The following is a 115,343-nucleotide window of genomic DNA, read 5'->3' as shown; positions in this document are numbered from 1 at the left end:
GTAAAGTATTTATTTTGCAGTCTGCTTTCAAAATATGGATCGGTTCTATTGATTTTATCAATCGCTTCGTCCAGCTCCGCCATCAATTCTTCGTTACCGTGTCCTGACACAAAGTAAAAGGGTCGCGGTGCGAAAGAAGCGATTTCTTTGAGTCCGGGCAACCAGGTAAGCGACACCTTCAGTAACACATCCGCCGATTGATTCTCCAGTGCCGTCAGCTGTTCATCAACCGTATCACAATAGATATATTCGCATTCTAACCCGCTGCTATTGACAAAAGAGAACAACTCATCGTTTCTCATCTTTGCAGTTTTTAAGATAGCAATACGCAAGGGCTTTTGCTGCATAAAGGTTGCTTCATTGATTGCGGTGTTACTGTCCAGTGCATCAAGAGTCGTATATACTAAGCCATAGTTCTTTTCGGGATAAATGAATTTTTCCTGCAGCCCCTCATAAAAAAGCGTGCTGCCTAATAAATCCGCTTCTCCTGTTTCGACCATTTCCATTGCTTTTGTAATTTGATCATTGAGCGACAGATCGGGGTAGGTGATGTATTCAATCTCCCAGTCTGCAAATTCCGCAACCTTCTCCACATAATCAGTCGAGTATCCATAATAGTTTCCGCTTTCGTCCACCTCGGAAAGATACTTTTGAATCGGATATGCAAGCCTTACGACGCGCCTTTCCTGTGTCCCTTCGGCGGTGGCCGTCAAGGCAGTTGACGTCATAAATGACAAAAGCAGTAGAGTTACGAAAAAGAATGAAATCATACGTTTTAGTTTTATCATTTACCCACCTCCGCTGTTTCTTTTGATCCTTCAAAAGGAAGCTCTTTACCATTTGAAAACCATTCCGCTGTCTCGGGAGAATGCACGCCGCGTTCAGTTCGTTTGTTTTTCAAATCCGTCACGTTCATTCTCCTTTCCGTAGATAAAGTCAAACAGCGTTTGGAACATATGCTTTGGATCGATGGGCTTGGCGAGATGGGCGTTCATGCCGGCAGCCTTGGATTTGTGGATGTCTTCGTCAAAGGCATTGGCAGTCATGGCGATAATCGGAATGCTCTTGGCATCCGCCTTGCGCCAACGGCGAATATTATGGGTTGCCTGCAATCCGTCCATCTCCGGCATACGGATATCCATGAGAATGGCATCGTAGTAGCCCACCGGAGTAGTGGTAAACATCTCCATGGCACGCAGCCCGTTTTCCGCATGGTCTACGATAAAGCCCTTGCGCTCCAGCAGTTTTTTTGCCACCTCAACATTGAGGGGATGATCCTCCGCGAGCAGGATTCTTTTGCCTGCAAAATTAAAATCCTCTTTTATTTCCGTGTCTTTATCGTTCTGCTTGTCGTTAAAAGCCTTTTCAAAAGCGGAAATCAGCGAGGATTTAAACATCGGCTTACTCATCAGCAGATTGACGCCCGCCAGCTTGGCGTCGTGCTCGATGGACGCCCAATCATTAGCTGTCATGATGATGATGGTAACATCCGGACCAACAATTTTACGAATTTGCCTTGCGGTTTCAATCCCGTCCATTTCGGGCATTTTCCAGTCCACCAGTACAAGATCATAATATTCCTTGCAATCCCATTTCTTTTTCACCTTATCAACCGCTTTTTTACCGCTGTCCACCCATTCGGATCTTACGCCAATTTCTTTAAGGGTAATGACCGCGTGTTCACACACCGTCACATCGTCGTCTACAACCAAAGCCTTTAGCTCGGAAAAATTATAGTGCGTCTTTTTCCGATATCTTTTTTTTGATTCCTCCGTAATGCCCAGCTTTACCTCCACAGTAAACTCAGAGCCTACGCCAACGATGCTGCGCACATCGATATGGCCGTCCATCATCGCCACCAGATTTTTGCAGATGGCAAGGCCAAGCCCGGTACCGCCATACATCGCCGTTGTGCCGGAATGCTCCTGTGTAAAGGCTTCAAACAAGTGCGGGATGAATTCCTCAGAAATTCCGCAGCCGGTATCATTGATGACAAAGCGAAGAACGGCGTCATTCTTTTCCTTTCGCATCTGCCGTACACTGAGCGACACCCTCCCTTTCTCAGGCGTGAATTTGACGGCGTTTGACAGAAGGTTGATCATCACCTGCTGGAGCTTCATGGCGTCGCCAATGTAGCAATCCTCCACATTGGGGTCTACGATATTCTCATAGTCAATATTTTTTGCGCTCGCCTGGGTATGGCAGATGGCGCTGATACCGTTTAAAAATTCCTCAAATGGAATTTTTTCGTTTTTTAACAGCATCTTGCCGCTTTCAATTCTGCTCATATCCAAAATATCGTTGATAAGTGAAAGCAGAAAACGGGAGGATATCCCAATTTTACTGATGCAGTCTGCAACCTGAGCGTCATCTCCGATGGACTGCGCCGCAATGGCGGACATTCCGATGATCGCATTCATCGGCGTGCGGATTTCGTGGCTCATGCGGGAGAGAAAATCGCTCTTGGCACTGTTTGCCTGCTCGGCGGCAATCAGGGCCGCCTGCAGCATATCCTGCTGCTGCTTTTGCTGATTGAGCATATCGGTTACATCGCTTCGCGTCAAAACCACACGCTGATTTCTCTCATCCAAATAGGCATATTGAATCCGTTTTTGACGCATACTCTTCTTTGCGTCGTGCGCCGAATAAACAGAAGAAAACACCTTGTGGTTTTTCAGATTTTTCCTCATGACATCCGGCGTCATGTCGGCGATAGCGCGCTCAACATCCTCTGGCGCCACCGCTGTGCGATTTACCCGCTGCATCATTTCAAAATAATCGTCGCCTTGAGCCGGAGGCATCTCGATGCTGTCTTCCTTTCCAAGGTAGAGCTTATAGCGGTCGGTGTTTAATTCTATATAGGCAATGTAATCGTGCTCCAATGTGGAGACAGCTTGAATAATGCCGTCCTTAATTTTGTTTTCGTTGATATCGTAGGTATACATAAAGGACATGACATCCTTAGTATCCGGATTTTGATAGGTTTTCACCGTGAGGTTTACCCAAATCACTGTGCCATCATGGAGTTTACGCTGATAGTCGAGATTAAAGGTGGTTTCCCCTTCCTCAAAGGCTTGCAGCACACGATCCAGGTCCAGATATGTGCGAATTACATCCTGCTCCTCCACGGTAAACCCGGTTTGTGCCAGCGCTTCGGCAGTATCTGTATACGTCATGCCGGCCTTGAAGATTCCCACGGTGTCCTTGGCAATATAGGATTCCACCACATTTTGCGATATATTCGAACGCACCTTTGCAAGAAGGTTTTCGCTTTGGGTGGCTGTGGAGTATTCCATTTCCTCCTTGTATCGCTTTTCAGCCAGCTTGATCGCTGTTACATCTCTGCCGATGGCGTGGGCACAAACAGGAGTTCCGTTTTCATCAAACACATTGGTATAGTCAATGTGCTCGCACCACCACCCCAAGTTATCTTTGGTGCGAAACCAAAAATTGCCGGAGTAGGTCTTGGCACCGTTGCGGAGCTGTTCAAACATGTCCTGATACAGCTTTGCCGAGTCCTGCCGGACGTACCCTGAGTCAATTAAGGCATTTGGAACATCTTTAATCACGTCTTGATATCCGTGGCGTATTTTTGAGGCTTGTGTCTGAATAATTTCATTGTGTGCAAAATCATAGGTCCAGAAGGATACATCGGAGTTTTCTGTGGCAATACGGAACTTTTCCTCACTGGCCCGCAGGTCGGCCTCCATTTTCTTTTGCCTGGAAATATCCGCAATATATCCGTCAAATACTTCTTCACCGGCACGGCTGTTAAAGCTGCCGCTCACCAACAAATGCTTTAGATTGTTTTTGCCGGTGATGATCCGCATTTCCCACTGGACGCTTTTGATGTTGTCTTCCCGTGCACGAGAGAGCACGGAATGCACATGTGACAGATCCTCCGGATGGATAAAAATCCCGCAGCTCTTTCCGATTAAATCTTCCGGTTCAAATTCGTGGATCTGAAAATATAAATCATTACCGTAAAGCAAAGTAAACTCATCGTCCATGCGAACGGTATAAACACCACCGATGTTGGAGGCACGATATAGGTCTAACTCATATTGCTTAAAATCAGTGATTTTTTCCTGTGTTTTATTGTCGCTCATTGAAAGTGTTCTCCTTTTTGGAGGAAACATAGCCGCTGTTGTTTATTTCCTCCTGTATTTGAGTCATATGGATCGCTGTGTAAAGTGTGCGATACAGCAGCGGCGGATCAATCGGTTTTGCCAGATGCGCCACCATGCCTGCCGCCAACGACTTCTTTACATCCTCATCAAACGCATTGGCTGTCATGGCAATGATGGGAATGCACTGTGCATCCTTGCGATGCAGCTGACGGATAGCGGCCGCGGCTGTCAGGCCGTCCATCACCGGCATACGAATATCCATGAGAATGGCATCGTAATAACCGGCAGGCGAGGAACTAAACTTTTCCAAGCCCAGCTTGCCGTTCACCGCAACGTCTACCATTGCCTTTTTGCTTTCCAAAAGGCGCGTTGCCACCATGATATTCAGCTCATGATCCTCTACCAGCAATATTCTTTTTCCAATGAAATCCATGCCGCTGCCGGGCTCACAAATCTCTTCCTGCTTCGCAGCATCGATCAAAGGTTCCTCTGCGGGTGTCAGGCATATCTCAACCGAAAAGGTTGTGCCTGTGCCGAGGGTGCTTTCCACGGCAATATCTCCGCCCATCAGCACCGCCAAATTCTTAGATATGGCAAGGCCCAGCCCTGTTCCGCCGTAGCTGCTTGTGGAGCTGGTATGCTCCTGGGAAAAGGGCTCAAAGAGGTTTGGAATGAATTCCGGGCTGATGCCGATGCCGGTATCCTGAACGATAAAGCGCAGAACACATTGATCAGCCGCCTCATAAGTGCACTCCAGAGAAAGTGTCACCTTGCCCCCGGACTTCGTAAATTTGATGGCATTGGACAGAAGGTTGATCAGGATCTGCTGCAGGCGCACCGCGTCACCCAGATAATGCTTCCCACATTTTTCCAATCCAGCCGTCTCAAAATGAACGCCAGCAGCCTCCGCCTGCATTCTTATAATGGTATCGACGCTGCGTACGAGAGTGTAAAAATCAATAATTTCTTGATTCAGCACGATATTGCCGCTTTCAATTTTTGACATATCCAAAATGTCGTTAATGAGGGAAAGCAAATACTTGGACGCATACTTTGATTTCTCAATACATTCCTTAACAAATTCAGGCTCATCCAATTGTTGGGATGCAATTTCTGCCATACCGATGATCGCGTTCATCGGCGTACGGATTTCGTGGCTCATACGGGACATAAATTCCGACTTTGCCATGTTGGCGCGCTCGGCAAAGGCCAGTGCTTCCGACAGCTCCTTGTTTTTGCGTTCCTGTTCTTCCAACGCCTGTGTGATGTCCGTTCTGGTCATTAAAAACACTTTATACTCCGGGTGGATATACGTAAAGCGCAGCTGCTTATTTCGGATTTCGCCCGTGGCCTTATCTTCAACGGAGTAGAAAATGCTGTAGGATCCGTTATCGTCCAGCTGCCGTATAATATTTTCCAGTGTGAAATCATGCAGCACACGGGGAACATCCTCTTTGCAGACGGTTTGGGTGATGTACCGATGGGTATCCGACTCAAAATGGTCAGAATAGTGCATATAGTTTATACCCAGTTGGTTTTCGCTGTAGCGCATGGCGGAGTCCCGCAATCCGTCCGCCACGACAAGATAGTCGTAATCGCTTTTGACAATGGCGTCCATTATGCTCTTCATCATTTTTTCATTGGTGATGTCCTGGCTGTACAAAAAAGCGACAACATCATTGTCATCTGGCTTTTTCATCATGTGCGCTGTCAGCGTCGTCCAATAGTATTTTCCTTCGATTGCTCGCGGCAAATCCATGGTTACGACGGTTTGATTCTGCGCAAACGCCTTGATCAGTGCGTCCCGATTGAACGCGGCAGCGCACTCCTGTACCGCTTGCTCTGTAATCAGTTCGGTAAATATGGTTTCCATATAGGCCTGCGCCGTTTTTGATTGCTGCATTTTTTGCGTGATCTCATCGTATTTGCTTTTACCGTCAATGATGGTGTTCTGCGATAAATTAAGAAGAACAGAAACCATGGTAGTATGCTGTATGGCCATACGGTAGGCAAGCTCATCCTGATACCGTTTTTGCGCATTCTTTTCCTTGGTCACATCCCGGCCAACACCAAAATATTTGAGCACCTTTCCATGTGCGTTACAGATGGCCGTGTAGGTAACCCTTTCGCACCAGAAGCCAAGCTCATTGTTGGTCTTATACCAAAGGTCGGCAGTCACTTCCGGTTCCCCTTGCTTTAATTTTTGAAATACCTCCAAATAATCCGGAATGCTGCTTTCATGAATATAACCATGGTCAATGGTAGACTGTATGTAATTTGGAACCACATGACAGCCCTTTTTCATGCGGGAAGAGTTGGAGAACACGGTGACCGTATCGGATTCCACATCATATTCCCAAATGTTGATACCGGAGGATCTTACCGCCGCCTTATAGCGAAGCTCGCTTTCCTTCAGGGCTTGCTGTGCAATTATTTGATCGTTTATGTCGGTAAAAACGGCGCAAAGAACCGGACAATCTCCCTGTTCTGCTAGCCATTCACCGGAAATGTGGGTCCATTTATAGCCGCCCTGCTTTTGCAGAAGCCGATAGGTATAATCGACCTTTCTCTTTTGTGCGAACGCGGCGTTAGCCTCCTCAATCATTCCGGTGATGTCATCGGGATGAAAAACAGAAATCGCCGATTTCTGAATGGCGGCTTTATATTCCGTACGCGTCATTCCGCAAAGCTCGCATACGCGGTCATTAAAATACGTGGGCGTGAATTTCTCGTCCAGGCGATACAGTCCCACACCGCCGGGAATGGAATTGACCAGTGTTTCGTATCTTTGTGTCTCCAATAGCAGGCTTTGCTCCAACTGCTTTTGTTCTGTGACATCTGTATAATAGGCCAAAATAATTTCGCTGCCGTTTTCCTCAAGGATATGCTGTGAACGCTGGTTGACCCAAATATAGCTGCCGTCTTTTTTTAAGGCACGGTAGGTTATTTCATAGGGGTCAAATTTTCCGTTTCGAGTAGGCGCTACCGCCCGAACACGCTCTAAATCCTCCGGATGTACGTAGCTCAATGCGGAAAACCTGAGCTTGTTTATCAGCGCTTCCTTGCTTTCATATCCCAGCATGGAAACGAGAATATCGTTGACAAAGATAATCTGATAATCCGGGTAAGTCGTCGTCATGGCAAACCCGCTGGGCAGAATATTGTTTATAAGTTCATAAGGTATGCTCATATCGCAGCGTCTCCTTTCTGCGGAATCTGGACATCCGCCTTGCGGATATAGGTGCAGTAAAAATAGGATTTCCCATCCGGTTCGGTTACGACAACGGTTTGATCGGTAACGTGGACAGGATTCCCAAGACGATTGATAAAGCAGCTGTCCATAACCACTTTCTCACCGATTTTTAATTGCTGCTGTAGTTGAATGCGATTTTCTTCCAGGCAGCTTGGCTCCACAACAGCTGCCAGCGAATTATCAAATCGGGCCTCAAATTCTTCTTTACTGTAGCCAATGATTTCATAAAATTGTTCATTTGCCTCCAGTACAGTCCATTGATCATTCAGCTGGCATTTCACCAATCCGGCCTGCAGGGAGGAGAGCATACCCGAAAAGCGCTCATTTGCTTGAACCAGCTCATTTTTAAATTGGTTCCTGGCAGTATCATCCTGTATGTATTGAATGCGGGCATATTTGTTGCCCCATTCCATCAGCTTGTCCCGGATGATATAGTGATGTTTGGTTGCATCATCCTCCACTTCTTGCTCAATGTACGCCTGAGACAGCTTGCCGCAGGAGATACAATGCTCACAGGGCCGCTCTCGTTTCCACAGGGTTTTGTAGCACGTTTGCCCTACACACAAGGATTTGTCCTTTCCTGCGATTTTGGCGGCCACACTGTTGAGATATAAAATTTCATAGCTCTTCATATCGCAAATAACGATAGCGTCACTGGTTTCATCAAGCAGCCAATCCATATTGCGGTACAACGACGGGGACGGCATTTCCATCTGCATATCGTATATTTTGTACTGATCCTTCCCAAGTCTTTTCGCAGCCAAAAGAGCGGCGTCCGCATTTTTATAAAGGGTCTGGTAATCGGAACCATGAAGGGGTGCGTTGGCAATACCGATTGTCGCGGAAACTTTGATTCCATCCAGCTGAATTTTCAGCTTTTCACAAAGCTTTTTTGCTCTTTTTTGTAAATCAGCTGGAGGTAAGCGAAACGGAACAAATACGGCAAATTCATCTCCGCCAAGCCTGGCAACAACATCTTCTTTACGGAAAGAGCTTAATAATATATTGGAGATGTCAACCAGCAAATCGTCGCCTTTATCATGGCCTAAGGTATCATTGACCGATTTGAAGCAATCGATATCCAGCATAAGCAGGGCGCCCTCTGCTTTTTCATGATTGGCAAAAAAGTTGTTAATCGAGGTTTCCATGGCGGCGCGGTTGTAGAGCCCGGTCAGACTGTCGTGCTCCGCTTTATACCGCATCTCCTCCACTTTGTGGGCAAGCTCACGTTCACGCTCGATAGCGCGAAGCTTGGACTGTGCCATTACATTGCTGACGCGATGCAGAGCGACCTCCCGGTTATATGGCTTTGGAATAAAATCCGCGGCGCCCATAGCGAGAGCCCTGGCCTCGCTGTATTCCCCTGTTTGTGTTGTGATGATGACCGGCATATTTCTCAGTTGCTCACAATTCTTCATTTTTCCAAGCATCTGAAAGCCGTCCATCACCGGCATGACCAAATCGAGCAGGACAATATCGATGATCGAAAAGTTTTCTTCCAGATACAAGTAAGCATCCTGACCGTTTTCAGCCTCTACTATGGTATACAGCTCATGAAATATCTTAGATAAAATTGTGCGGTTTATGGTACTGTCATCCACGATAACCATGATCCGATCGGATTTACTCTTTTGAATCATGACTTTATCCTTATTGCTGTCTTTTGAAGGATCCTTTTCATCAATGATTTCAGAATTATGCTGCTTTATGTGATTTTCAAACTCCTCATGCGGCATAGGTTTTGCGAAATAATAGCCCTGCGCATAATTGCAGTCCATGCTCTTGAGCATCTGTGCTTGCTTCTCTGTCTCTACACCCTCGGCTACCACCTGCAAGTCGAGCCACTTGGCAAGACTGATGATAAAGCTCAGAATGTTTTTGCGGTTTCTCTTTGCATTTTCACTTTGGATAAACCTCATATCCAGCTTCAGCACATGAATCGGCAATTCGGAAAGCATATTGAGGGAAGAATAGCCTGTCCCAAAATCATCCATCTCAATAATAAATCCCAGCTTTCTCAGTTCCAGAACTGTGCTGATAATTTGATCCGGATTTTCCGTGTATGCTGTTTCGGTAATCTCTATATGGAGATACTCCGCCTTCAGATTGTATTTTTTAATTAGCCCGGTTAAAATCCGCGTGAGCTCCGGATTATAAATATCCACCCGGGAGACATTTACAGAGATCGGGATCATGGGCTGCCCGTTATCCAACCAATGGTGCAGCTGGCGGCATACGGTTTCCCATACGTAAATATCTAAATCTGTAATAAATCCGTTTCGCTCAAAAAGAGGGATAAAATCGGTAGGGGATATGAACCCTTTGACGGGATGATTCCAGCGCACCAGAGCTTCGGCGCCGGCTATGGTTTCGTTGGATAAATCATATTTCGGCTGGTAGTATATCTCAAACTGGTTTTCCAGCAGCGCTGTTTTTATGCTGTCAAGAATAACCTGTTCAGAAAGCAGCGACTGTCTGAGCTTGTCCGAGTAATACGCATGGTGAATATCATACTTTCCCTTGATTGAGCTGCATGCAATCAGCGCCCGGTCACACATGACGCTAATTGGTATTGTGACATCGTCAATACAGTAAATGCCGTAGCAGACATTGATACTGATACCGATCGGAAACTCATTGATTGCCTCGATTGCATCGTTGAACAAATTGTCTTCGTAGTGTTCTCTGTGCGGAAGCAGGCAGGCAAATTTATCCGCACCCACACGGCCGCAAATACCATGATTGCCGACATAATGCTTTATTAGATTCGCAATATGCCTCAGTAGTTCATCGCCTTCCTGCATGCCAAACAGATCGTTAACAAGCTTAAACCGTTCGATATCCATACATACAATATCGTACTGCAAATTCTCGTTTTCCAGCAGGATCTTTTCTGCTTTTTTATAGAAAAATTCCTTGCTGTAAACACCAGTAAGCTCGTCCTTTTCAATCGCGTTGACCAATGCAGCCGTTTCTCTTAACTTGATGGTATTGGCAAGGCGGTGCAAAATAACAGCAGGCTTATAGGGCTTCAGTAAAAAGTCGTGGGCACCCAAAGACAACGCCTTTATTTCAGCACTGTAATCATCGCTTCCGGTTGTAACGATAATCGGTATTTTCGATAAAAAAGCATCTCCCCGAATTTCCTCCAACACCTCATAGCCGTTCATCACAGGCATGACAATGTCAAGCAAGACCGCAGAAATGCTCTCATATGAACGATGTAATATTGCCATGGCTTCTCTGCCATTTTCTGCCTCCAGCACCTCATATGTATCACTTAATATCTTGCATAGAACCTGCCTGTTTACGTGATTGTCATCAACGATGAGTAATTTCTTTAGCTGAAGCATACGTTACACCCCCAAATAATTATTTTTAAGTCAGTATTCTCCTGCTACTTTCTGCCATGATCGGCTTCATATTGTGGTTGTCCCGCACGAGGACAGCAATGCTAAAAGAAAAGCCGCCCGCGATGGCGGCCCTTTTACGCTTTGATAAGGCTATCTAAAATTTCAATATACTTGTCAAATATCATTTCAGTTGTTACGGTTGTAGGAACATGTTTATACGCAGCACCCATCATGGAAATCCGAATGATCATACCAGGAAAAGTAGTCACCAAATACGCATAAATCACCTCGATGTCTGAGCGTTTTTTTATGCTGCCATCGTCCAACCCTTTTTTAAACAGTTCGCCTATTACGCTTCTTTGTGTTTTACTATTAAATATTTTTTGATAAAGCAGTGTCAGCGGAATATCGTGTTTTAAAAAATACAGTTCCATTTCATGAACTACCAAGGATGCCGGCATATCCGGCCGATAGTAGTTCAAATGATTTCTTAAAAAAGCAATTAGTTGCTCGTACCCATTGGCGTTTGATTCAACTAACTGATTAAGTTCGGATTGAAGGGAGTCACTATATCTTTGCATATAGACGCCAATAGCCTCAACAATTAGATTCTCCAAGGTACCGAAGTATCTTTGTAATGAGCGCACGGTAACTCCGGCCTGTTTTGCAATGAGAACTCTTGTTGTCTTTTCAATTCCTATATTCTCGAAGCACCATATTGCCGCTTCGATGACTCGCGGCATGTTTTCTTCTCTTTGATCCACAGACGCCAATCAGGTTCACCTCTTACAAATAGACATTAATACACATAATAAATTGTACCATGGATTTGGGCCAAAATCAACGAAATACTACACATTTCTCACGTCAAGCACCCAACAGGATAAACTTGCTGAATGTCTATTATAGACAGCTACACCGATATTCGAGAGCTGACGATCGAGAGTTTATTGACAGGATTGTAATACATGAACATGCCGCGAAAAAAACTATACACAACGGGTTGATGTGTAACTTTAACTTTGTGGGTAAGTTTAACGTAAAGAAAAACCGTAGGACTTCAAAAATTCTACGTCAAATCTTAAAAAACTAAAATATTCTCATTAGACTGGCACGTTCCCTCCAGCATAACAAGGATGTTACAGAGCAAGAGGGAAACCCAGCATAAGGTGAAAGAGAGACAGGCGGAAAAAACCGCCTGTCTCTTTTTTCGTTCAATGTCTGTCATACTATAAGTGAGGCAGGAAACATACAGCCGTTGACTGTAGCAAGAGAAACAGAGCAAACACACGCGGATAAAGCGGAAACATGAATGTATGCGGCGGTATAACAGGCCTCGCCGCCTGATGAAAGATTCGAACCTTTCGTCGGACGGCTACTGCGGCGGCGCCCTCACAAAAATTGTGGGGGCGCCGTTTTTTGCGTTTTTGGGGTGCTTGAGTATCTGACATATTAGTAATGGAGCTTGAAAAGATGAAGGGAGTGAAACGCAGTAGCCCGCCAGACGATACAAGGCGGCAAGAGGTTCGAAAAAAATGCAGGTTACTCGGTAAAACTGCATGGCTAACCAGCAAAAGTGCGGGTGAGCCAAACGACACGGCAAACCGCGTAAGCGCGGTTTGGCAATTCGCAAGGCAAAATGCTTTTCCGTGGAGTGGACATGGGCAGATACGATTACACGGTCGATTTTGCAAAAAATCGACGGGTAAACGGAGCTGCCGGAGGCAGCGGAGAGAAAATCTCCACAAGCCACGGAAACGCCTATGAAATCGGGAAAACAGCACCGGGAAGCTGTCAAAAAAATCTCGCCAAAACGCCTAACTTTTCACCCAATTTCAAAGGGATAACTGCGCCCTTTTATCAGGAGGTCATAATGAAACATAAATCCATGGTGCGGCAGGTTCAGGAAACCCTGCAAGTCCAACTCCGTATCGGGGAAAGCCGACATCAGGCCAAGAACGAGGAAAGCACCCACGCCCCGGCGGGTATCTTCTCTTACCGCACCTTTGAAACCTATCTGAAGCAAAGCTGCGCCTTTGCGAGCTGGGCAAAAGCGCAATATGGAAGCCGCACCCTGTCTCAAGCCCGCCCCCATGTGGAAGCCTATCTGCAAAGCGGCATTGACCGGGGCTTGTCCGCTTACACCCTCTCCACACAAAGAGCCGCGCTGTGCAAGCTCTACGGCTGCACAGCGCGGGATTTTGCTATTAAGCTCCCGGAACGCCTACGGGCGGATATCCAGAGAAGCCGGAACGACGTACCGGACAACAAGGAATACGAGGAAATGACCGGGCTTGTCTACGACTATGTGAGCGCGGTTGAATCCGTTTACATGGAAATCGGCTTGCAGGTGGGGGCGATTCTTGCCGCGCAGGTGTGCCAAAACTTGAAAACAGCCTATGAGGGGGATTGAGCGAATGATTGATAGTGACCGGATATTCCAACGTGCCAATATTCAGGAATTGCGTTCCTGCGGCAGCACCCACTATCTTTGCAGGTGCGGGAACTGGGAGGAAAGCAAATACACCTATGTTTGCGGCAAGTGCCACACGCACAAGGAAGAATGTACGCCCCACACCATAAAAGCGGCCTATCTGCGGGAAACGGCTCTTGCAGCTATTCAGAAGGTATGTGCGGCGGCAAGGACAGACCGGGAAGCGTTTATTGCCCATTTGACCGCCAAGCAATCAGGCCAGGCAAAGCAAGAGCTGGCGGCAAAGCGCAAGGAGCTGGAGGAGGCAAAGAAACGCCTTGCGGAGGTTGACAACCTGATTGCCGTTACCTTTGAAAAGCTGGCAACGGGCATTTTGACTGACGAGCAGTTCAGACAGCTCAATGGGCGTTATCTCGAAGAACAGGAAACGTTGAAAGGCAGAAGCGCGGAGCTGGAAGCAGGGCTGGCAAAGGAGCAGGACGAGCTGAACAACATCGGGAAATTCCTCGCCATTGTTGACCGCCATATAGAAGTGACGGAGCTGACCCCGGATATTCTGCGGGAGTTTGTCCACCATATCACGGTGCATGAGCGTGACGGGGCTTACAAGAAAAAGTTTTACTCGCAACAGGTTGATATTTGCTTCAACCACATTGGAACGATACAATAGCATAAGGGCATATCCGAAGATATGCCCTCTGCTACAAATTAACTATACATCCTTATTCTACCCCGCCAAATAGCCGGGCTCTCGTTTTTCACTGCCGCGTGGGCACGATCTCCACCCAGTAGCCGTCGGGGTCCTCGATGAAGTACAGACCCATGCTGGTGTTTTCAAAGCAGATGCAGCCCATTTTCTCATGAAGGGCATGGGCGGCCTCGTAGTCGTCCACCACGATGCCCTGATGGATCTCGTTCTCACCAAGCTCATAGGGCTGGGGATGATCCTTCAGCCACGTGAGTTCAAGCAGATAATCGGTCACGCCGTCCCCGATCCAGACAATTTTGAAGCTGCCGTCCTCCGCGGTCTTTTCCTTCACCTTCTCAAAACCGAGCGCTTCCTTGTAAAAGGCAAGGCTTCGCTCAAGATCGGCCACGTTGATGTTGTTGTGGGTGAATTTAAACTGCATTTTTCTCTCCCCTTTCATTCCTGCTTCATATACAAAAAAGTCTCGCCTCGGTGCTTGATGGGCATGATCTTCACCCGCTTCATCTTCACCTTGCGATAAAAATCGGCGATGTTATGGATGCTGCCTCCAAAATGCATGGGAAAAAAGAGGGTGGGCTTGAAGACGGTGATGAAGTGTTCGGCGCCCGCCTCGTAGAACTGGCCCATTCTGGGATCCACCGGAAAAAAAGCCACGTCAATGAGCGGCCGGTCCTGGGCGATGAGCCCGATCTCGTGCATGAAAGCCTCCTCCGCCTCGTTGATCTCGCTCAACGAGGATTCGCTCCGCCAATGCCACCAGTTGAGGTCTCCCGCATGGAAGAGGTTCATGCCGTCCACCCGCACCAGGAAGGACACGCCCTCGTCGGTGCTGCCATAGGCCTTGACATAGACCGTGCCGTCCTCGAACTCGTCCTGGGGCTTCAGGATGGCCGCGCTGCGGCCGCCCTTCGGAACGCCCACGCCCAGAATGTACTGGATGTTCGCCCGCACGCCGGCAAGCTCATAGATGAACTTGTTGTAGTGGTCCGAATGGGCGTGGCTGACAAAGATATAGACCTTCTTTTCCCGGGGCACCTCCGCAAGATCCACCGTGCCCCGGCCCTCTTCGTCCGGCTTTGGATTGTAGTAGTCAAAGATGAGCAGCGCCGTTTCCGTCTCCACGGAAAAGCCGCTGTGATCCAGGTATGTAATTTTCGCTTGATCCCTTTGCACCTGCATTCCCCCTTACGCCTTTCTATTTCGCGGGCGGGCGGCAAAAATCCTGCCGGCTGCTTTGACAAAAGAACGCCTGTTCTATACAATGAAATCCATGGGAGGGCCGAACATGAAAACCGTCTACACCCTGTCGGTGCACCAGTTCATCGACATGCATTTCAAGGATGCCGATCTAGGCTACGCCTTTTCCTCGGTCAGCCGCATGCTGGAGGGTTCCGAAAGCCATCGAAAGGTGCAGGAGAGCCGGGGCGGGGATTATGAAGCCGAAAAGACTCTCCGCTACGAGATGGACGGTGGGGACTTCTCGGTGGTGGTTCAGGGCCGTGCGGACGGCCTTTTTGAGAAGGGCGGCCTGCCCTTCGTGGAGGAGATCAAAACCACCTACCGCAGAGAAGTGACCGGCGGGCTGCCCCTCCATTTGAGGCAGGCGGAGTGCTACGCCTTCATGCTGGCCCAGCGGGACGGCCTCACTGCGGTGGGCACCCGGCTCACCTACGTGACCCTTCCCGAGGGCGCGGCCCGTTCCTTTGAAAGTCTGCACACGCGAAAATCTCTGGAAGAAAAATTTATGCCGCTGGTATCGGCGACGCTTGAGCTCTATGGGAGCCGGTACCGTCACGAGAAGCTTTTGTCCAGCACCGCCGGGGGGCTCCATTTCCCCTTTCCCTCCTTTCGGAAGGGCCAGCGGGAGATGGCCGGTGCGGTTTGGCGCGCCCTCACAAACCGGGAGCGTCTCATGGTGGAAGCGCCCACCGGCATCGGCAAGACGCTGGCCGCCCTGTATCCGGCGGTGCTGGCCCTGGGCCGGGGCGAAATCCGCCGTGTCTTTTATCTCACCGCCCGCAACACCGGCCACGAATCGGCCCGGCAGGCGCTGGAGCTCCTGCGCCAGCGGGGCCTGTCCATCCATTCGCTGGAGCTTACCGCGAAGACAAAGCTGTGCCCCACCCACGGCGAATGCGCCAAGTGCCCCTATGCCAAGGGCTACTACAGCAAGGCCCGGCAGATTCTCCGGGAGGTGGCCGGGGAGGCCCGGCACTGGACCGGCGAGGACCTCATCGCCCTGGGCGAAGCACGGGAAGTGTGCCCCTTCGAGCTGGCGCTTGACCTCAGCGAGGAGATGGACGCGGTAATTCTTGACTACAACTACGCCTTTGATCCCCGGGTGCAGCTGAAGCGGTATTTTGCGGAGGGGCCGAGGGACTACGCGCTCATTCTGGACGAAGCCCACAATCTGGTGGACCGCAGCCGGGACATGTACAGCGCCGAGATCGAGAAGTCTCTCTATCTTCAGGCCAAGGGGGAGGTTCGGGCCCTGGGCGAGGACGGGGCCTTTATCCTCGGACCCATCCGGCGCCTTCAGGAACTGTTCCTGACCCTGCGGAAATCCCACCGCGGCGCCTTCCACACGCTGTCCGAGCTGCCCGAAGGATTTTCGGCGGCGCTTGCCCAGTTCGCGGCCGCCTGCGACGATTTCCTGAAAGCCCACGCCCAGCTCCGTCTGCCCGCTTTGCTGGATGCCTACTACGCATCCGCGGCTTTCCTAAGGGTGTACCAGGACTTCTCGCCAAGCTACGCCCTGGTTTTGGAGCGGGATAAGGGCGGGGAGCGGCTGGCCCTCCTCTGTCTTGACCCCTCCGCTTTTCTCCAAAAGGCGGTGAGCCGGGCCCGCTCTGCGGTGGCCTTCTCCGCCACTCTCTCGCCCATGGACTATTACCGGGACCTTCTGGGGATGGAGGGCTGCCGCACCCTTGCGGTGGACAGTCCCTTTGATCCGGCAAACTTCCTGCCCCTCACGCTGCCCCTCGAGACCACCTGGAAAAAACGGGATAAGACGGCGCCGGAGGTGGCCCTCGCCCTTCACGCCATGGTGAGCTCCCATCCCGGCCACTACCTCGCCTTCTTCCCCTCCTACGGCTATTTAAAGACGGTTCAGGAGGCGCTTCAAAGCCTCGCCGAGTATCCCATCATCCAGCAGGCCCGGGATATGACTGCCCGGGCGCGGGCCAGCTTCCTCAAGCGCTTTGACGGCGACGCGGATACCCTGCTCGGGCTCGCAGTGATGGGCGGCGTCTTTGGCGAGGGTATCGATCTTGTGGGGGAGCGGCTCATCGGCGTCGCGGTGGTGAGCGTGGGCCTGCCCCAGATCGGGCCCCGCCGCGACCTCATCAAAAAATACTTCGATGAAACCCGGGGGTCGGGCTTCAACTATGCCTACGTCTATCCCGGCATGGGCAAGGTGCTGCAGGCCGCGGGCCGGGTGATCCGCACCCATGAGGACCGAGGCGTGGCACTTTTGATCGATCAAAGGTTTTCCCGCCAGCCCTACCGCGGCCTTTTCCCCGGACATCTTCAGCCCGAGGCCGTCCGCACCTATGGGGAACTGATGGACCGTTTCAAAAAATTCTGGGAAAATTCATAAAAAATCTCTTTATGGGCAGGATAACCTTAAAAAAAGGAGTCCTGCCCATGTCCCATTCCCTTTGGCTCGACGAGGAGCTGCCCGTTTACCCCAAACTGGAGGAAAATACCGTCTGTGACGTTCTGATCGTGGGCGGCGGCCTGGCCGGCCTTACCGCGGCGTACCTTTTGGCCCGCGAGGGCAAAAAGTGCGTGCTTTTGGAAAGCCACCGCCTTCTTCGCGGCGCCAGCGGCCACACCACCGCCAAGGTTACGGCCCAGCACGACCTCATCTATGACAAGCTCATCGGGCGTTTCGGCTTTGAAACCGCAAAGGCCTACGCCCATGCCAATCTGAACGCCGTTAAATCCATAGAAGCCATTCTGCGGGAGGAGGACATCGCCTGCGACTTCGTCGTGGAGGACTCCCATCTTTTTACGAACACGGAGCCCGGCCTCAAAAAGCTGGTGAAGGAGGAGCTCGCCTCAAAGCTTCTCGGCCTGCCGGTGGTTTTCAAGAACGAGAATCCCCTTCCCTTTGCCACGAAGGGCATCCTGGCCATGAAGGACCAGGGGCGCTACCATCCGGTGCGCTACGGCGCGGGGCTGGCCCAGGCCTTTCTCCGCCTGGGCGGGCGCATCCATGAGATGAGCCGGGTCCTTGCCGTTTCCGAGGGCCGGGTCCGGACGGAAAAGGCGGCCGTGGAGGCGGCGGACATCATCATCGCCACCCATCACCCCATCCTCAACACGCCGGGCTGGTACTTCGCCAAACTCCATGAAAGCGTGTCCTACCTTGCCGCCCTTGCGGGCGTCACGCCCCTTGCCGGAACCTATCTTTCCGTGGACAAGGACGGCCTCAGCCTTCGCATGCACCGGGATCTTCTCATCGTGGGCGCCTTCAGCCACGCCACGGGCAAGGAGCACAAAACCGACCATGAGCGGCGGCTGGTGGAAACGGCGAAGCGCCTCTACCCCGCGGCCACCGTGGTCCGCCAATGGCACACCGAGGACTGCATGCCGCCCGATGACCTGCCCTATGCCGGCGCCTACAGCCCCAAAACGCCCCATCTTTTTGTGATGACCGGTTTCCGCAAATGGGGCATGACCGGCGCCTACGCTGCGGCGGACATCGTGAAGGACAAAATTTTGGGCCGGGAGAACTACTTCGCCGCCGCCTACGATCCCGCCCGCCGGACCACGCCCGCCAAGGTGGGGCAGATCCTTCGTCACGGCGCGGACAACGCCGCTCAGTATGCCGCCTCCGCCGTGCGGCCCCGGGACCCCGTGTGCACCCACATGGGGTGCCGGCTCCACGAGACCGCGGACCACACCTTCGAATGCCCCTGCCACGGCTCCCGCTTCGACGCCGACGGCGAGGTGATCGACGGGCCCGCCAACCGCCCCCTTTTCTAATGGACTGAAAACGCCCCTTCTCGCCATATACTGATAAAAAGCGAAAAGGAGCGTTTTTTCTATGGTTCAGCTATCCAAAATCAAGGGCCGCCCGGTCATGATGCTGGACGGCAGCGAGGCGGGCACCATCACCATGCCCCTGCTGGATAAAAATGGAGCCCTCACCCATCTGGTGCTGGCTCCCGAGCGTTGGTACGAGCCGCCGAGGGTGGTCTCCCTTGCCCATCTCGCCGGTCTTGAGCGGGAACTCGTTCTCGCCACCCATCCCGCCCGCTATCTCTATGAGGATCCCGGCGCGTCCTCCGCAGCCAAAGCTGAAACCCAGGTTCTTGAAAAGAAGGCGTACAGCGACGAGGGGCGCTACCTTGGCGAGGTCTGCGATCTTCTGTTCGAAAACGACGGCGCCCTTGCGGAGCTTATCCTGGACAGCGGCATTCGCCTGAGACGGCGCAACATTCTGGCCCTCGGGCCCATCCATGTCATCGTGCACACCGGGGAGGCCGCACCCCATCCCGTCTTTGATTCCCTGAAAGGGGAGCGGGAGAAAAAGGCCGATCCCGCGCCGCCAAGGCCCGAACCGGCTCCCGCCGAGAGCAGGGAGACGCCGGACCCGTCAGGGGCGGACGTCATCCGCCAGCAGAACGAATTCCTCATCGGCAAAGCCTTGGAGAAAGCGGTGGACGAGGCGGGGCTCAGTCTTCCCGAAGGCACGGTCATCGAGCAAAGACACATCGACGAGGCCCGGGAAAAGGGCCTCATCGTGAAGCTTATCATGAGCGCCGGCGAGTGATTAAAGGCTCACGCCCCGCCCTTCGGGGATGAACCACACCACCGCCTCCTTCACCGGCCTGCCGGTCAGGGTCTCAAGGGCCTTCCTGTAGAGGTTCACCTGAAAAGCATGCTTTTGTGCCGCCGCCTCCAGGCCTTCCTCCCCGGCCCGCTCGTTCTTGTAGTCCACCAGGACCCAGGCATCCCCCTCCAAAAAGCACAGGTCGATCACGCCCTGAACCCAAAGGGGCTCTTCGGCCTCGTACCCGCTTTCCTTTGGGTCCACCAGGAGGTTGAAGGGCATCTCCCGGTGGAGCCTGGCGGCGGCCATACGCCGCCCGAGGGGGCTTTGGACAAGCTTCAACAGATTCCCCAGGCGAAGGACCTCCCCCTCCTCCGCCGTCATAAGGCCGCGGCGGATCCACGCCTCCCGTTGATCCTTGAGGCCGTCCAGCGTATCGGCCCGGGCTAAATCAAGCAGTTCAAGAGCCCGGTGCATGAGACTGCCCCGTTCCATGGCGGTCATGGTTTTCTCCGGGAAGAGAGCCGGAAGCTCCGCCGGCTCCACCCTCTCCTCCCGGGCCAGCTGGGTCACCGCAAGCTTGGAGGGCACCCGGGTCTCAAGCGCATGGGGATAGACAAAATTGAGCCGGGCCCGAATCCACGCCCCATCCGCTTCCGGCTGCCGGAGCCGGGCGTGAAGCTCCGCCATCCGCTCCTCCGCGCCCGAGTCCTCGTTCTCCCCGGCCAGCTCGCCATAGGCCGTTTCCCGCACCTCAAAAAGCTCCGGCGCGGCGAGCGCGGAGGGCATCACCCAATCGAGGAAAGTCCTTGCGCTCTTTCGCCGGGTCCAGCCGTTCCGCTCCTCCGGCTTCACCGCGCCCACCAAAATGAGCCGCTCCTCCGCCCGGGTGAGGGCCACATAGAGGATGCGCATCTCCTCCGCCACGCCTTCCATACGAAGACGGGAGCGCACAGCCACCACCGGCAGCGTCATGTTCCGCACGCCGAGGTCCGGATCCACCCGCCGGAGGGCCACGCCCAGGTCCTTGTGGAACAGGGGATCGAGGGGCGCCTTCACATTCAGCCGGTGCCCCAGCCGGGCCACAAACACAATGGGGAACTCCAGCCCCTTGCTCCGGTGCACCGTCATGATGCGCACCACGTCATCGTTCTCGCCGATGAGCTGGGCGGAGGACACATCCGAGCCCTGCCGCGCCTGTTCCACGTAATCGAAGAATCCGGCAAGATCGCCCAGGCTGAACCTTTCATAGTTCCGCGCCTGCTCCACCAAAAGCCGGAGATTGGCTTTCTTGGCCGCGCCGTACAGGGCGAGGCCCGTTTGATAATAGTAGCCGCTTTGCCGCATGGCGTGCCACAAAAGTTCGCTGAGGGACAGGTGGCGGGACAGCTCCCTCAGCCCATCGATATCTTTAAAGAACGCCCGAAGCTTTTGGGCAAGCCCGTCCTCCTTCATCTCATAGGCCGCAGCTGCATCGTAAAAGGAGCCGTCCCGGCTTTCCGCCCGGATCCGTCCCAGCTCCTCCGTGGTGAACCCGCCCACGCCAAGAAGCGCCGACAGCAGCGGCACATCCTGCCTGCGGTTGTCCACCAGACGCAGATAGTTCAAAAATACCTGGATTTCCACCGCCTCGTAGAAGGCTCCGGCGGCATCGGTGGCCACGGGAATGCCCTCCCTTGCAAGGACATGGGCAAAGACCGGCCCCGCTTCCCGAACCGAGCGCATGAGGATGGCCACATCCCGGTACCGGGCCTTCCGCATGGCGGAAAGCCTGCGGTCATAGATGGGCTTTCCCACCCATTCGCGGATGCGGCGGGCCACAAGGAGGGCTTCCGCCTCGTCGCTCACCATCTCCTCGAAGGCGTCGCCCTCCTCCCTCGTGATAAGCTCCACCCGCACCTTGGGCGCTTCCCCGCCCGCCGGCGCGCCGGGATGAAGCTCGGCGTCCTCGTCGTACTCCACCTCCGCGGTGCGCTTTTTCATGATGGGCCGGAAGATGGCGTTCACGCCTTCCAGCACCCGGGGATTGCTGCGAAAATTCATATTGAGGTCGATCCGGCGGTTTTTCGCCTCCTCATCCTTCTCATAGGCGTCGTATTTGTTGAGGAACAGGGTGGGATCGCTCTGACGGAAACGATAGATGGACTGCTTGACGTCGCCCACCATGAAGAGGTTATCCTCCCCCGCAACCCGCTGCAGTATGGCTTCCTGCACCAGGCTCATGTCCTGATACTCGTCCACAAAAACCGCCTGGTAGCGCCGCCGCACCTCCGCGGCCACCGCCGGCTCCCGAAGGGCGCGGAGCGCCAAATGCTCGAGATCGCTGTAATCCATGAGCCCGCTTTCCTGCTTCAGCTCCTCATAGCGCCGGATAAACGCCTTCTCCAGCCGGAAGAAGGGCCGGAGCACCCGCCGAATCTCCTGAAAATCTCGGGCCGTTCTCAGTTCATCCAGCCCCTTGAAATGCTCAAGCGCCTTGTCCAGCTGCTTTTTCGCCCCGTCCCGGAGATCCTTCAGTTCCTCCCGCAGCGGCAGAATCTCCTCCGGCGTGTCCCTGCGCTTGCGCGGAAAGGCGGGCAGCCTGGGAAAATGGGCCGCCGCCGCAAGAAACGCGCCGTAACCCCGGTCCATGGCCAGGATCAAATCCTCCACCGTATGGATGAGCGCTCCGATATGGGCGCCGTATTCGGCAGGCAGCCTCCTGGCCCGGCAGAATTCAAGGCAGGCCTCGTAGCCTTCAAGCCCCTCTTCCAGCTCCTGCCGCGCCTCATACAAAGCCCATTCGCCGTAAGGGCTGCGGCTCAAATCGGTTTCATCGTAGAGGGCGAGCGCCTTTTCCATATAGGCGTCCCCATCCTCCTGGGATTCGAGAAAACGCTGGAAGGCCAGCATGGCCTCCACCATTTTCTGGTCCCCCCGTCCGAAGGACAGACAGGCCGCCGCATGAAGAAATTCCGGGTCCGCTTCCCCATAGAAAGTTTCAAGAACCTCCTCCACCGCCCGGTTTTTGAGGGCGTCCATCTGAAACGCTTCGCCCACCCGAAGGGCCGGGTCCACGCCCAAAACGTGGAAATAGCGGCGAATGAGTCCCGCGCAGAACACGTGCACCGTGGAGATGCTGGCCCGGTCCAGCCGCTCCAGCTGCCCGTAGAGCGCCTCGCTGCCGCCCGCCTCCAGGCGCATGGCGATCCGTTCCTTCATCTGGGAGGCCGCGGCCCGGGTGAAGGTAATGACCAGCATCCTTTCAACGTCGAGTCCTTCCTCGATCATGGAGACGATCCGTTCCACCATCACCGCCGTCTTGCCGCTGCCCGCCGCCGCCGATACGAGAAGGTTCTGGCGGCGGGCGCCGATGGCCTCCTGCTGGGCCTTTGTCCATCTCATGGCTCCGCCTCCTTCATCACATCCTCCAAAACTTTGGCGTCCCCCCGGGACTTCGCCCTTCTGTAGCGGTCCCGCCGCCCGTCGAAGCGGCAGATGCTCCCATATTCGCAGCTTTGGCAGGCATTCCAGGCGTCCATCCTGAGAGGATGGGCGGCCGCTCTGCCGCCCCCCGCCGCTTCCAGCATGGCGCCGGCCAGCTTCCTGGCCTTTTCCATGAGCTTCACAAGGGCCTCCTCCGGCACCGGGCCAAAGGGCGTCCTGCGGACGCCGCCGTCCTTTTTGAGCGCCACGGGAAGGATGAGGGAAGTGCTCTCCCCGGGCAGATGGGTGTCCATGGCCGAGAGCACCTTCACATCATCCACGACGAGACCCTTCATCTGGAAGGCCTTCATCAGCGCCTCCTCCAGCTTGTCCGCCTCAACGTCGTCAATGAGAGGCTGGGTGAGGCTGAGATAGAGCATACCCGCGGGCCTCAGCGGTTTGCCCTTGTGGGTCTCCAGCACCGCGTCCATGTAGAGCAGCAGCTGAAGCTTGAGGCCCGCCATCACCTCCGCGAGCCTCAGGGGCATCCTGCCGCTCTTGTAATCGATGATCCGGACATAGTCCTCCCGCTCCCCGGGACACACGTCGATGCGGTCCACCGTACCCATGAGCTGTGCCTTCCCGCCGCCGGGCAGCTCCACCTCAATGGGCGGCGTTCCCCCTTTGCCAAAGGACCATTCCACCGCCCGGGGTTCAAACCGGCTCGCCTTCACCTGCTGAACCAGCATCCAGACTGACCGGCGGATCACACCGTGCAGCCGCTCGCCCAGATAGGCGAGGCGCCGGCTGTCCTTCAGTACGCCATAATCGAAATCCCCCATCTTCGCCCAGGCCCGGTCCACCATAAGGTGCACGTCCCGCTCGGTGAGAGCGTCAAAATCCCGGCCCGAATCCATGAGCTCCTCCATGACCCGCTCCACCACCCGGTGCAGGATGGTGCCCTCGTCCATGGCCATAAGCTTATATTCCCGCCGCACCTCCGGCCGAAGCCCATAGGCCACGAAATGCCCGAAGGGGCACCGGGCATAGCGGTCCAGGCGGGACACGCTTCCCCGCCCGCCATAGAGCCTTCCCGCGAGCTCGGCGGGGATATCATCCTGGCGCCGCGCCCCCAGGCGGCGCATGAATTCCTGAAGAACCTCCCGCGCCGGCGTGCCCATGAAATACCGCGCCGCATCCCACCAGAAGTCCTCGATGGGCTCTCCTTCGAGGAAATCGCCCAGCCGGTCCAGCGTCCGGTCCAGAGCCGCCCGGGGGGCGCGAAGGGCGTCCCGCTGCAGCTCCGGGGCCAAATTGGTCCAGCAGGTAAGCCCCGGCAGCAGACTTTGCAGCTGGCGCACCAGCCGGGAGGGCCGGAGCGCCCCGCCGGACATATCCGCCATGGCATAGCTCACATGCAGATGCTCCGAAGGGCGCACAAAGGCAGAAAAGATGCCCAGCCGCTCCTGGGCGGTGAGGGAGCCGTCGTCCCCGCCAAGACACAGCCCGTTTTTCATGAGCTCCGTCTGTTCGAAGGCCTCCAGCAGGGCGCCGTCCCCGCCGCTTTTCGGGAGAAGCCCTTCGTTGGCGCCCACGATGAAAAGGGCCTTCACCGGCCGGCTTTTGGAACGGCCCAGACTTCCGATGAGCACCTGATCCGCCGCCGGGGGAATGAGTCCAAGGCTCAGGGCGGAAAAGCCGGATTTCAGCATCTGGTGAAGGGATTTCAGGGAAAGCCGGTATTCGCCAAGGAAGGTGGCCATCTGGCGAAGCAGGCCCACCACGTCCTCCAAAACCTGAGCGTTTTCCCTGGCATCGGAAAGGTATCCCGCCGCGGCGTCCCGCTCCGCCCAGTCCGTCAGCTTTCCCGCCACATTAAGCTCGGCAAGGTAGCCATGGACCGCCTCGGCCATGGTCCGGGCCGAACCCTTCGCCTCCGCCAGGGCTCTGTGCAGCCTTTCCATGGGCTCCACCAGCCGGCGGCGCATCCCCTCCAGCCGTTCAAGGTCATATTCCTCCCTGCCCTTTTGAAAGGGCTCCGTCCATCCCCTTCCCCGAAGATTGAAACGAAGGGCGTAGTTCTCCAGCTCCTCCGTCTCGGCTCCATCAAGGTCCGTCAGCCCGGTCTTGGCGGCGCCCAGCACCTCCTTCAGCGGGTAACCCCGGCCCGCTGCGGCCACGGCCCCCAGGATGAGCCGGGCCGCCGGGTGCCCCACAAGGGGCCGCCGCCCGTCCACGAAGGCCGCGATGCCGTACTCCTCAAAAGTCTGGGCCAGCATGCCGCCATAGGCTTCAAGATCGGTGGCAATCACTGCGATCTCCGAAAAGCGGTATCCCTTCTCCTGAACCAGCTGGAGGGTGCGCTGGGCCACCCGCTGAACCTCCTCGTAGCGGTTGGTGCCGGAGAAAAGCTCCACCCCCTCCGGCTCGCCCGCAAGGCTCCGGTAAGGATAGCGGAACAGTTCCCGTTCCAGGTGCCGGATAGCCTGCGCCTTCCTCTGCCGCTGGCGCACTACGACCTCCTCCACCGGCACGTTCGCCGCCTGGGCCAGAGCGATAAGAGCCGTCCGGGTGGACTCGCCAAAGAAGTAGAGGTCCCCGTCCCGCCTCCCGTGGTCCGGGTTCAGCGTCAAAGACACCGTCACCGAAGGGCAGCTGCGCATGAGCGCGTCCACCACCCGGAGCATCCGGGGCGGCAGATTATCAAAGGAACCAAGGAACACATCCGTTTTGGCCAGAATGGGATCCTCGCCGATGGCCTCGGCCAGGGCCGCAATGAGATCCTCCTCATCCAAAAAATCCCTGCCGAACAGCTCCTGATAGCGCCTGAAAAGAAGGGCCAGGTCCTGAAGCTTTCGGCGCAGCAGCTCATCGTCCAGCGCCTTCGCCGTATCCAAGAGCGCCTTTTCATCCACATCAAAACGTTTGAGCTGGGTAAAAATTCTGCCCAAAGCGTCCAGAAACCCCTCCTGACGGGCGGCGCCGCCGTAGACGGCGAGTTTCTCCCGCACGCCGTTCACGGCTCTTCGCATCAGCATGGCCTTGCCCGTTTCATTCATGTACGTGCGGGCGGTGCCCCGGGTGCGGGCCAAAACCTTCTGGCCCAGCCGCGTAAAGCTTAAAACCTCCATCTGAAAAAGACCGGGCAGGCCGATCTCCTCCACCAGCGCCCGTTCCGCTTCCAGCGTGAAGCGTTCGGGCACGATGAGCAGGGTTCGTCCTTCACACCGGTCCATACCGTGGTAGAGGGCCTGGTCCCGGACCGTGCCCTCCTCGCCCACCAAAAGCCGTAATTTCATATTCCCCTCACCTAGCATAAAGCCTTCCCCAGCAGCGGGGAAGGCCTGTTTTTTCAGCCGTACACGTACCCGAGTCCCAGCGAGCCGGGCCCGAGATGGGCGCCAAAGACCGGACCCACCTTGTCAATGGTCACCTTGGCGTTTTGGAACTTTTCCTGAAGGGCGGCCGCCAGCTGCTTTGCTCCCTCCAGATTGAGGATATGGGCCACGCTGATGCGGCTTACGCTCTCCGGCACCAGGCCGATCATGGCCTTCACCGCCTTCTTCATCCCCCGCTCCAGGTGCTCCGCCACCAGCATGCCGTCCTTTAGCGAAATGATGGGCGAAAGGTGCAGAAGATTCCCAATAAGGGCCTTGGAGCGGGACAGTCTGCCGCCTTGATGAAGGTAGTCCAGATTGGGCACAGTGAAAAGCACATTGGTCCGCTTCCGCAGCTTTTCCAAAGCCTCGGCAATCTCACCCAGGGCACAACCCTCCTCTTTCATAACCACCGCCTTTTCCATAAGGAAACGCTCCGTCATGCCGCCGCCCAGGGAATCCACCACCGCGATGCGGTTCTCATCCACCATATTTGCAGCAAGACGCGCAGCGTTATAGGTCCCGCTGATTTTGGAGGAAAGAGTCACCATGAGCACCTGCCTGTCCGCTTCAAGGGATTTCGTAAAAATACTTACAAATTCACCCACCGGCGGCTGGGAGGTCACGGGAAAGTCATGGGTATGACTCAGCTCATAGAAGAAGCCGTCATCCTCACCGCCCGCGTTTTCCCGGTGGTCGGTGCCCCGGAAACGGTAGGTCAGCGGGATCATTTTCACCTTGTGTTCCATCAAAAAATTTCGTTCCAGATAGGCCGTACTATCGCACATGAGCTGAATGGCCATGTCCTTCCCCCTTCCTTTCGGGTCTTTATTATATTGTAACAAGTCCTGAAGTCCGGCGCAACCGCCTCCTTCAAAGTTCGTCACTTTGTCACATTGTAACCCGAAAGCAGCCCATTCATTCAATGTTCCCCCTTTGTTCGTATTGAAATCAAGACTCAAAACCTTATAATAAAACACATAAATATACATTTTGAAGGGAGTTTGCAACGTATGCAGGAAACATTTTGGTCCCTGGTTCCCGCCATCATTGCCATCGCACTTGCCCTCATCACGAAGGAGGTCTACGTGTCGCTCATCCTCGGCATCCTGGCCGGAGCTCTGTTCTTCACCGGCTTTGACGTGCTGGGCTCGGTAAAGACCACCTTCGGCATCATGGGCGAGAAGATCGGCGGCAACGCCAACATCCTGATCTTCCTGGTGCTGCTGGGCATCCTGGTGGCCCTCATCACCAAGTCCGGCGCATCCCGGGCCTATGGCGAGTGGGCCAGCCGGCACATCAAAACGAAGCGGGGCGCCCTCGCGGCCACCAGCGCTCTTGGCGCGCTCATCTTCGTGGACGACTACTTCAACTGCCTGACGGTGGGCACGGTGATGCGCCCGGTGACGGACAAGCAGGGCGTTTCCCGGGCCAAGCTGGCCTACATCATCGACGCCACGGCGGCGCCCGTCTGCATCATCGCGCCCATATCGAGCTGGGCGGCGGCTGTGGCTTCCTCCCTGCCGGAGGGATCGTCCATCGACGGTTTCTCTCTATTCCTCAAAACCATCCCCCTCAACCTCTACGCCCTGCTCACCCTGGGCATGCTTGTGGCGCTCATCGCATTCAACTTCGATTTCGGCACCATGAAAAAGCATATCCTGAGGTATGCAGGCAAGCTGGACCAGGATCCCTCACAAAAGAATGTGGAAAATACGCCCACCGGCAAGGGCCGGGTGCTGGACGTGATCGTTCCCATTGCGGTGCTCATCGTGTTCTGCGTCGCCGGCATGCTCTACACCGGCGGCATCCTGGACGGCGTTGGCATTGTGGATGCTTTTGCCAACTGCGATTCCGCCCTCAGCCTGGTGCTCGGTTCCTTCTTCACCCTCATCTTCACCTTCATCCTCTACATTCCCCGCCGGGTCATCACCTTCCGGGAATTCTGCGGATGCTTCGTGACGGGGTTCCAATCCATGGTTCCCGCCATCATGATCCTCTGCCTCGCCTGGACCCTTTCCGGCGTATGCGGGGACAACTATCTCAACGCCGGCGGCTATGTGAGCGGCCTTGTGGGCTCAAGCTCCATGGCCCTTGGCATTCTGCCCGCCATCTTCTTCCTGGTGGCGCTGGGCCTGGCCTTCGCCACCGGCACCAGCTGGGGGACCTTTGGCATCCTCATTCCCATCATCGTCCCCATCTTCGGCGATGTGGAGAGCTCCCTCATGGTGACCACCGTGGCGGCGGTGCTGGCCGGCGCGGTGTGCGGCGACCATGTTTCCCCCATCTCGGACACCACCATCCTGGCCTCGGCAGGCGCTCAATGCAATCACATTGAACACGTATCCACCCAGATGCCTTACGCCCTCATGGTGGCCGGCTGCTGTTTTGTGGGTTATCTGGTGGCCGGCTTCACGGGCAGCACGCTGTTGGCTCTTGCCGCGGGTTTCGTGCTTCTCGCCGCCGCCCTTTTCGTGGGCTACCGGATGAGCCGCCGGACCGCGTCCTCCTGAAAGTGGGAAAGCCCGCCTTTGAGGCGGCTCAGTAAAAAAGCATAAGACAGCTTCGGGAAACGGCGTAACTTCGGCTATGCCGTTTCTTTCTTCTTTTTACAGCACGGCAGGTATTCCACAAAACCACATCGCACTCCCACGTCCGCTCTGCCGAGGATAAAAATTGTCACACGGCCTCAATTTCTCCGTCTAACTTTATAGGAGGCAAAGTTGAGACAGTCTATAACGAGAGCCTCTTCGAAAGGACGGTGCAAAATGAATTTTGAAAATGAAACGCAGTTGATCGGAAAGGCTGTTTCCGGCGATAAAAAAGCGCTGGAGGCTCTTCTTTGCGGAGCGCAGGACATGGTGTTTAATCTGTCTTTAAGGATGCTCGGGGCTATTCCCGATGCGGAGGACGCCACACAGGAGATTTTGATTAAAATTATGACGCATTTATCCTCATTCCGCGAAGAAAGCAGCCTTTCCACGTGGGTATTCCGTATCGCGATGAACCATCTGAAAAGCTACCGAAAAGGGATGTTCGCCCAGCATCCGCTCAGTTTTGAAATCTATGGGGAGGACATCGCTTCCGGGCGGGAACGCGACGTGCCGGATATGGGCGGCGGTGTGGATAAGGCCTTATTGGAACGGGAATTAAAGCTGAGCTGTTCAAACGTCATGCTTCAATGCCTCACTCCCGAGGATCGCGCCGTCTACATTTTAGGCACGATGTTCCGTTTGGACAGCCGGATTGCAGCGGAGATTCTGGAAACGACCCCGGAGGCTTATCGCAAGAGGCTGTCCCGTATCCGCAAAAAAATGGGCGCGTTTTTAAACAAATACTGCGGACTTAGCGGAGCGGGTATGTGTTCTTGCAAACGCCGGACCAATTACGCCATTGTCACCGGGCGGCTCAATCCCAGCTATCTTGCCTTCAGCGCCATGCGCGAGTGCCGCTTCAGCGACATTGTGTCCTGTACCGATGCGATGGAGCAGCTGGATGATCTCTCCCAGATTTTTGCGGGATTTCCCGCCTATCGTTCTACGGAGCGCGTCACCGTGTGGATGAAAGAGCTGATGGCAGGCAAACCGTTTTCTGCCGTGATGAAGGGACAGGAGGCGGCGACACGAATATGAACAGGATTTTAGATTATCTCGCCGCTTTGGAACAGAACAACAACAAAGAATGGTATCACGCTCATAAGGCGGAACGCGAAGCCGCCAGCCGCGAATTCGAGGTGCTGGTTGACATGCTGATGATGGAGCTTCGCAAGACCGATGAGAACATCCCGCCTGTCGAGCCAAAGAAGCTGACCTTCAAGATGGTGCGGGACACTCGCTTTTCCAACGACAAATCGCCGTATAATCCGGCATTCCGTGCCCACATTGCGCCTAAAGGCAAGCTCCCCGTCCCGGTAGGCTACTTTCTTATGCTGCGGCCAGAAGGGCGGTCATTTCTGGGCGGCGGGCTCTTCGCCGATATGTTCAAAGATGCGACGGCGATGGTGCGAAATTACATTGCCGCCCACGGCAACGATTGGAACGAGATTATCACTGCTCCAGCCTTTACAAAACACTTTGCCGTGAAGGGAACGGCGCTCAAAAAAGTGCCGCAGGGCTATGATCCCGGCCACCCGCAGGGCGAATATCTGAAATATAAAAGCTGGTATTTGGAGTATCCCCTCACGGACAAGCAGTTGATGAAAGCGGATTTTGTGGACTACGCCGCCGACATCTTCGTCAGGATGCAGGCGTTTAACGGCTTTTTGAACCGGGCGCTGGAAAACTTCCAGATGCCGCCGCGATAAGTCCCAAAAAACAGCCGCCCTTTTCGGTCATGGGATTGAAATATGAGGGAATCACTGGAAAGTCTCTGATATAATGAATGATGCGGATGGGGAAAGGACGGTGAACAATGAAAATACGGATGGCCGACTCCGGCGATCTTGAAGTGTTGGCAAAGAATGACAGCCAGCCGGCAAAAACGCCTTGGCATTCCATGATATAGACCCTTTGAGATATAATCTTTTTTGGGATCACACGCCATTTATGAATATGCTTTATCTTTTAAACGAATACAGGGGAAAGGGGCTGGGACAAAAACTCGTCTCGTTTTGGGAGGCGCAAATGAGATCGGAGGGGTATCCTCTTGTGATGACTTCCACCGTTTCATGCGAATATGCCCAGCATTTTTATTATAAGCTGGGCTATGCTGCCGTCGGGGGTTTTACCGCACAGGACGGATCCTATGAGCTCATTTTAGAAAAATCCTTATAAATTTGGCGCCGGGAAAAGCGCTTTTTCTCGAGGCGTGCGTCCGTGAAACACTGTTTTTTGCCTTCCCCCGTATGGTACAATAGGGGGAGTACGGAAGGAGGATCAGCATGGATAAACAAGCGGCCCTTCGGGTCATCGACGAACAGCAGGACTTTGTCATCGGGGTCAGCGATCGGATCTGGGCCACCCCGGAGACCAATTTTCAGGAGAAGGCGTCGGCCAAGACGCTGTGCGCCGCCCTGCGGCAGGCGGGTTTTGCCGTGGAGGAGGGTGTGGCGGATATCCCCACCGCCTTCACCGGCACCTTTGGCGCGGGCAGGCCCGTGATCGGTATTTTGGGCGAGTATGACGCCCTGTCCGGCCTCAGTCAGGAAGGCGGCTGCCCCGAAAAGAAGCCGCTGGTGGAGGGCGGCCATGGCCACGGCTGCGGCCACAACAGCCTTGGCAGCGGCTCCCTGGCGGCCGCCATCGCCGTCAAAGCCTATCTTGAGGGCACCGGAAAATCGGGCACGGTGATCTATTTTGGCTGCCCGGCGGAGGAGGGCGGATCGGGCAAGGCCTATATGGCGCGGGCCGGACTGTTCAGCGGTGTGGACATCGCTCTTACATGGCACCCCATGTCCGTCAACTGCATTGCCAGCGGCTCCTGCCTGGCCAATTATGAGGTGGCCTATCATTTCAGCGGCATCGCCGCCCACGCCTCCAGCGCACCCCATCTTGGACGCTCCGCCCTGGACGCGGTGGAGCTGATGAACGTGGGCTGTCAGTTTCTTCGGGAACACATCATCCCCGAAGCCCGCATCCATTACGCCATCACCAATGCCGGCGGCATCTCCGCCAACGTGGTGCAGCCGGAAGCGGAGGTGGTCTATCTCATCCGGGCGCCCAAGATCGAGGAAGTGGAACCCATCTATCAGCGGGTGAACGATATCGCAAAGGGCGCCGCCCTCATGACGGGCACCACCCTCAAGGCCCGCTTCATCAAGGGCACTTCCAATACGGTGCCCAACGGCGTGCTGGAGCGGGTGATGCATGAAAACTTTGCCGCGCTGCCCCTGCCCCAATACACCGAGGAGGAGCGCGCCTTTGCGGCCAAACTCATCGAGAACTTTGCCGAAGGCCGGGAGCTCCACGACACCGCCGAGGTGTACTGCCCCGAATTCAAGGAGGCTCTGCGCAGCTACCAGGCCAGGGAGGGCGTATCCATCAACAACTTCCTGCTGCCTCAGGTGAGCTACGATACAGTGTCGCCCGGCTCCACCGACGTGGGCGATGTGAGCTGGGTGTGCCCGGTGGGACAGGTCTATACCGCCTGCTCCCCCGCCACCATCGCTCTGCATTCGTGGGCCTATACCGCCTGCGGAAACACCTCCTTCGCCCACAAGGGGCTTCTCCTTGCGGCCAAGGTCATGGCGGCCTCCGCCATCGACCTGCTGGAAAATCCCGATCTGGTGGAGAAGGCCCAGGCCGAGCACCGGCACCAGCTGGGCGGTTCGGTGTACCGCTGCCCCATCCCCGAGGGCGTAAGTCCCAAACTCGATTGAAAAGGCGTCAAAAAAGGCCCGCTCACGGCGGGCCTTTTCCTATGGCTTGATATAGGCGTAACCTTCCGATTCGCGCTTTGCGATTTCCACCACGCCGGCGGGAACCACCGTAACAAAACCGCACAGGCTTTCCCGGCCTATCCCCCTTTTCCTCAAAGCATTGCTGCAGGCGGCCAGCACCGCGCCCCTGTCGCAGAGCTCCGCCATCCGCCCCGCCATTTCGCCGTCCGCGCCCTGGACCAGCGTTTCCACCGCCGCCCCGTTGGCCACAAACTCAAGCTCGAAGGTCTCCCCCTCCTTCTCGCCGTAAGCAAAGATGTTCGCTCCGTTTTCGAGGGCCAGATTCCACTTTTCATTTTCATCCACGTGCAGCAAAATTTTCATTGCGCTTCTCCTAAACCTTCAGCGTCTTCCACTTGCCCGAATTATACCGGAGCAGCACCAGGAAGGACCTGAGGAGCTGGTCGGCCACCAGAGCGATCCAGGCGCCCGCCAGGCCCCAATGCAGCACATTGATGGTCAGGATGGCGAGGATGGGCCGCACCAAAAGGGTGGTCACAAACATGATGGCCGCCGTGGCCTTGGTATCCCCCGCGCCGCGAAGAGCGCCGGAAAGAATGAACTGAGAGGACTGGAAGGGTTGGATCAGCGCCACAAACATGAGAATCTTCGCGCCCTGGCTGATAACGCTCGGATCATCCGAATAGAGCGAAACGATGGCGCCGCCAAAGCAGAAGAATACCAGCGCCAGCACCAGGGACACCATCATGCCCACCCGCCGGGTCCGCCGGCTGTAGGCCTGGGCCATATCCGGCCTGCCCTTGCCCAGACTCTGGCCCAGCAAGGAGGTGGCCGCAACGCCGAAAGCCTGGCCGTTCATGAAGGACATGGCCTGGATATTCATACACACCTGATGGGTGGCGTAGGCCACCGTTCCCAGCGACGCCACGGTGCGCACGTAGATGATAATGCCCACCCGCATGACCAGCTGCTCCACCATGGCGGGGATGCCGATATTGACGATGCTCTTCAGGGTCTTGGGATCGGGCTTGAAGCTTGCCCGGAAGTCCAGTCTGAGATAGCGCCGGTGTCCCATCACCGAGGCCATGGCCAGCACAAAGGCCACGAACTGGCCCAGGACCGTCGCCAGGGAGGCGCCGGCGACCTCCAGCCGGGGCATGCCCCAGTGTCCGTAGATGAGCAGATAGTTGAGAAAAACGTTGACCACGTTGGCGGTCAGGTTGTACAGCATGGCGGTGCGGGAATCGCCCACCCCGCGAAGGGTTGCCGTGATGGTGGTGGTGAGGGCCATAAACACGAAGCCCACCATCTGGATCTGGAGGTACACGGTACCCCCGGCCAGGGTTTCCGCATCGGAGGCGCCCATAAATTTCACCAGCGGTTCGGAAAAGAAAAATCCCACCACGGACGCCACCACCGATAAGGTCAGCGTCATGACCAGCGCCTGGCGCATAACTTTGTTGGCTTTATCCCGTTCCCCGGCGCCCTTGTGCCGGGCCACCAGCGCGGTTGCGCCCACATTCATCGCCATGAACATGGTCATCAGCAGGAATTTCGGCTGTGTCGTCAGTCCTACCGATGTCAATGCCCATGGTCCAAGCTGCCCCACCATCATGAGATCCACCATGGATGCGAGCTGGGTCAGTGTGAGTTCCACGAAGGACGGCCAGGCGATGCGCAGCACATCCTTGTAGAGCATCTTGGATTCAAGCTCTTCCGGAATGTCCCGCTTCTTTTTATCAATCTTTAGGTGCTCGGCAGCCACCTCGCCCGTGCCCGGCTCCACAAGATCGAGCGCCATCACCGGTCCTTCGATGGATTTCTGTTTTCGCCCAAACATAGCTTTCCCCCTTTCATCCTAGCGAACAAAGAGCGCCTTTCACAGGCGTTCCCATCGCATGGACGGCTTTCAAGCCGTTTCTACTTAATAATATATTTTTAGGCACTATTTTTTATATACCCTAATCGAATCCCCTTTTCCTCCTTTCAGCGCAAAAATATTTTTCCAGAAAATTTAAAGACCGCCCCGAAGGGCGGCCAAATCTAGGCGCGGGCAATGGGTATTTGGATCTCCGTCAGCCAGTCCTCCCGTCGATCCCTGTTCCAGACGCCGTCGATATAGAACTCCCGCGGACTTTCCGAGGGCTCATAGCCGTTTTCCTCCATCCACCGGTGGAGAAAGGCGTAGGCATCCCTGAGCCCGTCGTAGGCGCCCCGATGAACAGCGCAGACCGCCGGCGTGCTTTGAAGGGTCTTAAACTTGATGGTCCTTGTCTCCACCCCCGCCTTCTCCACCGCCTGGCAGTACTCGATGCGAATATCCCGTTCCCGGTATTCATCCAAATAGCGTACAAAACAGTAATCCGGCTGGGTGCAGCGGATTTTGGGGTTGGCGGCGCGGCATTCCTCAGCCGACTGCAGCACGAAGCAGCCGTAATCCGCGAAGCTTTTCACCGTGCCCTCCTTGCTGTACACCGTGCACTCGGGCAGATTCTTGATGATGGCTTGATACATGGTTTCCTCCTTTTCATGGTCCATAAGGCTGGCGATGCGGGAAAGCCTGGCGGCAATCCGCTCCGCCTCCGCTTCCAGCTCCCCTCTGCGGAAGCGGAGAATCCCGCCCAGATCCTCTCCGTCCAGGACGGCCTTCACCTCCTCCACCGACAGCCCCGCCTGACGCAGGGACAGGATGCGGCTCAGGGCTGCCAGCTGGCCGGCGTCATAGTAGCGGTAGCCGGTGGCCCCATCCACACGGGCCGGGCGCAGCAGTCCCGCCTCGTCGTAATAGCGCAGGGTTTTCACCGTGGTCCTCGTCATTTTGGAAAATTCTCCGATGCGATACATGTAAAACCTCCTCTCATCACCATGCTACCCTTTCCTGCAGGGGGAAAGTCAAGGCCTCCATGCAGGACGATAAAAAAATCTAAAATCCCCCTTCCGGAATCAAGCCCCTTTATGGTATGCTGAAGATAGCAGCGAGGGCTGCAATAGAGAAAAACGGGGAGGTATGTATATGTCCAGGGCTTCAACTTTGCTGAAGGTGACCAGCATCCTGTTCATCATCTTTGGCGCCTATGTATGCATCGCGGCTTTGGTGCTGCTCTTTGGCGGAGCGGTGCTTCTGTCGTCGGGCATGGGCGGCGCCGGTTTGCTGGTGATCCTCGCCACGCTTATCAGCTGCGCCGGTGGCGTGCTCGAGCTTACTGCCGGCATCATGGGCGTCATCGGCAAGAAGATCGAGACCTGCCGGATCCTTGCCATCATCATTCTGGCCATCTGTGCCGTCAATCTTATCTTCGCAATCGCGGACGGCAGCTTTGGCATCTCCACCCTCATCGGTCTGGTGTTGCCCATTTTGTATTTTATCGGCGTGCAGCAGTCCCTCTGAGCATGATTTTCACGACAGTGCCGCCTCAACGGGCGGCATTGCTGTTTAAGGAGTTCGTCTATGAAGCGTAAAATGGTTCTCGCACTGGTGATCCTGGTCCTTTTTGCGGCCGGCTGCCAGCCCAAAACCCCGGCAAGCGCCGCGGGCACCCCTCCCGAGAGCGGAAGCTGGACGGTGCTCATCTATCTGTGCGGGTCCGACCTCGAATCCCAGGGCGCAAAGGCGTCCCAGAACCTGGCGGAGCTGGCGGCGGTGGACAAGCCGGACGGCATCAACGTGCTGGTGCAGGCCGGCGGCGCGTCGGACTGGCACACCGAGGGCTTTAAAAGCGAGAGATCCCAGCGCTTCCTTTTGGAGGATCATGATTGGACTTTGGTGGACGAGGGCCCTTTGCTGAACATGGGCGAGGCGGACACCCTGGGCGATTTCCTCGCCTACGGCACGGAGCGCTACCCCGCGGAGCGCACCATGGCCCTCATCTGGAATCACGGCGGCGGCAGTGTGGCCGGGGCCGCCTTTGACGAACTGTTCGACGGCGACAGCCTGACCCTGCCGGAGCTTTCCCAGGCCTTCGCCGCTTCGGGCACAAAGTTCGATCTCATCGGCTTTGACTGCTGCCTTATGGCATCCCTGGAGACGGCCGCCGCCCTCGCGCCCCACGGCGGATACATGGCGGCCTCCGAGGAGTATGAGCCCGGCGGCGGCTGGGACTACGGCGCGTTTCTTGCCTATCTTGGCGCCAATCCTGAATGCACGCCCGTCGATCTTGGCAAGGTGATCTGCGACAGCTATTATGCCAAGTGCCTCGACGCAAAAAGCGGCGCCATGGCCACCCTGTCCCTCATCGACCTTTCCAGCGTGCCCGCCCTCACCGCCGCTTTTGACGCCATGGCCAAGGAGATGAGCGCCTCCGCCGTGGATATCTCCGCTCTGCAGGCCTTTGCCCAGGGCGCCCGCCAGGCGGAACATTTCGGCGGCAACACCGAGGAGGAGGGGTTCACCAACATGGTGGATCTGGGCGATCTCGCCCGGCAGACCGAAGCCGTGCTGCCGGACACGGCCGCCGGCGTCACGGCGGCTTTGGAGCAGGCGGTGGTTTATCAGATTACCGGGGAGAGCCGCCAGGGCTCCAGCGGCCTTTCCGTATTCTATCCGCTGGCCTCCAGCACGGCTTTATGCGATGCCTACGCCAAGGCCGCCACCAGCAGCCATTACCTTCGCTACATCCAGGCCGTCACCGGCTGGAGCCCTTCGGAGGAGCTTGCCCTGCCCAATGAGCAGCCCTGTGTGCAAGCCGTGGATTACGCCGTCGCTTCGGAGAGCTACATCACACCGGACGGCTACTATGCCCTGCATATCAACAGCGACCTCGACGCGGTGGAAGCCGTGGAATTTTCCCTCTATTATATGGATTACAGGAGCGGCCGCTATGTGCTTCTCGGCATGGACAACGACATTGACGCCAACTGGACGAGCGGCCTGTTCCTGGACAATTTCAGGGGGGTATGGCCCACATTGAACGGTCTTTACTGCGCGCCCACCCTGATCTCCGGGGACGAGAACACCAATCTTTATTCCATTCCCATCAAGCTGAACGGAAAAAAGACCAACCTCCGGGCCGCCTACGTCTGGGACGAAAACGGGGAGAATGGTCATTATGAGATCTATGGCGCATGGGACGGCCTGTCCTCCGGCGGAATGAGCTCCCGGGAAGTCACGCCCCTCAAGGACGGCGACCGGGTGGAGCTGCTGTTCAGCTTGACCAACTGGGAAACCGGCGAAGATGAGCTTTACGCCATGGGCGCCTTCACCGTCCAGGGCGATGTGGTGATGGAGGAATCGGAGCTGGTGGACGGCGACTACCTCTATCAGTACCGCATCACCGACGTCTTCGGCCGGGTGACCACCTCCCCCGCCATCATCATGGAATGCAAGGAGGGCGAGATCTTCCTGTACGAGACGGCGGACCCGCCAAGCGGTGAACCCGGGAACTAAACCAGCCAAATAACCCCCGCAGCGGCCAGCACGGCCAAAAAGGCCAGAGCGGATCTTGCGATGAACCGGCAGCCCGCCTCCCTCGTGGCGGGCATGTTTGTGAGCACGAAATCCTTGAGCGGCCGGGAAGGACGCCTTCCCACCACCTCTTGGTAGCTCGTCGTCCAGGTCTCATAGCCGCCGGTCTCCCGGATCTCGAACAGGCGCACGGCCCGCTCCACCCCCGGTCCGTATTCGTTGAATCCGGCGCTTTGGGCATAGCCAAGATCCATGCCCTTCCAGCTGCCCACGAAGCTGTTCTTGTGATCGTGTCCGCAGTAGAGGCCCAAAATCTCTCCCTTCTCTGTGAGCGCCGCCCCTTCCCCACTGTTCACATCGGGCACCGAGGGCGCCTCCCCCATGAATCCGCCCGGACGGACCTTGGCCGGGTCCAGGCGGTAGAACTCATGCCTATGGGTCCGGTACGCCTCCACGGCGCCGGACTTTTTTCGTTTTACTCTTTGGAGCAGATGGTAGTATTCGGGAATCGGGATATGCTGGAACACCAGACCGGGCAGCTGGTACCGGTCCCGCACCTCCCGGTACCAGTCCAGCGTCTTTTGCGGCACCGCTTCGTAGCCGCCGCCCTTCATCCCGCCGCCGGAATCAATAAGATAGATCAAAAGAGCCGGCTCGCCGTCCCGCCCCAGCACGGGCAGCGCCTGGGTGCCCGGCTCCAGCACCTCCCCCGCCCTTGCGAGACAGCCGGGAAAAGCCTCGTAGAGAAGCATCTGCTCCGCACCCGACAAACCCACCTGCCGGTCATGGTTGCCGAAGGTGACGGCAAAGGGAATCTCCCTTTCCACAAGGGGCCGCAGGATCTCGTTCAGGGTGCGGGAAATCTTCTCCTTCCGGCGCCTGCCCCGAAAGAAGGGATTGTAGCCCTTGATCTGATCGCCGGTAAAGACCACAAGGTCCGGCCTCTCCCGCTCCAGGGCGCTGTCGATGAGCCGCACCGTGTCCCTTGAGACGCGGACGTTCTCCTGGGTGTCGGCGATCTGCATCACCCTGAACCGTCCGCCGGTGAAACGAAGGGCGTCACTCATGGGCCAGTTTCTCCAGCGTCTCGCCGGTGAGGCGATAGGTGGTCCACTCCTCCATGGGCCGGGCGCCGAGGGAACGGTAGAAGGCGATGCTGGGCGCGTTCCAGTCGAGGCACGCCCACTCCAGCCGTCCGCAGCCCCGTTCAATAGCAATCTCCGCCAGTCTTTTCAAGAGGGCCTTGCCAAAGCCCCTGCCCCGCATGGCCGGCTCCACAAAAAGATCCTCGAGATAGATGCCCGCCCGGCCCAGGAAGGTGGAAAAGTTGTGGAAAAACAGCGCAAAACCCACCGGCTCTCCCGCCCATTCGCCGATCAAAACCTCCGCCTTCCCCTTCTCAAAGATCCACTCCCGCAGCAGCGCTTCGCTGGCCACCACTTCGCTCTCCATCCGCTCATAGCGGGCCAGTTCCTCGATGAAGTGCAGAATAAGGCCCGCATCGGCCTCATCCGCAAAACGAATCTTCAACATTGATCTTCTTCTCCCTTCAAGGTCCGGATTTCGTTCTTCACCGTCTCGATAAAGCCCTTCTCGATCCGGTTCAATGCGTGGTCCTCCTTGTACACCAAAAGGTCCTTGTTCGCCGTGGCGCTGGGGCAGGGGATCTGCACCAGCCGGTTTTCCAGCAGAATCTCCTCGGGCAGCGGCGATACCCACATGTAGGTGCCCTCCACCCGCTGGAGCAGATTGTATTGGCTGCCCCGCTCATAGATGTAGATCCGCCGCTTGCTGCCCTTCATTCTGGCGTCCCGGTTGATCTGGGCAAAGGTGAGGGAGGGCACTTGGAAGTCGCCGTGAACGATTTCCGTGTAGCCATCCAAAAGATGATAGGGAATCTCCGTCTCCCCCGCCAGCGGGTGCTCCTCGCTCATCAGCAGCACCATGCCGTACTCCCATAGGAGCTCCGAATTCAGGTGCAGGTTGTCTAAAAAGTTTGTGAAATATTCCTCATAGATGTTCTGAAAGCGAATGATGGCCAGCTGGGATTCGCCGTTCACCACATCGGTGGCAGCGCCCATGCTGGAGGTCTCCTTGAACCGGACGGAAAGGGGCGCATCCCCGGGGACCTGCTTTAAAAAATCGGTGAAGGCCACCGAGATGTATGTCGCCCGGGGCACGGAAATATGCAGCTCAAAGACCTGGCTCTCCTCCTTCTTGTAGAGGGATTCCAGCTCATCCACCTGGGAAAGGATCGTCTTTGCATAGCCCAGGAACTGGGCGCCCATGGGCGTGGGCTCCACCCCTTGGGCCGTCCTTTTGAAGATGGTCACCCCCACCTCCTTTTCAAGCTCCTTGATGGCCTTGGACAGGTTGGGCTGACCCATGTAAAGGTTCTTGGCCGCCCGGGTGATGGAGCCGTTCTTTTCCACTTCCGTCACGTATCGAAGCTGCTGTAAATCCATACTTTCCCCCTCATGTTCCTAAGTATATACCGTCCATATCCATAATATATTACCCGCTCCAAAAAGACAATGTTAAAATAATATCAAAAGAACAGGGAACACTAATGAGGAATCCCAAATCAAGCAGTTTTAGCGGCTAAGCCGCGGATCAAAAGGAGGCCATTCAAATGCGTTTTACACTGCCAAGAGACATCTACTACGGAAAAGGCACCCTGGACGAGCTCAAGAACCTCAAGGGCAAGAAAGCCATCATTGTGGTGGGCGGCGGCTCCATGAAGCGGTTCGGCTTTTTGGATAAGGTCGTTGACAACTTACATGAGGCTGGCATCGAGACCCGCCTTTTTGAAGGCGTGGAGCCCGATCCTTCGGTGGAAACGGTGATGAAGGGCGCGGCGGCCATGCGTGAATTCGAGCCCGACTGGATCGTGTCCATCGGCGGCGGCTCCCCCATCGACGCGGCCAAGGCCATGTGGGCGTTCTACGAATATCCCGAGACCAAATTCGAGGATCTGATCACCCCCTTCAAGTTCCCCACGCTGCGCCAGAAGGCGAAATTCCTGGCCATCCCTTCCACGTCGGGCACGGCCACGGAGGTCACGGCCTTCTCGGTGATCACCGACTACCAGAAGGGGATCAAGTATCCGCTGGCTGACTTCAACATCACCCCCGATGTGGCTATCGTGGACCCGGAGCTGGCCGAGACCATGCCCGCCAAGCTCACGGCCCACACCGGTATGGACGCTTTGACCCACGCCATCGAGGCCTATGTGTCCACGCTCCATTCGCCCTTCACCGACCCGCTGGCCCTCAAAGCCATCACCATGGTTTTCGAGTACCTGCCGGCCTCCTACAAGGGCGACAAGGAAGCCAGGGAGCAGATGCACTACGCCCAGTGCCTGGCCGGCATGGCCTTCTCCAACGCGCTGCTCGGCATCGTGCACTCCATGGCCCACAAGACCGGCGCGGCTTTCAGCACCGGCCACATTCCCCATGGCTGCGCCAACGCCATCTATCTGCCCTACGTGATCCAGTACAACGCCAAGGATCCCGAGGCCAAGAAGCGCTACGCCGAGATCGCCGCGGCTGTCGGTCTCACGGGCACCGAGGACGAGCTGGTGAAGAAGCTTTGCGAGAAGATCGACGAATACAACGCCAAACTGGATATCCCGAAGACCCTTCGGATGTTCGGCATTGAGGAGAAGGAGTTCAACGAGAAAATCGCTGAGATCGCCAAGAACGCCGTGGGCGATGCCTGCACCGGCTCCAACCCCCGCAGCATCACGCCGGCGGAGATGGAGAAGCTGTTTGGATGCATCTATGACGGCAAAAAGGTGGATTTCTGACTGAACGGCGGCATGAACCGGGGCGGAGGGGGGTAACAAAACCTTCCACCGCCCTTTTTATTGACAGAAAGCCCCCTGCCATGGGAAAATGACGATGTAATTTTGTGCAAATGAGGAATGGCTATGTTTGAGATACTGAAAAAGCAGGAACTGAACCCCACGGTGACGCTCATGGAGATTGCGGCGCCTCTGGTCGCCCGCAAAGCCGAGCCCGGCCAGTTCATCATCCTACGGGTGGATGAGGCCGGGGAGCGCATTCCCCTTACCATCGCCGATTTCGATCGGGAGAAGGGCACCATCACCATCATCTTTCAGATCGTGGGCGCCACCACGGAGAAGCTCAACCACCTGAAGGCGGGCGACCATCTTCAGGACTTCGTGGGCCCCCTCGGAACGCCTTCCCATGTGGAGGGGCTCAAAAAGGTGGCGGTGATCGGCGGCGGCGTGGGCTGCGCCATTGCCTATCCCGTGGCCAAGAAGCTCCACCAGCTGGGATGCGAGGTCCACACCATCGTGGGCTTCCGGAACCGGGAGCTGGTTATCCTGGAGGATTCCTTCAGGGCGGTCAGTGACAAATTTGTGATGATGACCGACGACGGCTCCTACGGCGAGAAGGGGCTTGTAACCAATGCCCTTCAAGCCCTCATCGAGAGCGGCGAAACCTATGACGAGGTGATCGCCATCGGTCCTCTGATCATGATGAAGTTTGTGTGCAAGCTCACCGAGAAGTACGGCATCAAGACCATGGTCAGCATGAACCCCATCATGATCGACGGCACGGGCATGTGCGGCGGCTGCCGTCTGACCGTGGGCGGCAAAACCAAGTTTGCCTGCGTGGACGGCCCCGACTTTGACGGCCATGAGGTGGATTTCGACGAGGCCATGGAGCGCGCCAGCATGTACAAGGATTTTGAACGCCATCAATACGAAGAAACCTGCAACCTGTTTCAAAAGGAGGTGCACTGATGGCCAATATGTCTCCCAAGAAGAACGAGATGCCCGTGCAGAAACCGGACGTGCGCAACAAGAACTTTGACGAGGTCGCCCTTGGCTACACCGAGGAGCAGGCGGTGGACGAGGCCAATCGGTGCCTGGGCTGCAAGCATAAGCCCTGCGTGGGCGGCTGTCCCGTCGCCATTGATATCCCCGCCTTCATCGGCAAGATCAAGGAACGGGATTTCGAAGCCGCCTATCAGATTCTGCAAAAGCAGTCCTCCCTGCCCGCTGTGTGCGGCAGGGTGTGCCCCCAGGAGACCCAGTGCGAAAGCCGCTGCGTAAGGGGCATCAAGGGCGAACCGGTGGCCATCGGCCGCCTGGAACGCTTTGCCGCTGACTGGCATATGAAAAATGCAAAGGAAGCGCCGGCGAAGGTGCCCTCCAACGGACACAAGGTCGCGGTGGTGGGCGCGGGTCCTGCGGGCCTCACCTGTGCCGGCGATCTGCAAAAGGCCGGCTACGAAGTGACCATCTTTGAAGCCCTGCACAAGGCCGGCGGCGTGCTGGTGTACGGCATTCCCGAATTCCGCCTTCCCAAGGCCATTGTCCAGCGGGAAATCGATACCCTGAAGGAACTGGGCGTCAAGGTGGACACCAACGTGGTCATCGGCAAGACCATCACCGTGGACGAGCTGTTTGAAGATGGCTTTGAAGCCATCTTCATCGGGTCCGGCGCGGGCCTGCCCCGGTTTATGAATATTCCCGGCGAGAACCTCAAGGGCGTGTATTCCGCCAATGAGTTCCTGACCCGGACCAACCTCATGAAAGCCTATACCGAGGACAGCGCCACCCCCATCGTGCATGCCAGGAAGGTTGCCGTGGTGGGCGGCGGCAATGTGGCCATGGATGCGGCCCGGTGCGCACTGCGCCTCGGCGCCGAAGAGGTCCATATCGTCTACCGCAGAAGCGACGCCGAGATGCCCGCCCGCCGGGAGGAGATCGAACACGCCAAGGAGGAGGGCGTCATCTTTGACACCCTGACCAATCCCGTGGAAATTCTGGGCGACGAGCACAAGTTTGTTAAGGGCATGCGCTGTGTCCGCATGGAGCTGGGCGAACCCGATGAATCGGGCCGCCGCCGTCCCGTCACCATCGAAGGCTCGGACTTCGTGATGGATGTGGACGCCGTCATCATGTCCATCGGCACCTCCCCCAATCCCCTCATCCACAACACCACCGAGGGGCTGGAAACCAACAAACGGGGATGCATCATTGCCGAGGAGGACACCGGGCTCACCACCCGGGAGGCAGTGTACGCCGGCGGCGACGCGGTGACCGGCGCGGCCACGGTGATCCTGGCCATGGGCGCCGGCAAGAATGCCGCAAAAGCCATCGACCGGTATATTCAGGGCAAATAAACTATCCAAAGCGCCGCAAAATCTGCGGCGCTTTTTTTTAGGAACAGCTACCCCATCGGGCGGGTTTCAGCCGGGACGGGTCTCATCGCCGTCAGGGCTCCCGCTCCGGCGGCTCTCCGGACCGCCCGGAAGGCGATCTGGGATTTAATTGATTTACATTACACTTTCATGATTTATTTACATTATAGGTCTTTACTTTTCATTTGCGCCGTCGTATAATGGGGTTAACACCAGCAAAGGAGAGGTTATTTATGAAAGTTGCCATTCAAACATACTCGGTTCGTCAGCATATGGCCAAGGATTCCGCCGGAACCCTCCGTGCCCTCGCTGAAATGGGTTTCAAAAACTGGGAAACCTGCATGCTGTTTGGCTCGGATGCCGATTGGAACTTTGGTCTTGGGATGCCTCCCAAGGAGGGCAAGAAGTTCATCGATGATCTGGGTGTGAAGATCGTGGGCTGCCATCTGGGTCCCGATGTGATGAAGGACGAGGCCCGCCTGACGGAGTTCCTCGATTATCAGGCCGCCGTGGGCTGCTGGAGCCCCGGACTCGCCGCCGATCATTACCATGATGCGGACGACGTGAAGAAGCGCTGCGAGCTGTTCAACCATGTGGGCGAGCTGTGCCGTGAGCGCGGCATGGTGTTCCATTATCATAACCACTTCCATGAATTCCAGATCTTTGACGGCCAGTACGTCATGGATATCATCCTTGAAAACACCGATCCCGAGCTTGTGGTCATGGAGCTGGATACCTTCTGGGCCGCCCGCGGCGGCGCCGATCCTGTGGCCTTCATGAAGAAGTATGGCAAGCGGGTTATCATGCTCCATCAGAAGGACTTCCCGAAGGATTATCCCGAGGATCTGAACCTTTTCACCGCCGGCCGGATCCATATGGACGAATACATGAACTTCCCCGGCGCTTCCCTGGGTCACGAACAGTTTGCCGAGATCGGCACCGGCGTGCTGCCCATCCAGGAGTACATCGACGCCGGCAACGCCTGCGGCGCCAAGTACATCACTCTGGAACAGGATTTCACGAAGTATGATGAGCTTGAATCCGTTCAGATGAGCTACAACAACTTCAAGGCCTACAATGGCATCGAGTGGGAATAAGTCTTTTTAAAAAAACGCACCTCAAAATGAGGTGCGTTTTTTATTCGGCTGAAAATCTTCACAGGCTCTCCCAATGCTGTCTGACACGGCATCCGCTTTTCCCCGGCGGCTGACAGCAGATATCTGCTATGCGCACGGCGGCGGAAGCTGTGTTGTTGGCGAGGTTGGGGTCGGCGGTGAGGGAGAACACGCCGGCCGTATTGCAGATACAGTCCCTGGCGTACGCGCTGACGAATCCGGCCACCAGAATGGAGAGCGAAGCGCCCGCTTCAAGGATGCCTGCCCGGCAGCTTCCGGTCCAGACCTGCCAGGTTTGACCGTTATCCGCCGAGTAGAGCGTTCCGCTCAGCTCCCTTGGCAGCATATCCCGGATGATAACTTCCTCCGCCGCGGCCGGTCCGGCGTTGGATACGGTCAGTGTAAAGGTGACGTACTGGCAGCGGCCCGCCGGGTTGGGGAAAGCGGTTTTCTGAATGGAGAGGTCCGCTCCGCCGGACGCGACGGGGATATCCACGGTAGCTGTGTTGTTGTTTGGATCGGGATCGGGCGCGTCTGCCGCCGTCACCGCCGTGTTGGAGATTATGCCGCAGGCCGCTTCAGACACGGTCCCTCGGATCAATACGACTGCGCTCCCGCCGGCGGCAAGCCGGCCCACAAGATACGGGTTGGACCAGACGTTCCAATTCACGCCGCCGTCCACGGAAAACTCCGCGCCGGTGAGCTCGGGCGCCGTCTCGTCATAAAGCGTCACATTATCCGCGGCGTCCGGTCCCCGGTTGGTTACCGTGACGGCGTAGGTCATCCGCTGGCCCGGAACGGCCAAATCGGGCCGGGCGGTTTTCGTGACGGCGATATCCGCCGAGGCGGCGGCCATCACGTCGGTGGTGCTCGTATCGGTGTTGTTGCTGGGATCGGGATCGGGCGTATCGCTGTTCACCACAGCGGTGTTGACAATGGTCCCGCCTGCCAGCAGGGCAACGGTCCCCCGAAGCAGGATCGTGCGCGCACTTCCGGCGGCCAGCGTCCCCAGGGCGAGGGGACCAGTCCAGGGCTGGAAGGCGGCGCCATCCACGGAGTATTGAGGACCGATCAGGTCGGGCGGGACATTGTCCAGCACCACAACATTCTGGGCGTCGGCCGGTCCGGCATTGGCTGCACGCAGCGTATAGGTCAGAACTTCTCCCGGCCGCACCGGGTCGGGCGCGGCAGTCTTAAGAATGGACAGATCCGCCGTGGGGGTCACCGGTGTTACTTCGGTAAAGGTGTTGTTGTCCGGATCGGGGTCGGGCGTATCGCTGTTCACCACAGCGGTGTTGGTGATGATTCCGGTCGCTCCGGCGTCCGTGGTGCCGCGCAGCAGCACGGTGCGGGAACTGCCGGCGGGCAAATCCCCCAAAGCGGCGGAGCCGGACCAGGATTGGAAGGTGGCACCGTTATCCAGCGAATATTCCACGCCGGCGAGCTCCGGGGGCACGGAATCGGTCAAGATTACATCCTGCGCGTCGCTGGGCCCGCCGTTGGATACCACCACCGTGTAGGTGAGCACATCTCCGGCGGGCACGGGGGAAGGACTGCCAGATTTGATCACGGCCAGATCAGCGCTTGCCGCCACCGGGGTGGTATCGGTGGAAGTATTATTCGCGGGATCGGGATCGGGAGTGGGGCTTTCCGCCACGGCGGTATTGACGATGGGGTCCAGCGCCGATGAGCTTACCCGGCCCCGGATCAGCACCTGGACCGCGGTATTGGGCGCAAAATCCCCCAAAGCCAGGGAGCCGGTCCACGGCTGAAAGGAGATACCGCCGTTGGTGGAGTACTTCACATCGGTTAGGCCAAACGGAACGGCGTCCGTCAGGACCACGTCCGCCGCGGCGGAAGGTCCTCCATTGGAGACCGTCACCGTGTAGGTGATTTGCTCACCGGGCACGGCGGGATTGGGACTGCCCAGCTTCACCACGGAAATATCGGCGAGTTCATTGACCGGCGTCACGACCGTGTCCGAGTTGTTGGAAAGGTCCGGGTCGGGCGTGGCGGACAGCGCCGTGGCGGTGTTCTCGATACTCCCGCCTGCCGCGGGATTCACCGTGCCGCGGATGAGAATGGTCCTGCTCTCCCCGTTTTGGAGCCGGCCCAATGAATAGGGGCCTGACCAGGGGTTCCAGACTGCGCCGCCGTCTACTGAAAACTCCACATCGGTCAAAGTGGCGGAGACGTTATCCGCCAGCACCACGTTTTCAGCGGCCGAAGGCCCGGCATTGGAAATTGTGACGGTATAGGTCAGGATTTCACCGGGATACACCGGGCTGGGGCCGGATGTTTTTATCACCGACAGATCCGCCGACTCGCCAATTACCACCGGCACATAGTTGGAGACCACATTGAATTCTCCCGGGATGCCGCCCTCCACCGGCGTGTACTCATAGCGGATGGATGCGCTGTTGAGCGTAGGATTGGGGGTGGGCACCTTTGTTGCTGCAGCCGAGAATTCAATGGTGACACTTCCGCCGCCGGGAACATCCGGCAGGGGGAAGCCAATGTCCGGGTCGGCCGCCGCGGCCGGTGCGCCGTTAATGGCGGCGCTTCCGGGAACAAACGCCAGCCCATCGGGCACGGTATCCTGGAAAAACACGTTTGTCAGGGGGCTTTCGCAGGTGTTGGTGAGCGTCACCGTATAGCGGACCGTCTCCCCTACGTCGGCGCTGGATCTGTCCACGGTTTTCAAAGGAACGAAAATCGGCTCCTGGATCTCCTGAAAGGACACGTCGTCGATGGCGTAATCGTTGCCGATCACTTCCGGGCCCTCGCTCAAAAATTCAACGGTGAGGCTGGTATTGTTTTGGGAATTGATGGCGCTGCCAATCTGTTTCCACTCCGGTGCATTCACGTTGACGGGGATTAGAATTCCCAGCGTCGCACTGTACAGCACGCCGCCGTTTTGATCCAGGATACGTACTCCCAGTTCCGGGTTAGGGTAGCCCGTTACCTTAAAGAGATTGAGAATCCATGCGCTGAGCAGATAGTTTGTGTTGGGCCGCACCGGCACCTGGGCTCGGAAGAAAACCGCTCCGGGATTGAAGCCGTTGACCACCATCATCCGGCCGGTTTCATTGCCCTTAGTATGGTCAGCGATACGCCACCATGCGCCGATCACCTGGCTCAAGGTGTTGTTCATGATATTTTGCACCGTGTATTCTCCGCCAGCCGGCGTATAGACATCGGGATTGGGCAGAACATAGGTGAAATCCGGCGTCACGCCGGGATAGGGCTCGGTCGGGGCGCCGGTGTTTGCCGGTGTGCCCTGGGGAAAGGACCCGAAGGTGCCGTTGTCCGCAGCCTGAATCAGGTTATCGCCGGAAATAACAGCACAGGGATCCAGGATCACCTGGATGGGGGTATGGATGACCGGTCCATTGAAAAAATTCTGATTCACCAGATCCGCACCGGCCACCGTGACCAGCAGGGTGCTCGGGGTGACCGAATCCAAATTCGTGGAGCCGGGCGGCGGATTGCCGGCCGCACCGACGGGCGGGTTGACGCCTTCGGGAACGCTCCCCTGCTCCGCGGCGGAAAAATCTCCCGGCGTCGGGACTCCGCCTTGAGTTCCATAGGATTCTACAATCCGATAGCTGCCGTTGGGCACGTTAAGAAAGGCATAGTTGCCGGCCGCATCCGTCAAAACGGTGAGCCGAGCGGCGGTATCGACATTTTGAAGTACCACCGGTATATTGGCAAGACCGGAATCGCCCGAGGAGATCGTGGCACTTCGATCTCTGTCGAAGACGACGCGGCCCGATATTGTTGCCATAGTATTTGCACCTCTCGATCTAAATGAACGCCGCCGATGGCGGCGTAAAGAATGGTTGCGGGCAGCCGGCTGTACGGCTGTCGGGGTGCAGCATGCATAGGCCGCCCCTTCTACAATATATGCACATTTTTTACGGGGGGGCATTGGGGAATGGCAAAGGACTGGTTCCAAACAAAAAGAAAACACACCCCACAAAGTGAGGTGTGCAACTTAACGGCAGTCCGCCGCTGGCGCGCCTGGCAGGATTCGAACCTGCGACCTACCGGTTCGTAGCCGGGCACTCTATCCACTGAGCTACAAGCGCACAGCCCTTCTCACGAAAGGCTTTTTTATTATAGTACATGCCATTCAAAAAGTCAAACGCTCCATGGTAATTTTTAAATAAACCAGGAGGTCACAAATTTCAGCAGCGTGGGGAAAATCGCGAGGGTACCCACCACGCGGGCCGTCTGCATGACGGCTATTTTGGGGGTGTCCATGCCCAGTTCGTCGGCCAAAAGGCACATGTCCTGCACGCCGCCCGGCGCACAGGCCAGCATGCACGTGGTAAATTCCAGCTTGGTGACCTTGTGGATGATGGCCGCAATGAGAAAGCACCAGATGAAAACGCCCGCCATCATAATCAGCATGGGCACGACAAGCTGGGGAATCTTCATGACGTACTCCTGGGTCATGGTGGTGCCGATGTAGGCGCCGGCAAAGCACTGGGTAAACCTGCGCATATTGGTGGGCACGTAGCACTTCTCCGTTGCGATATTGACGGCAGCGGAGGCCACCATGGCGCCGATCATGGCGCCCGCCGGAATTCCCAGAAAATAACCGATGGAACCGCCGGCAACCGCCACCAGAACCGTAAGGAAAAACCGCAGAACGAGTTTTTTCCGCACCGCGGGATCATTTTTCTCCGCCAGGGGAATTTCCTGATTCTCCTTTGCCGGCTCCGGATCCATCTGATCCACCGCCCCGTCCAGAGCCGCCGCCTCCATCTCCGCCACCAGTGCCCTGCCCCCGGGCGCCGCGCCCGCCGCCGCTTTCGCTTTGCGCTTGTTGATGATCTTGGCAAAAATGGGCGGGAGCAGCGCCAAGGTCATGATCAAACGGGAAAGCTGGAGAATCACCACGTAGCTGGGGTTGGCCCCCAGGTCGCCCGCGATGATGGCCATATCGGTCATTCCGCCGGGAGCGCTGGCAAACATGGCCGTTGCCGGATCCAGTCCGCTGGCGTAATGGATGGCCGTGCCAAAGATGACGTTTAGAATCACCATGCAGCCCAGCAGCAGCACCACTGGTATGGCCATGCCCTTGAGGTCGTGCACGTCCTTCTTGCGGATGCCGGTGCCGATCACCGAGCCGGAGAACATCTGCACCACCGTCCTCAGCTCCACTGGAAAATAGACGAGGCCCGTGGCGAGATTGAGCGCAATCACCACCACCATGGCGCCCACCATGCAGCCCGCGGGCAGATGGAGCTTGTAACCAATGAACGCACCCAACGCCGCCGCGGCCATGGTCAAAAGCAGCAACAGGAACCAATTCACCCGGCATTCACTCTCCTTTATTTTGCATGTCCGCACATCCAAACTTGCAAAAGTATATCTCATTCTACCATAGATTCAGGCTTACTGCAAAATTTAAAGCTGATGACCATAATTTTATCATACAATATTGTCTGGCCGCTGTGGATATGATATCCTGAAAGAGGCGGCACACCGCCAGGAAAGGTTGAACAAAATGCTACTTAAACAGCTTCTTGAGGTCTACGATATACTGGACGACAGCGCCGCCAGCGGCGAGAGGACGGCAGCCTATCTCAGATCCATCCGCCCGGATGCCGACGTGGCCGTGGAGGTTCTCGCCGGTCCCAAAGGCTCCACGGATATGGTCAAGATCCGGATCCCCGGCAGCGCCGGCAAAGCGAAGGGGGGTTCCGCGCCCACCCTGGGCCTTCTGGGCCGGCTGGGCGGTCTTGGCGCCCGCCCGGAGCGCATCGGCTTTGTGTCCGATGGCGACGGCGCACTGGTGGCGCTGACCCTGGCGGCCAAGCTGCTGGATATGCAAAACAAGGGCGATACGCTCGCGGGTGACATCTTCATATCCACCCACGTATGCCCCAACGCACCCACTCAGCCCCATGAGCCGGTGCCCTTCATGGGCTCGCCCCTTGAGATGGCCCAGGTGAATCGGGCGGAGGTGACGGACGAGCTGGACGGCATCCTGGTGGTGGACACCACCAAGGGCAACCGGGTCATCAATCACCGGGGATTTGCCATCTCCCCCACGGTGAAGGAGGGCTACATTCTGAAGGTGAGCGAGGATCTTCTTGCCCTCATGGAGATCACCACCGGCAGGCTGCCCCAGGTCTTCGCCCTCTCCCAGCAGGACATCACGCCCTACGGCAACGGCTTGTACCATCTCAACAGCATTCTCCAGCCCTCCACCGCCACAAAGGCCCCTGTAGTGGGCGTTGCCATTACAGCCGAGACGGCGGTGCCCGGCTGCGCGACCGGCGCCACCCATTTCACCGACTGCGAGGAAGCCGCCCGCTTCATGCTGGAGGTGGCCAAGGCCTATGGCCGGGGAAGCTGCTCCCTCTATGATTCCGCGGAATATCAGCATCTGCAGGCGCTGTACGGCTCCATGAATCACTTCCAGACGAAAGGACGGTGGGAGAAATGACGCTGCGGGAGATTTCCAGGTCCTTGCTCCAGTCCAGTCTGGCGGTGCGGCGGGGCGAGACGGTGCTCATCGTCACCGACAACAGCCGCCTCTCCATAGGCCAGGCCCTCTATGAAGCCGCCGGCGATCTTGGCGCCGAAGCCCTGCTCATGGCGATGGCCGAACGGACCGTTTCCGGCGAGGAGCCTCCAAAAGCCGTGGCTGAGGCGATGAAGGCGGCGGATGTGATCGTCTGCCCCACCGCCAAATCCCTCACTCACACCAACGCCCGCATCGAGGCCGTGAAGGCCGGGGCCCGCATGGCCACCATGCCGGGCATCACCGAAGCTATGTTCACCAAGGGTGCTATCACCGCCGACTACGACCGTGTGGAGGCGCTGACGGCAGCCATGACCCAGCGGCTCACCGAGGCGAGCTGGGCCCGGGTGGTGAAGGACGGCCATGAGCTCATTTTGGATCTACGGGGCCGGAACGGGGTGCCCAGTCCCGGCGTTTACCGCACGCCGGGCACCAGCGGCAACCTGCCCTCCGGCGAGGCCTATATCGCACCATTGGAGACCGGCTCCCGGGGCTCCATGGTGATCGACGGGTCCATGGTGGGCGTGGGCAAATTGGCACGGCCCATCACCGTGACCGTGGAGGCCGGGCGACTCACAAAGATCGAGGGGGATGACGGCGCCCTCGGCATTCTTCTTGCCAACGAGCGGAACGGGACTCTGGGCGAGCTTGGGATCGGCACCAATGAAAAGGCCGTGCTTTGCGGCATCATTCTGGAGGATGAGAAGGTGTATGGCACGGTGCATATCGCCTTTGGCACCAACACCGCCTTTGGCGGCGTCAACAAGGCCGACTGTCACATGGACGGCGTCATTCTCCGTCCGGATCTCTATCTGGACGACGAGCCCGTCATCCGCCGGGGTGAATTTCTTTTGGAACTGTAATAAAAAGCGCCGGATTCCCGGCGCTTTTCTTATGCCCCAAATCGGGCGACGGCCTCGGCAATGGCGTCCAGGCCGCCCAGCCCTCCGGCCTTGGTGATGACGGGCAGACCGTCAAAGGCACCGCCCACCAGCCGTCCCGCGGGCACCATGGGCTCAAGCTCGCTCTCGATGGCAAGCGCTCTGGCAGACAGGCTCCGGCACAGGGCAAGCGCGGTGTCCCCGCCCACGATCATGAGGCCCGCCGCATAAGGCAGGGCCTCCTTTGCAATACGGCACAGCCTTTGCTGCACTTCGGCGCTGGCTTTGAGGAGCCCCTCCCGGTCCTTGCCAAAACGGCGTACAAGCTCCGCTTTGCCGCTTCCGGCCCCGTCCACCACCACGCTCCGGCCCGCTTTGAGGTCGTTTGCCGCCTTTTCTCCATCCTCCAGGGACAAAAGAAGGGCGCCCGATTTCTCCGCTCTACGAATCTGATCCTTGGTGCGCTGTGCGGGACTCCCCGACAGCACCAGCAAAGGACCATGCCCGGCGGTCCATTCCCTTTTTCGGGCCGCCCCGTGCGTCCGCGCCGCCATGGCCTTGAAAAGTCCCGCCGAGCCGCAGCGGAGCACCCTGAGTCCGCAAAGTTCCGCCGCCTCATCCAAGATCTCAAGATCGCGGTCCGTTTCCGCGTCGGCCACCACCGCTTCGCAGCCCGCACAACCTTGAAACGTTTCTGCCAGCGCTCCCGCGCCGCGGCGCACCGCCGCCAGCCCCACTTCCCGGACCGCAAGACCGGCGAGGCTGTCGGCTATCCGGTCCGAGGTCACCTGGGCGAAGGGGTCCTTGGCCAGATCGCTTGCAGTGATGGGCGTCCCGTTCACAAAATGCCGTCCGCCCGCCGTGGTCCTGCCCGAGCCTGGCAGGGCCGGCGCCACCAGGATCAAATCCGGCTTTAAAGCGCCGTGAACCGCCCTCAATTCCGCGTCCAGATTCCCTCTCAAGGTTGAATCGATTTTCTTATAAATGACCGGAATCCGGGCCTTTTCAAAGGCCTGGAGAAAGGCGCAGACCCGCTCCGCGGCCTCCTTTTCGGGCACATTCCGGCTCTCCGTATCCGCCACCGCCGCGGCCGCATTCATCTCAAAACGCCCCGCCGCCAGGGGATCCAGCAAAACCCAGGTGGGCACGCCCCTTCGGGCCAACTCCACGCCCGTGTCCATGGCCCCCGTCAGATCATCGGCAATCAGCGCCACTTTCTCCATACCGCGCCCTCCTCTTAAGAAAACGATATCATAAATTCATTATATCATGGTTCAAAGCATTGGCAAGGATGGAATTTGGGTATATAATCATCAAAAACGGTTCAACGTTTACCGAAGGAGGATTCTCATGCTGAAACCTATCCTCGCGATCACCATGGGCGACCCCGCCGGCGTGGGCCCGGAAATCATTGTGAAGGCCCTGGCCAATCCCGCCATCTATGAAATCTGCCGTCCCTTCGTGGTGGGGGACCGCAGAATCTTGGAGCGGGCCCGTGAGGTAACCCTGCTCCCCCTGCCCATTCATGAGATTGAAGGGCCGGAGGAGGGTTGCTACGCGCCGGGCGTCATCGACCTTGTTGCCTTGGATCTGGTCCCCGGGGATCTTCCCTTCGGAGAGGTCAGCGCCACGGCAGGGGATGCGGCGTTCCAGTTTTTGAAGAAGGCCGTCGAACTGGCTCTTGAAGGACGGCTGCAGGCCATCGTCACCGCGCCGCTCAATAAGGAGGCCCTTCATAAGGGCGGGCATCCCTATCCCGGCCATACGGAAATCCTGGCGGACCTGACGGGAACGAAGGACTATGCCATGATGCTCTCCGCGCCCAATCTCAAGGTGATCCACCTGACCACCCACATGGGCCTCATTGACGCCATCGAGAGCATCACTCCGGAGCGCACGTACAAGGTCATACGCCTGGCCCACGAGGTACTCGTGCGTTCCGGCTGCTCCCGGCCCCGGGTGGCCGTATCCGCCATCAACCCCCATGCCGGTGAAAACGGCCTCTTCGGCCGGGGCGAGGAGGCGGAAAAACTGGTGCCCGCCATCGAACGGGCCCGCTCGGAGGGCGTGGAGGTCTCCGGCCCCTATCCCGCGGACACGGTGTTCAACCGGGCTCTGCGGGGGGACTTTGATATCGTGGTGGCCTGTTATCATGATCAGGGCCATGTGCCGGTGAAGGTTCTCGGCTTTGAGGACGGGGTGAACATCACCGTGGGCCTCAGGGGCGGTGTGATCCGCACCTCCGTGGACCATGGCACCGCTTTTGACATTGCAGGCAAGAATCTGGCCAGCCCCCAAAGCCTCATTGCCGCCATCCGGGATGCGGCTGAGCTGGCGCCCAAGGAGTGAACAGCATGCAGTATCGTCATCTGACCCAAGACGAAATCAACGCCGATCTCTTCGCCCATTTCCAGCGCCATCAAGAGGTCAGGCGGTGCTGGCGAAAAATTGAGGGACGGTGGATGCTCATCGACCACCCCTTCGTGGAGGAATGGTCAAGGGAGGACTATGCCTTTTTGGTGGAATGCCTGCAAAATACCCTGCGGACCGGCGGCGGCGTGATGGGCGCGTTCGAGGACGGTCTTTTGAAAGGCTTCGCCTCGGTGGAAACCCGGCCTTTGGGCTCCCGTGGCCAATACCTTCAGCTTTCCGCCCTTCACGTGTCCAGCGACTGCCGGGGCGCGGGCACGGGCCGCGTTCTGTTTGGGATGGCCGCGGAAAAGGCGCGGGCGCTGGGCGCAGAAAGGCTCTACATCTCCGGCCATTCAGCGGAGGAAACCCAGGCCTTCTACCAGGCCATGGGCTGTCAGGAGGCCGAGGAATACGATGATGCGCTCCATGCCGCCGAGCCCTGTGACTGTCAGTTGGAATTCATCCTCTGACCCCTTTTGAAAACACCGGAGCACAGCCCAGCTGTGCTCCTTTTTTATCCGGTGCATAGGCTGGGTAGTAAAAGGCAGGTGTTTTTTATGGATCAACCCCGCATATCCGTCATCATTCCCGTGTACAACACGGCAAAATATTTGGCGGCGTGCCTTGACAGCGCGCTGAACCAATCCCTTCAGGAGGCGGAATTTCTCTGCATCAACGATGGTTCCACCGACGGCTCCCCCGAAATTTTGGCGAAATATGCCCAAAAGGACAGCAGGCTGCGGGTTCTAACCAAGGAAAATGAGGGATTGTCCGTGGCCCGGAACCTTGGTATCGCCGAGGCCCGGGGGGAATATCTCTGCTTTTTGGACAGCGACGATCTGATCCAGCCCGGCGCGCTTCAGGCCATGTATGAGGCGGCATCCCCGGAGCAGCTTGATCTTCTGGTCTTTGACTTTGATCTGCTGCACGACGGCGGCCCCGAGATTGGGGGAGGCCGGCCGGATGCCTGGCGCCGGAAACGGCATCATGATGGATTGAAGAGCGGAGAGGCCATGTATGTGGAGATGCTGCGGGAGGGCGATTACCGCTGCATGGCCTGGGGGCAGTGCCTGCGCCGCGCCTTTCTTCAAGAGACGGGGCACCGGTTCGTGCCGGGCATGGTTCACGAGGATGAACTGTTCACCCTGAATGCGCTGCTCCTCGCTCAAAAGGTCCGCCACCTCCACCGGTCCCTGTACGTATACCGGCTCAGGCAGGGTTCCATCATGAATTCGCCCTACTCCTTCGCCAAGCTCTCTTCCCGCATAAAAATCCTGCTGGATGAGGCGAAGCTCGCCCTTTCCCCCGAGCTTTCCCAGGACACCCGGGAGTGTATCGCCGCCGTCGCCCAGGATCTGCTGCAAAACACCCTGAAAATCTACGCCGGCTGGCTTCCCGGCCGCAAGTCTTGACAAAGTCTTCAAAGGCGGCTATACTTAGTATCACTAATTAGCAATACTAGGTATTCGGAAGGACGGCACCAAATTGGACAACCGGTACGTACAGCAATTCAAAAAGGGTTCCCTGGAGATGGTGCTTCTATGTCTGATCGGGCGGCGGGAAACCTACGGCTATGAGATCATCACTGAACTCAACCAAAGGGAGGAAACCCTCGGCTACGCCCGGGAGGGGACCATCTATCCCATCCTCTACCGCCTTGTGCAGGCCGGGCTCATCCAAAGCCGGTTGGCGCCGGCGGCCAACGGCGGCACCAAGAAATACTATTCCCTCACCGTTAGAGGCCGGGAGGTGCTTACGGAGCTGGTGGCCTTTTGGCGGGATTACACCCGCTGTGTGGATCAGTTCATTGAAAGCTACGAAATTGCGGAGGTGAAGCCATGAAGGAACAGTATCTGGCGGAAGTGGCAAAACGATTGAACGTCCCCCGTTCAAAGCGGAAAGAGATTCTCCGGGATCTCAGCGAGGCCTTCGCCTCGGCAGCGGAGCACGGCGAATCCGAGGAACAGGTCGTGCGGCGGCTGGGAACGCCTCAGGATTTTGTGGACAGCCTGGCGCCCTTTTCCCCCAGCACAAGAAAGCGGTTGGCCGCGGCCTTTGGCGTCACGCTGGTCGCAGCCGTCACCGCCCTCATCCCCTGGCTTGTGTCGCGCATGGACACCGTACCAAAAAACGCCATTGGACAGGCCGACGCCGCCACCTCCATCCAGCTGGAATCCGCTCTGCCCATCGATGCGCCCACCCTCTTTCTGATCGCCAGCCTTCTTCTTTTTGCCGGTGCGGCGCTGCTGGCCGTAAAGCTTTGGCGGATGAAGGGGCGGTCCTGATGAAAAGGATGCTGGTTCTGGCAGCCCTTCTCATGGCCGTTCTTTCGGGATGCTCCGTTCCGGGCGGCGCTTCCGCTTCCCCGGAGACGGTCCCTTCCGCCTCAAGCTTCGGCTCCGATCCGGGCGGTGCCGTACTAACCCATCAGTGGCCCCAAAATGAATACACCGAGGGCCTGCCCCGGCCTGCGGCGGGCGAGGTTGCCGGCGTCTCCATCGATGCCGAAAGAGGCTTCCTGGCTATCTTTCTGTCCGGCATAACGGAAGAGGATTCAGCGGCTTATGTGGAGGCATTGAAGCGGGAGGGCTTTCGAGAGACGGAAAAAACTTCGGAGGTCATTGCGGGCCAGGGCTACACTTCCACGGGCATCCTGCTCTTTGACGGCCAAACCTACGTGAGTCTCGCCTATTTTCCGGATCAGCTAAGTCTCTACATCAGCCGCAGGGCATAAAAAAAGCGAGTGAAAATCACTCGCTTTTTCTTTTTGATCTATTGGCCGCGGTAATAGTTGATGAGGCAGCCATCCAGCACGATCTGCCGCTCGTCCTCCGTCAGCTCAGGCAGCCCGATCTCAAAGGTGCCCTTGCCCAAAACATAAGCGGTCAGCGTTGAATCTCCCTCGGCGATCGCCTTTCGAATGCCCGGCAGGAAGATGAAATCATCCAGCTGGAATCCGGGCTCGCCTTGGTAGGTAAAGGGAATCATGCCCCAGTTGATAAGATTGGAGCGATACCGCTTGGTGGCGTATTCCCGGGCGATGTTGGCCCAGCCGCCCAGCACCTTCTGACAGGACGCCGCCTGTTCCCGGGCGGATCCGTCGCCGGGTTTGACGGCGTAGACCACGCTGCCCACGCCGGTGGCCTCCGGCCTGCTGTCAAAGCCCAGGGCCTTGACCGCCTGATACGCGGCGGACAGCTCGCCGTCCAGGAAATCCTCCCCGGCAAGCCGCGCCTTTTCATACTTCTGCACCGCTTTGGCCCGGCCCACATAGCCCGGGTCCTTGCGGGAGAGGGTAAACTCGGCCAGGCGCAGGGGGTTGGAGCGGTAGCTCGAGGTCTCGCCGGAGGGGATAAGCTCGTCGGTGGTGGTCACATCATCGGTGATATAGGAAACCACCTTGAGCAGAAGATCGTTTGTCAGCGGCGACATCTGGGGCCAGTCGGTGATATTGGGCCCAAACTTCAGCTCCGCTTCGGGGTCCGCCTTGCCGAAGCCATTGTAGCATCGGCTGTCGTACACCGCTTTGTTGAAGAAATACTTGGGCTTCGTGTAGTTCACGTCGAGGTCGGTAGCGGGCGTGATGCGGCCGCCGTTTAGTGCCGTGGCGCCGATGGAGCGGGCGTCCATGAGGGCCACCGAGGCAATCTGGCCGTCGGAGGGCTTGCTGCCCTCCCGGTTGGGGAAATTCCTCGTGGAGTGGCGAATGCTGAACCCGTGATGAGCGGGTACATCTCCCGCGCCGAAGCAGGGCCCGCAGAACGCGGTCTTGACGATGGCGCCGGCGGTCATGAGCTTCGGAATAGCACCGTTCTCAATGAGTCCCAAATAGGCGGGCTGGCTGGAGGGATAGATGGACAGGGAGAATTCACCGCTGCCCAGCTGATGGCCCTCAAGGATGTCGGCTACATCCGCCACGTTGTCGTAGGTGCCGCCGGCACAGCCGCCGATAAAGCCCTGGCTGGCCATGAGCCGTCCGTCCGCGATCCGTTCCCGCAGGCCGAGATCGAGATTCTTTAGATTCATCTGCTTTGCCGCCGCCTTCTCTACCGCATCCACGATGTCGGCGAGGTTGGCGTTCAGCTCCTCGATGGTATACACATTGGAGGGATGCAGCGGCATGGCGATCATGGGCTTCACCGCCGCGAGATCCACCACCACCGCGCCGTCGTAATAGGCCACTTCGCCAGGATTCAGCTCCCGGTAGGCCTCTGGGCGGCCATGAATCTCAAAGTACTCCTTCACCTTGCCGTCGGTGCGCCAGATGGAGCTGAGGCAGGTGGTCTCAGTGGTCATCACGTCGATGCCGTTGCGGTATTCCACAGGGAGGTTTTCAATGCCGTCCCCCACGAATTCCATGACTTTATTTTTCACATAGCCATTTCTGAACACGGCGCCAATGATGGCGAGGGCCACATCCTGAGGACCCACGCCGGGATGAGGCGTGCCCGTAAGATACACCGCCACCACGCCCGGGCGCTTCACATCATAGGTCTTCTCGAGAAGCTGCTTGACCAGTTCGCCGCCGCCTTCGCCCACGCCCATGGTGCCCAGTGCGCCATAGCGGGTGTGGCTGTCCGAGGCCAGGATCATCCTTCCGCAGCCGCTTTGCATCTCCCGCATGTACGTGTGAATCACCGCCAGATGGGGAGGCACGAAGATGCCGCCGTACTTCTTGGCCGCCGAGAGGCCGAACATGTGATCGTCCTCATTGATGGTGCCGCCCACGGCACACAGACTGTTGTGGCAGTTGGTCAAAACATAGGGAATGGGAAAGCGCTCAAGGCCGCTGGCCCGCGCCGTCTGCACGATACCCACATAGGTGATGTCGTGGGAGGCCATGGCATCGAATTTGAGCTTCAGGTTCTCCATATCGTCCGAGGTGTTGTGAGCCTTCAGGATACCGTACGCCATGGTGTTCTTTGCCGCTTCCGCCCGGGACACAGCTCTGCCCGCCGACCGTTCGATTTCGGCCGCCGCCTCCGGTCCGTCCTTCACCAGCTTTTTACCGCCGATGAGATAAGCCCCGCCTTCATAGAGTTTGATCATACGCGCTTCTCTCCTTTGCAAACCCATTTCTCAGTGCCTTTTGGTTTTCCTATTATTACATAAAAACCACCGGAATGCAAGTTCATCCGGTGGTTCATGCAAAATGGATTTGTATCATTCGGCGCTGGCATGGGCCCTGGCCTCGCTCCATCTGCCGCACTGGTCCCCCCATACGGCAAGGGGTTTGCCATCGGCCAGCACCCGCATCACCTCGCAGCTGTTGGCGCAGCCCTGACAAGCAAAACCCTGGGTGGCATACTCCCGATCCCAGCCGCCCCAGCCCCGGAAATGGGTTGCGCCGCTTCTTTGCACCGCCTGCTCCGCCAAAAGGGCGGCCCCCAGCGCTCCCATCACTTCGAAGTGCTCCGGCACTGCCACCGTAAGCCCCAGCTCCCGCTCGAAGGCCCGGACAATTCCGGGGTTCGCCGCCACGCCGCCCTGAAAAAGCACCGGCCCCTCCAGCTGTCTGCCCCGGGCCAGATTGTTGAGATAATTCCGCACCAGCGCCCGGCAAAGCCCGGCCACAATATCCGCTTCAGCGTAGCCAGCCTGCTGCTTATGGATCATGTCCGACTCGGCAAAGACGGCACACCGCCCGGCGATGGAAACATCCTTTCGGGATTTCAGCGCCAGCTCGCCGAATTCGGCGAGGTCCATACCCAGCCGTGCCGCCTGGCGGTCGAGGAAGGAGCCGGTTCCCGCGGCACACACGGTGTTCATGGCAAAATCCCGTACCACGCCGTCCTTGAGAAAGATGATCTTGGAGTCCTGGCCGCCGATCTCAAGGACGGTGCGCACCTCCGGCTCCGAAGCGGAAGCGGCTACGCCATGGGCTGTGATCTCATTTTTAACTACGTCGGCGCCCACCATCATGCCGGCAAGCTGACGCCCGCTGCCCGTGGCGCCCACACCCTCCACCGGTTCCCCTGAAAGTTCCGCGGAGAATTCCGCCATGCCTCTTTGCACCGCATCCACCGGCTTTCCCCGGGTCCGGAGATAGAGCTTTTTCAGCACCCTTCCATCCCTGTAGGCCACGAGATTGGTGCTCACCGAACCCACGTCAATACCAAGATACATGTTCCTTCTCCTTTCGCTGTTCCAGCATGTCCACAAAGGCCTCCAGCCGGGTGCGGTACCCGGCCCTGCCGCTCATCTCGTCCACCACCAGCACCATGAGGGGGATGCCGTAATCCTCGCTCACGCTGGGCAGAATGCTCTTTGCCACAATCTCCGGCAGACAGGTCAGCGGAAAGAGCTGGATGATGCCGTCATACCCTTCCCCGGCATAGCGGATGGCGTGCCCCAGCGTCTCCTGGGCGTGGCCGCCCACGAAGGTGCGCAGGTAGGGCCGGGCCACCTCCCGGATCTCCGGTTCCTGCCAGAACTTCAGCTTCAGAATGTGGTCGGTGATCCAGCTGCTGAGCCGCATGGACACCGAAACCTCCACCCCCATCTGGCCCAGCATCCTGGGGATATCCAGATTGGTGAAGGGCTCCAGCATGGTAAAGATCTCGCCCACAATACCCACCTTGAGCGCGGGACCCGGCCGAAGGGGCACCGCTTCAAGACGGGCCATCGTCTGGTCCACCGCCCAAAGCAGCTGGGAGCTTCCGCACAGGCTGAAGGCCCGCCGCTCAAAATCCTGCAGAATTTTATCGGTGGTTCCGGCTTTTCGTTCCCGTGCCCGCACCTTGAGGGCCTTGTCCTGCATCCCGTCCACCGCCTGGCTCACCTTGAGCGCCTCCCCCACGGCCCGGAGGCACCGGGACAGGCTGCGCCCCTCCACCACCCGGCCCAGCCGGGCAAGGAGAGCCTTCATGCCCGCCCGGTCCCGGGGTGCATCCAGCACGATCATCTCCATGTCATACCCGAGATCCTTCAGAATCTCCCCCTCCAGCTGGCCGTAGTAGCCAAACCTGCAGGGTCCGCAGCCGCCGGTGATCAGCACCGTGTCCGCGCCCAGCTCCGCGCTTTCCAGAAAATTGCCCAGGTTGATCTTGAAGGGCAGGCACGCCTGTTCCGGCGCATAGCGGCTGCCCAGCTCCAGCGTCCTTTGGGTGCAGGCCGGAGGCATCACGTAGGGGATCCTCAGATCATCCAGCAAAGATTTGGCCAAGATGTTCAGCGTCCCCATCTGGGGAAATGTCACCACCATCGCCCAACCTCCGTTCCAACATATCGATAAAGGCCTCCACCCGGGTTTCCATGCCCGCCGGACCGGAATGCTCATCCAGGGTCAGCGTCATGAAGGGCAGATCCCGTTTCCTTTGAATCATTCTTTCACACAGATCGCCGATGAAGGCATCGATGCCGCAGCCGTAGGCCGCCACAAAGATGATGCCGTCAATGCCCGGATCCCCGCCCATCATGAGGGCGGCGCCGGCCTGACGCTTGGGAAGGGTCCAGAAGATCTTTTTGGGCAGCTCGTCCGCGGTTTGCCGCGCCTTTCCTTCATCCAGCATCTCCGGCGTGACCACCGCCACGTTCATGGCCGTAAGCCTTCGGATCAGGTCCATGCTCACGTGCCGGTCGTACAGCGTGTAGCTGTGGCCCACCACGCCCACCCGGAGTATAGGCTCCAGCAGGGGACGCCAGCCCTCGATGGGCAGTTCCCCTGCCCGAAGGGCCTCCAGGCCGCTCATGTGCTCCGCCAGGGCCATGCCCACCGCCGTCTCCACCCGGGTCCGGTCGGAAGAGAATTCCCGGCCGAGCTCCCTGAGGGTTCGGCGCACCGAATGGAGGCTGCCCGAGATCTCAATGAGGGGCGAAATGATCCTTGGAAGTCCGGGAATGCTGTGGCGCACCATGTCGGTGAGCCCAATCATCTTCGGGCACATGTATTCATGGCGGGTCACTCCCTTGATCACCGGCAGAAAGATGGCGTCCACCCGGTCCTTCAGCCAGGCCGCGTGGCCGTGGAAAAGCTTCACCGGCAGGCACGCCTCGTCCACACATAGAGATGTACCCAGGCGCATAATTTCTTCCTGGGTGGGCGGTGAGATCACCACCTGCTGGTCCAGCATCTCAAAGAACGTTTGGGCCAGCCCGCCATACTCGTAATAGGTGAGCGCCCGGGGCAGTCCAATTCTCATGGAACCCTCCTCCTTTTTCATCAAAAAACAGTATGGACGAAAAACCAGAACTTAAACGGAGGAGAGGGCAGCTTCCAGTAAAAAACGAATGCGTCCATGGCCGAAATGTGCTATAATCGTTCCGTGTTTGAAAGATAGAAAAGAGGTATTCATTTGGTCATAGGAATCCCCCGTGCTCTTTACGATTATTACTACCATCCCCTGTGGGCTGGCATCTTTGAGAGCCTTGGCATGAAGGTGATTTCTTCACCCCCCACCAATCAGCAGATACTGCAGGCCGGCGTAAAGGTCTGTCCTGCCGAGCTGTGTGTTCCCATCAAAATTTTTTGCGGTCATGTGGCCGAACTTATGGAGAAGTCGGATTACGTGTTTGTGCCCCGGCTGGTCTCCATGCATAACCGTGAGTGGTTCTGTCCGAAATTTTTGGGACTGCCCGACCTGGTGCGGCACACGGTGCCCGGTGCCATGAAAAAGGTCCTGAGTCCGGACATCCGCAGCGACGGCACCGACCACGGCTTTACGGTGAAGTCATTGATGGAGATCGCCGGGCCGCTGGGCGTGGTCAAAAATGATATGAAAAAAGCGCTGGCCGCTGGAACGGCGGCTTTTGGTCGTTTCCGAGAACTCTGTGAGGCGGGCCATACGCTGGACGAGGCCGCTCTTCTTCTGAAGGGCCGGGCGCCGAAAGTCTCTTTAGAGTCCCCGGAGCTCACCCTCGGAATCATTGGTTATGTGTACAATATCTACGACAGCGCCATCAGCATGGATATTCTGAAGCGGCTCAGAGCCATGAACGTAAAGCCGATAACCTTCGAAACGTTGGGCGAGGAAGTACTCCAAAACCCCCGCAAGCCCGGCAAAAAAATCTTTTGGACCTTCACTCGCAAGACCTACAATGCCGCGAAGATCATGATGGAGCGGCCAGATCTTGACGGACTCATCCATGTCACCGCCTTTGGCTGCGGCCCGGACTCGGTGATGGGCAAAATGCTGGAGATGGACTGCGAGACGGCAGGCATGCCTTTCATGACCATTCGGGTGGATGAGCATTCCGGTGAGAATCATCTGCAGACCCGCATGGAGGCCTTCGTGGATATGCTGATCCGCAAAAAGCGGCGCACGAGGAGTGTGATCTGATATGAAAATTTCTTTCCCCTACATGGGTTGTGTCACCGGCTATCAAAAGATGCTGGAGCTCATGGGCCATGAGATCATCATGCCGCCCCGGCCCACTTCCCGGACGGTGGATCTTGGCGCCAAGTACGCGCCAGAATTTCTCTGTTTCCCCTTCAAGATGATGCTGGGCACCTACATCGAGGTGGCCGAACAGGGCGCGGAGCTCATCGTATCCACAGGCGGCCGGGGTCCGTGCCGTGCGGGCATGTATGGCGAGATCCATCAGCGCATTCTCCGTCAGTTGGGCTACAGGACCGAGATTGCCATCTTCGACGATCCCACTCAAAACCGCAAAGCCTTCCTTGAGCAGGTAAAGGGCCTCATCAATCACACATCTCTTCCAAAGGCCCTTCGCTCCGCCTATCTGTCCTACCGGCTGATTGAGTCCATGGACAGCCTGGAGGCAAAGCTGAAAACCCTTCGGCCCTACGAGGTTGAGGCAGGAAGCTTTGACCGGGCCTGGCGCACCATCACCGGCTGGCACGAGGGCTGTTTCTCCCAAAAGGATCTCAAAAAGGTACGCCGGGATTCGGAGGAGCTCCTTGTGAGCATTCAAATTCGGAACGTGCCCGAAGCGGAAAAACTTCGAGTGGGCATCGTGGGCGAGATCTACGTGGCCATGGAGTCGGCGGCCAACATGGACATCGAGCGCAAGCTGAACAGCCTTGGCATCGAGACGTACAACTGCCAAAGCCTTTCCCACTGGTTGCATCATCATATCTATCCCAAGTGGTCAAAGGCCAACGAGGCCATTCAGATCATGAAGAAGGCCCGGCGCTACACGCCCCTCAACGCCGGCGGCCACGATATGGAAAACATTGGCTGGATGATGGAGTACAAGGAACGGAGGATGGACGGCGTAGTCCATCTGATGCCCTTTGGTTGCCTGCCCGAGCTTATCACCCAGTCCCTCATTCCCGACATCACCCGGGATCTGGATCTGCCCATTTTGTCCATGTCCATCGATGAGCAGACCGGTTCCGTCAATAATCAGACCCGCCTTGAAGCTTTTGCCGATCTCATCGCCCAAAAAAAACGGGTGAAAAATGCTTCAGTGAAGGCTCCTTCCTTCCAGGTCCCCGCAGGGGAGGGCAAGGATACCTTTACCGCCTACCGGCAGTCCGGCTCCGAGGTCAGGATCTAACAGAAAGCGAGCGTTCATTCCATGGAAAAACTCTATCTCGGCGTGGACGTGGGCTCGGTGAGCACCAACGTCGTCGCCATCAATGGTGAAGGCCATCTCGTCTTCGACGAATACATCCGCACCCAGGGTCAGCCCCTGGAATCGGTGAGAATTGGTTTCAAGAATCTTCGAGAATCCATCGATCCCGCCAAGTATGAGGTTGCCGCCGTGGGCACTACGGGCAGCGGCCGCCAGCTGGTGGGGCTCATGGTGGGCGCAGATCTGGTGAAAAACGAGATATCCGCTCATGCCGCCGCCACCGCCCACTTCCATCCGGAGGTGCGCACCATCTTTGAGATTGGCGGTCAGGATTCCAAGATCATCTTTTTGAAGGACGGCATGGTGGTGGATTTTGCCATGAACACCGTGTGCGCCGCCGGCACCGGCTCCTTCCTGGATCACCAGGCGGAGCGGCTTGGCGTACCCATCGAAAAATTTGGCGAACTCGCTCTCAAGACCGAGAAGAGCGTCCGCATCGCAGGGCGCTGCACCGTGTTCGCCGAATCGGATATGATCGCGAAACAGCAATACGGCTTCTCCAAGGCGGAGATCGTCAAGGGCCTTTGTCAGGCTCTGGTGCGCAACTACCTCAACAATCTGGGCCGGGGAAAAACACTGGCGCCTCCCTATGCCTTTCAGGGCGGTGTGGCGGCCAACGCCGGCATCCATCAGGCCTTTGAGGAACAGATCGGCCATCCCGTCATCATTCCCAAGTATTTTAATGTGATGGGCGCCATCGGGTCGGCCATCTTGGCCAAGGAGCAGGTGGAAAAGACTGGCCAGCCTTCGAGTTTCCGCGGTTTCGAGCTGACCGACCTCGATTTTCATCCCACCACCATGGAATGCAGCGACTGTCCCAACCAGTGCGAGGTGGTCAAGGTGGAGATTGACGGCAGGGTCGTGGCCATGTGGGGCGACAAATGCGGCAAATGGGCTAACAGCGTCTATTGAACTTTAATAAGCACTTCCGCTGTCATGCTTAAATTTTTGGATCCATGGCAATGATAGATAGGAGCGGAGTATGTTTCAAAATCTGGTGTTCAGTCTCAACGGCGTGTTCCCCATCTTCTTCATGACGGCGGTGGGCTATCTGCTTCGGCGCTTCAAGTTTGTGGATGGCAAGTACGTGGATCAAACAAGCGGCTACGCCTTCAAGTTCGTGATGCCGGTGATGCTGTTTATGACCATGTATAACAGCGATTTTTCCAATGCTGTCAACCTCAATCTGGTTCTGATCGCCTACGGAACCACGCTCATCATGTGTTTTCTCATGTGGTGGCTGGCCCCGAAGTTTATCAAGGATCGGGGCGCCCAAGGCGCCTTCATCCATGGCACCTTCCGGAACAACTATGTGGTCATCGGCCTGTCCATGACCATCGCCCTTTTCGGTGAGGCGGCGGGCGCCAAGAGCGCCTTCATCCTCTCGTGCACCATGCCTCTGTACAGCGTTCTTGGCGTATGGGTGCTGGTGACCCATGCCGAGGGCACGGGTGTGAAGCGGGCGAGCATCGGCCACACCCTCAAGAGCATCGTGCTCAATCCTCTTTTCATTGGAACCATGGCCGGGCTTCTTTTTGTGATCTTCGGGCTCAAGCTGCCCACCTTTGCGGAGAAATCCCTGGATATGCTCAACAAGATGGGCACCCCTTTGGTGCTCCTTTTGGCGGGCGCCTCCCTGGATTTCTCCCATTTCAAGAAGCAGTGGAAGCTCTCCCTGTCCGCTTCCGTGATTAAAACCATCGTCACGCCGCTCATCTTTCTGCCCGCTGCCTATCTGCTTGGGCTCCGGGGCGAGGATCTTGGCGTGATCTTCCTGTTCCTGGCCTCGCCTACGGCCATCAACACCTTCCTCATGGCCAAAAATATGGGCAATGATGCGGAGCTCGCTACCGATATCGTCATGGTGTCCACCCTCATTGCCTTCGTATTCATCTTCATTGGATGCTTCGTGCTTCGAACCGTAGGACTGATTTAATTGGAGGACTCATTTTGAAAAAGCAAAGATTTGCCGTGCTTCCCATCTTGATTTCCGCCGTGTTGACCCTGGCTCTTGCGGGCTGCGACACGGGTGGCGGAAAGACCACCCCGTCCCCTTCGCCCAGCGCATCGCCGTCCGCTGCCGCGACGCCTGTCCCGACTTCGGAGCCCGTAGCTACGCCCGCTCCGGCCGCCACCCCGGAGGCTTCCTTGGCCGCCCCGACGCCTTCAAGCGTACCGGAAATGACGCCCTTCGTCAGCGGCGAGGGCTCCTGCGGCCCGGAAAGCTACACCCCCGGCGACAATCCCATTGACGACGCCTTTGCCAAGGACTTCGAGGCGGCCAGCGCCACGCCGGAGCTTCAGCTGCTGGCCGAAACCTATAAGAATGCCTGGCGGGCGGAGCTGACGAATGTATCCCGGCAGATTGACGGTCTGTTCACCTATGAGGATGACCGGGACGTGATCGAGGATTATGTGGATGATGTGCTGGATTTGGCGGAAGAAAAGGCGGCGCTTGAAGAAATCGCCTACTCCGACTACACCCTCTCCCCACGGGAGCGGGCTTCGGGCCGCGGTACCGGCGCCGGCTATTCCGCCGATTTCGCCCGGGCCTACACCTACCGCGGCGCCGTGCTGGACCTTGCAAAGACCTACGGCATCCTCACCGGCGAGCGGGGCGGGTACACCTTCGTCTATCAGGGAACGGGTGCCGGAATCGCTAAATGACGGCGCCTTTTTCCCATATCCTGCAATAAGGATTCTGTTTTGTAATCAGAAGATTCACATATCCTTCACGAACCAGGCCGTCGAAGTGCATTCCGTCCGTAAAATCTTCGCTGTCAATAATATCCGAACGCCATTCCATATCGTATATGGGAGCATATTGCGAAAGCTTTGCCTTGTAATAATCCAGTTCGTCCTGTAATTCATAGCGGTCCACTATCTGATCCCAAAAATCTCGGTGCATGGGCGGGGTAATAAAATATAATTCAATACCCTCATTATTGCAGTACTGTGCAATTTCTATCAAACCATTTAACATCTCTTCATTTATGCTATAGTCAGCGCAAGGTACGGATACATATTCCAATTCCTTGGCTCTGCGCTCAGCACGTGGAAGTTCCGGCTCAGGCTCAACTTTAATGGGTGCGACCCATTGTTTTAGGTTATTGAAGGCCAGCCTGTTATGATCAAAATTCAAATAATATTGAAAAACATTTTCAGCTTGGTCAACTACCTGCGGCACCCTATCGAGCGCATAAGCGGAATTCATCGTATAAAAACTGATTTGAAAGATAACACGTTCGGGTTTTCGCTTTTCTGCGGCAAACCAAAATAGATCAATGCTTTCTTTAAGGGACGCCCCGCCAAAAGCGAGATTGGCATACTCATCATCCACTCCCAAAGTTTTCATCTGTCTCCAAACGTAGGCTGTCCTCGAATCTCCAAGCAAAAGCGTGGACGTGTCGGAGTTTAAATATTTCCGCATGCGCGGCAAAGGCGTAACTATCCCTTCTTCGAACCCTCGATAATCATTGAAAAAATTCCAATAATCATAGGGATCCAATGAAGTAAATAGACTTATCCAAAGAAAAACAGGCATAAAAAATATCAACAATTTTACAACTATCTTTTTCATGGCAACCTCTTAAAATTGAAAATAGATAAACTGAACCGCAGATCCATATCCACCATTCTGAAAAATAAAAAATACTAAAACTAGAATACAAAGGGCCCAATAGCCAAACCATCTTATCGGTTTTGCCATACAATTTGAAATTCGGTCCAAGCTATATTTACGCCTTATATCCAAATAATCAACAAACCATAGTATCAAAATCATGATAATTAATGCAATATAATAAAAATAACTGATTGCATTTCCCGGAGCCAGAGTTTGATTGATAATGGCGCCAGCTTTACTTATCCAAGAAGTTAGACTCAAATCCACAAATAATCCTTTAATAATTGTGAATGCTTCCGTCATATTGGCAGCCCTAAAAAAGATCCATGCGAAGGCTACCAATCCGAAAGTACTTATAACTTTAGCAGTACGCTTAGCGTTGTTTAGCAGCTTGGTCTTAAAGTGTATAGGTTTGAAAATATGCCGCCAGATCTCTTCGATAATACGATAAAACCCATGCAACGCGCCCCAGATCACATAGTGCCAGCTGGCCCCATGCCATAAACCGCTAACCAAAAAAACGACCATTAGATTAAAATTTTTGCGGACAAATCCTTTCCTGTTTCCTCCTAATGGAATATACAAATAATCTCGAAACCAAGTTGACAGCGAAATATGCCAACGATTCCAGAACTCTGTAATGGACTGCGAGAAATAGGGCGATCTAAAGTTCGCCATTAAATCAAATCCCATGATTTTGGCAGAGCCAATAGCAATATCAGAATACCCGGAAAAATCACAATAAATCTGTACGGAAAAAAGCAGTACAGCAGAAATTAACGTCAGGCCGCCCCCACCGCCGAGAGGATCATTGAATACCGCATTTACATAGACTGCCGCGGTATCCGCTATTGCAATTTTTTTGAAAAATCCCCATAGCATCAACCTTAAACCTGACACCGTTCTGGCATAATCAAAGGAATGTTTTTCCTCAAATTGCGGAATAAGATTTTTTGACCGTTCAATAGGGCCTGCAACAAGTTGAGGAAAGAATGAAACAAACAGCGCATATTTTGCGAAATTTTGAATAGGATCTATATCTTTCCTATACACATCCAGCGTATAGCTCAACGCCTGAAACGTGTAAAAAGAGATACCCACGGGCAGCAGTATATCAAATTGAGGCATAGAAAGCTGGATATGAAGTGCCGAAAACAATCTTTCCAAGCTTTGCGAAGCAAACCCATAATATTTAAAAAAGAAAAGAATGGAGAGATTAAGAATCAAACTTAATGCTACCCACAATCTCTTTAATCGTACAGCCTGACGTTCTGGTTTCAGATTCGCTTTTTGTATGAGCAACCCACTTAGCCAAGTAATTACCGTTGAAAAAAGAATCAGCAGTGCATACTGTGGGTTCCAGCACATATAGAAATAATAACTGCATAAAAGCAGCCACAAATATCGTATCCGATGAGGAATCAAAAAATAAATGACTGTTACAATCGGAAAAAAAATCAAAAAATCGACTGAGTTAAATAGCATATTGTCCCCCCGTCACATATTTTTTATCTTTTTATGCTATTCATTGGGATACAGGTCCTCACGCACCACTTCAAAGGTGTCGTCGTCCTCCTGATAGATGTGGCCCGACTCGTAATTGGCGCCGTCCAGGGTGATTTTCACCTCGGGATACCCGTAATAGCTGGACAGCGTGTAGGCGATGGCCTGAAGGATCATGTTTTCCACGCCGGCGCCGGCATTCATGGAACTGACAAAGCTCCTGCTGAAATCGATGCGGATAATCCCCTCTTCAGCGCTCACCGTCACGCTGTTAATGGCGGCGTCCTCGCCCATGAGAGCCGTGAGCCCGCTGTCCGAGGGATGCTTGAACAGCGCCTCCAGCATGGCCTCCGGCCTCTCGTTGGTGGCAACCTCCACCGTGCGCTTCTCATCTTTGTACTGATTATGGGTCACATCGGGATAAGTCACGTACAGTTCTTCCGTGCGGCCGCCTTCCACGATCTCCGCCAGCTCCTTCGTAACCGTCATTTCACCGCTCTCATACAGAGTCTTCACCAGGCCCAGGCCTTTGGCATAATAGCTCTTTTCCGTGGCGCCCTCCTCCGTTCGGGTCACCTCCAGCGTCTCAAAGGTACCGGCAGGCGTGGTGATCTCCACATCCTTGCCGGTGATCTCGTAGGTGCTGGCAGCGCCCTGGCTGTCCACGCTCCAGGAGGTGCCCACCTCAAGGGGCTCCTGCAAAACAATTTCGCGGCTTTCCGCCGTCACATCCAATTTATTCTCAAGGCCATAGCTTTCTCCCCGAAAATAGATTCGTTCCAGCTTGCCGTCGGCCTTCTCAAGCACGGAGACGGACGTGGTGCCCGTGCCGATGCACCGCATCTGGGCACGGTTTCCACCGGTGAAATCAAAAAAGACCTGCTCATCGGTGTATTCGCCGCCCTCCCCGGTATAGATCAGCGTGGTGTCCGCCAGGAACGGAAAGTAGCCGGACAGTTCATCATCCGGGTCCTGGACAGGCTCAGGCGTGGCCGGGGCCTGGGACTGGGACGGAACCAAGGTGGGCCCGCTCTTCGCCACTTCCTTCGTCGGTTCAGCCGAGACCGACGGTGCCGCCGTTTCCGCAGCCGGCGCCGAGCATCCTCCCAGCATAAGCAGTGCAGCCAATATCCAAGCGATTTTCTTCAATCGCATACACCTCCTGACCATACTTGTGTTTATCATACCAAATTCACCGCCATCTGTCCAAAAGGAATCCATAAACTTTTCTTGAACCTTTGATAAACCTGACGCCGGAAACATAAACTCATTGTCAGGGTTACAAAATAAGCGAGCCATGGTATAATGGGAAAAACTTAAAATGGAGGTATGTGTGCATGGATATCTGGCAAGCGATTATCCTGGGCGTGGCCCAAGGCCTGGCCGAGTTCCTGCCCATTTCCAGCTCCGGCCATCTGGTGCTGCTGCAGCAGATCTTTGGCATTCAGGAATCGGGGCTGTTCTTTGGCGTCATGCTGCATGTGGGCACGCTGATCGCCGTGTTTGTGGTTTTTTGGAAGGACATCGTGGCCATCTTGAAAAAACCCATTCAAAAGCTCACCGGCCTTCTCATCGTAGCTACCGTGCCGGCCATCATTGTGGGTCTGTTCTTCAAGGATACGGTGGAGATGCTCTTTGCCGGTAAATTCCTGGGCTGGGGCTTTCTCGTCACCGCAGTGGTGCTGTTTCTCTCCGATCGGATTCCTGAAGGCAAAAAGAATTTGGAGCAGATGAACGGCAAGAATGCTCTTATCGTAGGTATCTGTCAGGCCATCGCCATCGTGCCCGGCATCTCCCGGTCCGGTTCCACCATCGTGGGTTCCCTGACCCAGAAGCTGGATCGCAGAAGCGCGGCACGCTTTTCCTTCCTGATGTCCATTCCCGCCATTTTGGGTTCGGCGGTCATGGAAGTCAAGGACGTGATCGTGGAAGGCACCGGCGGTATTCCCCTTCTGCCGGTCCTGGTGGGCATGGCCGTGTCCGCCGTGTTCGGCTATATCGCCATCCGGGCCATGCTTAAAATTATCACCAACAAAAAGATGAAGTATTTTGCCATCTATGTGGCGGTGGTGGGTGTGTTTGTGCTGGCCGATCAATTCATCTTTCACTGGTTCTTCTAACATGCGAATGTACAAAGGAGCGTCGAAATGAATTTCAAAGAAGTCATTGCAACCGCTTTATCGGAGAATTGTCCCCTGTCCGCTCCGGAGATTGAGGAGCTTTTGGAAGTCCCCCCCAATCCCGAGATGGGGGACTACGCTCTGCCCTGCTTTGCGCTGGCCAAGCATCTCCGCAAGGCGCCGCCCCTCATCGCCCAGGAATTGGCGGAGAAGGGCGGTTTCCCCGAATTCGTGGACCATGTGGAGACGGCGGGCGGTTATCTCAATTTCTTCGTGGACAAGTCCTTCTATGTGGCCGAGATTCTGGGACGGGTTCTGGAGGAGGGAGCGCGCTACGGCTCCACCCGCCAGGGCGAGGGGAAGACGGTGTGCATCGACTATTCCTCCATCAATATCGCCAAGCGTTTCCATATTGGCCACCTGTCCACCACCGTGATCGGTAACGCCCTGAAGCATCTCTACACTTTCCTGGGCTACAGGGTGGTGGGCATCAACCATCTCGGGGACTGGGGCACCCAGTTCGGCAAGATGATAGCGGCCTATCTGCGCTGGGGAGATAAGGCCCAGGTGGAGGCCGGCGGCGTGGATGCCCTGAGCCAGCTCTATGTACGCTTTCATGAGGAGGCCGAGAAGGATCCCGCCCTCGAGGAGGAGGGCCGGATGTGGTTCAAGAAGATCGAGGACGGCGATGAGACCGCCCTTTCCATCTTCAACTGGTTCAAGGAACTTACGCTGAAGGACGCCCAGCGGGTGTACGACATGCTGGGCATCACCTTTGATTCCTATGCCGGAGAATCCTTCTACAATGACAAGATGGACCGGGTCATCGACGAGCTCAAGGCGAAGGAGCTGCTGGTGGAAAGCCAGGGCGCCTACATCGTGCCCCTTGACGAATACAATCTTCCCCCCTGCCTCATTCTGAAGCGGGACGGCGCCACGCTCTATGCCACAAGGGATATTGCGGCGGCCCTGTACCGCAAGGACACCTATGACTTCGACAAGTGCCTGTACGTGGTGGCCTATCAGCAGAACCTCCACTTCTCCCAGTGGTTCCGCGTGGTGGAAAAAATGGGCTATCCCTGGTACAAGGACCTGGAGCATGTGGCCTTTGGCATGATCAGCTACGAGGGGCAGACGCTCTCCACCCGCAAGGGCGTCGTGGTCTATCTCGACGAGCTGTTGGAGCGTTCCGTGGAAAAGGCGCTGGCCATTATTGAAGAGAAGAGCCCCGATCTTGACGATAAAGAGGAAGTGGCCCGTCAGGTGGGCATCGGTTCGGTGGTGTTCATGAGCCTTTTCAACAACCGGATCAAGGACATCGACTTCTGGTGGGACCGCGCCCTCAATTTCGACGGCGAGACGGCGCCTTATGTGCAGTACACCCATGCCCGCTGCTGCTCCGTGCTGCGCAAGGCCGGCGAATGGGACAAAGGCGAGGTGGACTACGGCAGGCTCTGCGACGGCGAGGCGCTGGAGGTCGTTCGGCTCATCGAGGCCTTCCCCGGTGTTTTGCAGGAAGCCTGTCAAAGAAACGAACCTTCGCTCATCACCCGTCATGTGGTGAATGTGGCGCAGGCCTACAACAAGTTCTACTACGAGCACCGCATCCTGCAGTCGGAGCCCGGGGAAAAGCAGGCCCGCCTGGCCCTCACCTGGTCGGTCAAAACGCTCATTGCTTCAGCCCTTGGCCTCATCGGTGTGGCCGCGCCGGAGCGGATGTAATTGCATGCATGGCGCCCCTTCGGGGGCGCTTTTTTTATGACTTTGTCCACTTTACTTTGGTGATTCGTTGACGATTTTCGGCAAAGTTGTTATGCTAAGGCTAACAAAATAAGGGAGTGTTGATATTGAGTAAGACAAAAGAGCCGAGAGGCCCGCTGTGGGTCATCAAGAAGATCTACCAGCGCTATTTGCTCAAAGCCTTTAGCGCCATGGCCCTGGGACTTTTCGCGTCTCTCATCATTGGACTTATCATCGGCCAGATCGCCAAGATCCCCGGCCTGTCCTTCCTTTTGCCCATCTCCGATGCCCTGGGCGCTTCCTCCCCCGTCATCGGCGCCGCCATCGGCGTTGCGGTTGCCCACGGCCTTGGGCACAAGCCACTCGTGATGTTCTCCTCGGCGGGCGCGGGCGCCATCGGCTACATCGCGGGAGGCCCGGTAGGCGGGTTCCTCGCCGCCGTGGTGGGCGCGGAAATCGGCGGCCTTGTGGCGGGAAGAACCCCGGTGGACATCGTGGTCACGCCCTTTGTCACGCTGGTCGCGGGCGGACTTACCGGTCAGCTCATCGGGCCGGCCATCGCCGCCATGATGAACGGCCTTGGTGAATTCATCAATGCGGCAACGCTGCTCCATCCCCTGCCCATGGGCATCGTGGTGTCCGCTGCCATGGGTATGATTCTCACCCTGCCCATTTCCAGCGCGGCCCTGTGCATCTCTCTTAATCTGGCGGGTCTTGCTGCCGGTGCCGCCACCGTGGGCTGCAGTACTCAAATGATTGGCTTTGCCGTGGCAAGCTTCCGGGACAATGGCTGGGGCGGCTTTTGGGCTCAGGGCATCGGTACCTCCATGCTGCAGATGCCCAACATCCTTAGAAAGCCGCAGATCTGGATTGCACCCACCCTGGCTTCCGCCATCCTGGGGCCGCTGTCCACCATGGTCTTCAACATGGAGAACAACGCCATGGGCGCCGGCATGGGCACCAGCGGCCTTGTGGGCCAGCTGGGCACGTGGGCGGTGATGGCGCCCACCAGCGATCCTGTATGGCTGATCGTGCGCATCGCGCTCCTGCATTTCATCCTGCCCGCCGTGTCCACCCTTGTTATCGACTGGGTGCTACGCAAGATCGGCTGGATTAAGGACGGCGACATGGTGCTGCCGTCCACCTGAAGAAAGAAGGTTTGCATCCATGGCATTTCTCCCCTTCGAACGAAAGGGCTGGTCGCGCAGTACCCACTTTGAGCACTATCTCGAAGGGGATTGCAGTTTTTCCCTCACCGTGGAGCTGGCCGCCGGCGCCCTTCGCCGAAAACTGAAGGCGGAGGGGCTCAAGTTTTATCCTACACTGATCCACCTGGCGGCCCGGGTCGTCAATGGCCACACCGAATACCGCATGGCGCTGGACGAAGCGGGGAGGCTGGGATATCACGATGTGCTTGCACCCAGCTACACGGTGTTCCATGATAAGAGCAAGACCTTCTCCGCCCTCTGGACGGCGTACACTCCGGACTTTTCCCAATTCTATCAGGACGTGCTTGCCGATATGGCGGCCTATGCGGATGCATTCCCCCTTTTTCCCAAGCCGGACGAGCCGGCCACCTTCCCCCTGTCCTCGGTGCCTTGGCTGCCCTTTACAAGCTTCAGCCTGCACCTTGGCGGCCGCCCCTATCTCATCCCCATCCTCACCTTCGGCAGATTTGTGGAGCGGGACGGCGAAACCTTCCTCCCGCTGGCCCTGCAAATGCATCACGCCGTATGCGACGGCTACCATGCGGCCCGTTTTGTGGAGGAATTGCAGGAGCTTTTCAACCATTTCAATCCATAAGAAAAGCCGCGGCATCTGCCGCGGCTTTTTTATACTCAGATCTCGTAATTGCAGGCGATCCGATCCAGCCGAACCTTGGAAACGAACTCTCGGACGGCCAGATGAGCGGGATGGGAATCATAGTTCTCCAGCGCTTCATTGGACACAAATTCCGAATACAGACAAAGATCAAAATCATTTTTCACATAGTTGAAGCCCACTTCCAGCTTCAAAAGGCCGGGCACCACACCCACCAGCGCTTCCAGCCGCTCCTTGATGATGCGCATGTTGGTGTCCTTGCCGTTGCCTTCCGCTTCATCCTTCAGTTTCCAAAGTACGATATGCTTAACCATTGTGCACGCTCCTTCAGTTTTTTGTACCCTTACTATACCATAGGCCCGCCGTTTTTCAAACCTCTTTTGCCCAGCCTTTGGCCCTTTCCACCGCCCGGCCCCAAAGCGCAAGCCCGTGCTCCCGGTCCGCTGCCGCCATGGCCGGTTCAAAGATCCGCTCCGTCTCGTACAGGCTTCTCAGCTCATCCAGGCCGCCGTAGACGCCCGCCGCCAGGCCCGCCAGGAAGGCGGCACCCCGGGCGGTGGTTTCCCACACCTTGGGACGCTCGATGGGCACGTTTAGGATGTCCGCCTGGAACTGCATCAGAAAATTATTGGCCGAGGCCCCGCCGTCCACCTTGAGCCCTGTGAGGTGGATGCCGCTGTCCTTTTCACAGGCGGCCAGCACATCAGCGCTTTGATAGGCGATGGCTTCAAGGGCGGCACGCACGATATGGGCCCTCGTGGTGCCCCGGGTGATGCCCACCATTGTGCCCCGGCCGTACATGTCCCAGTGGGGCGCGCCCAGTCCGGTGAAGGCGGGCACCATGTACACGCCGCCGGTGTCCTGCACCGATTGGGCCAGTGCCTCCGAATCGGCCGAGGTGCGGATAAGCCCCATCTCATCCCGCAGCCACTGAACCACGGCTCCGGCCACAAAGACGCTGCCCTCAAGGGCGTATTGGGCGCCGCCGCCCAAATCCCAGGCCACGGTGGTGATCAGGTTATTTTGGGAGGCCACCGGCTCTTTGCCCGTATTCATGAGCAGAAAGCAGCCCGTTCCGTAGGTATTCTTTGCGGATCCCGCTTCAAAACAGCACTGGCCGAACAGCGCCGCATGCTGGTCCCCCGCCACCCCTGTGATGGGAATGGCCCGACCCAGAAACTCCGGGCGCATCATGCCAACGGGGCAGCTGGAGGGCAACACTTCGGGCAGCATAACTTTCGGGATGTCCAGCATGGCCAAAAGCTCGTCGTCCCAATCGAGGGTATGGATATTAAAGAGCATGGTGCGGCTGGCGTTGGTCACATCGGTGGCGTGACGGCCGGTGAGGTGATAGATGAGCCAGCTGTCCACCGTTCCAAAGAGGATTTCTCCCCGTTCCGCCCGTTTCTGCCCGTCCGGCAGGGCGTCCAGCATCCATCGGATTTTGGTGCCGGAAAAATAGGGATCGATGATGAGTCCGGCCCGCTCCCGGATCATGGCCTCCCGGCCCTCCTCCCGCAGCTTTTCGCAGATGGGTGCGCTCCTCCGGCACTGCCAGACCACGCCGTTCATCAGCGGACGCCCCTGGCGGTCCCACAAAAGGGTGGTCTCCCGCTGGTTGGCAATTCCGATTGCAAGCACGTCTCCGGGATCGATATTCCCCCGTTTGAGACAGCCTCTCAGCGCCTCCAGCTGACTTTCCAGCAACATTTCCGGGTTCTGCTCCACCCAGCCCGGCCTCGGATAGGACGGCGTCGCATCCTCGCAGGCCCCCGATACCATCCGCCCTTTGAGATCAAAAGCGATGGCCCGGGAGGATGTGGTCCCCTGGTCCAGCGCGACAATCACTCTGCCCATTTCGTTCCCTCCTTTTTTCCATTGTAGCCTTTTTACCCCTACACTTCAATGTTACAATCCGCCTTTTTTGTCCATACTGTATACAAAGCGAGGAGGATGTTTTAATATGAAAAGGGTATCCAACTGGCGGCTTCGCCGCCAGATTCAGCGGCGGCACCTTTTCACCGGGCTGCTGATTACGCTGGCCGCCGTCGTTCTTATTAACCGTCTGTACGATCTGCAGGTTTTGGAGGGCAAAGCCTATGCGGAAAAGGCCAGCAACACCTTGGTCCGCACCCTGTCCACACCCTCGCCCCGCGGCCGCATTCTGGATCGGAACGGCCAGGTGCTGGCGGAAAGCCGCTCCGGCTATAATCTCTCCCTGCTCAGTCAAGAGGTTTCCAAAAAGGAGCTCAACGAGACCTTGGACCGGGTGTGTCAGATCCTTCAGCATAACGGTGATGAACTGGCTGTGGATATTCCCCTTCGAGTGAACGGCAATGGGGAGCTCCAGTGGTGGGGCTCCGGCACAGCGGAATTCTTCACCAGGCGGTTGGGTTCCCTGCCTGAAAGACCGGAGGATGCTCTGGCCGCCCTCTCCATCACGGAGAGCGCCCCCTCCGGATTGTCTTTGGAGGAGCTTTTTGTCTACCTCCATATGGCATGCGTGATGGACAGCGGCGAAACCACCCTCATCGCCGCGGCTCTCGACACCGCTCTTTACAGTTCCCTGGCACCCATCGCCGAGGCCTATCCGGAGCTTGTCACCGTGGCCTTCGACGATCCCGACCATCCTTCCAGCCTACACGTGACCTTGAGCGCCTGGGACGCTGCTCCAGCGCTCAGCCTGGCAAAGGTCCTGCCCGGCGAGAAGCTGGTGCCCTCCAGTGCCTTTCCCCTGCGCTGGACGGACGGCCCCGTCTTCTACGATACCAAAGCCGTACGTTTTTTGCAGCAGATGGGCCTTGGCGAGAACCTGACGGCAGCAAAGACCTACGAAACCCTTCGGGAGCGATACGCCATCACCGGGGCGCCGGAACGGGCGCTGCCCGTGCTCGCCGTTCGGGTGAATCTCACACTGCTGGGCTATCAGCAGTACAAACCCCTGGTGCTTGCCCGGGACATCTCGGCGGCCACGCTGGCCCAGGCGGGAGAGAACGCCGATAAGCTGCCCGGCATCGTCATCGATCCCATCTATGTGCGCACCTATCCCGAGGGCAGCGCCCTGGCCCATGTGCTGGGTTCCATGGGCCTCATCACCAGCCAGCAGGCGGAACAGTACGAGGCGCTGGGCTATGACATCAGCACAGACAAAGTGGGCCGGACCGGACTTGAACTCGCCTTTGAGAAAACTCTCCGGGGCAGGAACGGCAAACGCATGGTGGAGGTGGATCGTCTGGGCCGGCTCACGCGGGTGGTCTCCGAGGAGACGGGTGCTCCCGGCGAGGATCTCATCCTCACCATTGACCTTGATCTCCAGAAGGATACGGAGAACGCCCTCCAGTACGCCCTGGAAACCGCCCAGGCGGAGGGCCATGAGAATGCCCAGGTGGGCGGCGCTGTAGCGGTCAGCGTCAAAAGCGGCGAAGTCCTGGCCATAGCCTCCTATCCCGATTACGACCCCAATCTTTTCTCCCAGGGCGTTCTCTCCCAGGAGGCCTGGGAGCTTCTCAGTCCCTTCTATCCCAGTCCCGCCGATCCCGCCAAGGAGAATCAGGACCCCACGCTGCCCCGGCCGCTGGTGAACAACGCGCTGGCCGCGGCCTTCCCGCCGGGCTCCATCTTCAAGATGATCACCGGCGCCGCCGCTCTTGAGAGCGGCTCCATCTCCCCCACGGACACCGTGACGGACTACGGACGCTACACCCGCTATTCCAACACCCACGCCCCCGCCTGCTGGCTTTGGAACAGCAGCCGCCGCACCCATGGCGCGGAAAATATCATCTCCGCCCTCCGGGATTCGTGCAACTATTATTTCTTTGACGTGGGGGACCGCATGGGTGTCCATCCCATAGAAACCATGGCCCGGCGCTTCGGCTTTGGCAGCGCCACCGGCATCGTGCTTCCAGAGGCGTCGGGCACCGTTGCAGGCGAGGCCTTCACGAGGGATCTTCTGGAGGCCTACGCGCTCAACCATCTGACAGGCTACCAAAAGTCCATGGGCCTCGGCGAAGATAAAAGCGCCGCCCGGGAAGCGGCCGCCTCCGTGGTGGACAACCCTTCCCGGGAGACCGTCTTTGCCGCCTACGAGGCTCTGGGGCTGCCCAAGGATCTTTCCCGGGCGAATCAGCTCATCAGCCATATCCGGCAAAACGGCTGGACCCCCTCCAAGACCCTTTCCGCCGCCATCGGCCAGTCGGACAACACCGTCACCGTCCTTCAGGCGGCGCTGTACTCGGCGTCCCTTGCCAGCGGCGAAAAGGTGACCCCCACCCTCATTCAGGGGGAGGACGCCGCCTTCCAAAGCCTCGGGCTCTCCGAGGGGACCCTGAACGTTCTCCGGGAGGGCATGGCCGCCGTCACCTCCACCAGCTACCAGGGGCAGGCGGGCACCGCCTACACGCCCTTTCTGGGCTTTCCCCTGGCGGTCAGCGGCAAGACCGGCACCGCCGAGGCCACGGACAAGGAAAACTACGGCTGGTTCATCGCCTATGCGCCCGCGGACGATCCCGAGATCGCCGTGGCCGTATGCACCGCCCAGTCCGGCGAAGCCTCCTATGCCGCCAAAGCCGCCCGCGCCATGATCGCCTCCTATCTTTTAGGGGACCCCGCATTGTAACACCCTGTGTCAAAGCGGCATACAATAGGATCAGGAAACGCCATTGGCTTGAAGGAGGTTCACTATGAGTCGTTATGGAATCTATCACCGTTTGATGGCCCAGCATCAGGCCGCCATCGATGCGGCCACGCGGGAGATGGAAAAGCCGCCGCAAGCTGCGGCGTCCCAACCCGCAAAGCTGCCGGAGAAGCGTCCTTTCGGGCGCCTCATCCAATCCCGCTACGAAAGCATCTCCACCGCACCCGGTCCCATGCAGATCCTGGAACAATCGGGCTATTTTGAAAAGGTGCAGCAACAGCGCCCCATCGTACAGGAGGCGCCCACACCCGCCGCCCCCGACCGCTTTCATACATATCGCCAGGTCATGGAGTCCCACCGAAGCGCCCTCGAGGCAGCGGCGGCCGTGGATCCCGAGGCCGTCTATGAGGCCGCCTACGCCGATCCCGTGCTGGTGGAAGCCGAGATGGAGGCCGCACCCAGCGGAGAAACCACGGAAGCGATGGCTGAGTAAAAAAAAGCGCTGGAAACAGCGCTTTTATTTTTTTCAGCCCTCCATGGCGTCGTTGAAGCGGACAAAGAGGGTCTTGATCTCGAAGGGCCGAACCTCAAGGGCAACACGGCATCCTTCCAGCGAGACCGGCGCCGCATACCGCTCCATGAGATCGCACTCGTAGGCCTTTTCCACCGGACGGGCGAAGGTAAGCCTTACCATACCCCGGGTGTTGTGGCATTCATACAGCCGCACGATATAGCCGTCTCCCGTTTCGGCGGCCTTAAAGGTCTCCACCGCCACGTGCTCGCTGCTGGCCCGAACCAGTGCCATCTTGGTGGGCGCAAGGCCCCGGCCGGTGATGGGCCGCACCCGGAGGGGTTCACTAAGAAAGTATCCCATGGGCACCGTGCCGCCCGCAGCGTAATCCCCTTCATGGGGATACAGGCTGTAGGTGAAATGGTGGACATGCCGGTCCATCTCCGGATTGGGGGAGCGGGGCGAACGGAGCAGCGTCATGCGCATGACCCCTTCCTTCACCTCGTAGCCGTACTTGCTGTCGCTCAGAAGGCTCACGCCGTAATCCGTCTCGGACAGATCCGCCCACTTATGCCCCACCACTTCAAACTGCGCCCTCTCATAGGAGGTGTTGTTGTGGGTGGGCCGTTCAAAGCTGCCGAACTGAATATCGTAACGGGCGATCCGGGCGTTTATCTCCACCGGAAAAGCCGTCTTCAGCATCATCTGGTCCGCCTGCCAGTCCACCAGCGTCTCGAAATCAATTCTGGGGATGCGGTGGTAGAAGATCACGTCCTGGATCACGATGGATCTTTGCAGGCGCTTGGTGAAACGCACCCTGCGGCACACCGGCCCATTCTCCACCTGCACCTTCTCCACCTGGTCCACCGGCCAGGAACGCTCCTCCTCCCGGCGGGAAATGTTCCAAGCGTCATAGGCGGCAGGCTTGTCCTCGTAGACCCGCATCTCGTTGCCCCGTGCGCCTTCCGGGATCACATCCCGCTCGTAGACCTTGTCGTAGAGCCGGGTGATCTCGCCGCTTTCGTTCATGGCGACCTCAAAGAAATCGTTGGTGAAGTGGGCGTATTCCTGATGCCTGGCGTAACGGGAAAGATTGAGCACAATGGGCGGCACCACCTCAAAGGCTTTGTAGCCCTTCGGCGGCAGATCCTCCACATACACCCACACCTCGTCCCCTTCGTCCAGTTCCATGCGCTGGCCCTCGAAGCGGCTGCCCTTCTCGTCCAGAAGATCGAATCCCTTTTGAAACCTCGGATCATCGAATCCGTCAAAGGGAATGCGCACCACATCGCTCCTCAAAAAGGGCGCCGGGTTGAAGATCACAATGCCCTTTTCAAATTCACCCTCCACATGATCGGCGATCCGGGTGAGCGCGGCGTCCAAAATTGCCTCCCCCGTCTCCTCCACCGAATTGAGGGCCGCCATGGCGTCCTCGCAGGCCTCCTTGATGCAGGTGCCGGGCAGGGTGTCATGAAACTGCTGGGCCAAAAGCTTCTTCCAGGCGCCGCGAAGCTCCCCCTCAGGATACGCGAGGCCCAACGGTTCCGCCAGGGCGCTGTAGCTTTCCGCCTCCTGGAGCAGGAATTCGCACCTCCGATTGAGGCGTTTCGCCGCCCCAAAGGTGGTGTAGGTGCCCCGGTGATATTCAAAATAGAGCTCTCCATCGTATTTGGGCAGCGGTTTTTCTTGATTGCTCTTCGCCAGCTGGTCGAAGTATTCACCCGCCGTCTGGGTCTTGATCCTGGGCAGGCCGGGAATACCCGCCTGCATGCGGCTCAGGTTCTCCAGATCCTCCCGGACCGGTCCGCCGCCGCCGTCGCCGAAGCCGTAGGTGAAAAGCGCCGTGTCCGAACAGTCCTTCTGCTGATACCGCCGCCAGGCGCCCAGCGTCTCCGCCGGCGTAAGCCGTCCGTTAACCTTGGTGTCGAAGCGGCCCCGCTCCAATTCCCCGCAGTCGATGGCCATCGCGTTGGAAACCAGCACCTCGCTGCCGTCGATTCCCCGCCAGCGGAAGCTGTCGTAGGGCCAGCGGTTGGTGTCGTTGCGGGTGAGTTTAGTGGTCAAAAGATAATCCACGCCACTCTTCTTCATGATCTGGGGCAGCGCCGCTGTAAATCCGAAGGTATCGGGCAGCCACAGCACCCGGCTGTCCACATCGAAATATTTTTGGAGATAGGCCTTGCCGTAGAGCAGCTGGCGCACCAGCGACTCGCCGCTGGTGAGGTTGCAGTCCGCCTCCACCCACATGGCGCCCTCAGCCTCCCAGCGTTTCTCCCGGGACCGTTCCCGAATGCGTTCAAAGAGCCGGGGATATTCCTCGGATAAGGTCTCGTAGAGATAGGGCTGGGTAAAGATAAACTGGAAGTTTCGGTCATAGCGCATGAGCTCGAGAGCCGTGGCCGCGATGCGGGCCGCCTTGGCGCGGGTATGCTTTTCCCGCCACAGCCACGCCACATCAAGATGGCTCTCGCCGATCACCGACAGGGTGCCCTCCCCGCCGAATCCCCGGCGATAGAACTTGTCCATCATCTCGCCCGCCCGCCGCACGGAATCATAGAAGGCGGGGCTGTAGGGCTCCCGAAGATCCAAAAGATTGGCAGCCTTTTGCAGCCATTCGAGAATGGTCCGCCGCTCCGCCGAATCGGGCAGCACCCGGGCCGCTTCCAGCGGCACCGACAGGTGATAGTAGAGCTTTTCCAGCTCCTCCTCCCGGCCGGTCACCGCCGCACGAAGGAAGGTCTTCTGCTCCAGCATGCCGCCGTGGGCCCACAGGAGCACGTCGAATTCCTCTCCCTCCCGGGCACAGGTGGACAGCAACAGCTCCCTGTGGTTCACATCCATGCCCTGACGGGCCACGCCGTTCACATAGGCCAGAAACTGAGGATTGACCGCGTCCCAGCCCTCCCGGCCGGTGGAAAGCCGCACATACAGCCGCTTGCCGAAGAAGTCCCCTGGCGGCGCCACCCTGAATCGGAAGAAAGCCTCGGCATCCCGGCCGCCCCAGGCCATCCCGGCGCCGTATTCCCGCCAGCGCTTGTCCGGCATGGCCAGGGCATCCTCCGCGGTCATGCCCTCCTCAGCGGGAAGCAGCTGCCACTGGTCCACCTCATAGTACTGGGGCTTATCAAGAGCGTTGTCCGGCCAGCCCACCAGGGCATAGTCCCGCATCATCAGAGCCTTCAGCTCAAGCACAATTCTTTGCATATTTAGGTAGGTTCTGTCCATCTCTCAGCCTCCTTGTCTACCTATGATTATACCCTGCATCGGATTTGCCTTCAACCCAGGGCAACGAAAAAGAGGCGTCGCCGCCTCTTTTCCCTACTTCTCTTTATGGAATATTTTAAGCACCCAAGGCATCCCAAGCTTCCAACAGCTCATTCACCTTGGAGCGTTCCACCGTAAAAGCCGCCCGGCCGTTCACCCGCACCGCGCAGGCGTCCATGCCATGGGGGATATACTCCACCGTCAGGGTTCCCGGTCCTTCGGAAAGCTGATAGGTGAGTGTCAAAACGGGCTCACCCTCCACCGCTTCCTCCACCTGCCGGTCCAGCGCCATATCGGACACGTCGGCCAGCCACTCCGCCGCCGCCAGATTGTCCGTCTCCCCGCCGTTCAGCGTGAAGGTGTAGGAAACGTTGCTTCCGGTGCTGCCGCTGGCATCGGGCGTGGCCGCCGCGACCTCCTGCTTGGTCACAGCGAGGGTGCCGCTCCTGCCCGAGCCCTCCACCGCCACCTCCGTGGTGGCGCCAAGGCTCACCGACAAGGATCTTGCCGCAAGGTCGCCGCAGGTCTTATCCAGAAAAGCCAGCTTGCTCTTGTCAATGGCATACACGCCGTCCATACCCTCGAAGGTACAGTAGGCATAGGTAGTCTCCGAAGTGGACAGTTCCTCCGCGTCGGCGCCCACCGTCACCTTCCGCAGAGCCCCGTCTTTATCGGAAAGCTCATAGCTGTAGACCGGCTGGTCCAGACCATAGCTCGATTCAGCCGTCTCACCCACATACTTATCCGGGGTCAGTGCGGCCGCATCGCCCAGCACCTCATCGGTGACAAGCGCGTCGGCATCCCAGGTGATGGGGGAGACGATGCGGTGGGTGTAGGGCATGGCGCCCTGCTCCGAGGAATCAATGTTTTGAATGGCCAGTTCACCGGCGGGCGAAACGGCCTTGTAACTGAGCACGTGATCCCCATCCACTTCCGGCGGGGCCATGCTTCTCAGGTCGTTCACCGACACCAGATAGGGGGCAAGAACGTCCTTGCTGACGATATACACATAGCCTCTGTGGCCGGAGCGCTGCACGTAGTAACTCATTCGATCGGAGGTCATTTCCCCGATAGAGAGCGCCTGGGAGGTGCCGTCATCAAAGATGAACGTCACCGTCGTCTCCAGTTCCTCCACCCCGTAGGGGGAGAGATCCTCCACGTCGGAGAGCACATCGCTGGCCATAAGGGTCACCGAACCCGAGATCATGGCGTCCACCACGGACTGGTCGAGAGCGATGTTCTCCTGGCCCTCCACCACCCAGCTGCCCTCCTGCTTGACCAGATTGTAGGTGATACCGTCATAGCGGATCTCCATCTTGTCAACGCTTTCGCTTTCTCCGGAGGTGAGCCTGTACTGGGCCGTGGATTCCTCCTCTTCCTGGTCCGCCTTATCCTTGGCCAGAGTGGCGGCAAAGTAGATTCCCACCGCCGCCACCAAAATGGCCGCCAGCACCAGCGTCCAGATCACAACCTTCCGGCGGCTGCCGGAGGGTGTCCGCCGCTTCTCCGTAAGGTCCATATCGAAGGTCGATTGGGGCCTGTTGTCCTTTGATTCCATGGGCATCCCCTTTCCAGTCGGATTACAGCTTCCGGCGGCGGATGCGCACCACCACGCCGACAGCAAATACGATGAGCGGAATCACCAGCACGACCAGGGCCATCAGGAGATAGACCTCAGTGCGGGAGGTGAAGTTCATGGCCTCCGAATAGAAGGACTTGGCCTCAATGGACAGGGCGGTCTGTTCCGATCCGGCCAGCCACTGAATGCTGTTCATGGCCAGGTTGACATTGCCGTATTGCTCGATATTGCCGTCCATCATGAAGTTGCCGTTGCCCACCAGCACCAGCTGGGAGTCCCCGGCCTCACTTTGTTTGGTGATGGCCGCGGCCACCGTGAAGGGGCCCTGGATATCGCCCTGCTGCTTGGTGCCGTCGGTCTGGAAGTTCTCCGTGGCAAAAGCCTCGGAGCTGGTGGTGAGCAGCGTCTCCACCGTGAGTCCCTCCACCTCCGCCGTGGGCAGGGTGAGGCTTCGTGCCGCCGGCAGCACCGCCGAAAGATTGGACGATGCGATGGTGCTTACGATCTCCTGCTCGCCCATATCGGGGATCAGGATGAGCGGGCTTTGGTAATGGTAATAGCCATTCTTCTGCTCGATGATCACATTGGTATCAAACTTTGCCTGGTAGTCCTCCAGGAGTGCGGCAAAGTTGGGCAGATTGGTCTCACTCACATCCATGGCCATGAGCATCCGCCCGCCCTGGGCCAGATACTCCTTGAGCTCGGCGAGCTCGTCGGCCGTCAGGTCCTTCTGGGGAGAGACGACCACGATCACGTCGTTTTCGCCAATGTCCAGCGCGCCCTGGGTAAGATCGAGAGCCGCCACCGTATAGCTGGCATCCTCCAGATACTGCTCCAGCGTGGTCATGCTGGTCAGATCGGTCTCCTGGTGGCCCGTCAGGAAGTGGGCCGTGGGCATATCCTCGGAGGTGACATACTGGATGGCGCCGGTCACCTTGTTCTCCGCCTGAAGACCCTCGGGATAGGCCTGATAGCTGGCATTATAGGCGATAGTGAACATATCCGAGAAGGCGAACACCCTGAAGCGGGTGTGATCCTTGTTGGTGACGATCACCGAGTTCTCAGCGATGCCATTGCCGCTCTTGTCAAAATCCTTGGTAAAGGTGGGATTGACCACCGGGTCCACGTTCTCCACGGTCACATGCTCGCCCTGGTAGTTGTCCAGGAACTTTTGCAGCATACCGCCGTAGCCGCTTCCCAGATTGGTGTTGCGGAACAGGGTGTAGATCTCCACGTCCTCCTCCAGTCCGTCCAATAGGTCCACGGACTGCTGGGTCAGGCTGTAAAGACGGTTGCCCGTCACATCCAGCTTCAGGCTGAACACATCCTGCAGGGTGGTCACGCCATAGTTGAGCAGAATGGTCGCCGCGATCACCACCACAACCACCAGCGCCGTCATGCCGCCGTAGCGCAGCTTCTTATGCTGGAACCATTTTTTCTTCGGGGCGTTTTCCGTGCCGTTATCCGGCTTTTTCATTTCCGACATCAGCCTTCACCCCACCTTCTCTTGTCTATGGTTCGAACCGCCAAAAACAGGCACACCGCAGTAAAGGACAGGTAGTAGATCACCGGCGCGGGGGCCAGGATACCCATCATGAAATCATCGAACCGGGTGTATACGGAGAACCATGCCAGCACGTCCTGCAGATTGATGCCAATGATGGTCACGTTGACCATGGACGCAAAGAAATCCATGATCCACATGATGAGAATGGCTCCAAAGGTACCCACGGCGGCCACCACCTGGTTCTCCGTGAGCGTGGAGATCAGGGTGCCCACCGAAATGAGCGTGGCGCCCATGAGGAAGAAGCCCAGGTACTCCACCAGCACCTCCAAAATATGAATACTGGCATAGATGGAGATGAGGATGGGATAGATGGCGGTGAGCACCAGCGTCACCGCGAACACGAACAGCGCCGCGAAATACTTGCCCAAAACCACCTGGGTGATGGACAGGGGCGAGGTCAGCCACAGCTGATCGGTCTTGGCCTTCCGTTCCTCACTGAAAAGCCGCATGGTCAGAATGGGGACCAGCAGCATGAAGATGAATGAAGCCGAATCCAGAATACTGGCCACGGACGAATCCCCGCCAAAGATGGAATTGGCAGAGAACAGGATGCCGGTGACCAGCATGAACGCGCCGATGAACACATAGCCGAGGGGCGCCAGAAAATAGGAGCGTACTTCCCGCTTGAAAACAGCCGTCATAGTGAACCTCCCTCCTCCTGTGTGAGCTGCATGAAGATGTCCTCCAAGGTGAGGTTCATGCTACGCATCGTCAAGATGGGGGCATTCATATCCGCCATAGCCCGAAAGAGGGGTTCACGAATATCCTGGTCCAAATCGGTGTAGGCCATAAAGTCGCAGCTTCCCGGCTCCTGCTGGCCCAGCTCTTCAACTTCCTTGCATCCGGGCAGTGCCAGGATCTTACGCCTCACGGCGTCCTTGTCGCCTTTAATGCGAAGCTGCAGGCGGTTCACATCACTGACCTTCTGGGTCAGGTTTTCCAATGTATCCTGGGCGACGATCTCGCCCTGCCGGATGATGACCAGCTTCTGGCAGACGTCCGCCACCTCGCTGAGGATATGGGAGCTCAAAATCACCGTGTGCTTCCTGCCCAAAGATTTGATGAGCTGACGGATCTCCACGATCTGCATGGGGTCGAGACCTACCGTAGGTTCATCCAGAATGATCACCGGCGGATTGCCCACCAATGCTTCGGCCAGCCCCACCCGCTGTTTATACCCCTTGGACAGATTCTTAATCAGCCGTCCGGACACGTCCTCCAGCTTGACCAACGAATAGATCTCCTCCACATGGGGTTTGCGCACATCCCTGCGCACGCCTTTGATATCGCATACGAAGCGGATGTACTCGTCCACGGTCATTTCCCCGTAAAGCGGAGGCTGCTCCGGCAAATAGCCGATGCGCTGCTTGACCTCCAGAGGGTTTTTGAGCACGTCGTAGCCATCCACGGTGATGGTGCCTTCACTGGCCGAGATGTAGCCGGTGATCATGTTCATCGTGGTGGTCTTGCCCGCGCCGTTCCGGCCCAGGAAGCCCAAAATCTCCCCTTCCTCCGTTTTAAAGGAAATGTCCCGGACGGCGTATTTTCCCTGGTAGCGTTTGCTCACATGGGAAAGTTCAATCATGGCCGTCCCTCCCTAAAATAACATGGACCCATTATAGCAGTTTCTTTTGAACAAATTGTAAACTTTGTGGATACAATTGCGTCATTTCAAGGCATTTATCCATAAAAAAGCCCCGGAGCACAAAACTCCGGGGCTTATGAACCGTTAGGCTTAGGCCTTCGGGCCCGCTTCCACGACTTCCTTGGGCATATTGACGTACTTCTTGAAGTTCTCCATAAACCGCTTGGCCAGATCCTTGGCGGATTTCTCGTAAGCGGCCTTGTCGCTCCAGGTGTTCACGGGATTCAAAATCTCGGAGGGCACGTTGGGGCAAGTCTCGGGAACCAGCACGTTGAAGATGGGGTCCAGATTGAACTTGGACTTCTCCAGTTCGCCGTTCAGAGCGGCGGTGACCATGGCACGGGTATAGGGCAGGCTCATGCGCTTGCCAACCCCGTAGGGGCCGCCGGACCAGCCGGTGTTGATGAGGTACACGTTCACATCGTATTTATCCATTTTCTTACCCAGAAGATCGGCGTAGACGCTGGGGTCCATGGGCATAAAGGGCGCTCCAAAGCAGGTGGAGAAGGAGGGTTCGGGCTCCACAATGCCGCGCTCGGTGCCGGCCAGTTTGGAGGTGTAGCCGGACACGAAATGATACATGGCCTGCTCCTTGGTAAGCTTGGCGATGGGAGGCATCACGCCGAAAGCGTCGGCGGTGAGGAACACGATGGTCTTGGGCTGACCGCCCACACCGGGAATGGCCGCGTTGGGGATGTACTCGATGGGATAGCCGGCGCGGGTGTTCTCGGTGATGGAACCATCCTTGTAATCGGACACGCGGGTGTCCTCATCATAAACCACGTTCTCCACCAGGGTGCCGAACTTCACCGCATCCCAGATCTGGGGCTCCTTCTCCTTGCTGAGGTCAATGAGCTTGGCAAAGCAGCCGCCCTCAAAGTTGAAGATGCCGTTATCGGTCCAACCATGCTCATCGTCGCCGATCAGCATGCGGTCGGGATCGGCGGACAGCGTGGTCTTACCGGTGCCGGACAGGCCGAAGAACAGTGCGGTGTCGCCGTCCTTGCCCATGTTGGCGGAGCAGTGCATGGGCAGCACGTCCTTATGGGGCAGGATGTAGTTGAGTACGGAGAATACGGACTTCTTCATCTCACCGGAGAACTGAGAGCCGGCGATGATAACCATCTTCTTCGCGAAGTTCACAATGATGGCGGCCTCGCTGTTGACGCCGTCCTCCTCGGGGATGCACTTGAATCCGGGCGCTGCCACCAGAGTGAAGCCAGGCTCAAAGGCTTCCACTTCCGCCTCCGTGGGCCGAATCAGCAGCTGGTGCATGAACATGTTCTGGCTGGCCATCTCGTTGATCACCCGAACGCTCAGGCGATACTCGGGGTCGGCGCCGGCAAAACCGTCGAAGATGTAAATCTCGCGATTTTGGAAATAGGCGCACATGCGGCCATAGATCTTGTCAAACTTCTCCTCGCTGATGGGCATATTGACCTTGCCCCAATCCACATCGTTGTGGCAGGAAGGTTCATCCACGATGAAGCGGTCGTTAGGGGACCGTCCCGTGTATTTGCCCGTATTCACGCGAAGCGCGCCATTGTCGAGAAGCACACCCTCGCCGCGGGCCAGCGCCTTTTCCACCAGAGCGGGAACGGAAAGGTTGCGGTATACCGCGCTGGGGTTGATAATGCCCAACTTTTCAAGACCATAAGTTGTCATACCCAATTCCTCCTTCAAGATTGATTCTGTTCGGCGCACATCCTGCACAAATGCGGGTTTAAGGTTCGTATCCTGCAAAATAGACGTTTCATTGGGGATATAACACCGAATCTTGATCGATTGCGATCATATATCTATCATAATGTAGAAGTAGATTTTAGGCAAGCGAATTTCGTAAAATATTTGTCAATCTCGCCATTTCCGATAAAGAAAGTTGCTCGCCCCGCACATTGGTCGAAAAACCGCAGGATTCAATGCAATAGGACAGCTTATCCTTGGGAAGGCCAAACCCTAGGCTCAGGGCGTTGAGCAGGGTTTTGCGCCGGACGGCAAAGATGGCCTTCACCACCTTAAAAAACAGCTTCTCATCCTCCACCGCAACCCGGGGCGAGGATGCAACATCCAGCCGGATAACCGCCGAATCCACCTTGGGCGGCGGCAGGAATGCGCCTCGGGGAACCCGCATCACAATGCTCGCCTCACAGCGATATTGTACCCCCACCGACAGAGCGCCATACGCTTTGGTCCCGGGCGCCGCCATCATCCGCTCGGCCACCTCCTGCTGCACCATAAAACCCAGCGTCCGGATCGGCAGTCCGCTTTCCAAAAGGCCCATCACGATGGTGCTGGTCACATAATAGGGCAGGTTGGCCACCACCTTGAAGGGTTCACCGCCCAGGTGCTCCCGCCACAGCGTGTCAAGATCCATCTTGGTGAAGTCGCCAAAGAGGATCTCCACGTTGTTTCGACCAGCCGTCATGGCGCCCAGCGCCTCCTTGAGAGCGCGGTCGATCTCCACCGAGACCACCCGTTTCGCATGGTCGGCCAGGACCGCCGTCAGCGTGCCAAGACCGGGTCCGATTTCTAGCACCCGGTCCCCTACTTCCACGCCGCAGCGCTCCACTATGGCGGTAAGAAGGTTCGGGTCCGTGAGAAAATTCTGACCCAGTCCCTTGTTGGGCTCAACTCCATAGGCTCTCAGTACATCCTGTGCCCTCATCCGTTTCTCCTTCCAATTTGTCCGCTCTCAGTCTGTCGGCATTCGCGTGTTCGAAAGCCGCCCGCTTCCAAAAAAAGCTGCCCGGGTTTCAGGCAGCTTTTTCATGCTTCATGATATTACTTAAGAATATACACCGTCACATTCCGCCGGCCCCAGTTGATACACTGGTTTTCCGTCTCCATGAACAGATCAATAATATTGCCCTTGATGGCACCACCGGTGTCCTCAGCCACGGCATAGCCGTAGCCCACCACATACACCCGGGTTCCCAGAGGAATCACCCGGGGATCCACGGCGATGGTGCCCACCTTGGGCCAAGTTCCCGTCGCGGTTTGATTGCCGGTATGGGTATAAGCCGTGGCCTTCATGTTGGCCACCCGTGCCACCTGGTCCTGCGTGAGACCGCCGGGGAGACTATCGCCGCCCGATACAGGTTCGTCCTCCGGCGTCGGAGTCGGCTCTGGTGTCGGCGCGGGGGTTACCTGCGTCTCATTGTTATCCGGCTTGGGCGTCGCCTTCGGCGTGCTGGCCGGCTGCTGCGTCTTCTTCGGGGTCGCCTTGGGCGTGGGCGTCGGCGTTGCCGCCAGCGCTTCGCTGATGCCATCATGCGCCGCATCCAGCTTATTCAGCATCAGAGCCGATACGCTGTCAGCGGAGAAGGTGCCCACCTTCACAACCTCGTTCACCGGCTGCTGGGTGACCTCATCCAGCACGATTTCCCGGCTGACCTCCGCATCGTTCTTGTAGACGATGCGGGTCACGGTGCGGCGCTGTCCCTCCTGGCCCGCCACCGCCACCTTTTCGGTACCTTCGGCAAGGGAGAAATCCTCCTCCTTCACCGTCTCAAACGGCAGAGTCTCCAGCGCCTCCTCTTCCTCGACCCGCACATCGGTGAAATAGATATGCTGGCCATCGGTAATGGGCGTATCCAGCTCCGCCGAGATTTCATCGTCACTGCTCGCGGCAAACCCGGCGTCCCGCAGGGCCTCACGAACCGTGCCGCTGGCTTTCTTGATGGGAATCACTTCATCGCCCTTGTGGATATAGATTTCCTTTGCGCGTACCACTTCAACGGTCATGCCGTCGTTTACGCTGGCGATGCGGGAGGGGATGACCTCATCCTCCACCGCCAAAGTGATATCCAGTTCCTCCAGCACCCCCATCACCGTCTTCTCGGTGGTGGTCACAAACTGCGCCCGCTCTCCGTCCTTGACGGTTACATCGTATTTTTCCGGCATGGCAAAACCGAAGATGCCATACACGGACGTGAACACGAGTGCCACAATAAGGGCGATGATCACGGGGCGGCGCCTTGTGGGGCGGCTGGCGGAAATCTTAAAGACCCCGTCGGTATGCTCGGCCTTGGGCTTCTTCCCGCCCGCTGTGCCGTTCTTGCCTTCGCTGGTCCACAGAATCCCCTTCAAGTGAGCAGTGGGGTTGACGCTGAAATCCACTTCTCGCTTTTTCTTTCTCATGTTTGCCTCCTTTGGTCCCCTGCCGGCCAAAGCCAGCAAGTAACACTATTGTAATGACTTTTAATAGATTTGTCAAGACCTAATGGGAACATATGTTTCTCGCACTTTTGGGGAATGTTTTGCCTTTTGTCGAAAGTGCATGTATAATTGAGAAAAATAATTCTCAAGGAGCCTTGTCAATGACCAAAACTCGACGCGTACTGGCTTTGTTCCTTATTATGGCCATGCTGACCCCCCTTCTATACGCCTGCTCCAATTCCACGCCCTCCACGGCCCAGAATTATCTTCGGCTGTGGGAGGCTCGGGATTATACGGCTATGTATGAACTTTTGTCCGCCTCGGCTGCCGCAAAGATCAGCCGGGAGGAGTTCGTGGACAAGTATGTCAATATCTATGACGGCATTGGGCTGACCGGGCTCACCCTGGCGGCGGGCGAGGTAAGCGAGGATGCCTTTGGCAACCGGACGCTGCCGGTGAATGTGCAGTACCAGGGCGAACGCTTTGGGACCATGGATCTCACCTTCACCCTCCCCCTGGTGGAGGAGCGGACGGGCTGGAAGATCGACTGGTCCCCCGCCCTCATCTTCCCCAACCTGGACTGGAACGAGAAGGTCCGGGCCACGGCCGTCTATGGCCGCCGGGGCGAGATCTTTGATAAAAACAACGAACTCATCGCACAAAACATTTATGCGCCCACCGTCTATGCCAACCCCTCCAAAATCGGGGATACGGCGGTGTTTGCCGCGGCCCTTTCCCCCCTTATCGAAATGCCCGCCCAGGATATTTTAAAAAAACTTGAGGGTAAGACCGGTCAGGATACGCTGGTGGCCATCAAAATCTATGATATCGGCGCCCTTGCCGAGGAGACGAAGGCGGCCGTGGCCCAGATTCCGGGAGCCGGAGTGGACGAAAGCTCCCTTTCCCTCATTCGCTATTATCCCTTCGGCAAATCGGCCTGCCATCTGATCGGCTACACCGGCGTCATCACCGCAGATGAGCTGGAAAAGAAGGATCCCGCCGACGGCTACACCGATACCAGCATCGTGGGCAAATCCGGACTGGAGGCGGCCTACGAGTCCGTGCTTCGGGGCAAGCGCGGCTATCAGATCTACATTGAATATGAAAGCGGCGGCAAAAAAGAGATCCTGTACGAGGAACCCGCCGAAAACGGCCAGGACCTGTGGCTGTCTTTGGATATCAAGATCCAGCAGGAAGCCGAACGGCTGCTCACCGCCCAGCTCAGCACCGGCATGCGGGGATCCGTCATCGTTATGGACACAAAGACCGGTTTTGTGGAAGCCATGGCCAGCTATCCGGGCTACGATCCCAACCTGTTCCGCAGCATGGATCAGGAGACCTGGGATGAGCTCAACGACCCCAATGGCGGCCGGCCGCTGTACAACCGCTGCACCAGCGGTCTTTATGCGCCCGGTTCCACCATCAAGCCTTTCACCGCTTCCCTGGCTCTTGAAATGGGCAAGATCACACCCACCTTTGTGTTCCCCCAGAAGATCGTCAATAACCAGTGGACTCCGGTATTCAACGGCGTGGAATGGGGGCCGCCCCCCATCTACCGCTACAAGGCCTACAGCGGCGACGTGAATCTCCGAAACGCCCTCATCCATTCGGACAACATCTACTTCGCTTACGCGGCGCTGATGTGCGGCGAGGACGCCTTCAACAGTTACGCTTCACGGCTGGGGCTGGGCGAGGCCATCGAGTTTGATCTTGGCACCGCTACAAGCCAGCTTCACTCCGATCCCGAGGCCGGCTTCCCCTCCGCCCGCATCCTAGCTGACGCCGGATACGGCCAGGGCGAGATGCTGATCACACCCATTCAGATGGCCTCCACCTTTGCGGCCCTCGGCAACGACGGCAACATCCCCCGGCCCAGGGTGGTCCAGTCCTACGGCCAGGCCGGCGAGGGCATCGCCGACTACACCATGACGGAGACCTTCGAGCCTTCCGTCTGGAAAAGCGGCGTGGTCAGTGCAGAAAACCTGAGCCTCCTGGTTCCCATCCTCCGGGCCGTGGTCACCGAGGGTACCGGCCGGTCGGTGGATGTGGAAGGCATGGGCGTGGCCGCCAAGACCGGTACGGCCCAGCTGGGTATGCAGCGGGAAAAGCTGATCAACTGGATCATTGCCTTCGCCACGGAAGGGGACAACCACCGGCTGGTGTGCACCACTCTCGAAACCAAATCCGGCGAGGGAGACAATGAGCGCATGGTCATCACCCGGGATCTTCTGAAGTTCTCCCATTGATCCCTATATATCTATCTATATGTGCCGGAACGAAAAAGTAGGCCTGTCCCGGATTTTCCGGGACAGGCCCCTATTTTTTCCCGCTGCAGCAGGCCTCGGACAGCCTTCACAGAACCGTCACAGGCCCGTCACACAAATGAAAAGCTCTATACAACATAAAAAGAAGGGCAAAACGCCCTTCTTTTTTATTCTGAAAGGTTGAACAGCCGCAGCCCGTTCTCATAGGTCAGGCGCTCCGTTTCCTCATAGGGGAGGCCCCAGATCTCCGCCAGCTTCGCGCACACATGGCGCACGTAAGCGGGCTCATTCCGTCCGCCACGCTTTGGCTCCGGCGCCAGGTAGGGGCTGTCCGTCTCCACCGTGACCCGGTCGCGGGGCAGCTTCGCTGCCACCTCCCGCACCTTTCTTGCGTTCTTGAAGGTGAGCGGCCCGGCAAAGGAGATGTAGTACCCGAGGTCCAGCACATCCCTGGCCGTCTCATAGCTGCCGGAAAAGCAGTGCATCACGCCCCTCACCCGCCCGGCATAGCTTTTCAGAATGGCCAGCATATCGCCGGTGCTCTCCCGGTTGTGCAGGATCACCGGCAGCCGCAGCTCCTGCGCCAGGTCCATCTGCTCCAAAAAACGCTTCTTCTGGACGTCCCGGGGTGTGAAGTCGTAGTGATAGTCCAGACCCATTTCCCCCAGCGCCACAATCTTCGGATGGGCCGCCAGCTCCCTCAGCCGCTCCACATCGCCGTCCGCCATGTCCTTGGCGTCATGGGGCGTCACCCCCACCGAGCCCACGAGCATCTCATGGCGCTCCACGAAGGCCGGCATGGCAAGGCTGGAAGGCATATCCGCTCCCGGAACCATGACCCGTCCCAGGCCCTTTTCCCGAAAGCTTTCAATCAGCCCGTCCCGGTCCCCGTCAAAACGCTCGTCAAAGATGTGGGCGTGGGTATCAAAGAGCATTCTAAGACACTCCTGCGCCGTCTTCCACCGGCGATTCCACTGTGAGAAGGCGCACATTGCCCGAAGCGTCCTCCGCCGAAAGGAGCATGCCTTCGGACAGAATACCCTTCAGCTTCGCGGGCTTCAGATTGGCCACCAGAATGAGCTGTCTGCCCACCAGTTTCTCCGGTTCAGGGTACCACTTCTTGATGCCGGAGACCACGGTGCGCTGCTCCTCCCCCACTTTGAGGGTGAACTTCAAAAGCTTCTCCGAGCCTTCCACCGCCTCGCAGGCGAGGACATTCGCCACCTTCATCTCCACCTTGGCAAAGTCGTCGATGGTGATCTTCCCGTCCTTTTTCGGCTCCTCCGGCCTTTGGGCTTCCTGCTTCCTGGCCGCTTCCTTCTTCTTTTGGGACGCACCCTTGATGTGGGCCTGTCCCGGAGTGATCCCATCGAGGGCCTCCAGTTCCTTCGCCATATCCAGCCGCGGGAACAGGGCCTCGCCCTTCTTCACCTTGGTGCCCGCTGGAATCACGCCGAACTGGCGCACCGTATCCCAAGCGGTCATGTGGCCTTCCTCGATGCCGATCTGCTGAAAGATCTTGGCCGGGGTCTTGGTCATAAACGGGCTGATCAGAATGCCGATGGTGCGGATGGATTCCACCAGGTGCACCATCACCGTCGCCAGCCGCTCCCTTTGCTGTTCGTCCTTGGCCAGGGCCCAGGGCGCCGTCTCATCGATGTACTTGTTGCACCGGGCCACCAGCTTCCAGATCTCCCCCAAAGCGGCGGAGAGCTGCCACTGGTCCATAAGCTCCTCCACCTTCTGGGGCGTGCCCATGCAAAGGTGCTGCAGATCCTTGTCCAACTCGGTGACCGGACCCACGGAGGGGATGCTGCCATCAAAGTACTTCTCCATCATGGCCACCGTGCGGCTGACCAGGTTGCCAAGGTCATTGGCCAAATCCGTGTTGATGCGCTTGATGAGAATCTCGTTGGTGAAAACGCCATCGCTGCCAAGAGGCATCTCCCGGAGCAGGAAATAGCGGATAGCATCCAGGCCGTACCGTTCCACCAGCACCACCGGGTCGATAACGTTGCCCTTGGATTTGGACATTTTCTCCCCGCCGTCCAGGATCAGCCAGCCGTGGCCGTACACCTGCTTGGGGAGGGGCAGACCCAAGGCCATGAGCACGATAGGCCAGATGATGGTGTGAAAGCGAACGATCTCCTTGCCCACCAAATGTACGTCCGCCGGCCAGTATTTTTTGAATTTGCTGTCGTCTTCGCCCAAATAGCCAAGGGCCGTGATGTAGTTCGTCAAGGCGTCCAGCCACACGTACACCACGTGTCCCGGGTCGAACTCCACCGGGATGCCCCAGGAGAAGGAGGTGCGGGACACGGCCAGATCCTCCAGACCGGGCAGCAGGAAATTGTTCAGCATCTCGTTCCTGCGGGAAACCGGCTGAATGAAATCGGGATGGGTGTTGATGTATTCGATCAGGCGGTCCTGATACTTGGACAGGCGGAGAAAATAGGACTCCTCCTTCACCCGTTCCACCGGCCGCCCGCAGTCGGGGCATTTGCCGTCCACCAGCTGCCGCTCCAGCCAGAAGGATTCGCAGGGGCTGCAGTACCAGCCCTCGTACTCGCTCTTGTAGATATCGCCCTGATCATACAGGCGCTTGAAGATCTTCTGAACCGCCTGCATATGCCGGGGCTCCGTCGTGCGAATGAAATCGTCGTAGGAGATATCCATCAGCTTCCAAAGATCCTTGATGGAAGCCACGATGCCGTCCACATAGTCGATGGGCTCCATGCCCTTCTCCCGGGCAATTCGTTCGATCTTCTGGCCGTGCTCATCGGTGCCGGTCAAAAACATCACGTCATAACCGGTCAGCCGCTTGAAACGGGCAATGGCATCCGCCGCCGTGGTGCAGTAGGCGTTGCCGATATGCAGCTTGTTCGACGGATAATAGATGGGGGTCGTTACATAAAAAGTGTTCTTTTCCATGCCTGTCCTCCTTATCTTCGTAAAAAAACAAAACCCCACCCCCCTGTAGGGGCGAGGTTCAACTCGCGGTACCACCCTGCTTTCCCGCATTCGGGCTTATGGGCGACCATCATCGCCGCACGCTGTCACGGGCGTTCCCGGCAGGGCCTAAAAGCTTCGGCCCCGCGGTTCAGGGACCATGTTCCTCCTGCTGGCCGCCGCCGGCTTGCACCCTCCCGGCTCGCTCAAGGCGCCTTGGCAAAAGTACTCTTCCCGTCATCACCTTTTTAAGATATGCTGCTAGTTTATCCTATTATATCGAGGCTATACCCTCTTTGTCAATGCGCACGAATGGCGCCGTCCTCATCGTAACTGGGAACCACGTCCAGCTTGTTCTGGGTGAAGCAGTAGGTAAGGTCGTCGAAACCCAGTTCCACCAGCCGCCGATAGTGGCCGCAATGCAGCAGCAGATCCTCGGGATGGCGCTTGTACTGATCGTAAAGGAACAGCGCGTTATAGCCAAGATCGTCCAGTTCCAGCTTTACGCCCAGCTCCCGAAGCTCCGCAATGATGGAGCCTGCGGCCATCACATCGTCCAGTGAGAATCGTTCCGCCGTACCGGAACACACGATGGCGATCTCGTCCTCATCCCGGACCCTGTCTGCCACCGCACGAGCGTTCAGATAGGCTCCCACCAGAATCCTTCTGGCTCCGCTGGTTCTCGCCCGGCGAATGGCCCGGGTGCCGTTGGTGGTGGTCGCCACGATAACCTTGCCCCGAACCTTCTCCCCGCTGTATTCCAGGGGTGAATTCCCAAGATCAAAACCCGGGATCAAAAGAGCGTTTCGCTCCCCGCCCAGCAGCACATTCTCCCGGCCGAGCCGGCCTCCCATCTTGAGGGCCTCCTCCACATCCTCCACCGGAATCACTTCCCTGGCGCCGTTGCTGAGGGCCGTCACCATACAGCTGGTGGCCCGAAGCACATCAATCACAATGGCCGTACGGTCACGAACGCATCGCTCCACCAAATTGGCATGGGTTGAAAAAACGTCCACTCTCATCTCTTATCTGCCTCCCAATTTTCTTGGCCGTAGGTCCCATTATACGACAACTTTGCACCAAGAACAAGGCTTTTATAGCCCAAACATGGTCTTGCAGAGAAATGCAGCAAACACGATCCCCACGAATTCACTGAGCATGGATACGGGCACGGTGTAGCGGGTTTTCTTCACACCCACGTAACCAAAGTAGAGACCCACCGCGTAAAGAATGGTCTCGGAGGAGCCCATTACCGTGGACGCCAGCCGTCCAGTGTAGGAGTCGGGGCCCACCGCCTCTACAAGCTGGGTAAAAATGGCCGTGGCGCCGCTTCCGGAGAAGGGCCGCATGAGCAGAAGGGGCCCCAGATCCATGGGGATCCCCACGAAGGAAAGCAGCGGAGCCAAAAGGCTCACCAGCGCATCCAGCGCACCGGAGCTTTTCAGCATCTCGACCGCCACCAGCATGGCTACAAGATAGGGCAGAATGGTGATCACGGTGGACAGCCCTTCCTTGGCGCCCTCAATGAAGGTGTCGAAGATGGGAACCCGCTTCACCATGCCGTAGATGACCACAAAGGCAATGAAGAAGGCCACGAAGCCGCCGGATATGTAAGTTACCAGCTTCATCGGCCTCTCCTCCCCGCCATGATCTTGCCAAGAATGATGGCAAGCACCGTATTGACCAGGGTGACCAGAAGGGTGCTGCCGATGATCTCCGCCGGCGCCGCGCTTCCAGCGGCTCTTCGGATTCCGATGATGGTCATGGGGATGAGCTGAATGGAGGAGGCGTTCACGATGAGCAGCATGCACATGTCATGGGTGGCCGTATCTTTATGGGGATTGAGCCGCTGCAGCTCCTCCATGGCCTTGAGCCCATAGGGCGTGGCCGCGCCGCCCATGCCCAGCACGTTGGCCAGAAGGTTCATGGAGATGTGTCCCATGGCGGGATGATTTTTAGGTACGCCGGAAAAGAGCCGCGCCATCAGCGGCCGCATCTTCTTTGCAATAGCCTCCACCAGTCCGGCCCGCTCCGCAATTTTTAGAACCCCCAGCCAAAGGGCGTACACGCCAAGGAGCGTCACCGCCACCTCCACGCTGGCCGACGCCCCGTCCAGCGCACCATCGGTCACCAGATCCAGTCTTCCGCTCAAAAGGGCGAACACGATGCTGGCCAAAATCATGCTGCCCCAAAGTGCATTCATCATAGACAATCTCCTCCACCTAAAACTATGTATGCTGGAGGGATTTTCAGAACCTTACAGATAGTCTTGTATTTTTCCTGTTTTACTGTATGAATTCCATTTTATAGAAAAATATTCATTGACTTTTTCCATAATGCTTGGTATGATAACCTCATCAATAATGTCGAATTTTGACTTAGGAGGCGAACTTTATGAAATCGACGGGTATTGTGAGAAAAGTGGACGAGTTGGGACGTGTGGTTATTCCGATCGAGCTTAGACGGACGTTGAACATTGAGATCAAGGACGCTATGGAAATCTATGTGGATGGCAATCAGATCATCCTCAAGAAGTACGAGCCTGCCTGCATCTTCTGCGATAACGCCCGTGACGTGCATCAATATAAAGGCAAAAATATATGCAAAAGCTGTCTGGCCGAACTGGCCCGGAGCCTTGACGAGGAAAAATGATCTCACATCATAAAAGCTGACGAAAGACGCCAGCTTTTTTTTTGCACTTTTTCAGGTCCTGCCGCGGAGGCGGAGTGATTCCTGGTAGACCTCCGATTTTTTTATGCCCCGCTCCCGCGCCACCGCCTTGACCGCATCCATGGCGGGCATATCCTTGAGATATTGGCGAAGCAGCTCCTGCCAGGGGCCCTCCGGCTCAGTCTGAACCGCCCCGGCCACCACCAGTACGTATTCGCCCCTTGGTTCCTGGCTCTTAAAATGCTCCGCCGCTTCACCCAGACTGGTGACAAAGGTTTCCTCATGGATCTTGGTGATCTCCCGCACCAGACTGACGGAGCGTTCCCCGCCGAAGACCTCTGCCATGTCCGACAGCACCGCCTTAAGACGATGGGGGGCCTCATAGAAGATCAGGGTTCTGGGATCCCGCACCAGCTCCCGGAGCCGCTCCTTCCGCTTGCTGCGTGGCAGAAAACCCTCAAAAGCAAAACGGGTGGTATCCTGTCCCGAGAGCATGAGGGCACTCAGCGATGCGCTTGCGCCGGGCAGTATGCTCACCCGGTGTCCCTTCTCCCGAGCCAGCGGTACCAGCCTTGCACCAGGATCGGAGATGCAGGGCAGCCCCGCATCGCTCACCATGACCACCGTTTTGCCCTCCTCCAGCCACGCCAGGATGCGGGCCTCGCCCCGCTCCAGATCGTGCTGATGGTAGCTGATCAGGGGCTTTTGAATGTCATAATGGTTGAGGAGCTTCAGCGTATGGCGGGTGTCCTCACAGGCAATGCCGTCCGCCTCCTTCATGATGCGCAGGGCCCGAAGGGTCATGTCCTCCAGATTCCCTATGGGTGTCGCGCATAGATACAGCGTTCCCGTCATCCATCTTCCCCCCTGTAGATTCTTTTCAGTGCCTCGCTGGGACCATCCCCCGATCGGGTGAACAGCACCGGCAGCCATTCCATTCCGGACGCGGCCCCCTTGATTCCCTCGAGCAGCACCAGCTCCCCGGCCGCCTCCGCATCCTTTTGCACCATGCGTCCCGCCTTGGGTTCCAGCCCTGCCGCCCGCATCTCCTGAAGGATCTCCGCAAGCCGGCTGCAGCGATGCACCATATAGAAGCGTCCCCGGTACTTGAGGAGCCCTGACGCCGCCGTCAGCACGTCCTTAAGAGTGCAGTGGGTTTCATAGCGGGCCATGCGCCGGGCGGGATGGGCGGGAAGCTCGCCGCCGTCCAGCGGCCGGTACGGCGGATTGGTCACCACCACGTCGAAGGTTCCCCGGCCCAGCAGCGCTGCAGCCTCCTTCAGGTCTCCCTCCACAATCTCGATGCGGCCGGAAAGGCCGTTGAGTTTCACGCTGCGCCGGGCCCGGTCCACGGCGCCGTGCTCCAGCTCCAGGCCCACGAAAGCCTCTCCGCGGCTGTGAGCCGCCATCAGAAGGGGAACAATGCCCGATCCGGTTCCCAGGTCCACAACCCGCTCCCCCGGCCGAATCCGGGCAAAATGGGCCAGCAGCACGGCATCGGTGCCAAAGCAAAAACCTTCGGGATCCTGATAGATCCTATAGCCCTTCACCTGAAGATCATCCAGCCGCTCGTCCATGCCCTTGCCCCCTTTCTTCCTTCATTGTACCATCCGTCCCCAAAAAGCCAAATAAAAAAGTCCGCCGAAGCGGACTTTTCAATTTCGCATTATTGAATGCGGGTAGCGCAGGTATAGTTGCGGCTGTAGTAACCGCTGGACAGATCGCTGATCGTCACACCCTTGCTGGTGCTGCAATGGATAAACTGGCCGTCGCCAATGTAGATGCCCACATGATCGATAGGCTTGCTGTTTCCGGAGATGGTATCAAAGAAGATCAAATCCCCGGTCTGCAGGTTGCTGCGGGAAACCGCCACACCATCACCGGACTGGGCCGTCGCCGTACGGGACAGGCCAATGCCGGCATTCGCAAACACATACTTCACAAAACCGCTGCAGTCAAAAGCGTTGGGGCCATTGCCGCCATACACATAGGGAGTGCCCATAAACTGCTTGGCATAGGCCACGATGTTGGAAGCCGAAGCAGAGGGCGCAGGATTGGAATCACTGCTAGAGTCACCCTGCTCCGCCGCCGAATTGGAAAAATTCGCATTGGAGGAAGATCCGGAAGAGCTGCCATACAGCGCGGCACGGGTCTGGGGACCCACCACACCGATGGGATCAATGCCGTAATCCTTCTGGAATGCGATCACAGCCGCCTCGGTGATCGAGCCGAAATAGCCGGTCACGTTGGTTCTGAAATAGCCCTTATCCCGCAGAATGGTCTGCACCTTCACGACTTCGTCGTTGCGGTCGCCCACCCGAAGGCTGCCGGAACTGGAGGAGGTATCCTCCTGGCTCACCTCGGCGTTTCCGCCGGTCATACCCAGCGCGCCCAAGGTCATGCTGGCAGCAACGCCCGTCTGAGGCAGGCCCTTGGCCTTCTGATAGGCGGTGACCGCCTGCTGGGTGATGGGGCCGTAGTAACCCGTAATCTCGCTATAGGTGTAGTAACCCTCATTCTTCAGCTTCTGTTGCAGGGTGCTGACCATGTCGCCCCGGCTGCCCAGCTTCAGGACATCATTGGACGATGCCGTGCTGCCCGTGCCGGACGAACCGGAACCGCCATCCGTAAGGCCCAGGCTTCCCAGGGTCTCAGGACCGGCCTTGCCATCCACCTGCAAACCGTTACTCTTCTGGTAGTCGATCACGGCATCCTCCGTAATCGTACCAAAGTAACCGGTGCTTTTACCAAAGGTAAAATGACCTTCATCCGCCAAAGCATCCTGCAGCTGAGTCACTGTCTCGCCTTGATCACCTCGTTTGACCACGCCGGCCGCCTGAATCTGCATGGGGTTTGCCAGCAGCAGGCCGGACACCACGACACCACTCAGGATCAAAGTTCCTAGTTTCTTCACTTGCATACGCTCCTTTAAAGGTATTTCCTCTCGCTCCTCAAAGCTGTACTTAACAGCTATGTGTCTTTTAATTCTCTATATGTTTTGGAATTCCTGCTTTTATTTTACGAAGATATTACGTTTTTATTTAAAAATATTGTGAAATTGGCCCTAAAATGAAACGAATTCACGGATTGTTATTTTTTGAATCCGTGAATTCGCAAAAAGTTTACTTATTGAAATTTTATGGCAACACTTCCCGGGGATTGATCCGGGTGGACCCGATGAACACCTCAAAGTGGACGTGGTTGCCTGTGGAATTGCCCGTGGAACCCATCTTGGCGATCTGTGTCTGCGGGGTCACCCGCTCACCGGCCTTCACCAGAAGCGCACTGCAATGTGCATAGCGGGTGGTGGTGCCATCGCCATGATCGATGTTAATGGCCAGGCCATAGTCGCCGAGTTCGCCGGCGTACTTAACCACACCAGCCTTGGATGCGTAGATGGGCGTACCCTCATTGTTCGCAATATCGATACCATAGTGGAACTTGCCCCACCGTGCACCAAACTCCGAGGTGACCACACCGGAGGCGGGCCAACGGTATTCGCTGGTGGTGCCAGGATCCTCCCCGCCGGGAGAGGGGCTGGGCGAAGGGGAAGGATCGGTTCCGCCCACCAGACCCAGCTGGGTCAGCGTGTTCTTGCCGGCAATGCCATCCACCGACAGTCCAGCGGCCTTTTGATAGCGTTTGACCGCATCCTGGGTGATGGTGCCGTAGTAACCGGTGATGGTGCTGTAAGTATAATAGCCCAAATCCTTCAGCTTTTGCTGCAGCTGCGTCACCAAATCTCCCCGGCTTCCAATGGTAAGGTTGGTTACCGTGCCCGGCGTCGTGCTGGGCGGCGGCGTCTCCGGCGTGGAGGGGGTGCCATCCGCCTTGACATAGTCCTTATGGACATAGGCGCTGCCGCCATTGAAGGAAATCTGATACCAGCTGCCGCTTGACGCCATGATGGTCACCGTGTCGCCTTTTTTGAGCCCGCCCACCACCGCGCTGGAGGTGCTGGCATTCTGGCGAACGTTGAGGGATGAGGCGGTGACCGTGCCGGTTACGTTCTCCGTGGTGGTGCCGCCGCCGGTTCCCGTGCTGCCGCTAAGACTGATATAGGACGCATGGACATAGCCCACGCCGCCATTGTACTGAATCTGATACCAGGAATCGGAAGCCTTCTTGACCACCTGCAGCGTCTGGCCTTTCCTGACCGTGCCCAGCACCGATGATGAGGTGCTGGCCGACTGACGTACATTGAGAGCCGTGGCCGTCACTTTTGCCGTCTGGGTGGCTGTTGTGGAGCCTCCGCCCGCTCCGGGGCTGGGACTGGGCGTGGAGGAAGAACCTCCTCCCATGCCGAGGGCCGCCAGCGTCTTGGGGCCCGCCATGCCGTCCACCGAAAGACCCTTCGCCTTCTGGAAAGCCTTGACCGCTTCATAGGTGATGGGGCCATAGTAGCCCGTAATGGAAGAATAGCTGTAATAGCCCGCCGACTTCAGCTTTTGCTGAAGCTCGGACACCTGATCCCCGCGGGTGCCCAGCGTGAGCACCGTGTTGGTCTCCGTGGGTGTTCCGCCGCCCCCGCTCACGCCGCCGCTCTGACCCAGGCTTGCCCAGGTCAGGCTGGCCACCACACCGGTGGAAGGAATCCCATGATCCTTTTGATAAGCAATCACCGCTTGTTCGGTGATGGTGCCAAAATAGCCCGTAATGGAAGAATAGTTGAAATAGCCCTTCTCTTTTAGCAGGGTCTGAAGCTGCTTTACATCGTCGCCGCTGCTGCCCTTGCTAAGGTTGGCTGGCGCTGCCTGGATCCTGGGCATGTTCATGAGGGACAGACCCAAAACCACTGCCGTCAGTACGGCTATCGCCGATCTTTTCATGCTGCCTCCTGTCTTATCCTCTCTCTTTGCTTCTCTATATTTGATTAGCGCACATAATCCCCATGGATATATGCGGTGCGGCCGTTAAAGCTGATCTTGTACCAAGCGCCTTCCGAACCCAGAACGGTCACCGTTTGACCCTTCCTGAGCCCGCCGATGGCGGAGCTGGAGGTGCTGGGACCGCTGCGCACATACAGCGAGGATGCGGTTACCGTCATTGTGCCGCTGCCGCCGCTCGTGCCGCCGCTGCCGTCGGTGATCCGGATGTAGGAAGCGTGCACGTAGCCTGTGCCGCTGCCAAACTTGATCTGATACCAGGAATCGGAAACCTTCTGCACAAGCTCAATGGTCTTGTTCTTCTGCAGGGTGCCAATCACCGACGAAGAGGTGGACGCGCTCGAACGGACATTCAGCACATTGGCCGTCACCACCGCCGTACCGGAGGTGGCCACACTACCGCCGCCCGAACCGCCGGAACTGGACCCGCCGTTAATCGAGATATAGGAGCCGTGCACGTAGCCGGTGCTGCCATTGTAATTGATCTGATACCAGGTATCGTTGACCTTCTGCACCACCTCAACGGTCTGGCCCTTCCTGACCGTACCCATCACACCGGAGGAGGTGGATGCGCTCCTGCGGACGTTGAGCGCCGAAGCGGTCACCGTGGCTGTCTGGGCAGCCGTGCCGCCGCCGCTGCCGCCTTCATTACCGCCGCCGGACCCGCCCACCTGAACATAGTCCTTATGGACATAAGCGGTGCCGCTGCCGTAGTTGATCTGATACCAGTCGCCGCTGGTCCCCACGATGTTCACCGTGGCGCCCTTGGAAAGGCCGCCGAGACGGGCACCGGAGGTGCTGGGCGTTTTGCGTACATTCAGGGAGCTGGCCGTCACCGTACCCGTTTGAATCACGTTGCCGCCGCCCTCATTGCCGCCGCTACTGCCGTTGAGGGTGATATAGGAACCATGGACATAGCCCACGCCATTGCCGTATTCGATCTCATACCAGGAGTCGGAGACCTTCTTGGTCACATTCACCGTCTGGCCCTTCCTGACCGTACCGATCACGGAGGAGGAAGTGGAAGCGCTCTGACGCACGTTGAGCGCCGAAGCCGTCACCGTGGCCGTCTGGGTGGCCGTGCCGCCGCCGCTACCGCCTTCATTGCCGCCGCCGCTGGAACCACCCACCTGCACATAGTCCTTATGGACATAGCCGGTGCCGCTGCCATAGTTGATCTTGTACCAATCGCCCTCCTGGGCCACGATTTGCACCGTGGCGCCCTTCTGCAGGGAGCCGATCACCATGGAGCTGGTGGAGGCGCTCTTGCGGATGTTGAGAACCGAAGCGGTCACCGTACCCGACGAGATCGGGGTCTCGTTTCCGCCGCCGCCATCGATACCGCCGTCGGGCGGCGTCTCAAGATCAGTGGTGGCGCCGGTGGAGGTGTTGTAGAGCTTGCATCCCGGAAAATAGAAGCCCAGAATCTGACTGTAATTGTGTCCATCATAGGCGCGGTTGCGGGCGCCCACCTGGCTCATGCCCACGCCATGACCATATTTCGGTCCCGGATCATAGCTGTCCGTTTTTTCAACCAAATAGGGCTGGTCGGCCACACTGGAAAAGCCCTGACTGGCCTTGTAGGTCTTGCCGCCGTTGCTGGAGCTGTAGAAGGCCCAGATCGCGCTTCCATTATAGGTCAGGATCAGGTTGTTGGTGGCCTCCACCGCTGCGGTGCAGTTGGGCGCATTGACAACACCCTTGTACACCTGGTCATTGGTGGTGTCCACAATGTCATAGGCGGAGTACTTGCCGGCATTCCTATAGAGGTAGGTCCGGGCGGCGATAGCCTGGGCCTTCTGGGTTTCCAGGGGATAGGAATTACCCACCTCGCAGGCCACCACGCTTTGCAGGTAGTCATTGATGCCCACGGAATTGATCATAAACAGCTTGCCGCTGCTCACGCTGATCTTCATCGTACCCTTGTAAAACCGGTAGCTGGTGGTGCCTGCCGAGGCGATCTTTGTCTGTCCGCCGTCGGAAGGGGTCAGCGTAACGCTTTCTCCCATGGCCGTGACCGCGTCACCCTGCACCAGTTCAAGCTGGCCGCTGGATCCCACCCTCAGTGCATAGGCTTGTCCCGACTGAAGGGTCATCGTCGTGGCGCCGGCCATCTGCACAGAACCGCTGGCCGACAGCGCAACCTCCGTTGGAGCATTGAAGGAAAGCAGATACACATCCACCGTACCATCGCTGGGATCCGCCTTCAATGCCGGCACAGCTGCCGGGACGAAGGAAGTCAAAAGGACTGCCGCGAGCAGCAGCCATGCAAGTTTCTTTTTCACGCATAAACCCCCAATTTCTTTATTACTGCCCTACATAATTCTCCATGAAACCAAAAATTCCTGCTACCTCTTTACAAGAAGATTAAATTTTTGTTACACCAACAAACAATATCTGTAAAACGCATAAAAAAAGACCCCGCATAGGGTCTTTTTTAAGTAGTCGCTTATTCGGGCTGGGGTGCATCCACCGGGCATACGCCAGCGCAAGCTCCGCAATCGATGCACACATCGGCGTCGATCTGATACTTTCCATCTCCAGCGGAAATGGCGTTGGTCGGGCACTCACTTTCACAAGCACCGCAACTGATGCACTCGTCATTAATCTTATAGGCCATTTCTTGTCACCTCCTTACCAAATTCCAAGCAATAAGCCCTTGGCTTTTGCAACCTTAGTCTACCACACCGATGCAAACATGGGAAGAGGTTTTTTAACTATTTTTCTCCGAATTTCCCGGGGGTTTATTGGCCACTCCACCCTGGCCCGACGGGCGCCGCCGGGGCCGGTTTCTCCGGCGCCTGTTCGTCCCTTCCTTGGGTGTGCCGTCTTCCTTTGGCGGAATGGGCTTTTTGTTCTGCCCATCCTTATCGGTGCGCACACGGGGCCTTTCCCCGCCCCGCTTCACCGGGGTGGGTTTTGGGCTTTGGCTTTCTCCCAGCGGCTCCCTCGCCTTGGGCGGGCGGGGACGCTCCGGTCTGGGCCGGGGTGCGGGCCGCGGACGGGGCGGCGGCAGCTCATGAACCTCCACTTTGGGTGCATCCTCCGGCGCACACAGCTCGGACACGGCGAATTCCCGGATCCCCATGGTGCCGTCGGGCAGCTGCAGCCGCACCTTCACCCGTTCCTTCAGCACCATGCTTTCCACCACGATCCCCGCGCCCTCAGGGGTTCCCACCTCGCTGCCCTGCCTGGGCATGCCCTTGCGGGTCTTTTCATAGGTGTCCTGCTCATACTTGAGGCAGCACATCAGCCTTCCGCACAGCCCGGAAATCTTGCCCGGATTGAGGGAAAGATTCTGCTCCTTGGCCATCTTGATGGATACCGGCTGAAAATCGCCCAAAAAAGCCGTGCAGCATACGGGCCGGCCGCAGGGGCCCAGTCCGCCCAGCATCTTGGTCTCGTCCCGCACACCGATCTGCCTCAGCTCAATGCGGGTGCGAAACCGGGACGCCAGATCCTTGACCAGTTCCCGGAAATCCACCCGGCCGTCAGCGGTAAAGAAAAAGGTAATCTTATTCCCATCAAAAGCGTATTCCACATTCACCAGCTTCATGTCCAGCTTGTGCTGATTGATCTTGCTCTGGCAGATCTGGAAAGCTTCCTTCTGCTTCTGCTCATTCTGTTCCTGACGTTCGTAGTCGTCAATCGTGGCCTTTCTGACCGCCTTCTTCAGCGGAGGCACGATCCGCTCATCCGGAACCTCCTTGGGCGCGACCACCACTTCCCCCAGCTCGGTTCCCCGAGTGGTGGACACGATAGCGCCATCGCCCTCTTCAAAATTGATATCGCCGGGATCAAAGTAATAGACTTTCCCGATCTTTTGAAATCGCACTCCAATTACGATTGCCATTTTGTATCCTCCGACATCTCCAAAAATAATGTCTCCGCGACCATCTGGGTGCCCAGATTCTGATCCAGCCCCCGCCTGGCCTTAAGAAGCGCCGCAAGCCAGTCCCGCGCTCTGGACGATCCCTCCGCCATATCCCGGTGGCTCAGAACCATCAAAGCGTCCAGCATCGGCCCCATGTCTTTTTTTTCTCCCATGAGCTCTGCGAGCCCAAAAGGGTCCATGCCCCCTTGGAGGCCCGCCATAATTCGTTTCGCCTTTTCCATGCGTTCGATGAAGCCCTTGTCCTTAGCCATGCGGAGCGCCTGACCCACGACACCGCCGGCAAACTCCGCCGCTTCCGCCGCCATTTCCCGGGAAATGCCCTTCCCCTCCAGCACCGTCGCCGCCTGCCCCGGCGTGAGCAGACCCATGCGCAGCAGCTGGCATCGGGAACGGATGGTGGGCAGCATGCGGTTCGCATCCCTCACCAGCAGAAAGAAGACCGTTCCCTCCGGCGGCTCCTCCAAAATTTTGAGCAGCGCATTTTGCGCCTGGGTCGTCATCTTCTCCCCGTCCTCAATCACCACCGTGCGCCGCCCGTAGTAGGCCCGAACGGACAGATCCTCAATGATCTTTCGCACCGTTGCCACGCCGAGACTCCGTCCCTCCGGTCCATAGGTAAGAGCATCGGGATGGTTGTCCGACAGCGTGAGCCGGCAGCCCCTGCACTGGCCGCAGGGCGGATGCTTTCCTTCGCAAAGCACCGCTTTGGACAGATAGGCGGCAAGGGTCCTCTTGCCCGAGCCTTCCGGCCCCACAATCATATAAGCATGAACAATCCGCCCCAGCGAAAGCCGATCCAAAAACGCTTCCACCAAGGCGGATTGTCCCTCAAGCTGACTTTTTAGCAAGAAGATCCCTCCTGCTCAGTATTACATCTTCTTGAAATCTTCCACGTTCAGAACGAACACCGTCGCTCCGCCCACGGTAACCTCGATGGGATAGGGGATATAAACGCCCGTGCCGCCGGTCATGGGGGAAGGAGACGTGGCGATCTGTTTCCTGGACTTGCAGATCTTCTCGATGATCTTCATCGCGCCCTCGATCTTCTCTTCATCCACACCCAAGAGCAGCGTGGTGTTGCCGGCGCGCAGGAAACCGCCGGTGGTTGCCAGCTTGGTTACACTGTAGCCGTCGTTCATCAGCTCTCCGATCAACCGTCCGGAGTCTTCATTCTGCACGATTGCAATAATTAATTTCATCCTTCAGCCCTCCTTCGCGGATTTGTAATTCTATTATACCCTACTCCGTTCAAAAATTCAATTCAATGGTTGTCCGAATCTTTTGCTGAATCTTTTCCACCGTCTCACTGGCATCCAGCCGCACCATTTCCGGCATTTTTGCGCATAGACTGCGGAAACCCTCGATGACCCGGCCATGGAAATCCTCGCCCGCGCTCTCCAGCCGGTCCAGCTCCTTTTGAGCGCTCTTGCGCAAAAGCGCATCGGATACGGATAGATCAAAGAAAAAGGTGGCGTCCGGCCAGACACCCTGCAGAGCGGGACGGTTGATGGCCATCACCAGCTCCTCCCCCAAACCCCGTCCGTAGCCTTGGTAGGCCAAAGAGGAATGGATGAACCGGTCGCAGAGCACCATCTTGCCCGCACTTAGAGCAGGCCTAATCACCTCGGCCACATGCTGAGCCCGGGCTGCGGCGTACAGCAGCGCCTCCGCCACCGGATTCACCTCGTAGGCGGGGTCCAGCAGAAGCCTGCGCACCTCCTCGGACAGCGGGCATCCGCCGGGCTCCCGGCTGATGACCACATCATAGCCCTTCTCCTTCAAAAAACCTTTCAAAAGCTCCATTTGGGTGCTTTTGCCCGAACCGTCCGGGCCTTCAAAGGTAATAAACATCAGCGACTTCCTTCCAATATATAATAAGCCACGTCCGCGGGGCTGTCCGCCACAAAATCGGCGCCTTCTCCTTCCCTGGGTTCGCCATAGCCATAGGCGCAAAATACCGATCCCAGGCCCAGTTCCTTGGCCGCACCCATATCCATGATCCGATCCCCCACCATCACGGCGGATCTTCCCGCGCTGTAGCGCCCCATAGCCTCCTTCACGATGTCCAGCTTATGGTTGATGCCCTTGGGATCAAGATCGGCGCCCACCACGCCGGTAAAATAGCCGTCCAGCCTGTATTTCTCCAAAATTCTTTCAGCAAACACGGCGGGCTTGGAGGTCGCAAGATACAGATCCAGCCCCGCCGCCTTCAGCTCGCCCAGCATACCGTAGACGCCTTCATACACCCGATTTTCAAAAAGGCCTTTCTCCCGGTAGTAGGCTCGGTAGTGGGCGATGGCCTCCGGCACCCGCTCCGGATCCACGCCCAGAATGTTTTCAAAGCTATCGCTGAGAGGCGGCCCCAGCATGGCCTTCATCCGCTCATCGGCGGGCTGGGGCAGTCCCAGGGCTTCCAATGCAATCCGCGCCGAGTGAAAAATACCCTCCCGTGAATCGGTGAGCGTCCCATCCAGATCAAACAGTACGATCATCATTTCATGCCTCCTTGAAAACGGTGATCCCGCCGTTTACGCCAAAGAGCTTTCCTCCCAGCTTTGCGGTCTCCACCATATATTCGAGAACTTTCCCCCGAATCCTCTCGCCGGGAAGGATCAGCGGCACACCGGGTGGATAGGCGCCGGCGCTCCCTGCGGCGATCCGGCCCGCCGCCTGTTCCAGCGGCACGCGTTCCTTCCCGCCGTCGGGTATGCCGCAGACCTCCCCTGCCGCCCACAGTTCAGGGTGGAACCGCGGATGCCCATGCCTTTTCCCCGCAGCCCTCCGGGGAAGGGTGTTCATCACATCCCCCATCCGCTTGACATCCTCTGGCTCATCCATCACGGAGGTCAAAAAGACCACCCGCCGCTCATCGGCCATCTCGGCAAGGACTCCCCGGCCTTCCAGCCAAGCCGCGGCCTCGTGGCCCGTCCATCCCCTTTCCGTCACGTCCACGGCGATCCTCGTCCGATCCCGCACAAAGCCCGGCCGTTCCTTCAGCGCCCGCAGTCCTTTGCCCAGCCCCCCTTCCATCTGCCGACAGGCGGCATACAGCCGTCTCAGCCGCTCCCCGCCCTGTTCCTCCATGAAGCACCGGGCATCATCCAGCGCCCCCAACAGCAGGAAGCTCGGACTGGTGGTCTGAATCCGGCTAAGGGTCTCGTCCACCCGTTCCGCCAGGGTCCGCGAAATCACATGGAGATAGGCGCACTGGGTGGGCGCGGGCAGCGTCTTATGGGCGCTCATCACGAAGGCATCCGCGCCCGCCTTCCCCGCATCCTCAGGCAGCCCTCCATAGAAAGGCCAATGGGCGCCATGGGCCTGATCCACCCAGAACTCCGCACCCGCATCATGGGCCATCCGGGCCAGCAGACTGGCCGAACAGCCATAACCGTAGTAATTGGGCGAGGTGGCCAGCACGGCCTTCGCCGGTCCCGCCGCCAAAGCCTTGCGCAGGCCGGCCGGCGTCATTCCGAGACATATTTCCTGCTCCTCATCCCATTCGGGCTCCACATAGACCGGCTCCAATCCCGCCATTATAATACCGTGAATTACCGACAAATGACACTCCCGGCTTACGATCACCCGCTCCCCAGGCCTCAATGTCCACAAAAGGGCATGGAGTCCGCTGGTGGCGCCGTTGACCAAAAAGAACGTCCGCGACGCACCAAAGGCCCGCGCTGCCAGGGTCTGCGCGGCTTCGATCCCCCTAAGGGGGTGGCGCAGGTCATCGGTCCCTGCCAGCTCCGTCACATCAAGCGTCCAGCTCCATGGCCCGTAGGGCATCCTGCCCTTGTGGCCCGGCATGTGCATCCGAAGGGGCATGGAAAAAGCGTATTCTTCCAGCATATCGTGGATGGGTCTCATAAAATCCTCCTATAAAAAAACGCCCTGAGGGCGTTTATGGGTAGATCCTTGCTTCCGGGCAGCAGTTTTTGAGACTGTGCATCACACAGCGCACAAACTCTTCGCTGGCATCCAGCGTCACCTGCTTGGGCTGGCCATTCTCCATATATTGAATCACCAGCAGATCGGAACCCTTGCGAAAAGCAAAGTTATGATTCTTGCAATTCAGGCGGGGCAGTTGAGCAGCCATCCCTGCGGCGGTCACCGTTTTGAGGTCCACCTTCAGCAGCAGCTTTTCCCGTCCCCCCACGATCCGTTCCACCGTGAGTTCATCCTCCGCCACCGCATAACGAAATTCCTGAACCCGGGTCTTGATCAGCCAATAACAAAAGGCAATGATCACCACATAGACCAGATACTCGATCCAGGGCAGGCCAAAGGCCCTCTTCAGCATGTTGGTCAGGCCCACAAAAAGAATGATGCCCACCGCCATGCCCACCACCATCAGGATGTTCTGAAATCCCGAACCGGTCTTGGGCTTACAAGTTTCTTTATAGAGCAACCTCTCACTACCTCACATTCAAAGAATCGGACTCTTCCTTTATATATCAAAAAGCGTCAAAAATCAAGTGTTTTATTGGATCTTCAAAAAACCCCATGTTTGGAAATTAAAAAGGAGATATCTTTCGATATCTCCTCAAAATGGAATCCGGCGGCGACCTATTTTCCCGGGCAGTTACCCACCAAGTATCTTCGGCGCTAAAGGGCTTAACTTCTGTGTTCGGCATGGGTACAGGTGGTTCCCCTTCGCCATTGCCACC

91 protein-coding genes, 1 tRNA gene, 1 rRNA gene, 1 pseudogene and 1 other annotated feature (1 of these 95 running past the window's edge) are annotated in these 115,343 nt (G+C 57.4%); of the genes and pseudogenes, 37 read left to right on the top strand and 57 right to left on the bottom strand.

Annotated features, from left to right (window positions below; genetic code table 11):
• From H8696_RS00470 to H8696_RS00450, 6 genes are all read right to left on the bottom strand, one after another.
• On the bottom strand, positions 1–788 hold the 5' end (the start) of the coding sequence (locus tag H8696_RS00470) for an ATP-binding protein (protein WP_249314216.1). Its footprint begins 2,023 nt before the window's first position; only the first 788 of its 2,811 coding nucleotides appear in the window; its start codon is at positions 786–788; the stop codon falls past the left edge of the window.
• Positions 785–910 carry a hypothetical protein gene (locus H8696_RS11260; protein ID WP_283244833.1) on the bottom strand — a complete coding sequence of 42 codons (126 nt, stop codon included), beginning with the start codon at positions 908–910 and terminating at the stop codon, positions 785–787. The genes H8696_RS00470 and H8696_RS11260 overlap by 4 nt, the downstream gene beginning before the upstream one ends.
• A complete protein-coding gene (locus tag H8696_RS00465) occupies positions 882–4,109 on the bottom strand; it encodes a hybrid sensor histidine kinase/response regulator (RefSeq protein ID WP_249314215.1) in 3,228 nt (1,075 codons plus the stop codon). Before H8696_RS00465 ends, H8696_RS11260 begins: the two co-directional genes overlap by 29 nt.
• The gene (locus tag H8696_RS00460; RefSeq protein WP_249314214.1) at positions 4,096–7,320 is read right to left on the bottom strand and encodes a PAS domain-containing hybrid sensor histidine kinase/response regulator; all 3,225 of its coding nucleotides are present in this window, start codon (positions 7,318–7,320) and stop codon (positions 4,096–4,098) included. The genes H8696_RS00465 and H8696_RS00460 overlap by 14 nt, the downstream gene beginning before the upstream one ends.
• Positions 7,317–10,736, bottom strand: coding sequence for an EAL domain-containing protein (locus tag H8696_RS00455; protein ID WP_249314213.1), 3,420 nt, complete (start codon positions 10,734–10,736; stop codon positions 7,317–7,319). The genes H8696_RS00460 and H8696_RS00455 overlap by 4 nt, the downstream gene beginning before the upstream one ends.
• 134 nt (positions 10,737–10,870) lie before the next feature.
• Complete coding sequence (locus tag H8696_RS00450) at positions 10,871–11,500, bottom strand: TetR/AcrR family transcriptional regulator (RefSeq protein WP_249315949.1); 630 nt, start codon at positions 11,498–11,500, stop codon at positions 10,871–10,873.
• Between the two features lie 1,109 nt (positions 11,501–12,609).
• Here H8696_RS00450 and H8696_RS00445 point away from each other — a divergent pair.
• On the top strand, positions 12,610–13,149 hold the full coding sequence (locus H8696_RS00445; RefSeq protein WP_249314212.1) for a hypothetical protein: 540 nt from the start codon (positions 12,610–12,612) through the stop codon (positions 13,147–13,149).
• Between the two features lie 4 nt (positions 13,150–13,153).
• Positions 13,154–13,840, top strand: a complete 687-nt coding sequence (locus tag H8696_RS00440; protein ID WP_249314211.1) for a DUF4368 domain-containing protein — start codon at positions 13,154–13,156, stop codon at positions 13,838–13,840.
• An 88-nt stretch (positions 13,841–13,928) separates the two neighbouring features.
• Here the strand turns inward: H8696_RS00440 and H8696_RS00435 are convergent, their stop codons facing one another.
• Entirely contained in the window at positions 13,929–14,300 is a 372-nt protein-coding gene (locus H8696_RS00435; RefSeq protein ID WP_249314209.1) for a VOC family protein, read from the bottom strand.
• A 14-nt stretch (positions 14,301–14,314) separates the two neighbouring features.
• A complete protein-coding gene (locus H8696_RS00430; RefSeq protein ID WP_249314208.1) occupies positions 14,315–15,052 on the bottom strand; it encodes an MBL fold metallo-hydrolase in 738 nt (245 codons plus the stop codon).
• 112 nt (positions 15,053–15,164) lie between these two features.
• Here H8696_RS00430 and H8696_RS00425 point away from each other — a divergent pair, with 112 nt between their 5' ends.
• From H8696_RS00425 to H8696_RS00415, 3 genes are all read left to right on the top strand, one after another.
• Entirely contained in the window at positions 15,165–17,477 is a 2,313-nt protein-coding gene (locus H8696_RS00425; RefSeq protein ID WP_249314207.1) for an ATP-dependent DNA helicase, read from the top strand.
• A gap of 47 nt (positions 17,478–17,524) precedes the next feature.
• The gene (locus H8696_RS00420; RefSeq protein WP_249314205.1) at positions 17,525–18,871 is read left to right on the top strand and encodes an FAD-dependent oxidoreductase; all 1,347 of its coding nucleotides are present in this window, start codon (positions 17,525–17,527) and stop codon (positions 18,869–18,871) included.
• A gap of 61 nt (positions 18,872–18,932) precedes the next feature.
• Positions 18,933–19,661 carry a hypothetical protein gene (locus tag H8696_RS00415; RefSeq protein WP_249314204.1) on the top strand — a complete coding sequence of 243 codons (729 nt, stop codon included), beginning with the start codon at positions 18,933–18,935 and terminating at the stop codon, positions 19,659–19,661.
• Here H8696_RS00415 and H8696_RS00410 read toward each other — a convergent pair whose 3' ends face one another.
• Genes H8696_RS00410 through H8696_RS00400 form a run of 3 tightly spaced genes read right to left on the bottom strand, consistent with a single transcriptional unit; the run spans position 19,662 to position 27,246 of the window.
• The gene (locus H8696_RS00410) at positions 19,662–23,045 is read right to left on the bottom strand and encodes a UvrD-helicase domain-containing protein (protein WP_249314202.1); all 3,384 of its coding nucleotides are present in this window, start codon (positions 23,043–23,045) and stop codon (positions 19,662–19,664) included.
• Positions 23,042–26,365 carry a PD-(D/E)XK nuclease family protein gene (locus H8696_RS00405; RefSeq protein ID WP_249314200.1) on the bottom strand — a complete coding sequence of 1,108 codons (3,324 nt, stop codon included), beginning with the start codon at positions 26,363–26,365 and terminating at the stop codon, positions 23,042–23,044. Before H8696_RS00405 ends, H8696_RS00410 begins: the two co-directional genes overlap by 4 nt.
• Positions 26,366–26,418: 53 nt before the next feature.
• Positions 26,419–27,246 carry a DegV family protein gene (locus H8696_RS00400; RefSeq protein ID WP_249314199.1) on the bottom strand — a complete coding sequence of 276 codons (828 nt, stop codon included), beginning with the start codon at positions 27,244–27,246 and terminating at the stop codon, positions 26,419–26,421.
• Positions 27,247–27,456: 210 nt separating this feature from the next.
• Here H8696_RS00400 and H8696_RS00395 point away from each other — a divergent pair, with 210 nt between their 5' ends.
• The 5 genes from H8696_RS00395 to H8696_RS00375 all read left to right on the top strand — a co-directional run bounded on the left by H8696_RS00395 (position 27,457) and on the right by H8696_RS00375 (position 32,759).
• Positions 27,457–28,956, top strand: a complete 1,500-nt coding sequence (locus H8696_RS00395; protein WP_249314197.1) for a Na+/H+ antiporter NhaC family protein — start codon at positions 27,457–27,459, stop codon at positions 28,954–28,956.
• 255 nt (positions 28,957–29,211) lie between these two features.
• Complete coding sequence (locus H8696_RS00390; protein ID WP_249314195.1) at positions 29,212–30,075, top strand: RNA polymerase sigma factor; 864 nt, start codon at positions 29,212–29,214, stop codon at positions 30,073–30,075.
• Positions 30,072–30,746: a DUF2461 domain-containing protein gene (locus tag H8696_RS00385; RefSeq protein WP_249314194.1), complete on the top strand. Its 675-nt coding sequence runs from the start codon at positions 30,072–30,074 to the stop codon at positions 30,744–30,746. The genes H8696_RS00390 and H8696_RS00385 overlap by 4 nt, the downstream gene beginning before the upstream one ends.
• A gap of 181 nt (positions 30,747–30,927) precedes the next feature.
• Positions 30,928–31,215 carry a GNAT family N-acetyltransferase gene (locus H8696_RS11375; RefSeq protein WP_407926351.1) on the top strand — a complete coding sequence of 96 codons (288 nt, stop codon included), beginning with the start codon at positions 30,928–30,930 and terminating at the stop codon, positions 31,213–31,215.
• Positions 31,216–31,322: 107 nt separating this feature from the next.
• Positions 31,323–32,759 carry a M20 family metallopeptidase gene (locus H8696_RS00375; RefSeq protein ID WP_249314193.1) on the top strand — a complete coding sequence of 479 codons (1,437 nt, stop codon included), beginning with the start codon at positions 31,323–31,325 and terminating at the stop codon, positions 32,757–32,759.
• 39 nt (positions 32,760–32,798) lie between these two features.
• On the opposite strand, the gene H8696_RS00370 is transcribed toward H8696_RS00375, so the two are convergent.
• From H8696_RS00370 to H8696_RS00360, 3 genes are all read right to left on the bottom strand, one after another.
• Positions 32,799–33,143 carry a DsrE family protein gene (locus H8696_RS00370; RefSeq protein WP_249314192.1) on the bottom strand — a complete coding sequence of 115 codons (345 nt, stop codon included), beginning with the start codon at positions 33,141–33,143 and terminating at the stop codon, positions 32,799–32,801.
• A gap of 10 nt (positions 33,144–33,153) precedes the next feature.
• The gene (locus H8696_RS00365) at positions 33,154–34,620 is read right to left on the bottom strand and encodes an MATE family efflux transporter (protein WP_249314191.1); all 1,467 of its coding nucleotides are present in this window, start codon (positions 34,618–34,620) and stop codon (positions 33,154–33,156) included.
• Between the two features lie 203 nt (positions 34,621–34,823).
• Positions 34,824–35,624 carry a MerR family transcriptional regulator gene (locus H8696_RS00360; protein ID WP_249314189.1) on the bottom strand — a complete coding sequence of 267 codons (801 nt, stop codon included), beginning with the start codon at positions 35,622–35,624 and terminating at the stop codon, positions 34,824–34,826.
• A 169-nt stretch (positions 35,625–35,793) separates the two neighbouring features.
• Here H8696_RS00360 and H8696_RS00355 point away from each other — a divergent pair, with 169 nt between their 5' ends.
• Both H8696_RS00355 and H8696_RS00350 read left to right on the top strand, forming a co-directional pair.
• Positions 35,794–36,168, top strand: a complete 375-nt coding sequence (locus H8696_RS00355) for a hypothetical protein (protein WP_249314188.1) — start codon at positions 35,794–35,796, stop codon at positions 36,166–36,168.
• Positions 36,169–36,228: 60 nt separating this feature from the next.
• A complete protein-coding gene (locus H8696_RS00350) occupies positions 36,229–38,163 on the top strand; it encodes a clostripain-related cysteine peptidase (RefSeq protein ID WP_249314187.1) in 1,935 nt (644 codons plus the stop codon).
• Here the strand turns inward: H8696_RS00350 and H8696_RS00345 are convergent.
• From H8696_RS00345 to H8696_RS00335, 3 genes are read right to left on the bottom strand one after another with little or no spacing between them, the layout of a single operon-like run.
• Positions 38,160–39,248 carry a metallophosphoesterase family protein gene (locus H8696_RS00345; RefSeq protein WP_249314186.1) on the bottom strand — a complete coding sequence of 363 codons (1,089 nt, stop codon included), beginning with the start codon at positions 39,246–39,248 and terminating at the stop codon, positions 38,160–38,162. The genes H8696_RS00350 and H8696_RS00345 overlap by 4 nt on opposite strands.
• Positions 39,241–39,714 (bottom strand): GNAT family N-acetyltransferase, encoded by a 474-nt coding sequence (locus H8696_RS00340; RefSeq protein ID WP_249314185.1) that lies wholly within the window; start codon positions 39,712–39,714, stop codon positions 39,241–39,243. The genes H8696_RS00345 and H8696_RS00340 overlap by 8 nt, the downstream gene beginning before the upstream one ends.
• Positions 39,708–40,646, bottom strand: coding sequence for a LysR family transcriptional regulator (locus H8696_RS00335; RefSeq protein WP_249314184.1), 939 nt, complete (start codon positions 40,644–40,646; stop codon positions 39,708–39,710). Before H8696_RS00335 ends, H8696_RS00340 begins: the two co-directional genes overlap by 7 nt.
• Positions 40,647–40,813: 167 nt before the next feature.
• Here H8696_RS00335 and H8696_RS00330 point away from each other — a divergent pair, with 167 nt between their 5' ends.
• From H8696_RS00330 to H8696_RS00315, 4 genes are all read left to right on the top strand, one after another.
• Positions 40,814–41,989: an iron-containing alcohol dehydrogenase gene (locus H8696_RS00330; protein WP_249314182.1), complete on the top strand. Its 1,176-nt coding sequence runs from the start codon at positions 40,814–40,816 to the stop codon at positions 41,987–41,989.
• A gap of 123 nt (positions 41,990–42,112) precedes the next feature.
• The gene (locus H8696_RS00325; RefSeq protein WP_249314181.1) at positions 42,113–42,955 is read left to right on the top strand and encodes a sulfide/dihydroorotate dehydrogenase-like FAD/NAD-binding protein; all 843 of its coding nucleotides are present in this window, start codon (positions 42,113–42,115) and stop codon (positions 42,953–42,955) included.
• Positions 42,955–44,343, top strand: coding sequence for an NADPH-dependent glutamate synthase (gltA, locus tag H8696_RS00320; RefSeq protein ID WP_249314180.1), 1,389 nt, complete (start codon positions 42,955–42,957; stop codon positions 44,341–44,343). Before H8696_RS00325 ends, gltA begins: the two co-directional genes overlap by 1 nt.
• Positions 44,344–44,594: 251 nt before the next feature.
• Positions 44,595–45,458 (top strand): sugar phosphate isomerase/epimerase family protein, encoded by an 864-nt coding sequence (locus H8696_RS00315; protein ID WP_249314179.1) that lies wholly within the window; start codon positions 44,595–44,597, stop codon positions 45,456–45,458.
• Between the two features lie 58 nt (positions 45,459–45,516).
• On the opposite strand, the gene H8696_RS00310 is transcribed toward H8696_RS00315, so the two are convergent.
• From H8696_RS00310 to H8696_RS00300, 3 genes are all read right to left on the bottom strand, one after another.
• Positions 45,517–49,263: a DUF11 domain-containing protein gene (locus H8696_RS00310; RefSeq protein ID WP_249314178.1), complete on the bottom strand. Its 3,747-nt coding sequence runs from the start codon at positions 49,261–49,263 to the stop codon at positions 45,517–45,519.
• Between the two features lie 228 nt (positions 49,264–49,491).
• Positions 49,492–49,567: transfer RNA gene (locus tag H8696_RS00305), tRNA-Arg, on the bottom strand.
• Between the two features lie 73 nt (positions 49,568–49,640).
• Positions 49,641–50,801, bottom strand: coding sequence for an AbrB family transcriptional regulator (locus H8696_RS00300; protein WP_249314177.1), 1,161 nt, complete (start codon positions 50,799–50,801; stop codon positions 49,641–49,643).
• Positions 50,802–50,994: 193 nt separating this feature from the next.
• Between H8696_RS00300 and H8696_RS00295 the strand changes: the two genes are divergently transcribed.
• Complete coding sequence (locus H8696_RS00295) at positions 50,995–51,939, top strand: DUF1177 domain-containing protein (RefSeq protein WP_249314176.1); 945 nt, start codon at positions 50,995–50,997, stop codon at positions 51,937–51,939.
• Positions 51,936–52,880 carry an aminopeptidase gene (locus tag H8696_RS00290; RefSeq protein WP_249314175.1) on the top strand — a complete coding sequence of 315 codons (945 nt, stop codon included), beginning with the start codon at positions 51,936–51,938 and terminating at the stop codon, positions 52,878–52,880. Before H8696_RS00295 ends, H8696_RS00290 begins: the two co-directional genes overlap by 4 nt.
• A 29-nt stretch (positions 52,881–52,909) precedes the next feature.
• Here the strand turns inward: H8696_RS00290 and H8696_RS00285 are convergent, their stop codons facing one another.
• A complete protein-coding gene (locus H8696_RS00285) occupies positions 52,910–54,121 on the bottom strand; it encodes a four-carbon acid sugar kinase family protein (RefSeq protein ID WP_249314173.1) in 1,212 nt (403 codons plus the stop codon).
• A gap of 130 nt (positions 54,122–54,251) precedes the next feature.
• Between H8696_RS00285 and pdxA the strand changes: the two genes are divergently transcribed.
• The 6 genes from pdxA to H8696_RS00255 all read left to right on the top strand — a co-directional run bounded on the left by pdxA (position 54,252) and on the right by H8696_RS00255 (position 58,044).
• Positions 54,252–55,247 carry a 4-hydroxythreonine-4-phosphate dehydrogenase PdxA gene (gene pdxA / locus H8696_RS00280; protein WP_407926356.1) on the top strand — a complete coding sequence of 332 codons (996 nt, stop codon included), beginning with the start codon at positions 54,252–54,254 and terminating at the stop codon, positions 55,245–55,247.
• 5 nt (positions 55,248–55,252) lie between these two features.
• Positions 55,253–55,780, top strand: a complete 528-nt coding sequence (locus H8696_RS00275) for a GNAT family N-acetyltransferase (RefSeq protein ID WP_249314171.1) — start codon at positions 55,253–55,255, stop codon at positions 55,778–55,780.
• Positions 55,781–55,867: 87 nt separating this feature from the next.
• The gene (locus H8696_RS00270; RefSeq protein ID WP_249314170.1) at positions 55,868–56,722 is read left to right on the top strand and encodes a glycosyltransferase; all 855 of its coding nucleotides are present in this window, start codon (positions 55,868–55,870) and stop codon (positions 56,720–56,722) included.
• Positions 56,723–56,795: 73 nt separating this feature from the next.
• Positions 56,796–57,152 (top strand): PadR family transcriptional regulator, encoded by a 357-nt coding sequence (locus H8696_RS00265; protein WP_249314169.1) that lies wholly within the window; start codon positions 56,796–56,798, stop codon positions 57,150–57,152.
• The gene (locus tag H8696_RS00260; RefSeq protein WP_249314167.1) at positions 57,149–57,595 is read left to right on the top strand and encodes a DUF1700 domain-containing protein; all 447 of its coding nucleotides are present in this window, start codon (positions 57,149–57,151) and stop codon (positions 57,593–57,595) included. The genes H8696_RS00265 and H8696_RS00260 overlap by 4 nt, the downstream gene beginning before the upstream one ends.
• The gene (locus H8696_RS00255) at positions 57,595–58,044 is read left to right on the top strand and encodes a lipoprotein (protein WP_249314166.1); all 450 of its coding nucleotides are present in this window, start codon (positions 57,595–57,597) and stop codon (positions 58,042–58,044) included. Before H8696_RS00260 ends, H8696_RS00255 begins: the two co-directional genes overlap by 1 nt.
• 38 nt (positions 58,045–58,082) lie before the next feature.
• On the opposite strand, the gene H8696_RS00250 is transcribed toward H8696_RS00255, so the two are convergent.
• The 4 genes from H8696_RS00250 to H8696_RS00235 all read right to left on the bottom strand — a co-directional run bounded on the left by H8696_RS00250 (position 58,083) and on the right by H8696_RS00235 (position 63,451).
• The gene (locus H8696_RS00250; RefSeq protein ID WP_249314165.1) at positions 58,083–60,359 is read right to left on the bottom strand and encodes a hydratase; all 2,277 of its coding nucleotides are present in this window, start codon (positions 60,357–60,359) and stop codon (positions 58,083–58,085) included.
• A gap of 114 nt (positions 60,360–60,473) precedes the next feature.
• Complete coding sequence (locus H8696_RS00245) at positions 60,474–61,436, bottom strand: acyl-CoA dehydratase activase (protein ID WP_249314164.1); 963 nt, start codon at positions 61,434–61,436, stop codon at positions 60,474–60,476.
• Positions 61,420–62,514, bottom strand: a complete 1,095-nt coding sequence (locus H8696_RS00240; protein WP_249314163.1) for a 2-hydroxyacyl-CoA dehydratase — start codon at positions 62,512–62,514, stop codon at positions 61,420–61,422. The genes H8696_RS00245 and H8696_RS00240 overlap by 17 nt, the downstream gene beginning before the upstream one ends.
• Positions 62,453–63,451: an acyl-CoA dehydratase activase-related protein gene (locus tag H8696_RS00235; RefSeq protein WP_249314162.1), complete on the bottom strand. Its 999-nt coding sequence runs from the start codon at positions 63,449–63,451 to the stop codon at positions 62,453–62,455. The genes H8696_RS00240 and H8696_RS00235 overlap by 62 nt, the downstream gene beginning before the upstream one ends.
• A 153-nt stretch (positions 63,452–63,604) precedes the next feature.
• On the opposite strand from H8696_RS00235, the gene H8696_RS00230 reads away from it, so the two are divergent.
• The 5 genes from H8696_RS00230 to H8696_RS00210 all read left to right on the top strand — a co-directional run bounded on the left by H8696_RS00230 (position 63,605) and on the right by H8696_RS00210 (position 68,516).
• Entirely contained in the window at positions 63,605–64,588 is a 984-nt protein-coding gene (locus H8696_RS00230; protein WP_249314161.1) for an acyl-CoA dehydratase activase-related protein, read from the top strand.
• Position 64,589: 1 nt separating this feature from the next.
• A complete protein-coding gene (locus tag H8696_RS00225; RefSeq protein WP_249314160.1) occupies positions 64,590–65,771 on the top strand; it encodes a hypothetical protein in 1,182 nt (393 codons plus the stop codon).
• 21 nt (positions 65,772–65,792) lie between these two features.
• Positions 65,793–66,761: an acyl-CoA dehydratase activase gene (locus H8696_RS00220; RefSeq protein WP_249314159.1), complete on the top strand. Its 969-nt coding sequence runs from the start codon at positions 65,793–65,795 to the stop codon at positions 66,759–66,761.
• A gap of 70 nt (positions 66,762–66,831) precedes the next feature.
• A complete protein-coding gene (locus tag H8696_RS00215; RefSeq protein ID WP_249314158.1) occupies positions 66,832–67,785 on the top strand; it encodes an AEC family transporter in 954 nt (317 codons plus the stop codon).
• Between the two features lie 14 nt (positions 67,786–67,799).
• Positions 67,800–68,516: a hypothetical protein gene (locus H8696_RS00210; protein WP_249314157.1), complete on the top strand. Its 717-nt coding sequence runs from the start codon at positions 67,800–67,802 to the stop codon at positions 68,514–68,516.
• On the opposite strand, the gene H8696_RS00205 is transcribed toward H8696_RS00210, so the two are convergent.
• From H8696_RS00205 to H8696_RS00195, 3 genes are read right to left on the bottom strand one after another with little or no spacing between them, the layout of a single operon-like run.
• Positions 68,509–69,429 carry a hypothetical protein gene (locus H8696_RS00205; protein ID WP_249314156.1) on the bottom strand — a complete coding sequence of 307 codons (921 nt, stop codon included), beginning with the start codon at positions 69,427–69,429 and terminating at the stop codon, positions 68,509–68,511. The genes H8696_RS00210 and H8696_RS00205 overlap by 8 nt on opposite strands.
• Positions 69,430–69,438: 9 nt before the next feature.
• The gene (locus H8696_RS00200; RefSeq protein WP_249314155.1) at positions 69,439–70,959 is read right to left on the bottom strand and encodes an MBOAT family O-acyltransferase; all 1,521 of its coding nucleotides are present in this window, start codon (positions 70,957–70,959) and stop codon (positions 69,439–69,441) included.
• A gap of 36 nt (positions 70,960–70,995) precedes the next feature.
• Positions 70,996–72,126: a GerMN domain-containing protein gene (locus H8696_RS00195; RefSeq protein ID WP_249314154.1), complete on the bottom strand. Its 1,131-nt coding sequence runs from the start codon at positions 72,124–72,126 to the stop codon at positions 70,996–70,998.
• 188 nt (positions 72,127–72,314) lie between these two features.
• On the opposite strand from H8696_RS00195, the gene H8696_RS00190 reads away from it, so the two are divergent.
• The 4 genes from H8696_RS00190 (at position 72,315) to H8696_RS00175 (ending at position 76,640) form a co-directional block, all read left to right on the top strand.
• Entirely contained in the window at positions 72,315–73,097 is a 783-nt protein-coding gene (locus H8696_RS00190; RefSeq protein ID WP_249314153.1) for an undecaprenyl-diphosphate phosphatase, read from the top strand.
• Positions 73,098–73,124: 27 nt separating this feature from the next.
• Positions 73,125–74,819 (top strand): arginine--tRNA ligase, encoded by a 1,695-nt coding sequence (gene argS, locus H8696_RS00185; RefSeq protein ID WP_249314152.1) that lies wholly within the window; start codon positions 73,125–73,127, stop codon positions 74,817–74,819.
• Positions 74,820–74,935: 116 nt separating this feature from the next.
• The gene (locus H8696_RS00180) at positions 74,936–75,985 is read left to right on the top strand and encodes a PTS transporter subunit IIC (protein WP_407926350.1); all 1,050 of its coding nucleotides are present in this window, start codon (positions 74,936–74,938) and stop codon (positions 75,983–75,985) included.
• 19 nt (positions 75,986–76,004) lie between these two features.
• Positions 76,005–76,640 (top strand): CatA-like O-acetyltransferase, encoded by a 636-nt coding sequence (locus H8696_RS00175; protein ID WP_249314150.1) that lies wholly within the window; start codon positions 76,005–76,007, stop codon positions 76,638–76,640.
• Between the two features lie 35 nt (positions 76,641–76,675).
• Here the strand turns inward: H8696_RS00175 and H8696_RS00170 are convergent, their stop codons facing one another.
• The gene (locus tag H8696_RS00170; protein WP_249314149.1) at positions 76,676–76,972 is read right to left on the bottom strand and encodes a Dabb family protein; all 297 of its coding nucleotides are present in this window, start codon (positions 76,970–76,972) and stop codon (positions 76,676–76,678) included.
• A 55-nt stretch (positions 76,973–77,027) separates the two neighbouring features.
• Positions 77,028–78,515 (bottom strand): glycerol kinase GlpK, encoded by a 1,488-nt coding sequence (gene glpK / locus H8696_RS00165; protein ID WP_249314148.1) that lies wholly within the window; start codon positions 78,513–78,515, stop codon positions 77,028–77,030.
• Positions 78,516–78,621: 106 nt separating this feature from the next.
• Between glpK and H8696_RS00160 the strand changes: the two genes are divergently transcribed.
• Positions 78,622–81,273, top strand: coding sequence for a penicillin-binding transpeptidase domain-containing protein (locus H8696_RS00160; RefSeq protein WP_249314147.1), 2,652 nt, complete (start codon positions 78,622–78,624; stop codon positions 81,271–81,273).
• Positions 81,274–81,337: 64 nt separating this feature from the next.
• On the top strand, positions 81,338–81,784 hold the full coding sequence (locus tag H8696_RS00155) for a hypothetical protein (protein ID WP_249314146.1): 447 nt from the start codon (positions 81,338–81,340) through the stop codon (positions 81,782–81,784).
• 33 nt (positions 81,785–81,817) lie between these two features.
• On the opposite strand, the gene H8696_RS00150 is transcribed toward H8696_RS00155, so the two are convergent.
• The 8 genes from H8696_RS00150 to H8696_RS11255 form a co-directional block, all read right to left on the bottom strand.
• Entirely contained in the window at positions 81,818–85,027 is a 3,210-nt protein-coding gene (locus tag H8696_RS00150; RefSeq protein WP_249314145.1) for an alpha-mannosidase, read from the bottom strand.
• A 115-nt stretch (positions 85,028–85,142) separates the two neighbouring features.
• The gene (locus tag H8696_RS00145; RefSeq protein WP_249314144.1) at positions 85,143–86,624 is read right to left on the bottom strand and encodes a DUF4340 domain-containing protein; all 1,482 of its coding nucleotides are present in this window, start codon (positions 86,622–86,624) and stop codon (positions 85,143–85,145) included.
• A 22-nt stretch (positions 86,625–86,646) separates the two neighbouring features.
• Complete coding sequence (locus tag H8696_RS00140; RefSeq protein WP_249314143.1) at positions 86,647–88,131, bottom strand: GldG family protein; 1,485 nt, start codon at positions 88,129–88,131, stop codon at positions 86,647–86,649.
• Positions 88,131–88,853 carry an ABC transporter permease gene (locus tag H8696_RS00135; RefSeq protein WP_249314142.1) on the bottom strand — a complete coding sequence of 241 codons (723 nt, stop codon included), beginning with the start codon at positions 88,851–88,853 and terminating at the stop codon, positions 88,131–88,133. Before H8696_RS00135 ends, H8696_RS00140 begins: the two co-directional genes overlap by 1 nt.
• Entirely contained in the window at positions 88,850–89,797 is a 948-nt protein-coding gene (locus tag H8696_RS00130) for an ABC transporter ATP-binding protein (protein ID WP_249314141.1), read from the bottom strand. Before H8696_RS00130 ends, H8696_RS00135 begins: the two co-directional genes overlap by 4 nt.
• Positions 89,798–89,947: 150 nt before the next feature.
• The gene (pckA, locus tag H8696_RS00125; RefSeq protein WP_249314140.1) at positions 89,948–91,522 is read right to left on the bottom strand and encodes a phosphoenolpyruvate carboxykinase (ATP); all 1,575 of its coding nucleotides are present in this window, start codon (positions 91,520–91,522) and stop codon (positions 89,948–89,950) included.
• Positions 91,523–91,679: 157 nt separating this feature from the next.
• Positions 91,680–92,522, bottom strand: a complete 843-nt coding sequence (gene rsmA / locus H8696_RS00120; RefSeq protein WP_249314139.1) for a 16S rRNA (adenine(1518)-N(6)/adenine(1519)-N(6))-dimethyltransferase RsmA — start codon at positions 92,520–92,522, stop codon at positions 91,680–91,682.
• 116 nt (positions 92,523–92,638) lie between these two features.
• Positions 92,639–93,997, bottom strand: a complete 1,359-nt coding sequence (locus H8696_RS11255) for a 3D domain-containing protein (RefSeq protein ID WP_283244828.1) — start codon at positions 93,995–93,997, stop codon at positions 92,639–92,641.
• A 179-nt stretch (positions 93,998–94,176) separates the two neighbouring features.
• On the opposite strand from H8696_RS11255, the gene H8696_RS00105 reads away from it, so the two are divergent.
• A complete protein-coding gene (locus H8696_RS00105) occupies positions 94,177–96,261 on the top strand; it encodes a penicillin-binding transpeptidase domain-containing protein (RefSeq protein ID WP_249314138.1) in 2,085 nt (694 codons plus the stop codon).
• Between the two features lie 185 nt (positions 96,262–96,446).
• Here H8696_RS00105 and H8696_RS00100 read toward each other — a convergent pair whose 3' ends face one another.
• The 5 genes from H8696_RS00100 to H8696_RS00080 all read right to left on the bottom strand — a co-directional run bounded on the left by H8696_RS00100 (position 96,447) and on the right by H8696_RS00080 (position 101,434).
• Positions 96,447–97,214 carry a TatD family hydrolase gene (locus H8696_RS00100; protein ID WP_249314137.1) on the bottom strand — a complete coding sequence of 256 codons (768 nt, stop codon included), beginning with the start codon at positions 97,212–97,214 and terminating at the stop codon, positions 96,447–96,449.
• A 1-nt stretch (position 97,215) separates the two neighbouring features.
• Positions 97,216–99,225, bottom strand: coding sequence for a methionine--tRNA ligase (gene metG / locus H8696_RS00095; RefSeq protein ID WP_407926355.1), 2,010 nt, complete (start codon positions 99,223–99,225; stop codon positions 97,216–97,218).
• Between the two features lie 29 nt (positions 99,226–99,254).
• Positions 99,255–99,478, bottom strand: a binding site (T-box leader).
• A 49-nt stretch (positions 99,479–99,527) separates the two neighbouring features.
• Complete coding sequence (locus H8696_RS00090) at positions 99,528–100,250, bottom strand: 2-phosphosulfolactate phosphatase (RefSeq protein ID WP_249314135.1); 723 nt, start codon at positions 100,248–100,250, stop codon at positions 99,528–99,530.
• A 72-nt stretch (positions 100,251–100,322) separates the two neighbouring features.
• Positions 100,323–100,856: a spore maturation protein gene (locus H8696_RS00085; protein WP_249314134.1), complete on the bottom strand. Its 534-nt coding sequence runs from the start codon at positions 100,854–100,856 to the stop codon at positions 100,323–100,325.
• Positions 100,853–101,434, bottom strand: a complete 582-nt coding sequence (locus H8696_RS00080) for a nucleoside recognition domain-containing protein (RefSeq protein ID WP_249314133.1) — start codon at positions 101,432–101,434, stop codon at positions 100,853–100,855. Before H8696_RS00080 ends, H8696_RS00085 begins: the two co-directional genes overlap by 4 nt.
• A 188-nt stretch (positions 101,435–101,622) precedes the next feature.
• On the opposite strand from H8696_RS00080, the gene H8696_RS00075 reads away from it, so the two are divergent.
• The gene (locus H8696_RS00075; RefSeq protein ID WP_249314132.1) at positions 101,623–101,880 is read left to right on the top strand and encodes an AbrB/MazE/SpoVT family DNA-binding domain-containing protein; all 258 of its coding nucleotides are present in this window, start codon (positions 101,623–101,625) and stop codon (positions 101,878–101,880) included.
• Positions 101,881–101,931: 51 nt separating this feature from the next.
• Here H8696_RS00075 and rsmI read toward each other — a convergent pair whose 3' ends face one another.
• The 14 genes and pseudogenes from rsmI to rrf form a co-directional block, all read right to left on the bottom strand.
• Complete coding sequence (gene rsmI, locus H8696_RS00070) at positions 101,932–102,753, bottom strand: 16S rRNA (cytidine(1402)-2'-O)-methyltransferase (RefSeq protein WP_249314131.1); 822 nt, start codon at positions 102,751–102,753, stop codon at positions 101,932–101,934.
• Positions 102,750–103,475 (bottom strand): tRNA1(Val) (adenine(37)-N6)-methyltransferase, encoded by a 726-nt coding sequence (locus H8696_RS00065; protein WP_249314130.1) that lies wholly within the window; start codon positions 103,473–103,475, stop codon positions 102,750–102,752. The genes rsmI and H8696_RS00065 overlap by 4 nt, the downstream gene beginning before the upstream one ends.
• An 89-nt stretch (positions 103,476–103,564) precedes the next feature.
• Positions 103,565–104,812 (bottom strand): C40 family peptidase, encoded by a 1,248-nt coding sequence (locus H8696_RS00060; RefSeq protein ID WP_249314129.1) that lies wholly within the window; start codon positions 104,810–104,812, stop codon positions 103,565–103,567.
• A gap of 223 nt (positions 104,813–105,035) precedes the next feature.
• The gene (locus H8696_RS00055) at positions 105,036–106,727 is read right to left on the bottom strand and encodes a peptidoglycan-binding protein (protein ID WP_249314128.1); all 1,692 of its coding nucleotides are present in this window, start codon (positions 106,725–106,727) and stop codon (positions 105,036–105,038) included.
• Positions 106,728–106,771: 44 nt separating this feature from the next.
• Positions 106,772–109,069, bottom strand: a complete 2,298-nt coding sequence (locus H8696_RS00050; RefSeq protein ID WP_249314127.1) for an SH3 domain-containing protein — start codon at positions 109,067–109,069, stop codon at positions 106,772–106,774.
• 164 nt (positions 109,070–109,233) lie between these two features.
• Positions 109,234–109,404, bottom strand: coding sequence for a DUF362 domain-containing protein (locus H8696_RS00045; RefSeq protein ID WP_249314126.1), 171 nt, complete (start codon positions 109,402–109,404; stop codon positions 109,234–109,236).
• Positions 109,405–109,839: 435 nt separating this feature from the next.
• Positions 109,840–110,637, bottom strand: a pseudogene (locus H8696_RS00040) (PSP1 domain-containing protein); the annotation flags it as partial.
• A complete protein-coding gene (gene holB / locus H8696_RS00035) occupies positions 110,625–111,527 on the bottom strand; it encodes a DNA polymerase III subunit delta' (RefSeq protein WP_249314125.1) in 903 nt (300 codons plus the stop codon). The gene holB and the pseudogene H8696_RS00040, both read right to left, overlap by 13 nt.
• A 21-nt stretch (positions 111,528–111,548) precedes the next feature.
• A complete protein-coding gene (locus H8696_RS00030) occupies positions 111,549–111,878 on the bottom strand; it encodes a cyclic-di-AMP receptor (protein ID WP_249314124.1) in 330 nt (109 codons plus the stop codon).
• Positions 111,879–111,927: 49 nt separating this feature from the next.
• Positions 111,928–112,530, bottom strand: a complete 603-nt coding sequence (gene tmk / locus H8696_RS00025) for a dTMP kinase (protein ID WP_249314123.1) — start codon at positions 112,528–112,530, stop codon at positions 111,928–111,930.
• Entirely contained in the window at positions 112,530–113,174 is a 645-nt protein-coding gene (locus H8696_RS00020; protein ID WP_249314122.1) for an HAD hydrolase-like protein, read from the bottom strand. Before H8696_RS00020 ends, tmk begins: the two co-directional genes overlap by 1 nt.
• Position 113,175: 1 nt before the next feature.
• The gene (locus H8696_RS00015) at positions 113,176–114,543 is read right to left on the bottom strand and encodes an aminotransferase class I/II-fold pyridoxal phosphate-dependent enzyme (RefSeq protein WP_249314121.1); all 1,368 of its coding nucleotides are present in this window, start codon (positions 114,541–114,543) and stop codon (positions 113,176–113,178) included.
• A gap of 34 nt (positions 114,544–114,577) precedes the next feature.
• Positions 114,578–115,084, bottom strand: coding sequence for a hypothetical protein (locus H8696_RS00010; protein WP_249314120.1), 507 nt, complete (start codon positions 115,082–115,084; stop codon positions 114,578–114,580).
• A 145-nt stretch (positions 115,085–115,229) separates the two neighbouring features.
• Positions 115,230–115,343 (bottom strand): 5S ribosomal RNA (gene rrf / locus H8696_RS00005); the annotation flags it as partial.

Source organism: Gehongia tenuis, assembly GCF_014384795.1.
Classification (GTDB): domain Bacteria; phylum Bacillota; class Clostridia; order Christensenellales; family NSJ-53; genus Gehongia; species Gehongia tenuis.
This window is presented reverse-complemented; position numbering and strand designations above follow the sequence as displayed.

Bases quoted from the DNA above. Each gene is read 5' to 3' on its own strand.
- H8696_RS00465 (WP_249314215.1), bottom strand. From the start codon at position 4,109: ATGAGCGACAATAAAACACAGGAAAAAATCACTGATTTTAAGCAATAT.
- H8696_RS00460 (WP_249314214.1), bottom strand. From the start codon at position 7,320: ATGAGCATACCTTATGAACTTATAAACAATATTCTGCCCAGCGGGTTT.
- H8696_RS00455 (WP_249314213.1), bottom strand. From the start codon at position 10,736: ATGCTTCAGCTAAAGAAATTACTCATCGTTGATGACAATCACGTAAAC.
- H8696_RS00445 (WP_249314212.1), top strand. From the start codon at position 12,610: ATGAAACATAAATCCATGGTGCGGCAGGTTCAGGAAACCCTGCAAGTC.
- H8696_RS00440 (WP_249314211.1), top strand. From the start codon at position 13,154: ATGATTGATAGTGACCGGATATTCCAACGTGCCAATATTCAGGAATTG.
- H8696_RS00435 (WP_249314209.1), bottom strand. From the start codon at position 14,300: ATGCAGTTTAAATTCACCCACAACAACATCAACGTGGCCGATCTTGAG.
- H8696_RS00425 (WP_249314207.1), top strand. From the start codon at position 15,165: ATGAAAACCGTCTACACCCTGTCGGTGCACCAGTTCATCGACATGCAT.
- H8696_RS00420 (WP_249314205.1), top strand. From the start codon at position 17,525: ATGTCCCATTCCCTTTGGCTCGACGAGGAGCTGCCCGTTTACCCCAAA.
- H8696_RS00415 (WP_249314204.1), top strand. From the start codon at position 18,933: ATGGTTCAGCTATCCAAAATCAAGGGCCGCCCGGTCATGATGCTGGAC.
- H8696_RS00410 (WP_249314202.1), bottom strand. From the start codon at position 23,045: ATGAGATGGACAAAGGCCCAGCAGGAGGCCATCGGCGCCCGCCGCCAG.
- H8696_RS00405 (WP_249314200.1), bottom strand. From the start codon at position 26,365: ATGAAATTACGGCTTTTGGTGGGCGAGGAGGGCACGGTCCGGGACCAG.
- H8696_RS00400 (WP_249314199.1), bottom strand. From the start codon at position 27,246: ATGGCCATTCAGCTCATGTGCGATAGTACGGCCTATCTGGAACGAAAT.
- H8696_RS00395 (WP_249314197.1), top strand. From the start codon at position 27,457: ATGCAGGAAACATTTTGGTCCCTGGTTCCCGCCATCATTGCCATCGCA.
- H8696_RS00390 (WP_249314195.1), top strand. From the start codon at position 29,212: ATGAATTTTGAAAATGAAACGCAGTTGATCGGAAAGGCTGTTTCCGGC.
- H8696_RS00385 (WP_249314194.1), top strand. From the start codon at position 30,072: ATGAACAGGATTTTAGATTATCTCGCCGCTTTGGAACAGAACAACAAC.
- H8696_RS00375 (WP_249314193.1), top strand. From the start codon at position 31,323: ATGGATAAACAAGCGGCCCTTCGGGTCATCGACGAACAGCAGGACTTT.
- H8696_RS00370 (WP_249314192.1), bottom strand. From the start codon at position 33,143: ATGAAAATTTTGCTGCACGTGGATGAAAATGAAAAGTGGAATCTGGCC.
- H8696_RS00365 (WP_249314191.1), bottom strand. From the start codon at position 34,620: ATGTTTGGGCGAAAACAGAAATCCATCGAAGGACCGGTGATGGCGCTC.
- H8696_RS00360 (WP_249314189.1), bottom strand. From the start codon at position 35,624: ATGTATCGCATCGGAGAATTTTCCAAAATGACGAGGACCACGGTGAAA.
- H8696_RS00355 (WP_249314188.1), top strand. From the start codon at position 35,794: ATGTCCAGGGCTTCAACTTTGCTGAAGGTGACCAGCATCCTGTTCATC.
- H8696_RS00350 (WP_249314187.1), top strand. From the start codon at position 36,229: ATGAAGCGTAAAATGGTTCTCGCACTGGTGATCCTGGTCCTTTTTGCG.
- H8696_RS00345 (WP_249314186.1), bottom strand. From the start codon at position 39,248: ATGAGTGACGCCCTTCGTTTCACCGGCGGACGGTTCAGGGTGATGCAG.
- H8696_RS00340 (WP_249314185.1), bottom strand. From the start codon at position 39,714: ATGTTGAAGATTCGTTTTGCGGATGAGGCCGATGCGGGCCTTATTCTG.
- H8696_RS00335 (WP_249314184.1), bottom strand. From the start codon at position 40,646: ATGGATTTACAGCAGCTTCGATACGTGACGGAAGTGGAAAAGAACGGC.
- H8696_RS00330 (WP_249314182.1), top strand. From the start codon at position 40,814: ATGCGTTTTACACTGCCAAGAGACATCTACTACGGAAAAGGCACCCTG.
- H8696_RS00325 (WP_249314181.1), top strand. From the start codon at position 42,113: ATGTTTGAGATACTGAAAAAGCAGGAACTGAACCCCACGGTGACGCTC.
- gltA (WP_249314180.1), top strand. From the start codon at position 42,955: ATGGCCAATATGTCTCCCAAGAAGAACGAGATGCCCGTGCAGAAACCG.
- H8696_RS00315 (WP_249314179.1), top strand. From the start codon at position 44,595: ATGAAAGTTGCCATTCAAACATACTCGGTTCGTCAGCATATGGCCAAG.
- H8696_RS00310 (WP_249314178.1), bottom strand. From the start codon at position 49,263: ATGGCAACAATATCGGGCCGCGTCGTCTTCGACAGAGATCGAAGTGCC.
- H8696_RS00295 (WP_249314176.1), top strand. From the start codon at position 50,995: ATGCTACTTAAACAGCTTCTTGAGGTCTACGATATACTGGACGACAGC.
- H8696_RS00290 (WP_249314175.1), top strand. From the start codon at position 51,936: ATGACGCTGCGGGAGATTTCCAGGTCCTTGCTCCAGTCCAGTCTGGCG.
- H8696_RS00285 (WP_249314173.1), bottom strand. From the start codon at position 54,121: ATGGAGAAAGTGGCGCTGATTGCCGATGATCTGACGGGGGCCATGGAC.
- H8696_RS00275 (WP_249314171.1), top strand. From the start codon at position 55,253: ATGCAGTATCGTCATCTGACCCAAGACGAAATCAACGCCGATCTCTTC.
- H8696_RS00270 (WP_249314170.1), top strand. From the start codon at position 55,868: ATGGATCAACCCCGCATATCCGTCATCATTCCCGTGTACAACACGGCA.
- H8696_RS00260 (WP_249314167.1), top strand. From the start codon at position 57,149: ATGAAGGAACAGTATCTGGCGGAAGTGGCAAAACGATTGAACGTCCCC.
- H8696_RS00255 (WP_249314166.1), top strand. From the start codon at position 57,595: ATGAAAAGGATGCTGGTTCTGGCAGCCCTTCTCATGGCCGTTCTTTCG.
- H8696_RS00250 (WP_249314165.1), bottom strand. From the start codon at position 60,359: ATGATCAAACTCTATGAAGGCGGGGCTTATCTCATCGGCGGTAAAAAG.
- H8696_RS00245 (WP_249314164.1), bottom strand. From the start codon at position 61,436: ATGTATCTTGGTATTGACGTGGGTTCGGTGAGCACCAATCTCGTGGCC.
- H8696_RS00240 (WP_249314163.1), bottom strand. From the start codon at position 62,514: ATGGTGGTGACATTTCCCCAGATGGGGACGCTGAACATCTTGGCCAAA.
- H8696_RS00235 (WP_249314162.1), bottom strand. From the start codon at position 63,451: ATGAGAATTGGACTGCCCCGGGCGCTCACCTATTACGAGTATGGCGGG.
- H8696_RS00225 (WP_249314160.1), top strand. From the start codon at position 64,590: ATGAAAATTTCTTTCCCCTACATGGGTTGTGTCACCGGCTATCAAAAG.
- H8696_RS00220 (WP_249314159.1), top strand. From the start codon at position 65,793: ATGGAAAAACTCTATCTCGGCGTGGACGTGGGCTCGGTGAGCACCAAC.
- H8696_RS00215 (WP_249314158.1), top strand. From the start codon at position 66,832: ATGTTTCAAAATCTGGTGTTCAGTCTCAACGGCGTGTTCCCCATCTTC.
- H8696_RS00205 (WP_249314156.1), bottom strand. From the start codon at position 69,429: ATGAAAAAGATAGTTGTAAAATTGTTGATATTTTTTATGCCTGTTTTT.
- H8696_RS00200 (WP_249314155.1), bottom strand. From the start codon at position 70,959: ATGCTATTTAACTCAGTCGATTTTTTGATTTTTTTTCCGATTGTAACA.
- H8696_RS00190 (WP_249314153.1), top strand. From the start codon at position 72,315: ATGGATATCTGGCAAGCGATTATCCTGGGCGTGGCCCAAGGCCTGGCC.
- argS (WP_249314152.1), top strand. From the start codon at position 73,125: ATGAATTTCAAAGAAGTCATTGCAACCGCTTTATCGGAGAATTGTCCC.
- H8696_RS00175 (WP_249314150.1), top strand. From the start codon at position 76,005: ATGGCATTTCTCCCCTTCGAACGAAAGGGCTGGTCGCGCAGTACCCAC.
- H8696_RS00170 (WP_249314149.1), bottom strand. From the start codon at position 76,972: ATGGTTAAGCATATCGTACTTTGGAAACTGAAGGATGAAGCGGAAGGC.
- glpK (WP_249314148.1), bottom strand. From the start codon at position 78,515: ATGGGCAGAGTGATTGTCGCGCTGGACCAGGGGACCACATCCTCCCGG.
- H8696_RS00160 (WP_249314147.1), top strand. From the start codon at position 78,622: ATGAAAAGGGTATCCAACTGGCGGCTTCGCCGCCAGATTCAGCGGCGG.
- H8696_RS00155 (WP_249314146.1), top strand. From the start codon at position 81,338: ATGAGTCGTTATGGAATCTATCACCGTTTGATGGCCCAGCATCAGGCC.
- H8696_RS00150 (WP_249314145.1), bottom strand. From the start codon at position 85,027: ATGGACAGAACCTACCTAAATATGCAAAGAATTGTGCTTGAGCTGAAG.
- H8696_RS00145 (WP_249314144.1), bottom strand. From the start codon at position 86,624: ATGGAATCAAAGGACAACAGGCCCCAATCGACCTTCGATATGGACCTT.
- H8696_RS00140 (WP_249314143.1), bottom strand. From the start codon at position 88,131: ATGTCGGAAATGAAAAAGCCGGATAACGGCACGGAAAACGCCCCGAAG.
- H8696_RS00135 (WP_249314142.1), bottom strand. From the start codon at position 88,853: ATGACGGCTGTTTTCAAGCGGGAAGTACGCTCCTATTTTCTGGCGCCC.
- H8696_RS00130 (WP_249314141.1), bottom strand. From the start codon at position 89,797: ATGATTGAACTTTCCCATGTGAGCAAACGCTACCAGGGAAAATACGCC.
- pckA (WP_249314140.1), bottom strand. From the start codon at position 91,522: ATGACAACTTATGGTCTTGAAAAGTTGGGCATTATCAACCCCAGCGCG.
- rsmA (WP_249314139.1), bottom strand. From the start codon at position 92,522: ATGAGGGCACAGGATGTACTGAGAGCCTATGGAGTTGAGCCCAACAAG.
- H8696_RS11255 (WP_283244828.1), bottom strand. From the start codon at position 93,997: ATGAGAAAGAAAAAGCGAGAAGTGGATTTCAGCGTCAACCCCACTGCT.
- H8696_RS00105 (WP_249314138.1), top strand. From the start codon at position 94,177: ATGACCAAAACTCGACGCGTACTGGCTTTGTTCCTTATTATGGCCATG.
- H8696_RS00100 (WP_249314137.1), bottom strand. From the start codon at position 97,214: ATGCTCTTTGATACCCACGCCCACATCTTTGACGAGCGTTTTGACGGG.
- H8696_RS00090 (WP_249314135.1), bottom strand. From the start codon at position 100,250: ATGAGAGTGGACGTTTTTTCAACCCATGCCAATTTGGTGGAGCGATGC.
- H8696_RS00085 (WP_249314134.1), bottom strand. From the start codon at position 100,856: ATGAAGCTGGTAACTTACATATCCGGCGGCTTCGTGGCCTTCTTCATT.
- H8696_RS00080 (WP_249314133.1), bottom strand. From the start codon at position 101,434: ATGATGAATGCACTTTGGGGCAGCATGATTTTGGCCAGCATCGTGTTC.
- H8696_RS00075 (WP_249314132.1), top strand. From the start codon at position 101,623: ATGAAATCGACGGGTATTGTGAGAAAAGTGGACGAGTTGGGACGTGTG.
- rsmI (WP_249314131.1), bottom strand. From the start codon at position 102,753: ATGACGGGAACGCTGTATCTATGCGCGACACCCATAGGGAATCTGGAG.
- H8696_RS00065 (WP_249314130.1), bottom strand. From the start codon at position 103,475: ATGGACGAGCGGCTGGATGATCTTCAGGTGAAGGGCTATAGGATCTAT.
- H8696_RS00055 (WP_249314128.1), bottom strand. From the start codon at position 106,727: ATGAAAAGATCGGCGATAGCCGTACTGACGGCAGTGGTTTTGGGTCTG.
- H8696_RS00045 (WP_249314126.1), bottom strand. From the start codon at position 109,404: ATGGCCTATAAGATTAATGACGAGTGCATCAGTTGCGGTGCTTGTGAA.
- H8696_RS00030 (WP_249314124.1), bottom strand. From the start codon at position 111,878: ATGAAATTAATTATTGCAATCGTGCAGAATGAAGACTCCGGACGGTTG.
- tmk (WP_249314123.1), bottom strand. From the start codon at position 112,530: ATGTTTATTACCTTTGAAGGCCCGGACGGTTCGGGCAAAAGCACCCAA.
- H8696_RS00020 (WP_249314122.1), bottom strand. From the start codon at position 113,174: ATGATGATCGTACTGTTTGATCTGGATGGGACGCTCACCGATTCACGG.
- H8696_RS00015 (WP_249314121.1), bottom strand. From the start codon at position 114,543: ATGAGACCCATCCACGATATGCTGGAAGAATACGCTTTTTCCATGCCC.